General features: G+C 67.3%; 118 protein-coding genes and 1 tRNA gene (1 of these 119 only partly in view). 66 read left to right on the forward strand and 53 right to left on the reverse strand.

Annotation, left to right across the window (positions count from 1 at the left end; genetic code table 11):
- From C492_RS05015 to C492_RS24450, 6 genes are all read left to right on the forward strand, one after another.
- Nucleotides 1–865: ABC transporter substrate-binding protein (locus tag C492_RS05015; RefSeq protein WP_008421093.1), on the forward strand; the 865-nt coding region annotated here is incomplete at its 5' end.
- 127 nt (nt 866–992) lie between these two features.
- Complete coding sequence (locus C492_RS05020; RefSeq protein WP_008421094.1) at nt 993–1,994, forward strand: ABC transporter permease; 1,002 nt, start codon at nt 993–995, stop codon at nt 1,992–1,994.
- 2 nt (nt 1,995–1,996) lie between these two features.
- Nucleotides 1,997–2,989: an ABC transporter permease gene (locus tag C492_RS05025; protein ID WP_008421096.1), complete on the forward strand. Its 993-nt coding sequence runs from the start codon at nt 1,997–1,999 to the stop codon at nt 2,987–2,989.
- A gap of 2 nt (nt 2,990–2,991) precedes the next feature.
- Nucleotides 2,992–4,107 carry an ABC transporter ATP-binding protein gene (locus tag C492_RS05030; protein ID WP_008421098.1) on the forward strand — a complete coding sequence of 372 codons (1,116 nt, stop codon included), beginning with the start codon at nt 2,992–2,994 and terminating at the stop codon, nt 4,105–4,107.
- A gap of 16 nt (nt 4,108–4,123) precedes the next feature.
- A complete protein-coding gene (locus C492_RS05035; RefSeq protein WP_008421100.1) occupies nt 4,124–5,428 on the forward strand; it encodes an ABC transporter ATP-binding protein in 1,305 nt (434 codons plus the stop codon).
- 173 nt (nt 5,429–5,601) lie between these two features.
- Nucleotides 5,602–5,748: a hypothetical protein gene (locus C492_RS24450; RefSeq protein ID WP_169333433.1), complete on the forward strand. Its 147-nt coding sequence runs from the start codon at nt 5,602–5,604 to the stop codon at nt 5,746–5,748.
- Between the two features lie 33 nt (nt 5,749–5,781).
- Here C492_RS24450 and C492_RS05040 read toward each other — a convergent pair whose 3' ends face one another.
- Together C492_RS05040 and C492_RS24455 are read right to left on the reverse strand one after the other, a co-directional pair.
- Nucleotides 5,782–6,276, reverse strand: a complete 495-nt coding sequence (locus C492_RS05040; RefSeq protein WP_008421104.1) for a hypothetical protein — start codon at nt 6,274–6,276, stop codon at nt 5,782–5,784.
- A 45-nt stretch (nt 6,277–6,321) separates the two neighbouring features.
- Nucleotides 6,322–6,480: a DUF7556 family protein gene (locus C492_RS24455; RefSeq protein WP_008421105.1), complete on the reverse strand. Its 159-nt coding sequence runs from the start codon at nt 6,478–6,480 to the stop codon at nt 6,322–6,324.
- A 130-nt stretch (nt 6,481–6,610) separates the two neighbouring features.
- Between C492_RS24455 and C492_RS05045 the strand changes: the two genes are divergently transcribed.
- The 6 genes from C492_RS05045 (at nt 6,611) to C492_RS05070 (ending at nt 12,578) form a co-directional block, all read left to right on the forward strand.
- Complete coding sequence (locus C492_RS05045) at nt 6,611–7,516, forward strand: CBS domain-containing protein (RefSeq protein ID WP_008421107.1); 906 nt, start codon at nt 6,611–6,613, stop codon at nt 7,514–7,516.
- Nucleotides 7,509–9,284, forward strand: a complete 1,776-nt coding sequence (glyS, locus tag C492_RS05050) for a glycine--tRNA ligase (protein ID WP_008421109.1) — start codon at nt 7,509–7,511, stop codon at nt 9,282–9,284. Before C492_RS05045 ends, glyS begins: the two co-directional genes overlap by 8 nt.
- Nucleotides 9,285–9,345: 61 nt before the next feature.
- Nucleotides 9,346–10,329 (forward strand): acetamidase/formamidase family protein, encoded by a 984-nt coding sequence (locus C492_RS05055; RefSeq protein ID WP_008421110.1) that lies wholly within the window; start codon nt 9,346–9,348, stop codon nt 10,327–10,329.
- A gap of 7 nt (nt 10,330–10,336) precedes the next feature.
- Nucleotides 10,337–11,476 (forward strand): bacterio-opsin activator domain-containing protein, encoded by a 1,140-nt coding sequence (locus C492_RS05060; RefSeq protein ID WP_008421112.1) that lies wholly within the window; start codon nt 10,337–10,339, stop codon nt 11,474–11,476.
- Between the two features lie 46 nt (nt 11,477–11,522).
- On the forward strand, nt 11,523–11,852 hold the full coding sequence (locus C492_RS05065; protein WP_008421114.1) for a HalOD1 output domain-containing protein: 330 nt from the start codon (nt 11,523–11,525) through the stop codon (nt 11,850–11,852).
- A gap of 141 nt (nt 11,853–11,993) precedes the next feature.
- Nucleotides 11,994–12,578 (forward strand): diacylglycerol/polyprenol kinase family protein, encoded by a 585-nt coding sequence (locus C492_RS05070; protein WP_008421117.1) that lies wholly within the window; start codon nt 11,994–11,996, stop codon nt 12,576–12,578.
- Between the two features lie 53 nt (nt 12,579–12,631).
- Here C492_RS05070 and C492_RS05075 read toward each other — a convergent pair whose 3' ends face one another.
- Nucleotides 12,632–13,276 carry a helix-turn-helix domain-containing protein gene (locus C492_RS05075; protein WP_008421120.1) on the reverse strand — a complete coding sequence of 215 codons (645 nt, stop codon included), beginning with the start codon at nt 13,274–13,276 and terminating at the stop codon, nt 12,632–12,634.
- Nucleotides 13,277–13,359: 83 nt separating this feature from the next.
- On the opposite strand from C492_RS05075, the gene C492_RS05080 reads away from it, so the two are divergent.
- Nucleotides 13,360–14,292: a hypothetical protein gene (locus tag C492_RS05080; RefSeq protein ID WP_008421122.1), complete on the forward strand. Its 933-nt coding sequence runs from the start codon at nt 13,360–13,362 to the stop codon at nt 14,290–14,292.
- A gap of 245 nt (nt 14,293–14,537) precedes the next feature.
- Here C492_RS05080 and C492_RS05085 read toward each other — a convergent pair whose 3' ends face one another.
- Nucleotides 14,538–15,038 (reverse strand): TspO/MBR family protein, encoded by a 501-nt coding sequence (locus C492_RS05085; protein ID WP_008421125.1) that lies wholly within the window; start codon nt 15,036–15,038, stop codon nt 14,538–14,540.
- 149 nt (nt 15,039–15,187) lie between these two features.
- Between C492_RS05085 and C492_RS05090 the strand changes: the two genes are divergently transcribed.
- Nucleotides 15,188–17,632 carry a DEAD/DEAH box helicase gene (locus C492_RS05090; protein ID WP_008421127.1) on the forward strand — a complete coding sequence of 815 codons (2,445 nt, stop codon included), beginning with the start codon at nt 15,188–15,190 and terminating at the stop codon, nt 17,630–17,632.
- A 36-nt stretch (nt 17,633–17,668) separates the two neighbouring features.
- Here the strand turns inward: C492_RS05090 and C492_RS05095 are convergent, their stop codons facing one another.
- From C492_RS05095 to C492_RS05105, 3 genes are all read right to left on the reverse strand, one after another.
- A complete protein-coding gene (locus tag C492_RS05095) occupies nt 17,669–18,403 on the reverse strand; it encodes an Sjogren's syndrome/scleroderma autoantigen 1 family protein (RefSeq protein ID WP_008421129.1) in 735 nt (244 codons plus the stop codon).
- Between the two features lie 43 nt (nt 18,404–18,446).
- Nucleotides 18,447–18,899 (reverse strand): hypothetical protein, encoded by a 453-nt coding sequence (locus C492_RS05100; RefSeq protein WP_008421130.1) that lies wholly within the window; start codon nt 18,897–18,899, stop codon nt 18,447–18,449.
- Between the two features lie 61 nt (nt 18,900–18,960).
- On the reverse strand, nt 18,961–19,404 hold the full coding sequence (locus C492_RS05105; protein ID WP_049892759.1) for a TIGR00725 family protein: 444 nt from the start codon (nt 19,402–19,404) through the stop codon (nt 18,961–18,963).
- 173 nt (nt 19,405–19,577) lie between these two features.
- Between C492_RS05105 and mdh the strand changes: the two genes are divergently transcribed.
- Together mdh and C492_RS05115 are read left to right on the forward strand one after the other, a co-directional pair.
- Nucleotides 19,578–20,492 carry a malate dehydrogenase gene (mdh, locus tag C492_RS05110; RefSeq protein WP_049892743.1) on the forward strand — a complete coding sequence of 305 codons (915 nt, stop codon included), beginning with the start codon at nt 19,578–19,580 and terminating at the stop codon, nt 20,490–20,492.
- Between the two features lie 141 nt (nt 20,493–20,633).
- Nucleotides 20,634–21,839: an inorganic phosphate transporter gene (locus C492_RS05115; protein ID WP_008421135.1), complete on the forward strand. Its 1,206-nt coding sequence runs from the start codon at nt 20,634–20,636 to the stop codon at nt 21,837–21,839.
- A gap of 9 nt (nt 21,840–21,848) precedes the next feature.
- Here the strand turns inward: C492_RS05115 and C492_RS05120 are convergent, their stop codons facing one another.
- Nucleotides 21,849–22,310, reverse strand: coding sequence for a universal stress protein (locus C492_RS05120; protein WP_008421137.1), 462 nt, complete (start codon nt 22,308–22,310; stop codon nt 21,849–21,851).
- A gap of 18 nt (nt 22,311–22,328) precedes the next feature.
- Complete coding sequence (locus C492_RS05125; RefSeq protein WP_008421139.1) at nt 22,329–22,574, reverse strand: ferredoxin; 246 nt, start codon at nt 22,572–22,574, stop codon at nt 22,329–22,331.
- 176 nt (nt 22,575–22,750) lie between these two features.
- On the opposite strand from C492_RS05125, the gene C492_RS25100 reads away from it, so the two are divergent.
- From C492_RS25100 to C492_RS05140, 4 genes are all read left to right on the forward strand, one after another.
- Nucleotides 22,751–22,909, forward strand: a complete 159-nt coding sequence (locus tag C492_RS25100) for a hypothetical protein (protein WP_008421140.1) — start codon at nt 22,751–22,753, stop codon at nt 22,907–22,909.
- Nucleotides 22,906–23,106, forward strand: coding sequence for a DUF7344 domain-containing protein (locus C492_RS25105; protein ID WP_008421142.1), 201 nt, complete (start codon nt 22,906–22,908; stop codon nt 23,104–23,106). The genes C492_RS25100 and C492_RS25105 overlap by 4 nt, the downstream gene beginning before the upstream one ends.
- Nucleotides 23,103–23,846: a DICT sensory domain-containing protein gene (locus C492_RS05135; protein ID WP_008421144.1), complete on the forward strand. Its 744-nt coding sequence runs from the start codon at nt 23,103–23,105 to the stop codon at nt 23,844–23,846. Before C492_RS25105 ends, C492_RS05135 begins: the two co-directional genes overlap by 4 nt.
- A 189-nt stretch (nt 23,847–24,035) precedes the next feature.
- Nucleotides 24,036–25,379: a hemolysin family protein gene (locus tag C492_RS05140; protein WP_049892763.1), complete on the forward strand. Its 1,344-nt coding sequence runs from the start codon at nt 24,036–24,038 to the stop codon at nt 25,377–25,379.
- Between the two features lie 90 nt (nt 25,380–25,469).
- Here the strand turns inward: C492_RS05140 and C492_RS05145 are convergent, their stop codons facing one another.
- A complete protein-coding gene (locus tag C492_RS05145; RefSeq protein WP_008421148.1) occupies nt 25,470–27,038 on the reverse strand; it encodes an alkaline phosphatase in 1,569 nt (522 codons plus the stop codon).
- Between the two features lie 195 nt (nt 27,039–27,233).
- Between C492_RS05145 and C492_RS05150 the strand changes: the two genes are divergently transcribed.
- Both C492_RS05150 and cgi121 read left to right on the forward strand, forming a co-directional pair.
- On the forward strand, nt 27,234–29,579 hold the full coding sequence (locus tag C492_RS05150; RefSeq protein WP_008421149.1) for an ATP-dependent DNA helicase: 2,346 nt from the start codon (nt 27,234–27,236) through the stop codon (nt 29,577–29,579).
- Nucleotides 29,579–30,076 carry a KEOPS complex subunit Cgi121 gene (gene cgi121, locus C492_RS05155; protein ID WP_008421151.1) on the forward strand — a complete coding sequence of 166 codons (498 nt, stop codon included), beginning with the start codon at nt 29,579–29,581 and terminating at the stop codon, nt 30,074–30,076. Before C492_RS05150 ends, cgi121 begins: the two co-directional genes overlap by 1 nt.
- A gap of 1 nt (nt 30,077) precedes the next feature.
- On the opposite strand, the gene C492_RS05160 is transcribed toward cgi121, so the two are convergent.
- Both C492_RS05160 and C492_RS05165 read right to left on the reverse strand, forming a co-directional pair.
- The gene (locus C492_RS05160; protein ID WP_008421152.1) at nt 30,078–30,842 is read right to left on the reverse strand and encodes an iron-sulfur cluster assembly protein; all 765 of its coding nucleotides are present in this window, start codon (nt 30,840–30,842) and stop codon (nt 30,078–30,080) included.
- Nucleotides 30,842–31,906, reverse strand: a complete 1,065-nt coding sequence (locus C492_RS05165; RefSeq protein WP_008421153.1) for an amidohydrolase family protein — start codon at nt 31,904–31,906, stop codon at nt 30,842–30,844. The genes C492_RS05160 and C492_RS05165 overlap by 1 nt, the downstream gene beginning before the upstream one ends.
- A gap of 142 nt (nt 31,907–32,048) precedes the next feature.
- On the opposite strand from C492_RS05165, the gene C492_RS05170 reads away from it, so the two are divergent.
- A complete protein-coding gene (locus tag C492_RS05170; RefSeq protein ID WP_008421155.1) occupies nt 32,049–33,092 on the forward strand; it encodes an NAD(P)-dependent alcohol dehydrogenase in 1,044 nt (347 codons plus the stop codon).
- A 40-nt stretch (nt 33,093–33,132) separates the two neighbouring features.
- A complete protein-coding gene (locus C492_RS05175; RefSeq protein ID WP_008421157.1) occupies nt 33,133–34,491 on the forward strand; it encodes an oxidoreductase in 1,359 nt (452 codons plus the stop codon).
- Between the two features lie 11 nt (nt 34,492–34,502).
- Here C492_RS05175 and C492_RS05180 read toward each other — a convergent pair whose 3' ends face one another.
- The 3 genes from C492_RS05180 to C492_RS05190 all read right to left on the reverse strand — a co-directional run bounded on the left by C492_RS05180 (nt 34,503) and on the right by C492_RS05190 (nt 36,285).
- On the reverse strand, nt 34,503–35,186 hold the full coding sequence (locus tag C492_RS05180) for a rhodanese-like domain-containing protein (protein WP_008421158.1): 684 nt from the start codon (nt 35,184–35,186) through the stop codon (nt 34,503–34,505).
- A 119-nt stretch (nt 35,187–35,305) separates the two neighbouring features.
- A tRNA-Gln gene (locus tag C492_RS05185) sits at nt 35,306–35,378 on the reverse strand.
- 112 nt (nt 35,379–35,490) lie between these two features.
- A complete protein-coding gene (locus C492_RS05190; RefSeq protein ID WP_008421160.1) occupies nt 35,491–36,285 on the reverse strand; it encodes a homing endonuclease associated repeat-containing protein in 795 nt (264 codons plus the stop codon).
- Between the two features lie 111 nt (nt 36,286–36,396).
- Between C492_RS05190 and C492_RS05195 the strand changes: the two genes are divergently transcribed.
- From C492_RS05195 to cysE, 3 genes are all read left to right on the forward strand, one after another.
- The gene (locus C492_RS05195) at nt 36,397–36,987 is read left to right on the forward strand and encodes an IMP cyclohydrolase (protein ID WP_008421162.1); all 591 of its coding nucleotides are present in this window, start codon (nt 36,397–36,399) and stop codon (nt 36,985–36,987) included.
- 359 nt (nt 36,988–37,346) lie between these two features.
- On the forward strand, nt 37,347–38,015 hold the full coding sequence (locus C492_RS05200; RefSeq protein ID WP_008421164.1) for a metallophosphoesterase family protein: 669 nt from the start codon (nt 37,347–37,349) through the stop codon (nt 38,013–38,015).
- Between the two features lie 213 nt (nt 38,016–38,228).
- A complete protein-coding gene (gene cysE, locus C492_RS05205; RefSeq protein WP_008421166.1) occupies nt 38,229–38,738 on the forward strand; it encodes a serine O-acetyltransferase in 510 nt (169 codons plus the stop codon).
- Between the two features lies 1 nt (nt 38,739).
- On the opposite strand, the gene C492_RS05210 is transcribed toward cysE, so the two are convergent.
- Together C492_RS05210 and C492_RS05215 are read right to left on the reverse strand one after the other, a co-directional pair.
- Nucleotides 38,740–39,123: a hypothetical protein gene (locus tag C492_RS05210; RefSeq protein WP_008421168.1), complete on the reverse strand. Its 384-nt coding sequence runs from the start codon at nt 39,121–39,123 to the stop codon at nt 38,740–38,742.
- A gap of 52 nt (nt 39,124–39,175) precedes the next feature.
- Nucleotides 39,176–40,564: a phosphoglucomutase/phosphomannomutase family protein gene (locus C492_RS05215; protein ID WP_008421170.1), complete on the reverse strand. Its 1,389-nt coding sequence runs from the start codon at nt 40,562–40,564 to the stop codon at nt 39,176–39,178.
- 119 nt (nt 40,565–40,683) lie between these two features.
- On the opposite strand from C492_RS05215, the gene C492_RS05220 reads away from it, so the two are divergent.
- A complete protein-coding gene (locus C492_RS05220) occupies nt 40,684–41,274 on the forward strand; it encodes an NADPH-dependent FMN reductase (protein ID WP_008421172.1) in 591 nt (196 codons plus the stop codon).
- A 491-nt stretch (nt 41,275–41,765) separates the two neighbouring features.
- Entirely contained in the window at nt 41,766–42,752 is a 987-nt protein-coding gene (locus C492_RS05225) for an ATP-binding protein (protein ID WP_008421173.1), read from the forward strand.
- 81 nt (nt 42,753–42,833) lie between these two features.
- Here the strand turns inward: C492_RS05225 and C492_RS05230 are convergent, their stop codons facing one another.
- The 4 genes from C492_RS05230 to larB all read right to left on the reverse strand — a co-directional run bounded on the left by C492_RS05230 (nt 42,834) and on the right by larB (nt 44,729).
- Nucleotides 42,834–43,241, reverse strand: a complete 408-nt coding sequence (locus C492_RS05230; protein WP_008421175.1) for a response regulator — start codon at nt 43,239–43,241, stop codon at nt 42,834–42,836.
- Between the two features lie 115 nt (nt 43,242–43,356).
- On the reverse strand, nt 43,357–43,614 hold the full coding sequence (locus C492_RS05235; protein ID WP_008421176.1) for a GIY-YIG nuclease family protein: 258 nt from the start codon (nt 43,612–43,614) through the stop codon (nt 43,357–43,359).
- A gap of 95 nt (nt 43,615–43,709) precedes the next feature.
- A complete protein-coding gene (locus tag C492_RS24460; protein ID WP_008421178.1) occupies nt 43,710–43,859 on the reverse strand; it encodes a DUF7563 family protein in 150 nt (49 codons plus the stop codon).
- Between the two features lie 111 nt (nt 43,860–43,970).
- Nucleotides 43,971–44,729, reverse strand: a complete 759-nt coding sequence (gene larB / locus C492_RS05240) for a nickel pincer cofactor biosynthesis protein LarB (protein ID WP_008421180.1) — start codon at nt 44,727–44,729, stop codon at nt 43,971–43,973.
- Between the two features lie 265 nt (nt 44,730–44,994).
- On the opposite strand from larB, the gene C492_RS05245 reads away from it, so the two are divergent.
- The gene (locus C492_RS05245; RefSeq protein ID WP_005554854.1) at nt 44,995–45,162 is read left to right on the forward strand and encodes a DUF1931 family protein; all 168 of its coding nucleotides are present in this window, start codon (nt 44,995–44,997) and stop codon (nt 45,160–45,162) included.
- A 79-nt stretch (nt 45,163–45,241) separates the two neighbouring features.
- On the opposite strand, the gene fni is transcribed toward C492_RS05245, so the two are convergent.
- On the reverse strand, nt 45,242–46,300 hold the full coding sequence (gene fni / locus C492_RS05250; RefSeq protein WP_008421186.1) for a type 2 isopentenyl-diphosphate Delta-isomerase: 1,059 nt from the start codon (nt 46,298–46,300) through the stop codon (nt 45,242–45,244).
- 99 nt (nt 46,301–46,399) lie between these two features.
- On the opposite strand from fni, the gene C492_RS05255 reads away from it, so the two are divergent.
- The gene (locus C492_RS05255; RefSeq protein WP_008421188.1) at nt 46,400–46,813 is read left to right on the forward strand and encodes a hypothetical protein; all 414 of its coding nucleotides are present in this window, start codon (nt 46,400–46,402) and stop codon (nt 46,811–46,813) included.
- A 9-nt stretch (nt 46,814–46,822) separates the two neighbouring features.
- On the opposite strand, the gene rpiA is transcribed toward C492_RS05255, so the two are convergent.
- Genes rpiA through C492_RS05270 form a run of 3 tightly spaced genes read right to left on the reverse strand, consistent with a single transcriptional unit; the run spans nt 46,823 to nt 48,717 of the window.
- Nucleotides 46,823–47,524 carry a ribose-5-phosphate isomerase RpiA gene (gene rpiA, locus C492_RS05260; protein ID WP_008421191.1) on the reverse strand — a complete coding sequence of 234 codons (702 nt, stop codon included), beginning with the start codon at nt 47,522–47,524 and terminating at the stop codon, nt 46,823–46,825.
- A gap of 45 nt (nt 47,525–47,569) precedes the next feature.
- On the reverse strand, nt 47,570–47,815 hold the full coding sequence (locus tag C492_RS05265) for a hypothetical protein (protein ID WP_008421193.1): 246 nt from the start codon (nt 47,813–47,815) through the stop codon (nt 47,570–47,572).
- Complete coding sequence (locus tag C492_RS05270) at nt 47,812–48,717, reverse strand: ABC transporter ATP-binding protein (RefSeq protein ID WP_008421195.1); 906 nt, start codon at nt 48,715–48,717, stop codon at nt 47,812–47,814. The genes C492_RS05265 and C492_RS05270 overlap by 4 nt, the downstream gene beginning before the upstream one ends.
- Nucleotides 48,718–48,879: 162 nt before the next feature.
- Here C492_RS05270 and C492_RS05275 point away from each other — a divergent pair, with 162 nt between their 5' ends.
- Nucleotides 48,880–49,659: an ABC transporter ATP-binding protein gene (locus C492_RS05275; protein WP_008421197.1), complete on the forward strand. Its 780-nt coding sequence runs from the start codon at nt 48,880–48,882 to the stop codon at nt 49,657–49,659.
- The gene (locus tag C492_RS05280; RefSeq protein ID WP_008421199.1) at nt 49,656–51,029 is read left to right on the forward strand and encodes an ABC transporter permease; all 1,374 of its coding nucleotides are present in this window, start codon (nt 49,656–49,658) and stop codon (nt 51,027–51,029) included. The genes C492_RS05275 and C492_RS05280 overlap by 4 nt, the downstream gene beginning before the upstream one ends.
- Nucleotides 51,030–51,032: 3 nt before the next feature.
- On the opposite strand, the gene C492_RS05285 is transcribed toward C492_RS05280, so the two are convergent.
- From C492_RS05285 to C492_RS05295, 3 genes are all read right to left on the reverse strand, one after another.
- The gene (locus C492_RS05285) at nt 51,033–51,665 is read right to left on the reverse strand and encodes a DUF5518 domain-containing protein (protein WP_008421200.1); all 633 of its coding nucleotides are present in this window, start codon (nt 51,663–51,665) and stop codon (nt 51,033–51,035) included.
- A gap of 39 nt (nt 51,666–51,704) precedes the next feature.
- Nucleotides 51,705–54,074 carry an ATP-dependent DNA helicase gene (locus C492_RS05290; RefSeq protein ID WP_008421203.1) on the reverse strand — a complete coding sequence of 790 codons (2,370 nt, stop codon included), beginning with the start codon at nt 54,072–54,074 and terminating at the stop codon, nt 51,705–51,707.
- A gap of 94 nt (nt 54,075–54,168) precedes the next feature.
- Nucleotides 54,169–54,795, reverse strand: coding sequence for a metal-dependent hydrolase (locus C492_RS05295; protein WP_008421206.1), 627 nt, complete (start codon nt 54,793–54,795; stop codon nt 54,169–54,171).
- A gap of 120 nt (nt 54,796–54,915) precedes the next feature.
- Here C492_RS05295 and C492_RS05300 point away from each other — a divergent pair, with 120 nt between their 5' ends.
- A complete protein-coding gene (locus C492_RS05300; RefSeq protein WP_008421208.1) occupies nt 54,916–55,491 on the forward strand; it encodes a DUF1684 domain-containing protein in 576 nt (191 codons plus the stop codon).
- 66 nt (nt 55,492–55,557) lie between these two features.
- Here C492_RS05300 and C492_RS05305 read toward each other — a convergent pair whose 3' ends face one another.
- The gene (locus tag C492_RS05305; protein WP_008421210.1) at nt 55,558–56,238 is read right to left on the reverse strand and encodes a class I SAM-dependent methyltransferase; all 681 of its coding nucleotides are present in this window, start codon (nt 56,236–56,238) and stop codon (nt 55,558–55,560) included.
- A gap of 385 nt (nt 56,239–56,623) precedes the next feature.
- On the opposite strand from C492_RS05305, the gene C492_RS05310 reads away from it, so the two are divergent.
- Nucleotides 56,624–57,202, forward strand: coding sequence for a DUF7090 family protein (locus C492_RS05310; protein WP_008421211.1), 579 nt, complete (start codon nt 56,624–56,626; stop codon nt 57,200–57,202).
- On the opposite strand, the gene C492_RS05315 is transcribed toward C492_RS05310, so the two are convergent.
- The 5 genes from C492_RS05315 to C492_RS05330 form a co-directional block, all read right to left on the reverse strand.
- Nucleotides 57,199–57,981 carry a DUF7089 family protein gene (locus C492_RS05315; RefSeq protein ID WP_008421213.1) on the reverse strand — a complete coding sequence of 261 codons (783 nt, stop codon included), beginning with the start codon at nt 57,979–57,981 and terminating at the stop codon, nt 57,199–57,201. The two genes, C492_RS05310 and C492_RS05315, sit on opposite strands and share 4 nt — an antisense overlap.
- On the reverse strand, nt 57,981–58,070 hold the full coding sequence (locus tag C492_RS26010) for a hypothetical protein (protein ID WP_449289493.1): 90 nt from the start codon (nt 58,068–58,070) through the stop codon (nt 57,981–57,983). Before C492_RS26010 ends, C492_RS05315 begins: the two co-directional genes overlap by 1 nt.
- 236 nt (nt 58,071–58,306) lie before the next feature.
- On the reverse strand, nt 58,307–59,272 hold the full coding sequence (locus C492_RS05320; protein WP_008421215.1) for an OapC/ArvC family zinc-ribbon domain-containing protein: 966 nt from the start codon (nt 59,270–59,272) through the stop codon (nt 58,307–58,309).
- Entirely contained in the window at nt 59,272–59,673 is a 402-nt protein-coding gene (locus tag C492_RS05325; RefSeq protein ID WP_049892749.1) for a DUF2073 domain-containing protein, read from the reverse strand. Before C492_RS05325 ends, C492_RS05320 begins: the two co-directional genes overlap by 1 nt.
- Before the next feature lie 6 nt (nt 59,674–59,679).
- The gene (locus C492_RS05330) at nt 59,680–60,318 is read right to left on the reverse strand and encodes an Era-like GTP-binding protein (RefSeq protein ID WP_008421219.1); all 639 of its coding nucleotides are present in this window, start codon (nt 60,316–60,318) and stop codon (nt 59,680–59,682) included.
- 1,633 nt (nt 60,319–61,951) lie between these two features.
- Between C492_RS05330 and C492_RS05335 the strand changes: the two genes are divergently transcribed.
- A complete protein-coding gene (locus C492_RS05335) occupies nt 61,952–63,607 on the forward strand; it encodes a Cdc6/Cdc18 family protein (RefSeq protein ID WP_008421221.1) in 1,656 nt (551 codons plus the stop codon).
- Between the two features lie 28 nt (nt 63,608–63,635).
- On the opposite strand, the gene C492_RS05340 is transcribed toward C492_RS05335, so the two are convergent.
- On the reverse strand, nt 63,636–64,622 hold the full coding sequence (locus tag C492_RS05340) for a S24/S26 family peptidase (RefSeq protein ID WP_008421223.1): 987 nt from the start codon (nt 64,620–64,622) through the stop codon (nt 63,636–63,638).
- 105 nt (nt 64,623–64,727) lie between these two features.
- Here C492_RS05340 and C492_RS05345 point away from each other — a divergent pair, with 105 nt between their 5' ends.
- Entirely contained in the window at nt 64,728–66,311 is a 1,584-nt protein-coding gene (locus tag C492_RS05345) for a DNA-directed DNA polymerase II small subunit (RefSeq protein ID WP_008421225.1), read from the forward strand.
- 18 nt (nt 66,312–66,329) lie between these two features.
- Nucleotides 66,330–67,292 (forward strand): amidohydrolase family protein, encoded by a 963-nt coding sequence (locus C492_RS05350; RefSeq protein ID WP_008421226.1) that lies wholly within the window; start codon nt 66,330–66,332, stop codon nt 67,290–67,292.
- Nucleotides 67,293–67,303: 11 nt separating this feature from the next.
- Here the strand turns inward: C492_RS05350 and C492_RS05355 are convergent, their stop codons facing one another.
- Complete coding sequence (locus tag C492_RS05355; RefSeq protein ID WP_008421229.1) at nt 67,304–67,741, reverse strand: hypothetical protein; 438 nt, start codon at nt 67,739–67,741, stop codon at nt 67,304–67,306.
- 212 nt (nt 67,742–67,953) lie between these two features.
- Here C492_RS05355 and C492_RS05360 point away from each other — a divergent pair, with 212 nt between their 5' ends.
- Together C492_RS05360 and C492_RS22100 are read left to right on the forward strand one after the other, a co-directional pair.
- A complete protein-coding gene (locus C492_RS05360; protein ID WP_008421231.1) occupies nt 67,954–69,132 on the forward strand; it encodes an aspartate kinase in 1,179 nt (392 codons plus the stop codon).
- 114 nt (nt 69,133–69,246) lie between these two features.
- Nucleotides 69,247–69,393 carry a DUF1328 family protein gene (locus tag C492_RS22100; RefSeq protein ID WP_008421233.1) on the forward strand — a complete coding sequence of 49 codons (147 nt, stop codon included), beginning with the start codon at nt 69,247–69,249 and terminating at the stop codon, nt 69,391–69,393.
- A gap of 137 nt (nt 69,394–69,530) precedes the next feature.
- On the opposite strand, the gene C492_RS05365 is transcribed toward C492_RS22100, so the two are convergent.
- Nucleotides 69,531–71,159 carry a long-chain fatty acid--CoA ligase gene (locus tag C492_RS05365; protein WP_008421236.1) on the reverse strand — a complete coding sequence of 543 codons (1,629 nt, stop codon included), beginning with the start codon at nt 71,157–71,159 and terminating at the stop codon, nt 69,531–69,533.
- A gap of 212 nt (nt 71,160–71,371) precedes the next feature.
- Here C492_RS05365 and C492_RS05370 point away from each other — a divergent pair, with 212 nt between their 5' ends.
- Nucleotides 71,372–72,721 (forward strand): tryptophanase, encoded by a 1,350-nt coding sequence (locus C492_RS05370; protein WP_008421238.1) that lies wholly within the window; start codon nt 71,372–71,374, stop codon nt 72,719–72,721.
- Nucleotides 72,722–72,774: 53 nt separating this feature from the next.
- Here the strand turns inward: C492_RS05370 and C492_RS05375 are convergent, their stop codons facing one another.
- The 4 genes from C492_RS05375 to C492_RS05390 all read right to left on the reverse strand — a co-directional run bounded on the left by C492_RS05375 (nt 72,775) and on the right by C492_RS05390 (nt 75,101).
- Nucleotides 72,775–73,134: a hypothetical protein gene (locus tag C492_RS05375; protein ID WP_008421240.1), complete on the reverse strand. Its 360-nt coding sequence runs from the start codon at nt 73,132–73,134 to the stop codon at nt 72,775–72,777.
- 68 nt (nt 73,135–73,202) lie between these two features.
- Nucleotides 73,203–73,610 carry a GNAT family N-acetyltransferase gene (locus tag C492_RS05380; protein ID WP_008421241.1) on the reverse strand — a complete coding sequence of 136 codons (408 nt, stop codon included), beginning with the start codon at nt 73,608–73,610 and terminating at the stop codon, nt 73,203–73,205.
- A 107-nt stretch (nt 73,611–73,717) separates the two neighbouring features.
- On the reverse strand, nt 73,718–73,936 hold the full coding sequence (gene samp2, locus C492_RS05385) for a ubiquitin-like small modifier protein SAMP2 (RefSeq protein ID WP_008421243.1): 219 nt from the start codon (nt 73,934–73,936) through the stop codon (nt 73,718–73,720).
- Between the two features lie 70 nt (nt 73,937–74,006).
- Nucleotides 74,007–75,101, reverse strand: coding sequence for a bactofilin family protein (locus C492_RS05390; protein WP_008421245.1), 1,095 nt, complete (start codon nt 75,099–75,101; stop codon nt 74,007–74,009).
- A gap of 146 nt (nt 75,102–75,247) precedes the next feature.
- Here C492_RS05390 and C492_RS05395 point away from each other — a divergent pair, with 146 nt between their 5' ends.
- From C492_RS05395 to C492_RS05435, 9 genes are all read left to right on the forward strand, one after another.
- Entirely contained in the window at nt 75,248–76,240 is a 993-nt protein-coding gene (locus tag C492_RS05395) for a replication factor C small subunit (protein ID WP_008421247.1), read from the forward strand.
- 812 nt (nt 76,241–77,052) lie between these two features.
- Nucleotides 77,053–77,580 (forward strand): hypothetical protein, encoded by a 528-nt coding sequence (locus tag C492_RS23435; protein ID WP_152424801.1) that lies wholly within the window; start codon nt 77,053–77,055, stop codon nt 77,578–77,580.
- 192 nt (nt 77,581–77,772) lie between these two features.
- Nucleotides 77,773–78,267 carry a hypothetical protein gene (locus tag C492_RS05405; protein WP_008421251.1) on the forward strand — a complete coding sequence of 165 codons (495 nt, stop codon included), beginning with the start codon at nt 77,773–77,775 and terminating at the stop codon, nt 78,265–78,267.
- Nucleotides 78,268–78,385: 118 nt separating this feature from the next.
- A complete protein-coding gene (alaS, locus tag C492_RS05410) occupies nt 78,386–81,166 on the forward strand; it encodes an alanine--tRNA ligase (RefSeq protein ID WP_008421253.1) in 2,781 nt (926 codons plus the stop codon).
- A 51-nt stretch (nt 81,167–81,217) separates the two neighbouring features.
- Complete coding sequence (locus tag C492_RS05415) at nt 81,218–82,003, forward strand: alpha/beta fold hydrolase (protein WP_008421254.1); 786 nt, start codon at nt 81,218–81,220, stop codon at nt 82,001–82,003.
- A gap of 66 nt (nt 82,004–82,069) precedes the next feature.
- Nucleotides 82,070–83,260, forward strand: a complete 1,191-nt coding sequence (locus tag C492_RS05420; protein WP_008421256.1) for an AMP-binding protein — start codon at nt 82,070–82,072, stop codon at nt 83,258–83,260.
- Nucleotides 83,261–83,364: 104 nt separating this feature from the next.
- Entirely contained in the window at nt 83,365–84,096 is a 732-nt protein-coding gene (locus C492_RS05425; protein WP_008421257.1) for a type 1 glutamine amidotransferase, read from the forward strand.
- Between the two features lie 111 nt (nt 84,097–84,207).
- The gene (locus tag C492_RS05430) at nt 84,208–84,486 is read left to right on the forward strand and encodes a hypothetical protein (protein ID WP_008421259.1); all 279 of its coding nucleotides are present in this window, start codon (nt 84,208–84,210) and stop codon (nt 84,484–84,486) included.
- Complete coding sequence (locus tag C492_RS05435; RefSeq protein ID WP_008421261.1) at nt 84,483–84,923, forward strand: type II toxin-antitoxin system VapC family toxin; 441 nt, start codon at nt 84,483–84,485, stop codon at nt 84,921–84,923. Before C492_RS05430 ends, C492_RS05435 begins: the two co-directional genes overlap by 4 nt.
- A gap of 60 nt (nt 84,924–84,983) precedes the next feature.
- Here the strand turns inward: C492_RS05435 and C492_RS05440 are convergent, their stop codons facing one another.
- A complete protein-coding gene (locus tag C492_RS05440; RefSeq protein ID WP_008421262.1) occupies nt 84,984–87,185 on the reverse strand; it encodes a (Fe-S)-binding protein in 2,202 nt (733 codons plus the stop codon).
- A gap of 247 nt (nt 87,186–87,432) precedes the next feature.
- On the opposite strand from C492_RS05440, the gene C492_RS05445 reads away from it, so the two are divergent.
- Nucleotides 87,433–88,023: a hypothetical protein gene (locus C492_RS05445; RefSeq protein ID WP_008421264.1), complete on the forward strand. Its 591-nt coding sequence runs from the start codon at nt 87,433–87,435 to the stop codon at nt 88,021–88,023.
- Nucleotides 88,024–88,126: 103 nt separating this feature from the next.
- On the forward strand, nt 88,127–88,810 hold the full coding sequence (locus C492_RS05450; protein WP_008421265.1) for a CRISPR-associated protein Cas4: 684 nt from the start codon (nt 88,127–88,129) through the stop codon (nt 88,808–88,810).
- Here the strand turns inward: C492_RS05450 and C492_RS05455 are convergent.
- From C492_RS05455 to C492_RS05465, 3 genes are read right to left on the reverse strand one after another with little or no spacing between them, the layout of a single operon-like run.
- A complete protein-coding gene (locus C492_RS05455; protein WP_008421267.1) occupies nt 88,807–89,391 on the reverse strand; it encodes an L-threonylcarbamoyladenylate synthase in 585 nt (194 codons plus the stop codon). The genes C492_RS05450 and C492_RS05455 overlap by 4 nt on opposite strands.
- Nucleotides 89,392–89,428: 37 nt before the next feature.
- A complete protein-coding gene (locus tag C492_RS05460) occupies nt 89,429–89,935 on the reverse strand; it encodes a redoxin domain-containing protein (RefSeq protein ID WP_008421269.1) in 507 nt (168 codons plus the stop codon).
- Entirely contained in the window at nt 89,935–90,258 is a 324-nt protein-coding gene (locus C492_RS05465; protein WP_008421272.1) for a glutaredoxin family protein, read from the reverse strand. The genes C492_RS05460 and C492_RS05465 overlap by 1 nt, the downstream gene beginning before the upstream one ends.
- Nucleotides 90,259–90,358: 100 nt before the next feature.
- On the opposite strand from C492_RS05465, the gene C492_RS05470 reads away from it, so the two are divergent.
- Complete coding sequence (locus tag C492_RS05470; RefSeq protein ID WP_008421274.1) at nt 90,359–91,747, forward strand: hemolysin family protein; 1,389 nt, start codon at nt 90,359–90,361, stop codon at nt 91,745–91,747.
- Here the strand turns inward: C492_RS05470 and C492_RS05475 are convergent.
- Nucleotides 91,744–92,445, reverse strand: a complete 702-nt coding sequence (locus C492_RS05475) for a hypothetical protein (RefSeq protein ID WP_008421276.1) — start codon at nt 92,443–92,445, stop codon at nt 91,744–91,746. The two genes, C492_RS05470 and C492_RS05475, sit on opposite strands and share 4 nt — an antisense overlap.
- A 49-nt stretch (nt 92,446–92,494) precedes the next feature.
- Complete coding sequence (locus tag C492_RS05480; protein ID WP_008421278.1) at nt 92,495–93,682, reverse strand: inorganic phosphate transporter; 1,188 nt, start codon at nt 93,680–93,682, stop codon at nt 92,495–92,497.
- Nucleotides 93,683–93,814: 132 nt separating this feature from the next.
- Here C492_RS05480 and C492_RS05485 point away from each other — a divergent pair, with 132 nt between their 5' ends.
- The 4 genes from C492_RS05485 to C492_RS05500 are packed head-to-tail and all read left to right on the forward strand — an operon-like array spanning nt 93,815 to nt 97,298.
- Nucleotides 93,815–94,624, forward strand: coding sequence for a basic amino acid ABC transporter substrate-binding protein (locus tag C492_RS05485; RefSeq protein ID WP_008421280.1), 810 nt, complete (start codon nt 93,815–93,817; stop codon nt 94,622–94,624).
- Between the two features lie 11 nt (nt 94,625–94,635).
- The gene (locus C492_RS05490; RefSeq protein WP_008421282.1) at nt 94,636–95,469 is read left to right on the forward strand and encodes an amino acid ABC transporter permease; all 834 of its coding nucleotides are present in this window, start codon (nt 94,636–94,638) and stop codon (nt 95,467–95,469) included.
- Nucleotides 95,466–96,272: an amino acid ABC transporter ATP-binding protein gene (locus C492_RS05495; protein ID WP_008421284.1), complete on the forward strand. Its 807-nt coding sequence runs from the start codon at nt 95,466–95,468 to the stop codon at nt 96,270–96,272. Before C492_RS05490 ends, C492_RS05495 begins: the two co-directional genes overlap by 4 nt.
- Nucleotides 96,273–96,302: 30 nt before the next feature.
- Nucleotides 96,303–97,298, forward strand: coding sequence for an amino acid ABC transporter permease (locus C492_RS05500; protein WP_008421285.1), 996 nt, complete (start codon nt 96,303–96,305; stop codon nt 97,296–97,298).
- Here the strand turns inward: C492_RS05500 and C492_RS05505 are convergent.
- A complete protein-coding gene (locus tag C492_RS05505; RefSeq protein WP_008421286.1) occupies nt 97,295–98,011 on the reverse strand; it encodes a DUF5828 family protein in 717 nt (238 codons plus the stop codon). The genes C492_RS05500 and C492_RS05505 overlap by 4 nt on opposite strands.
- Before the next feature lie 146 nt (nt 98,012–98,157).
- Here C492_RS05505 and upp point away from each other — a divergent pair, with 146 nt between their 5' ends.
- Nucleotides 98,158–98,835 (forward strand): uracil phosphoribosyltransferase, encoded by a 678-nt coding sequence (upp, locus tag C492_RS05510; protein WP_008421288.1) that lies wholly within the window; start codon nt 98,158–98,160, stop codon nt 98,833–98,835.
- Between the two features lie 50 nt (nt 98,836–98,885).
- Here upp and C492_RS05515 read toward each other — a convergent pair whose 3' ends face one another.
- Nucleotides 98,886–99,080, reverse strand: a complete 195-nt coding sequence (locus C492_RS05515) for a YgaP family membrane protein (protein ID WP_049892768.1) — start codon at nt 99,078–99,080, stop codon at nt 98,886–98,888.
- A gap of 322 nt (nt 99,081–99,402) precedes the next feature.
- Here C492_RS05515 and C492_RS05520 point away from each other — a divergent pair, with 322 nt between their 5' ends.
- From C492_RS05520 to C492_RS05535, 4 genes are read left to right on the forward strand one after another with little or no spacing between them, the layout of a single operon-like run.
- Complete coding sequence (locus C492_RS05520; protein WP_049892752.1) at nt 99,403–100,488, forward strand: TAXI family TRAP transporter solute-binding subunit; 1,086 nt, start codon at nt 99,403–99,405, stop codon at nt 100,486–100,488.
- A gap of 42 nt (nt 100,489–100,530) precedes the next feature.
- Nucleotides 100,531–101,061: a DUF1850 domain-containing protein gene (locus tag C492_RS05525; protein WP_008421293.1), complete on the forward strand. Its 531-nt coding sequence runs from the start codon at nt 100,531–100,533 to the stop codon at nt 101,059–101,061.
- A gap of 13 nt (nt 101,062–101,074) precedes the next feature.
- The gene (locus tag C492_RS05530; RefSeq protein ID WP_008421295.1) at nt 101,075–103,783 is read left to right on the forward strand and encodes a TRAP transporter permease; all 2,709 of its coding nucleotides are present in this window, start codon (nt 101,075–101,077) and stop codon (nt 103,781–103,783) included.
- A 46-nt stretch (nt 103,784–103,829) separates the two neighbouring features.
- Nucleotides 103,830–104,687 (forward strand): PH domain-containing protein, encoded by an 858-nt coding sequence (locus C492_RS05535; RefSeq protein WP_008421297.1) that lies wholly within the window; start codon nt 103,830–103,832, stop codon nt 104,685–104,687.
- Here C492_RS05535 and C492_RS05540 read toward each other — a convergent pair whose 3' ends face one another.
- Nucleotides 104,688–105,296 (reverse strand): IMPACT family protein, encoded by a 609-nt coding sequence (locus tag C492_RS05540; protein WP_008421299.1) that lies wholly within the window; start codon nt 105,294–105,296, stop codon nt 104,688–104,690.
- Between the two features lie 133 nt (nt 105,297–105,429).
- Between C492_RS05540 and C492_RS05545 the strand changes: the two genes are divergently transcribed.
- Entirely contained in the window at nt 105,430–105,816 is a 387-nt protein-coding gene (locus C492_RS05545; RefSeq protein WP_008421300.1) for a DUF7522 family protein, read from the forward strand.
- A gap of 4 nt (nt 105,817–105,820) precedes the next feature.
- Here the strand turns inward: C492_RS05545 and C492_RS05550 are convergent, their stop codons facing one another.
- Nucleotides 105,821–106,324, reverse strand: coding sequence for an amino acid-binding ACT domain-containing protein (locus C492_RS05550; protein WP_008421301.1), 504 nt, complete (start codon nt 106,322–106,324; stop codon nt 105,821–105,823).
- 61 nt (nt 106,325–106,385) lie between these two features.
- The gene (hisB, locus tag C492_RS05555; RefSeq protein WP_008421302.1) at nt 106,386–106,973 is read right to left on the reverse strand and encodes an imidazoleglycerol-phosphate dehydratase HisB; all 588 of its coding nucleotides are present in this window, start codon (nt 106,971–106,973) and stop codon (nt 106,386–106,388) included.
- 233 nt (nt 106,974–107,206) lie between these two features.
- Between hisB and C492_RS05560 the strand changes: the two genes are divergently transcribed.
- The gene (locus C492_RS05560; RefSeq protein ID WP_008421303.1) at nt 107,207–107,491 is read left to right on the forward strand and encodes a hypothetical protein; all 285 of its coding nucleotides are present in this window, start codon (nt 107,207–107,209) and stop codon (nt 107,489–107,491) included.
- 126 nt (nt 107,492–107,617) lie between these two features.
- Entirely contained in the window at nt 107,618–109,084 is a 1,467-nt protein-coding gene (locus tag C492_RS05565; RefSeq protein WP_008421304.1) for a TrkH family potassium uptake protein, read from the forward strand.
- Between the two features lie 17 nt (nt 109,085–109,101).
- On the opposite strand, the gene hisA is transcribed toward C492_RS05565, so the two are convergent.
- The gene (gene hisA, locus C492_RS05570) at nt 109,102–109,833 is read right to left on the reverse strand and encodes a 1-(5-phosphoribosyl)-5-[(5-phosphoribosylamino)methylideneamino]imidazole-4-carboxamide isomerase (RefSeq protein ID WP_008421305.1); all 732 of its coding nucleotides are present in this window, start codon (nt 109,831–109,833) and stop codon (nt 109,102–109,104) included.
- Between the two features lie 118 nt (nt 109,834–109,951).
- Here hisA and C492_RS05575 point away from each other — a divergent pair, with 118 nt between their 5' ends.
- Nucleotides 109,952–110,658: the start of an SLC13 family permease gene (locus C492_RS05575; protein ID WP_008421306.1), read on the forward strand. 1,150 nt of this gene lie beyond the right edge of the window; only the first 707 of its 1,857 coding nucleotides appear in the window; its start codon is at nt 109,952–109,954; its stop codon lies beyond the right edge, outside the window.

Here is a 110,658-nt window from a genome sequence, read left to right on the forward strand (position 1 = left end):
GGACATCCGGTCGGCGAACACCGACGCCATCGCGGGCATTCCGAACGACGACTGGGACGTCCTCGAGGGCGAGGACGGCGTCCAACTCCACGGGGCGGAGAGCCCCTCGTACATGTACATGGCGTTCAACTGCAACGACGGTGCCACGACCAACCCCGAGGTACGACGGGCCGTCGCTCACGCGTTCTCGATGGAGGAGTTCATCCAGGAGAACGGGGAGAACGTGACCTCGCCGATGTACAGTCCCGTTCCGCCGGTCGTCAACGAAGTCTGGGGCTTCCCGGAGGAGGAGTACCAGGACCTCCTGCCGGAGTACGATCCGGACGAGGCCGAGTCGCTGCTGAACGAACACGCGCCCGACGGCTGGGAGCCGACGATCATCACGCCCGAGGGGATCCGAGCCCAGCTCGCCGAGCGGATCGCGACCCGGCTCGACGAGATCGGCTACGGCGCCGACGTGCAGGTGCTGGACTTCGCGACGCTGGTCGACACCTACGTCACCGGCGAGGCCGACGACTACGAGATGTACCTACTCGGCTGGACCGGCGGCCCCGACCCCGACTTCTACCTCTACTCGCTGTTTCACGAGAGCCAGGCGGGGGTCAACCAGGGGCACTTCTACGAGGGAAGCGACGGCTTCCACGAGGATATCCTCGCGGCCCGGCAGTCGGCCGACCAGGAGGAGCGGTACGAGCTCTACGAGCCGGTTATCCGGGAGATCGTCGAGGAGCTGCCCGCGTTACCCGCGTTCACGCAGGACAACACGATGGCCTCCCGGGACTACGTCCAAGACCTGCAGGCGCACCCCGAGGTCACCAACAACCCGCGGGTGATCTCGGACTACGCGAACGTCTCGCTCGAGTAACCGCGCCGGAACGAACGCCCGCCGTTCACGCGAACGGGTGGGTGGACGGCGGAGGTGGAGAAAACGGCGGGAGACCGCCCGCGGGAACAGATGAAACGACCGACCGATACCAAACCGACCTAAGAGAATGGGACTGCTTCGATACACCGGATACAGACTGCTGCAGGCGATTCCCGTACTGATCGGGATCTCGGTCATCACGTTCCTGCTCGCGAACCTCGGGCCGGGCGATCCCGTCAGTCTCATGCTGCACGGACAGGAACACGACCAGGAGCTGATCAGGGCGATCGAACAACGGTACGGGCTCGACAAACCCCTCCACGAGCGGTACGTCACGTACATGAGCGGGCTGTTTCGGGGCGACCTCGGCCAGAGCATCCACCACAACCGACCGGTGGCCGACCTGATGCTCGACCGAATCGGGCCGACGCTGCTGTTGGTCCTCTCGGCGTACGCGTTCGCGCTGGTAACGGCGATTCCGCTCGGCGTGCTCGCGGCCAAGCGCCGGAACGAGCCGACAGACCACGTCTCGCGGCTCGTCGCGCTGTTCGGCGTCAGCACGCCCTCGTTCTGGATCGGGATCGTGCTGATCCTGATCTTCGCCGTCACGCTCGGGTGGTTCCCCTCGAGCGGGCTCATCTATCCGTGGCGACCTCCGAGCACCTACCGATCGATCGACGGCCACCTCGAGCTGTACTACGAGTCGTTCAGACACCTGCTGTTGCCGATGATCGCGCTGGGGACGCTCCAGATGGCGACGATCATGCGCGTGGAGCGAACGCAGATGATCGAGTCGCTGCAGGGCGAGTACGTCAAGCTCGCCCGCGCGTACGGCGTTTCCGAGCGAACGATCCTCCGGAAACACGCCTTTCAGGTCGCCCAGTTGCCGATCATCACCATCGTCGGGCTCAACCTCTCGACGGCGATCGGCGGCGCGGTCCTCATCGAGACGGTGTTCAACATCAACGGCATGGGGCGGCTGTTCATCAACGCGATCTCGCAGAACGACTACCAGCTCGTGATGGGGATCACGATGATGCTCGGGACGCTGTTCGTCGTCGGCGTCATCATCACCGACATCTCCTACGCGTACATCGATCCCCGCGTCACCTACGGGGAGACGGACTAACTATGGCAGTAGGCGAATCACAACTCGAGAGCGGAACCGAATCGGACGAGGGGGTCGAAGCCCGCGTCGGCTGGCGCTACACCCTCGCGAGGATCGCGGACGACACGACCGCCCGCTGGGGGCTGTACATCGTCGCGGTCGTGCTGCTGGTCGCGCTGTACGCGTTCGTCGACAGCAACCTCTCCCGGCTGACCCTCGGAGCCGTCTCCGACTACACGTTCGCGAACGCGATTCCGATCTTCGATCACCCGACTCGCATTCCGGATCCCGGCGAGGGACGGGCGAACGTTCCCCCCGCGTTCCACCCCGAGGGAACGCTCGAGTACCCGCTGGGGACCGACAGGAACGGCCGCGACTACTTCACCAGGATCGTCTACGGCACGCAGGTGTCGGTGATGGTCGGGTTGATCTCGACGGTTCTCGGACTCGTCGGCGGCACGATCATCGGCGCCGTCGCCGGCTACTACGGCGGCGCGATCGACGACGTGTTGATGCGGGCCATCGAGACGCTGTACTCGATCCCGCCGCTGATCCTCGTGATCGTGTTCACCGTCTTCGTCGGCGGCGCGAACATCTGGTACGCGGTGTTGGGCGTCGGGCTCGCGTTCGTCCCGGTGTTCGCCCGGATCATCCGGAGCCAGGTGCTGAGCGTCCGCGAGATGGACTACATCGAAGCCGCGCGCGCGGCGGGCGTCAGGGACCGCCACATCATCCTGCGACACGTCGTCCCGAACAGCTTCGCCCCGGTGCTGGTCTACGCGACGCTACAGATCGGCGTGACGATTCTCATCGTGGCCGGACTGTCCTTCCTCGGCTACGGCGCACAGCCGCCGACCCCGGACTGGGGCCAGATGCTCAACACCTCACACGGCTACATGCACTCGAACATCTGGCTCTCGATCTGGCCGGGGCTGGCGATCGTAATCACAATTATGGGCTTTAACCTGTTCGGCGACGGCCTGCAGGACGCCCTCGACCCGCGGATCGACGACTGACAATGAGTTCCGAACCACTCCTTCGCGTCGAAAACCTCAAGACGCAGTTTTTCACGGACGCTGGCACAGTGCGCGCAGTAGACGGCATCTCTTTCGAGGTCTACGAGGGCGAGATCGTCGGCCTCGTCGGCGAGAGCGGCGCCGGGAAAAGCGTCGCCTCGATGAGCCTGTTGCGACTCGTCGAACGCCCCGGCGAGATCGTCGGCGGCGAGGTCACCTACAAGGGCGAAACCGTCTTCGGCCTCGAGGAGGGCCCCGACGGCGAGCTCCGGGAGCGCGAGGAGATGCTCTCGAACGAGGCGGTCCGCGAGCGCATTCGGGGCAACGAGATCGCCGTCATCTTCCAGGACCCGATGGAGTCGCTCAACCCCGTCTTCACGGTCGGCGGCCAGCTCCGGGAGGTCATCGAGCTCAATCGCGGCCTCTCGAAGGAGGCGGCCCGGGCGGAAGCGATCGAGATGCTCCGCGAGGTCGGTATCCCCGACCCCGAGGAGCGGTACGAGGAGTATCCCCACCAGTTCTCGGGCGGAATGCGCCAGCGCGTGCTCATCGCGATGGCGCTGGCCTGCGAGCCGAGTTTGATCGTCGCGGACGAGCCGACGACGGCGCTGGACGTCACCGTCGAGGGCCAGATCATCGACCTCGTCGACGAGCTCCAGGCGAAGTACGACACGAGTTTCATCTGGGTCACTCACGACATGGGCGTCGTCGCGGAAATCTGCGATCGGGTGAACGTGATGTACCTCGGCGAGATCGTCGAGCAGGCGCCCGTCGACGAGCTGTTTCACGATACCAAACACCCCTACACGCGAGCGCTGCTGAACTCGATGCCCCGGCCGGATCGGACCGTCGCGGAACTCGAGCCCATCGAGGGCGTGATGCCCGAGGCGATCTCGCCGCCCTCGGGCTGTCGGTTCCACCCGCGGTGTCCGGACGCCAGGGAGGTCTGTCGGCGGGTCCACCCCGAGCCCGAGGAGGTCGCCCGGGCCGACAGCCACCCGCACAACGCGGCCTGTCTCAAACACGACGCCTTCGACGTCGGCTACGACGGGAGCGCCCCGCTCGAGGGCGATCCCCGGACGACCGCGGGCGGGTCCGGAGGTGAGGGCGGTGAGTAGTCAGCTGGGGTCGGAGATGGCCGGCGAGGACGTCGCCCACGGCGAACCGCTGCTCGAGGTCGAGGGGTTGAAGAAGTACTTCGGTCAGGACTCGGGCCTGCTGGGCGGGATCTCGTTCGAGCCCGGTCGATTCCCGCCGATCAGCCTCGACGAACAGCAGGTCAAGGCCGTCGACGACGTGAGCTTCGAGATCCGGCGGGGCGAGACGCTCGGGCTCGTCGGCGAGTCCGGCTGCGGAAAGAGCACGCTCGGACGGACGCTGCTTCGCCTGCTCGAGCCGACGGCGGGGACCATCTCCTTCAAGGGTGACGATCTCGCGGCGCTTTCCGGCGAGGAGCTGCGCCGGAAGCGCGCGGAGATCCAGATGATCTTCCAGGACCCCCAGTCCTCGCTCGATCCGCGGATGAAGGTCGGTCGGATCATCGAGGAGCCGATGCGCGCCCACGGGATGCTGGACGACGAGGGTCGGGAGGCCCGCGCTAAGGACCTGCTCGAGAAGGTCGGGCTCGACCCGCACCACTACAATCGCCACCCGCACGCGTTCTCCGGCGGCCAGCGCCAGCGGGTGAACCTGGCGCGCGCGCTGTCGGTCAACCCCGATTTCATCGTCTGCGACGAGCCCGTCTCGGCGCTGGACGTCTCGATCCAGGCGCAGGTGCTGAACACGATGGAGCGGCTCCAGGAGGAGTTCGGCCTGACCTACCTGTTCATCGCCCACGACCTCTCGGTGATCCGTCACATCTCCGATCGGGTCGCGGTGATGTACCTGGGCAACGTCGTCGAACTCGCCGACAAGGAGGAACTGTTCGAGAACCCGCAACACCCCTACACGAGGGCGCTACTGGACTCGATTCCCGTCCCCGATCCCCGCCGGCGGGGCGCTCGCGGCGCCCTCGAGGGGGAGGTTCCCAGTCCGGTCGATCCCCCGTCGGGCTGCCGGTTTCGCACCCGGTGTCCGCGCCTGATCGCCCCCGAGGGGTACGACTGGACCGACGAGGAGTGGGCTCACACCCGGTCGTTCCTGCGCGCAGTCAAGCGGCGGACGTTCGAGTCGGCGTCGGCCGCGGAACTCCGTCGGGAGTTCTTCGGCGGGGACCTCCCCGACGGGGAGGCCGGCGAGATCGTCGCGGAGGCGATCGCCCTCGTCGCGACCGATGCCGACGCGGGGACCGAGGGCCGCGGCGACTGGACGGACGCGCGCGAACTGTTGCTCGAGAAGTTCGCCCGCGAGAGCGTCTGTGCGACCGAGCGTCCCGCGTACGACGTCGAGACCGAGCACGGGACCGACAGTCACTTCGCGGCCTGTCACCTCCACCGCTGACCGCCGTCGCGAGGGGCCTGTTCTCGTCGCTCACCTCGGCCGTCGCGAGTCCGACCGTCGGGGACGATCGAACGCGTCGTGAGGGTGTGCGACGCCTCCCGTGAGAAGTAGTATCCAACACTATCGTTGGTGGTATAAAGTCTTAAGCGGTCGGCCTCATTATTAACTCGTGAATGAGTAAGATTATGTCCATCCTGACGACGACCGCCGGATTCGGCGCGAAGGCGCGGCGAGCGATCGATAACTCCCCGGAGTTTTCGGGAGTACAGACCAGCGACGACGGACGGCCGGAAACGCGGCTGCCGGTCGGCGGACTCTAGAAGAGCGCGACGCTCGAAGCGGCGTTCCGCCGGCTATCGGATCGCGATCGTGGTGGTATCGCTCGGCGCGAACGCGCTCTCGCGCGCGGCGACGAAGACGCGAATCTCGTACTCGCCGGGATCGGGGACGACCGACTCGCGGTAGCCGTTTCCGCGGCGCAGTTCGAATCGGCCGCTCCAGGTGAACGTCGTTCGCTTGCGCTCGCCGCCGCCGAAGGAGAAGGAACTCGGGCACCTGCGGGTGTAGCGGTTCTCGTCGCTGCCCTCGAGGCGTCCGTCGACGGTCCACCCCCAGCGACGACGCTCGGGGGTGAGGATCTCGATCGGAACGGGGAGCGGGTTCTCGAACTCGACGGCGATCTCGACGGGGTCGTCGCGGTCGTACACGCGGCGGTCGGTATCGACGGAAACGCGAAGCAGCCGTCGGGCGAGCGCCGTCGGAACTAGCGCGGCGAGGAGGGTCGCGGTCGTGTACCGGGAGTCGTCGGATCGATCGGTTCGATCGATTCGGGGGCGCGGTCCAGCCATCTACCGAGAACTAGCAGCCGGAAGGGAAAGTACTGTACGGGGCCGCTACCGCATCGACGGGAGCGTCGGCGCTTCGTCGGCTCGCATCGAGAGCCACGCCCCGTCCACCGAGATATCCGCGATGATATACCGGTCGGCCGACTCGGTCGGATCGATCGATCCGACGACCGTCCCGTCGGCCCCGACCGTGACATCAGATGGCATCGTACGTGAATGTGAATGCCTCTCACATATAAGCGCGTCGGATCGACGCGTTCGCGCTTCCGGACGGCGGGGTCGTCCGTTCGCAGTTGAAACACTGGGTTTATACTCATTTTCACCGTACCGGGTGTACATGAACGTAGCCGACGCGATGACGCCGCGGGAAGACGTAGTGACCGTGGAGTTGCCCGGCACTCGAGAGGACGTCCTCGAGTACCTGCAGGAACAGTCGTTCTCGTCAGTTCCAGTCGTCGCGACGGAGGACGACGGCGTGGCGTACCGCGGGCTGGTCTCGCGGGACGTCCTGATCGAACAGCCCGACGAGGACCAGCTCGTCATGCTGATGGACGACGTTCCGACGACGACCGCCGGCGCCTCCCTCGAGGAGGTCGCCCGGCTGATGGTCGAGGAGGGCGAGCGCCGGATCCCGGTCGTTAATAGCGCGGAACAGAGTTCCGCTGACCGTTCGGGCGGCGATGAGCCGCCCGAAGACGGAACGTTCGAGGGGATCGTCACGGTGACCGACGTCGTTCACGCGATCGCCTCGGGCGATCAGGAAACCGACGACGCCGTCGAAAGCCACTCGAGCGGGGACGTCAACACGACCTACGAGGGCGCCCCGCTGCCCGTCGCAGAGCGCGAGCTGTACTACGCGAACGTCCCCTACACAGTCGCGTTAGACGACGACGGGCGAATGAGCGGTATGCTGACCGAGGTCGACATCATCGACGTCGCCCGCATCGTCGAGGGTGAGGAGGAGACCGGGGACAACTTCCCCGATCAGGATTCGGAGTGGTCCTGGGAGGGGATCAAGGGCGTCGGGAGTCGCTACCTCCCGACGCGGGACATCGAGCTCCCGACCGGTCCCGTCCGGGAGTTCATGAGCGAGGACGTCGTGACGGTCTCGGGCCAGACTTCGGTGCAGGAGGCCGCCCAGCGGATGATCAACAACGACGTCGAACAGCTCCCGATGGTTACGGGCGAACGGCTCGTCGGCGTCGTCCGCGACGTCGATCTCCTGGAGGCACTCGATGAGTGAATCCGAACGGTCCGACGCGACGGCCGAGCCCACCGCCGAGAAGCTGGTCGAACTCGCCAAGCGTCGGGGCTACTTCTTCCAGTCCTCGGGCGCCTACGGCGGCGTCGGCGGCTTCTACACGTTCGGTCCCCAGGGCGCCGCGCTGAAGGGTAACGTCGAGGACGCCTGGCGCGACCGCTTCGCCGTCGCGGAGGGCAACATGGAGATCGACGCCCCGACGATCATGCCCGAACCCGTCTTCGAGGCCTCGGGCCACCTCGAGGGGTTCGACGACATGCTCGTCGAGTGTCCCGAATGCGGCGAGAGCCACCGCGCGGACCACGTCGTCGAGGACAACACGAGCTACGAGGACGCCGAGAGCCTTCCGATCCCGGAGGTCGAGGAGGTCATCGCGGAGTACGAACTCGTCTGTCCCTCCTGCGGGGCGGGACTTGCGGGTCAGGCGGTCGAGACCTTCAACCTCATGTTCGCGACGAACATCGGCCCCGGCGACTCCGATCCGGGCTACCTGCGCCCCGAGACCGCCCAGGGCATCTTCGTCGAGTTCCCCCGGCTGAAGGAGTACGCGCGCAACCAGCTTCCCTTCGGCGTCGCCCAGATCGGGCGGGCCTACCGCAACGAGATCAGCCCGCGGCGCTCGATCATCCGCACCCGCGAGTTCACGCAGGCCGAACTCGAGTACTTCGTCGACCCCGAGGAGGACGAACCGCCCGTAGAGCGCGTCGAAGACGTGGAAGTGACGCTGTACCCCGTCGGCGAACAGAACGACGAGGACGGCGAGGAGATCGAGACGACGATCGGCGCGGCCGTCGAGGAAGGCGTCATCGCCGACGAGTGGGTCGCGTACTTCCTCGGGATCGCCAAGCCGTGGTACGAGGCCGTCGGCGTCGACATGGACCGGTTCCGGTTCCGCCAGCACCTCTCGGGCGAGCGGGCCCACTACGCCGCCGATTGCTGGGACGCCGAGAGCGAGATCGACGGCAACTGGATCGAGATGGCCGGCTTCGCGAACCGAACCGACTACGACCTCTCGAAACACGCCGAGCACTCCGAGGATCGGTTTACGATCTTCAAGCAGTACGACGAGCCCGAGACCGTCGAACGGGCGACCGTCGACCCCGACATGAGCTACCTGGGGCCGGAGTTCGGCGGCGACGCCCAGGCCGTCGTCAGCGAACTCGAGGCGCTGGCAGAGCGGGATCGGACCGCCTTCGAGGGTGAGACCGTCGAAGTCGAACTCGAGGGCGAGACCGACGAGATCCCCGTCGAAAAAACCGGCTTCTCGGTCGACGAGGAGACGATCGCCGGCGAGCACATCACCCCGCACGTCATCGAACCCTCCTTCGGCGTCGATCGGGTCGTCTACACCGTGCTTCACCACGCCTACAGCGAGGACGAGGTCGACGGCGAGGAGCGAACCTACCTCGCGCTCGATCCCGAGGTCGCCCCCACGTTCGTCGGCGTCTTCCCGCTTCAGAACGACGACGACCTCGAGACCCTCGCCGACGACGTCGTCGCCGAGCTGCGAGAGGCGGGACTCTCGGTCACCTACGACGACTCGGGCAACATCGGGCGGCGCTACCGCCGCCAAGACGAGGTCGGCACGCCGTTTTGCGTGACCGTCGACTACGAGACTCTCGAAGCCGACGAGACGACCGTCACGGTTCGCGAACGGGATACGACCGACCAGAAGCGACTCGCGGTCGACGAGCTAGCCGAGACGCTGGCGGCGATCCGGGCCGGCGAGATCGCGTTCGAGGACCTGTAGCCCGGCGGGAGTCGGATAGTCGTCGTATCCTTTATCCTTCCGTCGCTCCTACGGGCACCGAATGTCCGAAGAGATCACCGACGTAGACTACCGGATCGGGGCCGACGACGCCGTTCACAGCGTCTGGGACAACGGGCTCGAGCCGGTTTCGACCGTCGAACCGGGCGACGTCGTTCAGTTCGAGTGTCGGGACTCGACGAACGGACAGCTCGGTCCCGGCTCGACGGCCGCGGACGTCGCGGCCCTGAGCGTCGACCCGATCCACCCGCTGACGGGCCCGGTCGCGGTCGCGGGGGCCGAGCCGGGCGACGTGCTCGCGGTGGAGCTGCTCGAGTTCGAACACGAGGGGTGGGGGCAGACGCTGGTCCTCCCCGGGGAGATGGAGCTGGGGCTCCTGGCCGCGGAGTTCCCCGAGCCGGCGTCGCACGTCTGGGAGCTCGAGGACGGCGTCGGCCGCTTCGTCGACGGTATCGAGGTCCCGATCGATCCGTTCCCCGGCGTGATCGGGGTCGCGCCCGCCGAGGACGGCGCACACAGCACGTTCCCGCCGCGGTCGGTCGGCGGAAACCTCGACGTCAAACACCTCACGGCGGGCTCGACGCTGTACCTCCCCGTCGCGGTCGAGGGCGCCCTGTTCAGCGTCGGCGACTGTCACGCCGCACAGGGAGACGGCGAGGTCTGCGGAACCGGGATCGAGGCACCGATGACCGTCACCTGCCGGTTCGACGTGCGCTCGGAGCCGACGATCGAGCAGCCCCGCTTCGAGACGACGGGGCCGTTCACCCCGAGCGGGCGGGACGAGCCGGCGTACGGGACGACCGGCGTCGGCGAGGACCTGATGGAGGCGGCCAGGGCGGCGGTCCGCCAGCAGATCGACCACCTGGTGACCGAGCGCGGGCTCGACCGGGCGGAGGCCTACATGCTGTGTTCGGCGGCCGTCGACCTGAAGGTGAGCGAGGCGGTCAACGCCCCGAACTGGGTCGTTTCGGCGTACCTGCCGGAGGGGATCTTCCCGAAGGCGCTTCGACGGCCGACGCGGGGGTGACGGAACGGTGATCGATCGACCGGAAGCGGACCGATCCGACGGCGAGGCGGGCGACTCCGAGGCGAACGAACGCGCGACGATCCCCGGGAACCTCGCGCGGCAGGTGTTCGAGGCGAGTCCCGTCGGCACGATCGTACTCGACGCGGCGGGCGAGATGGTCTTCGCGAACGAGCGCGCGGCGGAGACGCTCGATCTCTCGCGGGCGGAGATCGCCGCCCGAACGTACGATTCGCCCGACTGGAACATCTACTACGACGACGGGCGTCCCGTTCCCGCGGACGAGAACCCGGTCGCGCGCGTGCTCGAGAGCGGCGACCCGGTGTTCGGCTTCGAACACTGGATCGAACTCCCCGACGGCTCCGAGCGGTGGCTCTCGAGCAACACCACCCCCGTTCCGGACGAGTCGGGGGCGACCGAGTACGTGATCGTCGCGTTCGAGGACGTGACGGCGCTGAAACGACGCGAGAAGCAGTTAACCAGCGATCACGTCCGACGCCTCGAGTTTTGGGCCGACGAGTCGGCGGTTCCGCCCTCTCTCCGCGTCGAGGGCGGCGACACGCGGATCGACGTCGACTCGATCGTGCCGCTGCCCGACGGGACGACCGTCCAGTACATGGGGACGTCGGATCTCACCGCGAGCGAGTTCGTCACCGCCGTCGAGGAGGTTCCGCACTACCTCGACGTGCGGTTGCTCAGCTCGATCGACGGCCGCAGTCGCGTCGAGGCGCACGCGGAGCCGACGACGGTCTCGCACGTGTTTCCGTCCCTCGGGGGGCGCGCCTGTGCGATCGTCGTGACCCCCGACGAAGTCCGTTTCCTCGGGGAGCTCCCCGGCGACGTCGACCCTCGCCTGGCGGCCGACGGAATCAGGGAGTTCCACTCGGAAGCCGAACTGGTAAGCGAGGAGCTCGTCTACTCGCCACACCTCCTGTACGACGTGGTCGCCGACGCCCTCACCGATCGGCAACTCGCCGCGCTCGACGCCGCGTACTTCGGCGGCTACTTCGAGACGCCGCGAACCAGCACCGGCGAGGAGTTGGCGGATCGGTTCGACGTCACCCGCCAAACGTTCAACCAGCACCTCCGAAAGGCGCAGCGAACGGTGTTCCGTCACCTCTTCGAGGAGTCCGGTGCGGACGCACGCTGACTGGTCAGTGTCTCACCTTACGGGCGTGAGGTCGTATGAGAACGTAATGAGCGACGAGACGATTTATCCCGAGACGGTGCCGGCGGTCGACGACGATAGGGTAGGGTACGATCCGAAAGAGGGGACGTTCCACGCCCGGTTCGACGGCGAGGCTGAGACGGTCACGCTGGCGGTCGTCGAGACCGTCGCGGCCGTCACGGGTCGCGAGTTCGGTTCGATGACGCCGCTGTTCCACATCGTCGATCCCGAGGCGCTGTCCGCGCTCGTGGAGACGACGTCGGCGCGACCGATCGCGGTGAGCTTTTCGTACGAGGGGTGTTGCGTGACGGTCTCGAACGACGGCACCGTCGTCGTCGAGCCGCCCGAAGAAGCCTGAGCGCTCCGGGACCGATCGGGGTCGGCGCCGACCGGCTGTCACGCGTCGCGTCCGACGGTTCCCGCCCGAGGAGGCACGCTCGATAGCCACGCCGCTCCGTAACCGACGGACTGAAGGCACGGTCCTTCGAGGGTTCCCGTGATGGCCGACGAACTGAAGCGACGGCTCGTTCACGCCAGCGGGTCGGGCCTGGTCGCGCTCTATCTGCTCGCCGACGCTCTCGACCTCGGGCTGACCTGGACCCGGTTTCGGGTCCTCATGGTCGCCCTCGCGGCCGGCGCGCTCGTCCTCGAGTTCCTCCGGCTCCGGGTCGGTCTCGACTGGCGACTCTACGACGCGCTCACCCGAGAGTACGAGCAGGACAACCCCGCAGCCTACGCTCTCTACATGATCAGCACGGCGGCGGTCGTCCTCGTCTTCGCGCCGGAGATCGCCCTGCCGTCGATGCTGATGCTCGCGCTGGGCGATCCGATCAGCGGCGCCGTCTCGGACGACAGCCTCCAGCGGATCAAGCCCCCGAAGGTGCTGGTCACGATGTTTCTCGTCTCGACGGTCCTCGCGGTTCCCTTTCTCCCCCTGGCGGCGGCGCTGGCAGCTGCGCTGGGCGCGATGCTGGCCGACGGCGTCACCCTCGAGATCCGCACCTACATCATCGACGACAACCTGACGATCCCCGTCTACGCCAGCGTGCTGGCGTTTCTGGCCCTCGAGTTCCTGCCGTCGTAATCTCGCCGGCCCCCGGCGTTCGTCCGGCGAGCGCGAGCCGTCGCCCGGGTCGATCAGGGAGCGTCGTCGAGGACGCGTTCGACCGCTCGAGCCTCCCCCCGCCGCAGCAGCTCGGAGGCCGTCGAGACGGCGCACTCGAGTTCGGCCGCGACGGCCTCGCTCCCGTTCCGGCGCGGGACCTCGTAGTAGCCCAGCTCTCGAGCGACCGCGAGCGCTTCGCGCTGGCGATCCGAGACGCTCCCGGAGACCGTCAGCTCGTCGCGAGCCCACAGCACGTCCACGGAGACGCCCTCGGGAACCGTCTCGAGGATCGCCCCGAGGTCGTCGGGGTGGCCCACGAGCGTCAGCCGCATCGTCCGGTCCGCCCGAACCTCGATCGGCGGCACGACCACGACCGTCTCCTGAGCCAGCGCGTCCAGCAGCGAGACTCCCTCGGGGCCGAGCTCCCGGCGCAGGTAGAGAAAGAAGCCGTCCTCGGCGGACGTGATCTCGTACTCCCGAACGAGGTCTCGGTCGGCGACCAGCGGCTCGTAGGCCGCGGGATCGCCGTCGACGAACGAGGTGATCGTCTCGACGCCGTCGACCGCCTGCCCGCCGAGGGTTAGCTCTCGCTCGAGGGCGGGCGACGAACAGATGCCCTCGTGAATCGGGGAGAGCGCGTCTCGCTCGTAGCGCAGTTCGACGCCGACGGACTTCACGGTCGATCGTACGGACGGGACGTACTTGAATGGCCGATAGGTTTCGGGAACACTGCGAACGTCGCTCGCGCCGACGATCCGATATGGCATTCGAATCGCGGGGACGCCGGAGTCTCGTTCTGGGAGCCGTCGTCGTCGCCGGCCTGAGCTACGCGCAGTACCGCAGACGTCGCGGATCGGCAGCGAGCGACTCGAGGTACATCACCGAACGTCACGCGGGCGCGTTTCTCGTCCGCCGACGCGTCGCTGGGGATCGCCTCGAGTCGGTTCGCGAAGCCGTTGCAGAGCGCTGTGCCGACCCCGACGATTCCCGACCGCTGCTCGGCCTCGAGGGGGCGACCACGGCCTCGCTGTTTCTCGACACCGGTAGCGAGCCGGAGCTGATCTGGTACGTCGAGGTGCCCCGCTCCGCGACGGCCGACTGGGAGGATCCGGAATCGCGGGTCGAGGCGGCGTTTCCCCTCGAGCACGACGCGCTCTCCGAGACCGGAGCGGAACTCGAGAGCGAACTGCTCGTCCACGCCGTCAACCCCGATCGGCCACGAACCGCGACGGGGGAAGCGGACGGCCCGTTGGTCGTTGACAGTTCGGAGCTCGAGGACGGCGTCGACGTCGACCTCGTCGGGTTGCACCTGAAACCGGGGCTGGCCGAGCGGCTCGCGGACCGCTTCGCCGGCCTCTCGCGGCGCGTCGCGGCGGGCGACCTCGAGCTCGGCCCGATCGAGCGCTGGAGCGGGGCGATGCTCGAGGCCGAGAACATGTACACCGAGTCGATCCTCCTCGAGCGCCGGCCCGAGGGGTACGTGCTCTGTGGGTACATGGAGACCGAGGCGATGGCGGGGGTGTACGACGCCTACTACGACACCCGGAACCCGGTTGCGCGGGCTTCCGAGGTCGTTCTCGGGCGCGTGCTCGAGGAGCCGCGACAGATCCTCGAGTACCCGCTCGGGACCGGGCTCGAGACCCTCGCACACGCGGTCGATCCGGATCGGCCGCGCCGGCCCGAGGAGTGTTGAAAGGGGTACTGTTCAACGACGAATCTTCCGACCTACCTGATCCGGAGGTACAGACTAGTGTCGTGGTTTCGCTCTGGAAAGCGTTCTGCTCGTACGAACACACGGGATCGCCACGCCCTCCCCAACCGACTCGTTCGCTCTCTTCGGTCGCTCACTCGCCCCTCGCACGGCGTCGAGTCGCGCCTCGCTTTGCTCACCGCGACTCAGCGCGCGCCACGATGGAGAGATGGAACTCAGGTCGCACCTTACGCGTTCAACCGCCAGATCTCGAAGTTGAGCACGGCGGCGAAGGTGATCCAGGCGAGGTAGGGCACGAGCAGGGCGGCGGCACGGCGGTCGACCCGCCGGAAGGCGACGATGGTCGCGACGACGAGCACCCAGAGGGTGACGATGATGCCGAACGCGACGAGCAGCTGCTCGAGCGAGAAGAAGGCTGGCGTCCAGGAGACGTTGACCGCCATCTGGACGACGAACAGGCCCAGGGCGAGCCGTCTCCCGTCGCTCTCGCTGCGCCAGACGAGCCAGAGCGCGACGCCGAGCAGGGTAAACAGCAGCGTCCAGACGATCGAGAAGGCGATGCCGGGCGGGTAGAACCAGGGTTTCTCGAGCGCCTGGAACCAGGCCGTGTCCGACGACGAGATCAAGGCGGGCGCGCTGCCGACGGCGTTGACCAGGACGACGAAGCCGATCGCGGTGAGGATCGACCGCGGCTCCGGCAACCCGGGGGTGGACCTCGAGGTTTCCATACGCCCTCGACGACGCGGGGACGCTTGGAAGCTGGCGTTGCATCGCGCGGGAACGAGTCGTGTCCGACTGTCGAGAGCAGTTCCGCCTTCCGTTTCACTTTCACCCCGATACGCGAACCCTTATTCGCGGCGAGGATGAACGCCCGGCAATGGCAGCGACGGACGAGGACGGCGGACAGCCGACGATCGACCACCCCCTGCTCGAGCCGGACTTCCTCGAGCGACGGCTCTACCAGCTCAAGCTCGCGGGGACGGCCGCGAACCACCACACGCTCGTCTGTCTCCCGACGGGGCTGGGGAAGACGACGGTGAGCCTGCTGGTGACCGCCCGCAGGCTCGAGGAGGTCGGCGGAACCGCCCTGATGCTCGCGCCCACCAAACCCCTCGTCCAGCAACACGCCGAGTTCTACCGCGAGGCCCTGCAGATTCCCGACGACGAGATCGTCGTCTTCACCGGCGACGTCAGCCCGGACGATCGGGCCGCCCTCTGGACGGAGGCGACGGTCGTGATGGCCACCCCGCAGGTGATCGAGAACGATCTGGTCGGCAGCCGGATCTCGCTTTCCGACGTCACCCACTGCACCTTCGACGAGTGCCACCGCGCGACCGGCGACTACGCGTACAACTACATCGCCGAGCGCTACCACGCCGACGCGAACGACCCCCTCGTCACCGGAATGAGCGCCTCGCCCGGCGGCGACGAGGAGGCCATCCTCGAGGTCTGCGAGAACCTCGGCCTCCAGGAGGTCGAGGTGATGACCGAAGAGGACGCCGACGTCGCGGAGTTCACCCACGACACCGACGTCGAGTGGGAGCGCATCGAACTCCCCGAGGAGGTCCTCGAGATCCGCGACGCGCTGAACGAGGTGATCACGGACCGCCTCGAGAAGCTCAAGGAACTGGGCGTCGCTTCCTCGACCCAGCCCGACCAGTCCCAGAAGGATCTCAATCGGATGCGCGCGGAGCTCCAGCAACTGATCGACAACGACCAGTCGGAGGGGTTCGAGGGGATGTCCGTCCACGCGGAGGTGATGAAGCTCCGCCAGGCGGTCACCCTCGTCGAAACCCAAAGCGTCGAGGCGCTGCGGCGGTACTTCGAGCGCCAGCGCAACCAGGCTCGCTCCTCGGGAGCCTCGAAGGCCAGCCAGCGGATGGTCTCGGATCCCCGGGTTCGAGAGTCGATACGGAAGGCCGAGAACTTCGACGAGATACATCCCAAGTACCGCAAGAGCCGGATGCTGCTGGCCGAGACGCTGGGGCTCGAGGGCGGCGACCGGGTGATCGTCTTCACCGAATCGCGCGACACCGCGGAGGCGCTGACCGACTTCCTGAGCGAGAGCTTCGACGCGAAGCGGTTCGTCGGTCAGGGCGACCGCGAGGGCTCGGACGGAATGACACAAAAGGAACAACAGGAGGTCCTCGACGCCTTCCGGGGCGGGGAGTTCGAGGTGCTGGTCTCGACGTCGGTCGCCGAGGAGGGACTGGACGTGCCGGAGGTCGACCTCGTACTCTTCTACGAGCCCGTCCCGACGGCGATCCGGTCGATCCAGCGCAAGGGCCGTACCGGACGCCAGTCGGAGGGTCGGGTCGTCGTCCTGCTGGCCGAGGACACCCGCGACGAGGCCTACTTCTGGATTTCGAAGCGCCGCGAGAAGGAGATGGAGTCCGAACTCCGGGAGCTGAAGGGGATGGCCGACGACCTCGAGGCGGAACTCGACGACGCCCAGCAGTCCCTGGCCGCGTTCGAGAGCGGAGCGAAAGTGGACGGCGGGGGCGGAAAATCGCAACCCGGCGCCGGGGCTTCCAGCGGAAACGAGGGGGTTGGGGATCGGCCGGGATTACGGGAGTTCGCCGAGGAGAACTCGGATTCGAGTAGCGACGGCGGCGAACCGAGCGATGGGGGCGAGGACGTCGAGACCCACGAGCCACACGCCGAGGGCGACCGCGTGGAGGTCGTCGCCGACCAGCGCGAGATGGACGCCAACATCGCCCGCGAACTCTCGCGCCGGGAGACCTACGAGGTGCGCCTCGAGACCCTGGAGGTCGGCGACTACGTGCTCTCGGATCGGGTCGCCGTCGAACGGAAGTCCGTCGCCGACTTCGTCGACTCGCTGGTCGGCGGCGACCGCTCGGTGTTCGAGCAGGTCGGCGCGATGAGCCGCCACTACGCGCGCCCGATCGTAATCGTCGAGGGCGAGGGACTGTACGAACAACGCGACGTCCACCCCAACGCCGTCCGGGGCGCGCTCTCGAGCCTGGCCGTCGACTTCGGCGCGAGCGTCCTCCGGACCGAAAGCGAGGCCGACACGACGGACCTGCTCGCGGTGATCGCGGGCCGCGAGCAGGAGGCCGGCGACCGGGAGGTGTCGGTCCACGGGCAGAAACAGGCCAAGACGATGGCCGAACAACAGGAGTACGTCGTCTCCTCGATCGCCGAGATCGGCCCCGTCACCGCCCGGTCGCTGCTCGAGGAGTTCGGCACCGTCGAAGCGGTGATGATCGCCAGCGAGGACGAACTGACGGAGGCCGACGGCGTCGGCCGGGTGACCGCCGAGCGGATCCGCGACGTGATCGGCACCACGTACACCGGCTAGCGGAGCCCTCGGACGGACGCTCTCGATCGGCGGGGATCAGCGCAGCGTCTCGAGGGTCTCGCCGGCCTCCCGGGCGGCCTCGAGACACTCTCGGGCGTAGCGGGGGTCGTCCGTCTCGGCTGCCTCCCGGGTGAACTTCTCGAGGGCCGCGACCAGCGAGGCGCGGGCGTCCTCGAGTTCGCCCGTTCCCGACGGCGATCGGGTTCGCGAGTCGCCGGCCCGTCGCGGCCGTTCGGCGGGACGGCTGCCGGATCGAGCGTGGTGTCGGTCCCGCTGGGCCCGATCCGGCTCCGGGTCTCGATCGGCGTCCCGGGACTGGGTTCTGACCTCCCTGTCGGCCGTCGACCGCGACGGCGGCGAGGACGGACGGTCGCTCGCGTCGCCCGCGGGATCGGTGTCGGCGGTCTGGCCCTGACCCGCGCGCTCGGGCGTCGTATCGGGACCGTCGTCCGTCCCGGACCGCGTCGCGTCGATCTCGGGTTCCGGACGATCCGCGTCCTCGTCGGCGTCGTCCGCGGCCGACTCCGCCGCCGGCCGGGCCTCGAGGTCGGTTCCCCGAACGGCGTCGGGGTTCCCGTGACAGCTGGGACAGAACGTCGTCCCGTCCTGCTGGAACAGCGGGTCGCCGCAGGTGCCACAGTGGGCGTTCGTCATCGTGGCGCCCTTCAACAGGAGGTCGCTCATCCGCTGGGTGGCCTCGCGGTCGGCCTTGTCGCGCTCGTACTTCTCGCGGAGCTTCTCGCGCTCGGCTTCCTTGTCGAAGTCGCTCATGTTCCCCCGAAGGAGCTACGCGGTCGAAAAAGCTGCGACGGAGTCACCGCGCCGACGCTCGCCGACGATCGCTGCGGCGCGCCCCGAACCGGGCGGTCAGCGCGCCGCCCGCGCCGGCCGCCAGGAGGCCGATCGGGAGACCGACGAACGCCAGTCCGCTCGCGAGACCGCCGCCCCAGAGCACGACGGCGGCGGTCCCGAGTGCGCCCCCGACCACGAAGCTTCCGAGGGCGCCGAGCGCCGCCCAGAGGCGGACCGCCGTTCGCCGGGAGACCCCCGCCTCGGTCCCGCGTTCCGCGTAGTAGCGCGTCCCGAGGATTGCGAGGGCGAACACGGCGACGCCCGCCGCGACGCCCGCCGGTAGACCGACCAGAAGCGACGGCCAGACGTACGGCTCGAGCCCGGCGGTCACGAGGACCGTCACCGCGACGAACGCGACCACGCCCGCGACCGAACTTCCGGCGATCCTGACGACCGTCTCGAGGCGACTGTTCATACGATAGATACGCGGTGCGCGGAGATATATCGCGTGCTCGATTCCCCGTCGGAGAGAAGACCTATCGGACGGCCGCCTCGAGGGCGTCGACCGCCGCCGTCGGTCCCGGGACGACCTCGAGGCCGGGGACGTCGTGGGCGTCGATGCCGACGACCGGCCGCCCGTAGACGAGCGCGAACCCGATTTCCGAGAGGGTTCCGGGACCGCCCGAGAGGGCGATCACGCCGTCGCCGTTCAGCGGAACCAGCGCGTTTCTGGCGTGGCCCATCCCGGTCGCGATCGCCGTGTCGACGAACTCGTTGGCGGCCGCGCGGTCCTCTACGGGCAGGATCCCGATCGTCTCGCCACCCTCCGACTTCGCGCCGCGACAGACCGCCTCCATCGTCCCGCCGAGTCCGCCACAGACGACCGCGTGGCCGCGTCGGCCCAGTTCCCGGCCGACCGCCGTTGCGATTTCGCTCTCCTCGTGTGTGATCGTTCCGCCGCCGATGACGCTGACGCGCATGCTCGAGGGAGCGACGGCGATCGCAAAGAGAGGTCGGTTTCGGGCTCCGACGGCAGAGACCTCGCGAGGGTCGAGGGCGGGTTCGACGGTCGTCGTTCGCACGGACGTCGATCGCTGCTGCGACGCGTGGTTTCGACGGATTTAACGCCAACCACGGTGGAGTGTGACGTGGTATGACGAAAGTTAGCGTGGTCGGCGCGGCCGGAACGGTCGGGGCCGCCGCGGGCTACAACATCGCGCTCCGAGACGTCGCGGACGAACTCGTGTTCGTAGACATCCCGGACAAGGAAGACGACACGGTCGGCCAGGCCGCCGACGCGAACCACGGCGTCGCCTACGACTCGAACACGACGATCCGGCAGGGCGGCTACGAGGATACCGCCGGCTCGGACGTCGTCGTCATCACGGCCGGAATCCCCCGCCAGCCCGGCCAGACCCGGATCGACCTGGCCGGCGACAACGCCCCCATCATGGAGGACATCGGCTCCTCGCTGGCCGAACACAACGACGACTTCGTCACCGTCACCACCTCGAACCCGGTCGACCTGCTGAACCGCCACCTCTACGAGGCCGGCGACCGGGCCCGCGAGAAGGTGATCGGCTTCGGCGGTCGCCTCGACTCCGCGCGGTTCCGGTACGTGATCGCTCAGCGCTTCGACGTCCCCGTCCGGAACGTCGAGGCGACGATCCTCGGCGAGCACGGCGACGCCCAGGTCCCGGTGTTCTCGAAGGTTCGCGTCGACGGACGGGACGTCGAGTTCGACGACGACGAGAAGGAGGAACTGCTCGAGGAACTGCAGACCTCGGCGATGAACGTCATCGAGAAAAAAGGCGCCACCGAGTGGGGCCCCGCGACCGGCGTCGGCCACACCGTCGAGGCGATCCTCCGGGACACCGGCGAGGTGTTGCCCTGCAGCGTCGCCCTCGAGGGCGAGTACGGCCACGAGGACACCGCCTTCGGCGTCCCCGCGAAGCTCGGCGCCGACGGCGTCGAGGAGGTCGTCGAGTGGGATCTGACCGAGTTCGAGCGCAACCAGCTCGGCGAGGCCGCGGAGAAGCTCTCCGAGCAGTACGACGAGATCGCGTAGCGACCGACGACGTCCTCGTCCCGATTCGTTCTTTCGCCGCCGAGCGTCGAGCGCGCGAGACCGTCCCGCGGACCCGCCGATCAGCGCGGGGAAAACCCGCAAGAACGCTTTTCCGAACGGTCGTAGAAACGAGAAGAACGGATGGTCACGCCATCGTTCGTCCTGGTCGTCGGGACTGCCGTCGTCACCTGCCTGTGTATGGCGTGGGTACTCGGGGCAAACAGCAACTCGCCGCCGTTCGCACCGGCGATCGGTGCGAACGCGATTTCGACGATGCGAGCCGCGTTCGCCATCGGTTTGCTCGCGGCCGCCGGCGCGCTCATGCAGGGCGGGAGCATCTCCGAGACGGTCGGCGCAGACCTCATCGACGGCGTCACGATCACGCCGCTTGCCGCCACTGCGGGACTGCTCACCGCGGCGGCGTTTATGGGGATCGGCATCTACACCCGGTACCCGATCCCGGCGGCGTTCGCGACGACGGGCGCGATGGTCGGGGTCGGGCTCTCGCTGGGCGGAGATCCGGCCGTCGAGACCTACCAGCGACTCGGCACTTTCTGGCTGCTCGTCCCGATCATGTCCAGCGGTCTGGCGTTCGTCACGGCGACGCTGTTGCGACGCGACGACGTGCCCGAGACGATCGGCGTCCCGCTGCTTGCAGGCATCGTCGGGGCGATCCTCGCGAACATCCGACTCGGCGTGATTCCGGATCCGGTAGCCGACCAGGGGACGCTCGCACGGTTCGTCTCGACCCGCATCGGGGGTGGGCCAGAGCTGGCTGCAAACGTCGACGTCGGAATGGTTCTCGCGACGATCGCGCTCGGCGTGCTCGCGTTCGGTTGGATCCGCAGGCGAGTCCTCGTCTCCGTCGAAGGGGGGATTCGCTCGTTCCTGCTCATCCTGGGCGGGATCGTCGCGTTCTCCTCGGGCGGTTCGCAGGTCGGGCTCGCAACCGGTCCGCTCGAGCACCTGTTCCGGATCGAGCTCGGCCTGCCGGGGATCGTCCTGCTCGGCATCGGGGCGACCGGGATTCTCGCCGGTGCGTGGATGGCCGCACCGCGGCTCCTGCAGGCGACGTCCCGGGAGTACGCCCAGCTCGGCGTCCGCCGATCGGTCGCCGCACTCGTCCCGGGCTTTATTATCGCCCAACTGGCGATCGCGCTCGGGATTCCGATCTCGCTCAACAACATCATCCTCTCGGGGGTCATCGGCGGCGGGCTGGCCGCGGGCTCTGCCGGCGTCTCGCGGCGCAAGATCGGCGTAACGATCGCCTTCTGGCTGCTGACGCTGGGGAGCTCGACCGCCGTCAGCTACGGACTCTACCGAGCGTTCGCGACGGTCGCCGGGTGATGAACGTGGCTACTCGAGGACCGTTACCGGACGCGATGTTCGGTCGATGACCGTCGTGGCGATACTGCGGCCGAGAAATCGCCGAACGAACCCCGTCGTTTTGCTCTCGTGGCCGTGCATGACGACGTGGTCGACGTCGTGCTCGCTCGCGTACTGCGAGATGACGGTCCCGGGCCGTCCCTCCGCGACCTCGATCCGAACCCGATCCGCGGCTCCCGGAGCGTCGACCGTCCCCAGCAGCCGAGACGCACGGTCGCGCGACCGATCCGACCGTTCGTCGCTTCGCTCGAGCACCCCGCCCTCGCTCAACGGCGCGTCGAGCGGCGTCACGACCGCAAGCAGCGTGACCGCGGCGTCGGGAAACGTCTCGAGAGCGTAGGCGAGCGCCTCGTCCTCCTCCGGACGGCCGAGGGTCGGGACGAGGACGCGGTCCGGGTCGGCCATATTGCGGCGTTCGACGTCGACACCCATCCGTCTGTCGGCGACGAGTCAGGGAATTAGCTGCTCGCCGTCGTCGTCGTAGATCGTGATCGCGTCGACGGGACAGGTCCGGGCCGCGAACTTCGCGTCGAGTTCGGCGTCCTCGGGAACCTCGCGGACGAAGACCCCGTCCTCGGCCTCCTCGCTGTCCTCGAGGACGGCCTTCCCCTTCGATTTGTCCTTCCGGAAGGCGTCCCACTCGGCGACGCACTGGTACATCCCGATACAGGTGTCCTCGTCGAATTCGACCCTCATGCGCGAGGGTTGGGCCGATCGTCCTAAATCGTTAGCGGTCGCGACGCCGCGGTCGGCGGCGGAATCGGCGAGTACCGATCGCGAACTCGTTCAGCGCCACCTGAACTATCGCTGCACGCGATAGTCGCGGTCGTCCGGAACACACCTTATACGCTCGAGGGACCAACTCACCGTCCATGAACGACGGCCTCGAGGACCTCTCCGCGCTCGCGGACGCCGCTCCCGGGCACGACGTCGACGACCTCCTCGGGCTTCTCTCGTCGCGGGAGGTCCGCATCACGCTGGCGTACCTGTACGACCACCCGAGCGCGACGCTCGACGCCTCGCGGCGGTGATCGCCGGCGCCACCGCCGCCGACGGCGGGCGGATCGCCGGCGAGGGGGCCTACGAGCGGGCCCGCATCACCCTCCACCACTCGGTGCTCCCGCGGCTCGACGACCACGGGTTACTCGAGTTCGATCCCGCCGGCGGGAGGGTGCGAGACGTCGACGTCCCCGCGGCCGTCTACGGGGTGCTCGGCGTCGGGGAATGACCGTCGAAACGCTGGGCGAGGCGCTCGAGGCCGTCGAGCGCGAGCGAAAGCGCCTCGAGGTCTACGCCGCGGACGACGGCGTCGCGGCGGACCTCGAGCGGCAGTTTGCGACCCGCAACGTCGACGTCGAGTATCGCCGCGCCGCGGCGTTCGAGGAGGGGTTCGTCGTGATTCGGGGTCCGAGCGGCGAGTTCCGGGGCGCGCTGGGACTCGAGGAGTTCGACGCCGTCCTCTCGCCGGAAATCCACCCGCCGTGGACGCTCGAGGGGAACGCGCCAGACGCGCGGGAGCTGTTCGACTTTCTCGAGAACACGCTGTTCGCCGCCTACGACCGACGACAGATGCTCGCGGCCGCCAGGGAGATCGAAGAACGGGCCTGGCGAACCGCCGCGGGACGGCTGTACGCCGGCTTCCAGCGCGAGGCGGCGTTCGACGACCAGCGGGCGGTGTACGACCGCCTCGCCTCTCGGGGCGCGCTGTCGGTAACGGCGTTCGTCGACGAGGCGTGGGACGGAACGAAGGGGTCGGACGGCGACCCTCCGCTCGTCTCCGGCTCGGGGGAACTCGGCCGGTTCTGGTTCGTCGCTTTCGACGGCGGGGGCGACGTCGGCCGCACGTGCGCGCTGGTCGCCGAGGAGCGCCGACCCGATCGGTACTACGGGTTCTGGACGTACGATCCCGTGCTGGTCGACGAGCTGTTCGCACACCTCGAGACGAGCTACGACGTGCCGACCGCGTAGGCGTCGAACGGGCAGGGGAGATCCGCGGGTGGGGCGGCGAACCGACGCGTCGGCCCGCGAGCCGTCGACCGGGAACCGCCATCGACGGCAGTACCGTTTAGTTCCGTACGGTCGTCGTACCCGTATGGTCGGTTGCTGGAGTCAGTCGTCGCGAATCGCCTGTACCGAATCCCGATCGCCGGGGGGACGATGGTAGACCTCGCGTTCTCCCTCGCTCGGATTGTCGGCGCCCTGTTGCTCGTCGCGCTGAACGGGTTCTTCGTCGCCGCCGAGTTCGCCTACGTCCGAGTGCGGGCGACGGCCGTCGAGTCGCTCGCCGCGGAGGGGCGCCGGGGCGCGGCGACGCTGCAGGAGGCGATGGACAACTTGGACGACTACCTCGCGGTCACCCAGCTCGGCATCACGATCGCCTCCCTGGGGCTGGGGTGGCTCGGCGAACCCGCGATCGCGGCGCTGATCGAACCGGTCGCCGCGCAGGTGCTGCCGGAGAGTCTGGTCCACCTGGTGGCGTTCGCCATCGGGTTCAGCGTCATCACGTTCCTGCACGTCGTCTTCGGCGAACTCGCGCCGAAGACGATCTCCATCGCGCAGGCCGAACGCGTCGCGCTGGCGGTCTCCGCTCCGATGAAGCTGTTCTACTACCTCTTCGTTCCCGGAATCGTCGTGTTCAACGGGACCGCCAACGCCGTCACGCGGCTGCTCGGCGTTCCGCCGGCCTCGGAGACCGACGAAACGCTCACCGAGGAGGAGCTCCGGATGGCCCTCTCGAGAGCCGGCGAAGAGGGCCACGTCGCGGGCGAGGAGGTCAGGATGGTCGAGAGCGTGTTCGAACTCGACGACATCGCGGTCCGTGAGATCATGGTCCCCCGACCCGACATCCGCAGCGTGTCCGCAGACCTGTCCCTCCCGGAGCTGCGACGCGTCATCGTCGACGCGGGCCACACCCGCTACCCCGTCGTCGCCGCCGACGACCCCGACGAGGTGGTCGGACTCGTCGACGCCAAGGACGTCATCCGGGCCGATCAGACCCTCGAGGGCGAACGGACGGCAACCGTCACCGCCGGCGACCTCGCGCGGGAGATGCCGGTAGTGCCGGAGACGACCGCCGTCGGCGACCTGCTCTCCGAACTACAGGACGAGCAGGCCCAGATGGCCGCCGTGATCGACGAGTGGGGCGTCCTCGAGGGGATCGTCGCCGTCGAGGACGTCGTCGAGGTCGTCGTCGGCGACATCCGCGACAGGTTCGACATCGCCGCGCGCGAGCCCTCGATCGACCGCGACGGCCTGGCGGACGGACTCCTCGTCGACGGCGGCGTCACGCTCTCGGCGCTCAACGACGAACTGGACAGCGCGTTCGACCACGACGCGGTCGAGACCGTCGGCGGGCTGGTTCTCGACCGACTCGGTCGTCCGCCCGAAACCGGCGACCGCGTCGCCGTCGACGGCTACGACCTCGAGGTGGCGGCCGTCGACGGAATGCGGATCTCGTCCGTGATCGTGCGCGAGTCTTCCGACGAGGCGACCCGAGAATAACGCCGCGGCGCCGACGCGCGGTAGCGCGCTCCGTTCCGCTCCGGGCGTGGACGCGGCGTCGGCGCTCGGCCGCCGTTCGAAACGGCGCGTTCAGACGTCGTGTGCCGAGTGCGGCGCCTCGCGTCGCCGTCCGACTCGCGCCGCCGGCGACGGGACGTCGCCCTCGAGGATGCCGAGCACGTCCCGATAGTCGACGACGCCGTTCCCGTCGAGATCCAGCGCCGCGGTCACGTCGTCGGTGACGGGACCGACGTACTCGAGGGCGAGGCAGGCGTCGCGGCGGCCCGTCGGTCCGTTTTTGGCGATCGTGCGCTCCCAGGCCTCGCGCTGGTCCTCGGAGACGTCCGCGAGTCGGCCGAACAACAGGAGCGCGGTGACGGTCACCGAGAGGTCAGTGTGGTGGATCCAGCCGTTGAACGGATCGACGTCGGGACCGGCGGCCATGACCGTCTGGGCCGGACCGGTGTGGACGTTCGAGGCCCACGAGACGCCGAGGTGGTCGGAGACGACCGCCCCGATCGCGTTCGAGAGCGCGTAGGGGTCGTCGGCCCCCGTGGCGTCTTCGATCCGATCGACATCGTCGTCGGTGAGTTCGACGTCGACCCGCCCTTCGATCGCGTCGGAAATCGACTCGTCGCCCTCGGCAACGGCCTCGGCGACGGCCTCGTTGCTCGCCTCCGCGTTCCGGATCGCCTCGGCGTCGATCGGCGAGCCGTAGTCGCTGCCGGTCGCCAGCCCGCCCGTCTCGTGGTCGGAGGCGACGACGACGAGCGTGTCGTCGCGGTCGGCGACGTACTCGAGCGCCCAGTCGACGACCGCGTCGAACTCCTCGGTTTCGGCGACGGTCGACTGGACGTCGTTGCCGTGTTCGGCGTGGTCGATGCGCCCGCCCTCGACCATGAGGAAGAACCCGTCGTCGCCGTCGTCTTCGAGTCGGTCGACCGCGGCGGCGGTCATCTCGGGCAGCGACGGGACCGACTCGTCGCGGTCGAGCGTGTAGGGGACGTGGCTGTCGGCGAACAGCCCGAGCAGGCGGTCGTCGCCCGCGTTCCGGAGGTCGTCGTCGTCGAGCAACACCTCGTAGCCGGCCTCCCGCATCCGCTCGAGCACGTCGTCGCTGAACTCGCGGCGGCCGCCGCCCATGAGCACGTCGACGTCGCTGTCGGCGTACTGTTCGGCGATCGCCTCCTCCATGTCCCGATCGGGTACGTGCGAGGCGAAGGCGGCCGGCGTGGCGTGGGTGATCCTGGTCGTCGAAACCAGCCCGGTGGCCTTCCCGCAGGACTGCGCGAGCTCGAGCTGGGTCAGAAGCGCCGTCGGATCGTCGTCGCCCTCGTCGCCGCGGACCGAGATTTGCCCGTTGTACGCCTTGTGGCCGGTCGCCAGTGCCGTCCCGGCCGCCGCCGAGTCCGTCACCTCGCCGCTCCGGGAGTTCGTCCGCGTGTACCCGACGCCGGTCATCGACTGCAGCGACAGGTCGCCGTGGACGACCGACGTGACCTCGATCGGGTCGAACCCCATCCCGTCGCCGATCAGGACGATCACGTTCTCGATGTCGCCTCCCCGCGAGTCGGCACCGCCGGAGCGCGCCCCGGCCGAACCGGTCGCACCGAGCAGTCCGGTCGCGCCAAGGGCCGTAACGAATTGCCGTCGTTGCATAATTCGTGTAAGACCGTCGTGAAAGTCACTGTTATTTCTTTATATTACTGTGTGTTGAGTTACACTATCATCCGGAGGGAACAATTCGAACGGGGGCGGACGCGTCGGCACCAGTCGAACGGTCGACGCGCTCGCCCGCGCAACTTTGATCCGAGAGACGACAGTTTAAACCACGGGACGCGCCAAGGACGGACGATGAATATCGAGGAGCTGGCGGGGCTCCCGCCCGGCGCGCTCGAGCACTTTCGCAGCGAGGGGATCGAGGAGCTCTACCCGCCCCAGGCCGAGGCCGTCGAGGCCGGCGCGACCGAGGGCGAGAACCTCGTCGCGGCCGTTCCGACCGCCAGCGGGAAGACGATGATCGCCGCCCTGTCGATGCTGTCGGCGATCGAGCGCGGCGGCAAGGCGCTGTACATCGTGCCCCTGCGGGCGCTGGCCAGCGAGAAACGCGAGGAGTTCGCGGCCTACGAGTCCTTCGGCGTCGACGTCGGCGTGACGACGGGTAACTACGAGTCGACCAGCGACTGGCTCGCCACGAAGGACATCGTGGTCGCGACAAGCGAGAAGGTCGACTCGCTCGTGCGAAACGGTGCGAGCTGGCTCTCCGAGCTGACCTGCGTCGTCAGCGACGAGGTCCACCTCATCGACGACCGCAACCGCGGACCGACGCTCGAGGTCACGCTCGCGAAACTGCGCCGGCTCAACCCCGACCTGCAGACCGTCGCGCTCTCGGCGACGGTCGGCAACGCCGACGAGATCGCCGACTGGCTCGACGCCGAACTCGTCGACACCGACTGGCGCCCGATCGACCTGCAGACGGGCGTCCACTACGGCAACGCCCTGAACTTCGACGACGGTTCGACCCGCGAGGTGCCCGTCGAGGGCGGCGAAAAGCAGGAGGCAGCCCTCGTCCGCGACATCGTTCAGGAAGGGGGGTCGTCGCTCGTGTTCGTCAACTCCCGACGGAACGCCGAGGCCGCGGCCCGCAGGCTCGGCCAGGTTACTGGCCGGGAGCTGACCGACGGCGAGCGAACGGACCTGGCGGAGCTGGCCGAGGAGATCCGCGAGGACAGCGACACGGAAACAAGCGCAGACCTCGCCGACTGCGTCGAACGCGGCTCGGCGTTTCACCACGCGGGCCTCTCGAGCACCCAGCGCTCGCTCGTCGAGGACGCCTTCCGCGATCGCCTGCTGAAGGCCATCTCGGCGACGCCCACGCTGGCCGCGGGGGTGAACACGCCCGCTCGCCGCGTCATCGTCCGCGACTGGCGACGGTTCGACCCCACCGCGGGCGGGATGGCGCCGCTGGACGTCCTCGAGGTCCACCAGATGATGGGACGGGCCGGACGGCCGGGGCTCGACCCCTACGGCGAGGCCGTGTTGCTCGCCAAGAGCCACGACGAGAGCGAGGAGCTGTTCGACCGCTACGTCTGGGCCGATCCCGAGTCCGTTCGCTCGAAGCTCGCGGCCGAGCCCGCCCTGCGGACCCACGTACTGGCTACGATCGCCTCCGGCTTCGCTCGCACGCGAGAGGGGCTACTGGAGTTCCTCGAGGCGACGCTGTACGCGAGCCAGTCGAGCGAGCCGGGTCGGCTCGAGACCGTGACGGATAGCGTGCTGGAGTACCTCGAGCGCAACGACTTCGTAGAACGGGAGCGAGACGACGGTCCCGGAGCGGACGGCGCGTTTACCTCGGCGGCCGACCTCGCAGCCAGTGACGAGCGAACGGAGGACCTCGAGGCCACCAGCCTCGGGCACACCGTCTCGCGGCTCTACCTCGACCCGATGAGCGCCGCGACGATCGTCCACGGGCTCGAGGATGCCGACGACCGACCCACCGCGCTGGGGCTCTACCAGCTCGTCTCCCGAACGCCGGACATGTACGAGCTCTACCTCCGGTCGGGGGAGGACGAGACGTTCGGCGAACTGTACTACGAGCGCGAGGCCGAACTGCTCGGCGACGCGCCCAGCGAGTTCGAGGAAGAGCGCTTCGAGGACTGGCTCGCGGCCCTGAAGACGGGCAAACTGCTCGAGGACTGGGCCGAGGAAGAGGACGAGGAACGGATCACCGAACGCTACAAGATCGGGCCGGGCGACCTGCGCGGGAAGGTCGACACCGCCGAGTGGCTGCTGGGCGCGGCCGAGTCGCTGGCGGCGGAGATCGACAGCGAGTGGACCGTCGCCGTCCGCGAGGCCCGCGCCCGGGTCGAACACGGCGTCGGCGAGGAGCTGCTCGAGCTGGTTTCGGTACGGGGCGTCGGGCGCAAGCGCGCCCGACAGCTGTACGAGGTCGGCATCGAGGAGCCTGCGGACCTCCGCGAGGCCGACAAATCGGTCGTGCTCGGAGCGCTGAAAGGGAAGAAGACCGCCGAAAGCGTCCTCGAGAACGTCGGCCGCGAGGATCCCTCGATGGACGACGTCGAGGCCGATTCGGCTGCCGCGGCGGCGACGGACTCGAGCGGCGACGGGGGCGCGGTCGAACCCGACGCGACCGCGACGACCGACGACGAGGAGAACCAGTCCAGCCTGGGTGATTTCTGATGGAGCTGCTCGAATGTACCCTCGCGATCGACGACCTCGACGCGTTCGTCGCCGACATCGGCGCGATCGGCGAGACCCACGGAACCACCCTGCAGGCGTTCGACGCCCGCTACGTCGCCGGCCCTCGCCACCTCGAGCGGGCCCTCGAGCTCGCGGACCGCTCGATCGCACGCGGCGAGAACGTCGCCCGCGACCGGGCCGTCGAGATCCTGCTGTACGCCGCCGGACGCCGCCAGATCGACCGCGCGCTGGAGATGGGGGTCGGTGAGAGCCGGAACCGGGCCGTCGTCCTCGCGGACGGGGGCGACGAAACCGCGGCGCTCGAGGACATCCGTGAACTCGAGGCGTTCGTCGATTGGGAGCCGACCCTCGAGGCACCCGACGAAGAGACCCTCCAGACCTTTTTCGAGATTCCCGACCGCGAGCGCGCGGCGACCGACGCCTCGCTCGGCGCGCTGGTCCGCGAACGGGTGGCGCTGCTCGAGGTCGAGAAGTGAGCTAGTCGGACGCCTCGAGCCGTCGCTCCCGGGACTCCCGGAGCCCGTCGCAGATCCCGCCCTGGCTCGACATATTGACCTGTGCCAGCCGTCCCCGTCGGTGGACGAGTTCGAACGCCTCGGGGTCGATCGGCTCGCCCTCGGGGGTCAGGAACAGCGGGTCCGCGTCGGCGTCGGCCAGCCCCGTCTCGCGGGCCTTCTCGAGGTAGCGCTCGATCGGTTCCGCGGGCGCGGAGACGGCGACGGCCCGATCCGCGAGGTAGATCGATAGCTGGTCGTCGCCGTCGGTGCGCTCGAGGTCCTGTGGCCGGAGCGAGACGATCGTCTCGGGATCGAGGCCGGCCTCGAGCAGCGCCTCGACGGCGTCGTACTGGCGGGCGGTTCTGGCCTTGCGATCGAGCTCCGCGCGGACGGCGTCGACGGTGTCCTCGGCGTCGGGAAAGGCCTCGGCGAACGACCGGCCCGCGTTCACGCCGCGGTTGATCTCGATCTCGTGCATGTGCTCGCGGAGGTAGATCCTCGCCCGCTCGACCGCGGGGAGTTCCTCGACTTCGGTGCGGGCGTCGACGGCCATCATCCAGGCGAACGCGGGTGAACACCACGCCGTCGGCAGCGTCAGGTGAACGGTGACGGATCCGGCGTCGATCTCGATATCGTCGACGTACTCGAGTTCGACGATCGAACGGTCGAGTTCCGGATCGGTGACCCGATCGAGTCGGGCGCGGACGGCCTCACGGGTGGGGCCGTCGGGAGTAGGTCCGGGCATCAGTCGTCGGCCGCCGCGGGGGCGTCGCTCGCGTAGTGGTCTTCGAGACCGAACCGCTCGCTGATCTCGTCCTCGCGGAACTGGCGTTTCTTCTCGTCGATATCGATATCGTACAGCTCGGCCGCGTTCTCGCCCATCACCTTCCGTTTCGTCTCGAGGTCCCACTCGACGCCGTACTCCATGCGGTCCTCCTGGGTGAGCTCGGCCTCGAGAACCGCCTCGACGAGCCAGTCGGGGTTCCAGATGGCGTAATCGGAGCCGAACAGGACCCGATCCTCGCCGAGCCACCACAGCAGTTCCGAGAGGATTTCGGAGAACTTCGCGGGGCGGTTCTGGGCGAACGGCGCGGCGACCGCCAGCCCGCCGTAGACGTTGGGCTCCTGGGCGGCGATCCAGCAGAAGTCGTCCAGTCGCGGCAGCCCGACGTGTTCGACGACGAAGTTGAGATCCGGGAACGACGACGCGGCGTCGTCGACGTCGCCGACGTCGAAGGCGTCGCGGTTCAGGGGGCGAATCGTCGGGCCCTTGTGGGCGTGGATGTTCTCGATGCCGAGTTCCTCGCACTTCTCTAAGAACTCGAAGGCGTCCTCGTCGTCGAGGCGCCACCCCTTCGACTCGCCGCGCCACTCCGCGGTGTACAGCTTGACGCCCTGGATGTCGTAGGTGTCGTGGAGTTCCTCGAGGTACTCCAGTCCCTCCTCGCCGTCCCGGGGGTCGAAGGTGCCGTTGAGAACGAACCGCTCCGGATACTCGGTCGCGAGTTCGGCGTTTTGTTCGGTGGTGTTGAACCCGTCCCCGTAGAAGTCCGTGAGGTACGTCGGCTGGAAGATCGCCATATCGGCAGCGGCGTTTTCGAACAGGTCCTCGACCATCCGATCGGGCCCGTACTTGCGGTACTCCTCGATGCTCCACTGACGGTCCTCGGGCGTGAACGTCGTGTGGTAGTCGTAGAAACACTGGATGAACTCCTCGCCGCCCTCGTGGGTGATGTTCCCCTCCGTCGCGTCCCACAGGTGGACGTGACCGTCGATGACGAAGATCTCCTCGCCGTTGTGATCGTACATCCTATTATGGTGCTAGGTATCAACAACCATTATTCTTCGTGACGGATACCCGACCGGACGTCGCCCCGGAGGCGATCGTGTCCGAGGAGCGATACGTCGGGCGAACGTTTTCACCTAGCACGACAAAGCGTGACGTGGTATCATGCAAGCAGCCCGTCTCCACGAGTACACCGACGAGATGAGCGAGGCCCTCGAGGTAGAGGAGATCGACCGCCCGGAACTCGAGAAGTCCGACGAGGTCCTAATCGAGGTCTCCGGCGCCGGCTGGTGTCAGACCGACAACCACATCATCGAGGGAATGTGGGAGGCGTACGCCCCCCAGGACCTGCCGATGACGCTCGGCCACGAGAACGCGGGCATCGTCGCGGAAGTCGGCGAGGAGGTGACCCTCGTCGAAGAGGGCGACCCGGTGATCTGTCACCCCGTCCAGACCTGCGGGATCTGTCGTCCGTGTCGGCTCGGCGAGGATATGTACTGCGAGAACAGCGCGTTCAATGGCCTGACGACGGACGGCGGGTTCGCCGAGTACCTTCAGACCAACGAGCGAGCGGTGATCCCGCTTCCCGACGGCGTCGACCCGACCGAGATCGCGCCCCACGCCGACGCGGGGATCACGGCCTACCACGCCGTCAAGAAGGCCGCCCGCGAGCTGAACCCGGGCGACACCTGCGTCGTCATCGGCGTCGGCGGGCTGGGTCACATCGGGCTGCAGTGTCTCGACGCGACGAGCGGCGCCGATATCGTCGCCGCCGACATCAAAGCGGAAGCTCTCGAGTTGGCCGAGGACCTGGGCGCCCGCCACACCGTCAACTCGAGCGACGAGGACCTCCCGGGCGCGGTCATGGACTTCACCGACGACGAGGGCGCCCAGCAGGTGATCGACTTCGTCGGGGCCGACGAGACGACGGGCCTGGCGCCGGAGCTCGTCGCCGCGGGCGGCGACCACCACATCGTCGGCTACGGGGGCCACATCCACGAACCCAGCCAGGCGCTGGTCGACGGCGAGTTCGCCTACCGAGGGACGCTGGTCGGCAAGTACGCCGAACTCCAGGAACTCGTCGCGCTGGTCGACCGCGGCGACGTCGAACTGCGCACCGAACGCCACGACCTCGCGGAGATCAACACCGTCGCGGAGCGCCTCGAGCACAACGAGATCGAGGGGCGGGCGGTCATCACGCCCCCTTGAGGGCACACCCTCTTGTGGCGGGGAATCGAACCGGTTGCGTATGCCATCCCTCGAGGACCCGCTCGAGATCGGCGTCGTCGAGATCCCGAACCGGCTCTACCGCGCGCCGCTGCTCGAGTGCGCCGGCAACGGTTCCGACGCCGTCGAGACGCTGATCGCGGACCTCGAGCCCGCCGCGGCGTCGGGCGTCGGGCTGATCTGTCAGGGCGCGACGATCGTCCGCGGGGAGGGGGGCTGCGCCGCACCGGGGATGACCCGCGTCCACGACCCGGAGTTCGTCTCGCAGCTCTCGAGACTGACCGATCGAATCCACGACCACGGCGGACGGATCTTCCTCCAGCTCGAGCACGGCGGCCTGCGGAGCATGGAGACCTGGCACGCCGAGTTCCGCCGCGAGCACCCGGCGCTGGAGCAACTCGCCGTCTCGCGCCCGCCCTGGCAGCTGCGAGCGCTCGATCGGGCGGGCTTTCTCGAGTACGATCCACACGTCCTCACGACGGAGGAGGTGTACGACCTCGCGGCCGACTTCGGTCGCGCGGCGGGGTACGCCGCCGACGCGGGCTACGACGGGATTCACATCGCGGGCGCGAACATGGGGATCGTCCAGCAGTTTCTGTCGCCGTTTTACAACCGTCGGGACGATGAGTTCGGCGGCTCGCCGGAGGCTCGCCTGCGCTTTCTCGCGGTCGTCTACGAGGAAATTCGCGAACGGGCGGGCGAGATTCCGGTGATGGCGAAGGTGCCCGCGGAGACCCCCGCCCCGCCGGCGCCGCTGGTACGACGGAAGCTCTCGCTCGAGGACGGGATCGAGATCGCCCGACGACTCGAGAAGATCGGTTACGACGCGGTCGTGCCCGTGGAGACATCGGTCGCCTGGGACATGAGTATCGCCAGAGGGGAGTACCCCGATCGGGCGTGGGCGAACGAGGCCTTACAGGAGGGGTACGACGCAGCGTTCGGCGGTCCGCTACGAAAACGGCTCGTGGCCGCGGCGAACCGCGCGGAAGCGCTCGTGTACGACGCCGAGCCGGCCTGGAACGAGGAGTTCTGTCGTCGCGTTCGCGAACGGGTGTCGATCCCCGTCCTCGCCGAGGGCGGGATCCGCGAACGCGGGCAAATGGATCGGCTGCTCGGCGACGCGGCGGGGCGTGACGACACCCCGCCGGCCTGTGACATGGTCGGGCTGGCCCGGCCGTTCTACGCCGAGCCGCGACTGGGAGCGCGACTGCTCGAGGACGACGCGGCGGGGAGCGCGGAGCGGGACGTCCGCGTCCTCTGTGAGAGCTGTAACAACTGTACCGTCCCGCAGGCGGCGGGCGCGCCCGGGATCTGTCGGACGCCGTCGGTGCTCGGGCGCCGCGGCGAACTCGAGCGCGCGGGCGCGTACGATCGCGGCTGACCGACGGCGAACTACGGGGGCGTCACCGGCCCCTCGGTGAGCTCGGCCAGCGTCGCCTCCACGGAGTACGTCGGGGTCTCGAGCTCGAGGGGTGTATCCCCGGAGAGCTCCGAGAAGTGTAGCGTCAGCTCGTAACTGCCGTCCGACTCGATCTCGCCCGGTTCGCGCTGCCCCGTTTCGGGCTCGCGAACCCAGATGTACTCGCCGGCGTCAGCGGGGTCGGCCTCGCCACGGACCTCGTAGGCGGGAAGCTGGGACGACACCGCGTTCCCCTCGGCGGGGTAGTTCTCGTCGAACCAGGCCTGCAGTCCGTCGTCGAGCGCGTAGACCTCCTCGTAGCCGCCCTCGATCAGCGACGCTCCGCGCAGCCCCGCCAGCGTGTGGGGGCAGGCGCAGTAGGTGACGATCCGCGTGTCGGTCGCCCACTCCTCGACCGGATCGTCCTCGTCGAGACCGTCCGGCGCGGGACTGAAGACGGCTCCCGCGATGTGGTACTCCTCGTACTCGACCGCCGACCGCGTATCGACGAACCGGGTCTCGTCGTTGTCGTACCACTCGTGGACGTCCTCGAGCGGGGCGAGCGGCACGTCGACGCCCTCGAACGACTTCGTCGGATAGTCGTCGTCGCCGAGACAGCCCGCGACGCTCGCCGCGACCGCCGCTGCACCAGTAGCGAGAACCTCACGTCGTCTCATTGCCGGCTCCTAGTGGCGTCGGCTCAATAGGGTTCCGTTCGATCGCCGGACGCGCAGTCGACCCCTTCGTTTCAACTGGAAACAGAGGGTGGTACTGATCGAATCGAAGTGAAAGGAAGTAGTCCATCCTGGATTCGAACCAGGGTCGAAGCCCCCAGAAGGCTTCAGGATTGGCCGCTACCCCAATGGACTGCTACGCGTCGTCGGTCGCTGACGACCTACCTGTTCCTAACGGTGGGTCCGTATTAGAGTGTTACGAACTCCGACGGACCGATCGTCCCCTACTTTCGGGCTCGGGCCATGTTCATCGGTAGCTATCAGCGGTATCGTCGCTGTGTTCCTTTCGGTGGCAGTTCGCGCAGAGAACAGTACAGCGTTCGATTTCGGTCCGAATTCGTTCCTGCGATCGATCGTCCGAGATCAATCTCGCGACGGTCGCTTCCTTCCGATCGGTCGTGTGGTGGAAATCCAGACCCGCCGGATTCGATTCGCCGCAACGTTCGCAGCCCTCGGCGCGTTTTCGGTCGTGAACCCATCGTTTGCGTTCCCGTTTCGGCGGCGTGTAGTGGAGTTCGCGGTGACAGTTCGCACAGAGCACGTCACACTTCCGTATCTCCTCGCGAAGCGTATCCTTTCCGTACCCGAACGTGATCATTCGTCCGACCGCCATCCGTTTCGTTTCCTCGTTTCGGTGGTGAAAGTCGAGACACGCCGGCGTGTCGACGGCGCAGCGCGAACAGCCACGCTTCCGTTTTCGAGCGTCAAGCCAGGAGCGGAGTTCCGAACGACGCGACAGCGTCCGTTCGGTGTTCCGCTCGACGTTCCGGTAGTGCCACCGCTGGTCGACCGAAAGCTCCTCCCAGGCCGTATCCGTGGGGAGATCAACGCCGTCCGGTTTCGGTAGCGTTCGAGAGCCGGTGGACGGTTCGGTCGCCAGCTCGGCTCGCTCTTTCGCCGCGTTCCACCCGCCGACGGTTCGGATGATCGTCGCCGAGGACGGCGTCAATCCGAGCGCCTCGTACTGCGCCTTCGTCGGTGACTCGCCGAGTTCGTCCGCGGCGCGTCGCAGCGCCTCGAGGCAGGCTTCCTCCGTCGCCATAGCAGGATATGTCGACCGGTTGAATATAAATTTCGTTCCATGTAACTACGCGGAGTCGACGATGGTGCACAGATCGATACACATTTTCCCCTCGAGTGACCACACTCGTGTATGTACGTCGGACGATTCGTCGTCGTCGGTCCCGAGGTCGGCGCCTACCGCGTCTCCTCGCGGTCGTTCCCGAACCGCCAGCTCACCGCTCGAGACGAGGCCCTCACCGTCGGTCCGACCGCGGACGCTCCGGAGACGGACAACCCCTACGTCTCCTACAACTGCCTGCGGGTCGTCGACACCCCGACGGGCGAGACGGCCGCCCTCGGTAACGGCTCCCACGTGGATCCGATCGCCGAAAAGCTCGAGTTAGGCTACCCCGCCCGGGACGCCCTCGCGGAGAGCCTGCTCGCGCTGGATTACGAGAAGGACGACTACGACACGCCCCGGATCGCCGCGACCCTGGGAGGAGACGGCGAGGCGCTGATCGGGACCGTTCGGAAGGACGCCCTGCTGGTCGAGACCGTCGAGGAGCCGACGCTGGTCGCGACCTACGAGGAGGACTCGCCGAGGGCGTTCGATCTCGAGGCCGACAGCGCCGAGGAAGCGGCGAGCGAGGTCTACGACCACGAGTTCGAGCACGCCGTCTGCGCGGCCGGCGTCGCCCGGACCGACGAGGGCTTCGAGACGGCGATCGAGAACGGCGACTGATCGAAGGAGCAGCTGGTTACGACGTTCGAGTGTGATCGAACCCCCGGACAGCCCCGATGGTCGGCGATCGAGTAGTCACACCGATCGGACGAATCCGAAGTAGCCGAGCGGTCCGCTCGCGCCGAACACACGGGATTCCACGCCCTCCCCAGCCGATTCGTTCGCTCCGTCGTCGCTCACTCATCCACTGTCAGAGAACGCTCTGACAAGCCTTCGTTCACGGCGTTCACGAAGACCTCGCACGGCACCGGCTCACGGTTCGCTGTCCGCTCACGGCGACCCGGCGCGCGCCACCGCATGGGTTTCGCGGCGATCGGTCCGGGGGATTACCTACATGCCTTCGTATCGTACGCCGAGACATGCGAGTTGGGCTCATCTCCGACGTTCACGGGAATCGGGTCGCCCTCGAGGCAGTCCTCGCCGACATGCCCGCAGTCGACGAACTGCTCTGTGCTGGCGACATTGTCGGCTACAACCCCTGGCCCGCGGCCTGCGTCGCCGAGCTTCGCGATCGGGACGTGCCGACGGTGATGGGCAACCACGACGCCGCGGTCGCCGACGAGACGCCGTTCCGGTTCAACAGTATGGCCAGAGCGGGGGTCGAACACGCCCTCGAGCAGCTCTCGGCCGATCAACTCGAGTGGCTCGCCGACCTGCCGGAGGAACGACTGGAGTGCGACGGTCGCGTGAAACTCGTCCACGGTCACCCCGACGACCCCGATCGGTACACCCGGTATACGTATCCCGACGAGTTCTCGCCCCGACTGCTCGGCGACGAGGACGTCCTCGTACTGGGTCACACTCACGTCCAGGGCGTCGAACGGTACGGCGAGGGGATCGTCGTCAATCCGGGCAGCGTCGGCCAGCCCCGCGACGGCGACCCGCGGGCGGCCTACGCGGTGCTGGACCTCGAGGCGATGACCGTCGAGACCCACCGCGTCGAGTACGACATCGGCGAAGTCAGGGACGCCGTCGCCGCGGCGGGACTGCCCGAACGGATCGGGAGCCGTCTCGAGCGCGGCAAGTGAACCGTCGGCGCCGAAAAGATATCGCGACTAGTAGTTTATGGCCCGCCGACGAAACGATCCCTTTTAGCTCGTCGGTCGGAGTAGCGGAACCATGTTCTCGACCGGTCGCGTCGCGCGTTCCGTCCGGAACGCCGGGACCGCGACTCGACGCCGTTTCGCCGAGACAGAGCGAACAGACTCCGACGACCGCGACGTCGCCGATATCGAGAGCGCATGATCGGGAAGCTCCGCGAGGACGTCCGGGCGATGTGCGACCGCGATCCCGCGGCGACGGGCTGTCGCGTGGTCTGGCTCACGTATCCGGGCGTCCACGCCGTCTGGGGCCACCGCGTCGCTCACCGCCTCTGGAACGGGGGCTTCGAACTCGTCGCTCGCGTGCTCGCCTACGTCGTTCGCATGCTAACGGGCGTCGAGATCCACCCCGCGGCGACGATCGGTCGCCGCGTCACGATCGACCACGGGATGGGCGTCGTCATCGGTGAGACCGCCGAGGTCGGCGACGACGTTCACATGTACCACGGAGTCACGCTCGGCGGCACGGCGAACGAACCCGTCAAGCGCCACCCGACCCTCGAGGACGGCGTCACCGTCGGCGCGAACGCGACGCTGCTGGGCGACATCGCGGTCGGCGAGAACGCGTCGGTCGGCGCGGGTTCGGTCGTTACCGACGACGTCGAGGCGGGGACGACCGTCGCCGGGGTCCCCGCGGAGCGGGTCGATTGAACTACGTCTGCTCCTCGTCGACGGTCCCGTCCGAACCCGCCGGCGAGTCCGAGGCCGGGACGCCCTCCTGGGACTCGACGTCCTGACCGGTCTCACCCTCGGCGTCGTCCGCGCCGACGGCGTCGTCGGTCATCGCCTCGTCGGGATCGGAGACGTAGCCGAGTTCGAACCAGAGCTTGGCCGTACAGTCCATCGGCTGGGTGTCGAGGTCGACGTCCTCGTCGTGTTTGCTCAGGTAGCCGTTACAGCGGCCGTGTTTGACGACGTTCATCAGGGTCGCCTCGGAGCCACATTCCGGGCAGTCGATCGAGTAGTTCCCCTGGTCGTTCTGGTGCCACGCGTCGGGCTCGAGTTCCGTGTACGCAGCCTCGTCACTTCGGCTCATACTCTCTCTGCGATCGCCGTCCCGGTAAACGTGGTCCCGGAGTGCGCAACCCTCAGACCAGCGGTTCGACAAGCGCCTCGCCCGCCTCGAGCAGTTCGGCGACCCGGTCCTCGTCGGTCGCCTCGGCGTAGACCCGCAGCTTGGGCTCGGTCCCGCTGGGGCGGACCAGCAGCCAGGAGCCGTCCTCGAGCTGGAGCTTGAACCCGTCGGCGGTGTTGACGTCCGTGACTGGCGTTCCGGCGACGTCGTCGGGAATCTCGTCCCCGAGGTCGTCGATCACGCGGGCCTTCTCGTGGTCGGGGCAGGCCACGCTTCGCTTGTCCTGGACGACGGTGCCGTGGTCGGCCAGCAGGCGGTCCACGCGGTCGTCGATCGGTTCGGCGTCGTGCATCGCAGCGGCGAGCAGCGCCATGAGGACGCCGTCCTTCTCGCGGACGTGACCCCGGATCGTGAAGCCGCCGGACTCCTCGCCGCCGACCAGGGCGTCGTGATCGGCCATCCCTCGTGCGATCCACTTGAACCCGACCGGGACCTCGTGGACGGCCTCGCCGTGGGCGTCGGCGACGCGGTCGATCAGGAACGTCGTCGACACGGTTCGAACGGCGGCCCCCGAGTCGCGCTCGAGCAGGTAGTCGTACAGCGCGGCGAAAAAGAGGTTCTCGTCGAGGTAGCCCCGGTCGGGGGTGACGATCGCGATCCGGTCGGCGTCGCCGTCGTTGGCGAGACCGAGGTCGGCGTCGCCGTCGGTCACTCGCTCGGCGAGCGCCTCGAGGTTCTCCGGTGCGGGTTCGGGCGCCCCGCCGCCGAAGTCGGGGTCCCGTTCGCAGCGCAGGCGATCGACCGCGGCGCCGGCCCGCTCGAGGAGGGCATCGGTCGTCCCGCGGCCGCTGCCGTACATCGCGTCGTAGGCGACGGTCGTTCCCTCGAGGTCGATCTCGCCGATCGTCTCCTCGAGCAGGGAGACGGCGGCGTCGGCGTGGGGCGCGACGAAGTCGACCTCCTCGGCGCTGCCGTGTTCGGCCTCGGGTAGCGGGTCGGGCTCGGCCAGACGTTCCTCGATCGCGTCCATCACCTCGGGGAGCGCGGGCGCGCCGTCCTGGGGAATGAACTTCACGCCGTTGTACTCCGGCGGGTTGTGCGAGGCCGTGACGACCATCGCTCCCGCCAGGTCGCGCTCGACGATCGCGTGGGCGAAAAGCGGCGTCGGTCGGTCCCGATCGGGCAGCAGGACGTCGAACCCGTTGGCACACAGCACGCGGGTCAGCTCCTCGGCGAACCCGCGGGAGGTCTCGCGGGCGTCGTACCCGACCGCGACCGGTCCCTCGAGGCCCTCGTCGTCGAGGTAGGTTGCGACCGCCTGTCCGACCGTCCGCACGCGCGGCGCCGTGAACTCCTCGAGCGTCGCCCGCCAGCCGTCGGTTCCGAACGAGATCGTCTCCATACCCCGCCACTCGTCGTCCGGTGCGAAAAAGGCGACGCTGCGCTGTCGGTTCCCGTCCCCGACCGACGCTTTCGACGGCAGGCCGACGCCGTTTTGCCGACCGCGTCGCTAGCGCGGCTATGACAGCTCCCTCCGTCCTCGCCGTCTCCGGCAGCCTCCGCGACGAGAGCTACTCCCGGACGGCGCTACAGTACGTCCTCGAGGCCGCCGCCGGGGCCGGCGCCGAGACGCAACTGCTCGACCTCCGGGCGTACGACCTTCCCGTCTACGATCCCGACATCGACGGCCAGGGCGACGGCGAGGCCGCGATGGAACTCGTCCGCGAGGCCGACGCGGTCGCGCTGGGAACGCCCGTCTACCACGGCTCCTACTCGGGGGCGCTGAAGAACTTCCACGACTACTGCGGGTTCGACGAGTACGAGGACACCACCGTCGGGCTGCTGGCGACCGCCGGCGGGGGTAGCTACGGGTCGACGCTCGATCACCTCCGGATCACGGTCCGGGGCGTTCACGGCTGGGTGCTCCCCCACCAGGTCGGGATTCGGGGCGCCTCGAGCACGTTCGAGCCCGAGCCCGAAGCGATCGACGGACGGGCGTTCGTCGACGAGACCCTCGAGGAGCGCACCCGAAAGCTCGGGCGGATGCTCGCCGAGTACGCCTTCATCGAACCCGACGTGAGCTCGCCCCGGACGGACGCGAGCGACGAGTGAGGTGGTGGACGCCCGTTCGATCGCAGTGATCCGACGGCGAACTGCGATCCGACACCGTGTGAGGTCTTCGCGAGTTGCGCGGGACCGACAGTCCCGCGTACCGTGCGAATAGTGCGAAACCTCCGATCTCGCATACCATGCGAACGGGTCTGTGACCCGTGAGCAGACGGACGCTTCGCGTCCGTGAGCAGATGGAACGAGCGAACGGCTTGGCAGAGCGTGCGCTGCCAGTGGACGAGCGAACACCGCGAGCGAGGCGGCTGGGAAGGGCGTGGAAACCCCACGTTAGCAGCGGAAAGGCGTTATATTCAGGTGACTAAACGCTACCTTGATACCGCTGGAAATATCGGTCTTGGATAGTGGCTCGGCACAATTTCACGTTCCCAAACAGCGGTGGCAGAGAAGCTCTTTTACTCCTTGGGGGGTTGTATATCGCGTCTGCGATTGGGTATCCCCTCACAATAGACTCGCCGGTTGGAATCGATCTGATTATGGCGATTTTGGTCGGTGTGCCGAGCCTCATCCTCGCTACTGGCGGATACTGGTTGGCTCGGTCCGAAATACGGTCTGAAGTCTACTCCGGTGTCGTCACGTGGTGTCTCGGCGGAATCGGAGTCATGATTGCTCTTCTCGGTCTCACGGCCCTTGCTGCTGGGTTGAGAGATCCGCTCCAGAACACACTCATCCTCACGGCGATCGGGAGCGTTGCCGGGTTCGCCGCGGGTATCCACGATGCACGGGCCAAAACCCGCGAAATCGAACTGGAAGAGACGGTGAAACAGCTCAAAGCGTCGAACGAACGCCTCGAGCAGTTCGCCTATGCTGCATCTCACGATCTCCAGGAGCCGTTGCGAATGGTGTCTACGTATTTGCAACTGGTTGAGCGCCGGGCTGACGACGAGCTGTCCGGTGAAACCGAAGAGTACCTCGAGTACGCCGTCGACGGTGCCGACCGAATGCGAGAGATGGTCCGAGGACTGTTGGAGTACTCGAGGGTCGAAAGGGAGGGTGAGCCGTTCGAATCGGTCGACCTGAACGTCGTTGTTGAAGATGCCCTCGAGGATATGCAGATGAGGATCGAGGAAAGTCGGACCGAGGTCGTCACGGACACGCTCCCCCGGGTTCGAGGCGATGCGAATCAATTACGGCAGGTGATCCAGAATCTCGTGGACAACGCAATCAAATACAGCGGGGACGAACCCCCACAGATCACCGTCTCTACTGACCGGAACGGGGCGATGTGCGAGGTCTCGGTTCACGACGACGGGATCGGCATCGACCCCGAGAACCAGGAGCGTGTTTTCGAGGTGTTCGAGCGACTGCACACCCCAGACGAGTACCCCGGAAGTGGGATCGGGCTTGCCGTCTCGAAACGGATTATCGAACGCCACGGTGGCGATATCTGGGTCGAATCCGAGCCAGGTAACGGAACGACGATCACGTTTACACTGCCCTCAGCGGAAACGGCGGATCAGTGATCCCCCGGTCGATATCGCCGTATTGGGACGAACTGACGCCAAACTCGTGCACGAAAGCGCCCCGCCGCTACCGGTCACGTTTCAGGCGAAGACGGCTGCCCGTACGAGGGCCATAAATTCGTCGGGATCGGCAGGTTTGGTAATAAAATCGTCCTCGTCGGTCCCCTCTCGATCGAAATCGACGTCTCTCTCTCGTGCACTGGTGACGATGATTACTCGAACGTGATCGAGAGCAGGATCGCTTCGAATGTTATCGAGGATCTGAGTGCCATCGATTTTTGGCACGTTCAAATCGAGGAGAACGGTATCGAGACGGGGGGCACCGCGAAACTCGCTCTGTCGTCGAAGAAAATCGAACGCTTCCTTCCCATCCCTTGTGACGTGGAGGGTGCTGGCTGTTTCCCGAAGCGCCTCCTCGACGAGGCGGACATCACCGGGGTTGTCCTCCACGAGGAGGATCTCGGTATCCGTTTCAGCCTGTTCACTCATCTTCCCGCTGCTTCGGGTCACGTCCCAAAAAGGATACCCGTGAGATCCGGGTGGATTCACCGCTATCGTGTACAGTTCGCACTCTCCACACGCTACGAGCACTCCGCAGAACGATTCATCGCTCGAGTCCGACCAGTTCCTCCTTCTGTCGCCGCGTCAGCTGCTTGATCTCGTACTCGCGGGACATCGCCGCGGACTTCGAGTCGTACCCCTCCCGGTAGCACAGCTCCACGGGGGTCCGTCCGCGGGTGTACTTCGCCCCCTCGCCCGCGTCGTGTTCGGCGACGCGGCGCTCGAGATCGGTCGTGTAGCCCGTATACAGCGAGCCGTCGGCGCACTCGAGGACGTAGACGACGTGGTCGGCCTCGGCCATCGCTCGAGGGTACGGAGTGGACGGGCAAAAATCGTCGCGTCGGCAGCTAGGGGCGGGGTCCGGCCGTGGTCTATCGGTGACGGTACTCGAGCGGGTCAGGAGCCGCGAGCCCGTTCTCTCGCGGCCTCCGCGATTCCGGCGTTCGCCGAACAGCTGACGCAGGCGTGGATCTCGCCGCGCTCGTCGGCGAACACCCGAGCGAACCGTTCGGAGACGTGCGCATCGCAGTGGTCACAGGTAGGCATTGTCGTGCCGGCCTCGGCCGGCACCGAAAGATAGCCAGTATACGAATAAAAGTGCTTCCCCAAACGCTGTTTGGCTTTCCGGGATCGGAAGAATATCTTTCCGAATCGCGGCTACGTCCGGGCCCGATCGAGCGTCCGTGCGAAAAGGGTCGCCTGCGCTCCCGCGACGAACCCGGCGTCGACATTGACGACCGACAGGATCGTACAGGACTGGAGCATCCCCGCCAGCGCCGCCTCGCCGTCGCCGGCGTGGCCGTACCCGCTCGAGACCGGGACCCCGATCACCGGCGAGTCGACGAGGCCGGCGACGACGGTCGGCAGGGCGCCCTCCCGGCCCGCGGCGACGATCAAGACGTCGGCCTCGCGGAGTCGCTCGAGCTGGTCGAGCAGGCGATCGAGCGCGGCGACGCCGACGTCGTCGACCCGGTCGATCGTGACGCCGGCGTCCCGGCAGACCGCCGCGGCCTCGTCGGCGACCGGCCCGTCGACGGTGCCGGCGGTGACGATGCCGACCGTCGCGTCGAGGCTCGGTCGCTCGGCGTCGGCGGCGCGAACGAGGACGGTGGTACTCCAGCGCTCGAGGGTCGCGTCGGGGAAGGACTCGAGCAGGTTCGACTCGAGGGCTTCGATCTGGGCGTCGTCGGCACGGGTGATCAGCGCCCGCCCGGTCGTCTCGAGTGCAGTCTCGGCGAGGGCGACGACCTGCGGAGCGGTCTTTCCCGCCGCGAAGATGCCCTCCGGAATGCCGCGGCGTTGCTGGCGAGCCGCGTCGAATCGTCCCGCCTCGCCGGTGACGTACCCGTTGAGTTCGGCTTCGGCCTCCGCCGGCGACAGCGAGCCGTCGGCGACGGCCTCGAGGAGTTCGCGCATACCCGATCTGGGGCGTGGACCCACTCGAATCCGTCGACCCGTTCCGGCGAAGCGCTCGCGAGCGGAAACGCGTGCGAGCGGACCCAGACCGCGCGCGAGCCGGGGTTCACGGGTCGGTCACAGCGAGTACGGCCCGCGAAGTTCATCAACCATATATTTTCCGGTGGAATTTGCGCGCCAAACAGGCGAACGAACCGCTGCAGCCCCGGTATACCCCGTCATAACCAGAATACTTATAATGGGGAAACGGGAACGGACACACCGTATGGCAGACCTTATCGTCAAAGCCGCTGTGAAGGAAGCGCTCGATGACAAGAACGTCGCCTCGGACTTCTACGACGCGCTCGACGAGGAAGTCGACCAGCTTCTCGAGGACGCGGCTCGCCGCGCCGAGGAGAACGACCGGAAGACGGTCCAGCCGCGCGACCTGTAAGGTCGACAGTTCGAACGTTCTTTTATCCTACAACTGTACGATAGTCCCGACCGTAGTCGTCGATGGCGGTCCGGGGCTGCTACCGCCGCTGTTCGAGGTACTCCCGCGTTCGTCCGGTGAGGACGTACTCGCGTTCACCCAGTGCCTCGATCGACTCCGCGCCGGTGACGAACATCGCCGTCCGGAGCTCGAGTTCGAGCGTCTCGAGCAGGGCGACGACCGCGTCGGCGCCCCGTCCCGCCGGGGAGAGAAACGGCTTCGCGAGTCCGCCGGCGCTTGCGCCCATCGCGATCGCTTTCGCGACGTCGAGTCCCGATCGAACGCCGCCGCTGGCGATGACGGTGTCGTGTTCCGCGGCGGCCTCGAGCATGCTGACCGCGGTCGGAACGCCCCACGCGCGGAACAGCTTCCCGATCTGCTCCTGTCGGTCGGCGCCGACCGCGGCGGCCCGGTGAGACTCGATCCCCGACCACGTCGTCCCGCCCTTGCCGGCGACGTCGATGGCGTCGACGCCGGCGTCGGCGAGCCGTCGGGCCGTCTCACGGGAGATCCCGTTGCCCGTCTCCTTGACGACCACCGGGACCGAGAGCCCCTCGGCGACCCGTTCGATCTCGGCGAGACAGCCGCGAGCGTCGACGTCGCCCTCGGGCTGGACCGCCTCCTGGAGGAAGTTGAGGTGGACGGCCATCGCGTCGGCGTCGATCATCTCGACGGCCCGCTCGACGTCCGCGAGGTCGTACTCGAGCAGCTGGGCGGCGCCGACGTTGCCGTAGAGGACGGCGTCGGGGGCGGCCTCGCGGACGACGGTGTAGGACTCGAGCAAGTCCTCGTCGTCGAGTTCCAGACCTGCTCGCTGGCTGCCGACGCCCATCGCGACGCCGGTTCGCTGGGCGGCCTCGGCCAGCGCCCGGTTGAGCTTCGTCGTGTTGGGGTGCCCCCCGGTCATGCTCTCGATCACGATCGGCGCGGCGACCTCGGCGCCGAAGAGGGTCGTCGACGTGTCGATCTCGTCGCGGTGGATCTCGGGGAGGGCCTCGTGGATCAGCTCGACGTCCTCGAACCCGGTCCCTCTCGTTTCGACGTCCTCTTCCTCGATGATGCGAATGTGGTCGTCCTTGCGATCGGCCGTCTCGGTCATCACCTAGGAGGGCAACGAGGACCGTGAAAAGCGATCCGTTCGCCGCGCGCGAATCCGGGGCCGATTTTTTGAGCGTCGCCGTCCATTCCGAAACCGACGATGCTCCGCAAACTGCTGATCGCGTTCGGAATCTTCGAGATCGCGATGCCGCAACCGGTGATCGACGCCTGCGAGCGGATCGGGCTGGAGAACCCCGAGGAGGCCCGGCTCCGTCCGCTGGCGCTGTGGGGCGCCCGGCTCGAGGGGGCGCTGTTCGTCTGGGTGCTCGCTCGCCGGGAGTCGGGGGCGACGATAGCCAACCGGCTGCTCGCGCTGGCTGGGATCGCGCTCGTGCTCGTTCCCCAGCCCCTCGTCGAGCTGAGCCAGCGACTGGTCTACGAGAACGTCGCCGACCTCGAGCCGAAGCCGTGGGTGAACCCGGCGGCCCGGCTGCTGGGCGTGCTCTATCTGACCGTCGCGGCGCTGTCGACGATCGGAAGCGATGGGAACGAAGAAGAGCCGACGCGGAACTGACCGCCGCCGTCAGTAGCGTCGAACCTCGACGCCGTCGGCCGTCCCGACGTAGGTCGCGTCGGCGACGTCGACGAACAGCCCGTGCTCGACGACGCCGGGAAGCGCCGAGAGCCGCGTCGCGAGCGTCGCCGGGTCCTCGATCGGACCGAAGTCACAGTCGAGCACCAGGTTCCCGGTATCGGTGACGACGGGACCGTCCTTGCACTCAGCTTCTCGCAGCGTCGCCTCGCCGTCCAGTTCGTCGACCCGTTCGGCGACGACCGTGTGGGCCTCGGGAAGGACGGCGACCGGAACCGACGCCTCGAGCCGGTCGGTCAGTTTCGAGGGGTCGGCGACGACGACGAACCGGTCGGCGCTTTCGCCGACGAGCTTCTCGCGGGTGTGGGCGGCGCCCCCGCCCTTGATCAGCGTCCCGCGGGCGTCGCCGCCCTCGAGGACGCGGTCGGCGCCGTCGATCGCGAGATCGACGTCCGCGACGGCGTCGAGTTCCGTCAGCGGGATCCCCGCCTCGAGGGCCAGTCGTCGGGACTGAAACGAGGTCGCGATCCCACGAACGTCGAGCCCGTCGTCGACGGCCCGACCGATCGCCTCGATCGCGTGGGCGGTCGTCGATCCCGTACCGAGCCCGACGACGAACCCGTCCTCGACGTCCTCGGCCGCGCGCTCGCCCGCGCGTCGTTTCGCCGCGTCGGAGCCGCCCGTCGTCTTCATGGCTGATGTGGCGGGCGGCGGCGGGAAAAACGTTGTACTTCGACGTCAGAGGTCGACCGAGTCGAACCGCAGGATACCGAGCGCGAGCGGGACGAGATAGCCCGCGGGCGTCTGGAGGGCGATGATGAGATCGAGCGTCGTCTCGGCGCCGCCCTCGAGCACCTCGGCGGCCCAGGAGGCCAGGTACGCTCCGCCGACGGTGAAGAGGCCGAACAGGACCGTCAGAACCAGCAGCGTCCGCGAGCGCACGGCGTCGCGGAAGTCCTTCTTGGCGACGGCGATCGCGCTCACGGCGCCACCTCCCGCCGCTCGGACGTGTAAGCCACGAACAGGTCCTCGAGCGAGGACTCGTCGGTCTCGAAGTCCTCGACGGTGACGCCGTGTTCCTCGATCGTCCGGAGGACGGTCGTCTTCGCCTCGTCGGCGACTGCGACGACCAGCGTCGTCCCCTCGGCCTCGACCTCGGAGACGCCGTCGATCGACTCGACGGCCGACAGAGCCGCCCCCGAGTCCTCGGGGATCGGATCGAGCCGCACCCGAAGCCGGGTCCGGTCGGGCACCGCGTCCTCGAGGCCCGCGATGGTGTCCTCGGCGATCAACTCGCCGTCCCGGAGGATGCCGACCCGGTCGCAGATCGCCTCGACCTGGCCGAGAACGTGCGAGGAGAAGAAGACGGTCGCACCCCGGCGGTTCTCCTCGCGGATGATCTCGCGCATCTCGCGGGCGCCGTTGGGGTCCAGTCCCGTGGAGGGCTCGTCTAAGATCAGCAGGTCGGGTTCGCCGACCAGTGCGGTTGCGAGGATGAGCCGCTGGGCCATCCCCTTCGAGTAGCCGCCGGCCTTCTTGTCGGCGGCGTCGGCGATCCCCACGCGCTCGAGGAGCTCGTCGGCGTCGTCGTCGGCCTCCTTCGACTCGATGGCGAACTCGACGTGCTGGCGCCCGGTGAGCCGATCGTAGAGTTCGATCCCCTCCGGTAGGATCCCGGTTCGCTCCCGAATCTCGAGGCTCTCGTCCTGAGCATCGCGGCCGTACACCCTCACCTCGCCCGCGGTCGGACGAATGAAATCGAGCAGCAGGTCGATCGTCGTCGACTTCCCCGCCCCGTTCGGACCGAGAAAGCCGTACACCTCGCCCTTCCGGACCGTTAGATCCAGCCCCTCGAGGGCGAGTTCGTCGCCGTACCGTTTCGTCACGTTCGAGGTATCTATTTCAATTACTGTTTTATTTACTTATCTTACTATTATAAATTACATTTTTCGTCGCCTACTAACAGTTCCGAGCGCGCACCCGATGTCGAATCCGGCCACCGTCACCGGAGTTGGAACCTTTTTCGGCCACGAGTCCATCGATACCGTATGACAGGATCGGGTGCCGGCACCGAAGCGGACGAGGCGACAGCCGTCAGCCTCGAGGACGTCCGGAAGACCTACCAGTTGGGTGAGCCGGTTCACGCCCTCGACGGGGTCGACCTCTCGATTCCCCGGGGTTCCTACACCGCGATCATGGGGCCCAGCGGCTCCGGGAAGTCGACGCTGATGAATCTGGTTGGTTGTCTCGACACGCCGACGGAGGGGACCGTCGTCGTCGACGGTGCGGACGTCGCCGCGCTTACCGACCGCGAGCGAACCGCCCTCCGCGGAACGACCGTCGGATTCGTCTTCCAGACGTTCAACCTCATGCCCCGGCTGACCGCCCTCGAGAACGTCGCGCTGCCCCAGCTGTTCCAGGGGGTCGACCGAGGCGAGCGCCGCGAGCGGGCCCGGGACCTGCTCGAGCGCGTGGGCCTCGGTGACCGCACCGACCACCTGCCGAAGGAGCTCTCGGGCGGGCAGCGCCAGCGGGTCGCGCTGGCGCGGGCGCTGGTGAACGATCCGGCGATCGTACTGGCCGACGAGCCCTCCGGGAACTTGGACACCGAGACCGAGGCGGAGGTCCTCGACCTCTTCGGCGAGTTCCACGACGCGGGGACGACGCTGGTCGTCGTCACCCACGAGCGCCACGTCGCCGAGCGCGCCGAGCGGATCGTCCACCTCCTGGACGGGCGAATCGAACGGATCGAGGAGCTCGGATCGGCGGGCGATCCCGGCGAGCCGGCTGAGCCGGCTGACGGCGGTAGAGAGAGGGAGGATCGATGAAACCCCTCGAGAGCCTGCGGCTGTCCTGGCGCTCGATCCGGGGCCACAAGCTCCGATCGGCGCTGACGACGCTCGGCATCGTGATCGGGATCGCCGCGGTGATCGCGTTCGTCACGCTGGGCGCGAGCCTGCAGGCGGGGATCGTCGGCGACATCAGCCCGGACGACCAGCGCAACGTCTACGGCTGGGCAGCCGACCCCGACACCGAGGGCGGGCCGCTGGCGGGCGCTCAACCGGTCGTCAGCGGGGACGACCTCGAGACGATCGAGGACTTCGAGGCCGTCGACGCGGCCTACGGCTACGCGCCGATCCAGAGCCAGGCGATCTCGAACGGCGACGAGCGCGTCGCCCAGGGCGACGGGGTGATCGCGACCGGGCCCTCCTACGTCCGGGAGGACAGTCTCCGCGAGGGCAGACAGTTCGAACAGGGCGAGCGCGAGGCCGTCCTCAACCCCGCCGCGGCGGGCCGATTCGAGGACAACGTCAGCGTCGGCGACGAGATCGCGATCACGACCCTCGGAGGGCAATCGACGACCGCGGAGGTGGTCGGGATCACCGACAGCAACGAGGGATTGAGTCCGTTCGAGGGGTTCGAGTCCTCCCCGCGGCTCTACGTGCCGACCGATCCGTACTACCTCGAGCAGGCCGACGCCGCCGGACTCGACGGCGGCGAGGGGCCGATCGGTCCCTCGGAGGGCGCAGACGGCGTCGCAGCCAACGGGAGCGAGGAGACGAACGAGGCCGCCGGGAGCGAACGGACCGGCGAAACGAACGCGGGGACCGACGGCAGCGACGTGCGCTTTCTCGCCGTCGTCGTCGAGGCTCCCTCCGCCGACTCGACCGACGTCGACGCCGCCCGTGAAGCCGCGGTCGACTACCTCGAGAGCGACGACTCCGACGCCAGCGAGTTCCTCGGCGACGAACTCGCGATGACGTTCCAGACCAGCGCCGAGTTGCTCCAGCAACTCGAGGACGTCCTCGAGCTGTTACAGAGCTTCATCGTCGGGATCGCGGCGATCTCCCTGCTGGTGGGCTCGATCGGAATCGCGAACATCATGCTGGTCAGCGTCACCGAGCGAACCCGCGAGATCGGGATCATGAAGGCCGTCGGCGCCCAGAATCGCGACGTTCTGGGGCTGTTCCTCGCCGAGGCGGTGATCCTCGGCATGGTCGGCGCGATCCTGGGAACCGCTCTCGGGCTGGTTGCGGGCTATCTGGGCGCGTGGTACGTCGATCTACCGCTGGTCTACCCCTACGAGTACGTGGCGCTCGCGGTCGCCGTCGGGCTCCTGGTCGGAATCCTCTCGGGGCTGTACCCCGCCTGGCGGGCCGCCCGGACGGACCCGATCGACGCGCTCCGGTACGAGTGACCGTTAGCCTCGCTCGTCGGGATCGTCCCCGCGACGCCGCGGCGGGTCCGACCGCCCGGACGACGGGCGGTCGGGTTCGAGATCGGAGTCTGCGCTCTCGGATTCCGGATCGTCCGCGCGCGCCGGGTCCACGCGACCGCGCTCGTTCGGCCGTCGGGACGGCGCTCGAGACGTGGGGTCGGCCGACGTGCGATCGCTTCTCCGGGCGCGACCGTCGCTCGAGCGGTCGCGGTCCATCCCGATCGTCTCCCGCGTTCGCGCGTGCCGCGTCGGGTACTTCCGCGCAAGGTAGGCCCCGAGATACCCGCCGAGCAGCGAGAGGCCGACGGTGTAGACGAACGCGAACAGGACCCCGACGAGGATCAGCAGGACGACGAACGCGAAGCCCTCCGCGGGCGCGGCGGCGACGCCGAACCCGAACCCGACGAAGCCGATCCCCAACACGGCGGCCGCGGCGATCGGGACGAACGCGATCGCGCCGGCGAGAGCGCCGACGATCGCTCCGTCGCGGTCGTTCGGCCCCTCGAGGAAGCCAGCGACGGCGCCGCCGATGACCGTGGAAAAGGGGATGAACGAGAGGACGATACCGACGATCGCACCGATGATCGCGTTGATGACCGTTCGGCCACTGACCATGCGGGATCGACGACGGGCAGGGGGAAAACCGTTGGGAGGTCAGGAGCGTCGCGACCGGAACCGATCGAGTCCGACCTCGAGCATGTCGGGGCTGACGGGCTGGAACTCGCCGTCGTCGGAGAGGTACTCTCGCACCGAGTCCCAGCTGTCCCGGGCGTAGCGCTCGTCGAGCAGGACCCGGACGCCGACGTCCTCGGCCGAGCGGATGACCCGGCCGACCGCCTGGCGGGCCTTCCGGACCGCCGGGATCGTCAGCGCGTACTCGAACCCGTCGCCGAAGGCGTCGTCGTAGGCCCGGCGCACGGCCGTCGTCCGCGGGCTCGAGGTGTTGACGATCGGGACGCCACAGACCACGGCAGCGGAGAGGCGGTCGCCGCTGTAGTCGACGCCTTCAGTGAGCGTCCCCCGCAGGCTCGTGACGAGCACCTTGCCCTCGCCCGCGAAGAAGTCGCTCTTGAGCGACTGGGTCGTCTCGTCGTCGCTGGCGGCGTCGAGCAGGACGGGTTTGTCGATCCGATCCTCGAGGGCGCCCGCGATCCACTCGGCTTCCGCGTAGCTCGGCATCCCGACAAGGACGTTGCCCGGGAGGCGGGCGACCGTCGCGACGGCGTCGGCGTAGTGGGTCCGCGTCGCGTTCGAGTCGCCGGGACGGCCCCGGTTGTCGTATGTGTACTTGGGCGCGGCGACCGCGAAGCTCTCGTGGTTCTCCTCGGGGAAGTGCAGGCCGTAGCGCCGTTCGACGACCGGCCGATTCCGCTCGTCGGCGAGGTGGTCCAGCCCCGTCACCTCGGTGAACGCCTCGACGGGCTCGAGGGTGGCGCTCATCAGGATCCCCCCGCCGAACGCCGCCAGGCGGTCGCCGATTGCGTCGCTGGGAACGCAGTTGTGCAGGGCGAGCCTGGCGGTGTAGGCACGCCGCCAGGAGTCGGCCGGTTCGGTCTCGTCCCAGGTGCGCTCGAGTTCGATCTCCCGGAAGTAGTCGGTGTGATCCCGGCGGTACCACTCCCCGAGGACGCGGCCGACGGCGGGGGCCGCGCGGGTGCGGTCCTCGTCCTCGGCCTCGTTTAACACGCGCTCGACGACGGCGCCGACGTCCTCGGCTCGGACCCAGACGGCGTCGCCGTAGCCCGCGTCGGCGGCCCACTCGGTGAGGTCGTCGACGGCCGGTTCCTGGGGATCCCGGAGCGGGATTTCGGCGTCCGAGAGCTCGGTCGGATTCGACTGCCACCCCCGGTGGTTCCGGTCGAGGTGGGCGGTAACGCGGCGGTCGAGTTCGTCCCGGAGGTCCCGAACGAACTCGAGGGTGCGGGATAGCTCCTCGGCGGAGACGTCGCTGTCCTCGAGTTCGCCCCGGACGAGGTCGGCGTCGGCCGTCTTCGAACCGCCCTGTGCCTGGCGACCCTCGCGTTCGAACTGCAGCGGTTGGAACACCCGGGAGAGCTCCGTTTCCGCGTCCCGCAACGTCTGGTCGGCGACGCCGTCGCTGACCAGATCGCGCACGCGGGGCTCGAGCATGTGGGCCTCGTCGCAGACGACGAACGTCGAGTCGTCGAGCAGAGCGCCCGTAAACGCGGTCGTCGTGGTCGGATCGAACGCGTGGTAGTAGTTGCCGACGACGACCTCGACGTGGCCGAGTGCGGCGCCCATCACGGAGTGGGGACAGGTGCCGTGGCGGACCGAGCGCGCGACGAGGTCGTCGGGGGTCAACATCCCGGCGTCGGTGAAATCGAAGGGGACGGCCTCGGCGGGGTCGCCGTCGTCCTCGTCGGGCAGGTCCTCGAGGTACTGGGCGTAGAAGGGACAGTACTCAGTCTCGGCGCCGACCGCGCCGCCGTCGCCGTAGGTCGGCATCTCCGGCGGGTAGGCTGCGGTCTCCCCGGCGGTCTCGAGGAACCGGCCTGCCGCTCCCGTCGCGCCGCTGTCGGCGAGGCCGGTCTGTTGCTGGCGGGCGCGGGCAGTCAGCGTGTCCGCGGTCGTCTCCCCGCCCTCGCCGGTCAGCTCGCGGGTCCGATCCCGCAGGCTCTCGCAGCGATCGTAGACGTTGCCGTCGTCGATTCCGCCCGCGCCCGCGCGGTTGTACGGGCAGACGTCGGCCTTCCCGACGAGGGTCAGCCCCGAGACGGGGTTCCAGTCGTCGGGGAGGTTCGCGTTGATCGTCGCTAAGTCCTCCTCGAACTGGCGTAGCTGCTGTTTGACGCTCGTGAGGACGAACACGCGCTCGTAGTCGGTGTCGGGGTCGCGAACGAGGTCGATCCCGGCGGTGAGCGCGATCATCGTCTTCCCGGTCCCGCAGGCGCCCTCGACGACGGTGTAGCCGCCGTCTCGGGCGGTGTCGATGGCGGTCTCGATACCGTCGACCTGCTCGTCGTAGGGCTGGGGGTGGCCGAAGATCGAGCGCCAGTCGGTCATTCCTGCCGTACTCATCGTCGGTCGCTCATAGCGTTGACGGACCGTAGCCGCGGCTTCGGATATAAACTTCGGCAGGGACCGACGACCGATCGCGTCAGCGGCTTCGGGAGTCGGTCGCCAGCGCGATCGACCGCTCGAGCAAGCGCTTGACCGCGAGCAGCGAATCTCGAAGGACCGGCGCGCCGTCGTAGAGCCACAGCAAGCCGGCGATCCCGGCCAGCCCGAACTGGAAGAGGAGGTACGGCGAGAGGTCGCCCGACAGCAGCTGGAAGAGGTACCGGAAGAAGTACACGAGGAACTGGTCGACCACGCCGATGCTCGTCTCGCGAGCGTAGAGCTGTGCCTGATCCTGCTCGAGGGGCCACAGGAGGACCCAGAAGCTGAGGTGCCCGTCGCGGAGGTAGCCGTCGAGGACGTCGGCGGGGAGGTGCGCGAGGTAGCCGAGGGCGAAGGCGAGGCCGGCCCGAAACCTGCCCCGGGACCGCGCGAGCGCGCCGACGGCGATCGACAGGGGGACGGCGAAGAAAATCGAGTGGCCGATCGCGTAGCCGACTTCGAAGATCTCGAACTCCCAGGCCAGGGGCTTGTCGATCAGGTCGGGGAGGACGGAGGCGAAGACGATCGCGAACGCCTCGAGCCCGCCGGGCGAGTCGCGGTAGTAGGCGTGATAGAACAGCGAGTACGCGACGTATCCGACGATCGCGTGTTCCCACGGCCACATACCCGTCCTCGGCCGTCGGGACTAATAACTCTTCCTGGGTAGTTAGTAACAATCGACGGATACGTGAAGCGTTCGGCGTCGGAGCACAACGCCTTCCCCGTTCGATTCCCAACCGACCGTATGAGCGATTCGATCGACGTCGACGAGTGGCGCGCGGAACTCGAGTCCAAACGCGCCGAGAAGGACGACTTCTTCGCCGAGCACCCCCAGTCGCCGGTCCCGCCCGAGGATCGCGACGGATTCGAGGGGCTGGAGTACTTCGAGCCCGATCCGACCTACCGAGTGACCGCGGCCGTGACCGCCCACGACGATCCCGAGGTCGTCCTGATGGACACGACCGCGGGTCGGGAGATGCGGTACCTTCGGGCCGCGACGCTCGAGTTCGAGTTCGATCGCGAGGACGAGGACCTCGAGGACGGCACGTTCGAGCTGGCGGCCTACCAGCTCGAGAGCCCGAACGAGGAGCCCTACTTCGTCCCGTTCCGGGACAAGACGACGGGCCAGCAGACCTACGAGGGCGGACGGTACATGGAACTCGCCGCAGATCGGGACCTCGAGACGGGCGACGAACTGGTCGTCGACTTCAACCTCGCGTACACGCCGTTTTGCGCCTACAGCGAGACGTTCGACTGCCCGCTGCCGCCGGAGGAGAACTGGCTCGAGGTGGCGATCCCGGCCGGCGAGCGGTTCGAGTAGCGTAGACGACCGGTCGTTGGGTTCGGATCGGCCGTTTCGGATCGACCGTCCCGTTTCGAGTCGAACTCAGTGCGCGACCCCGACCGTGAGCAGGGTGCCGTACTCGCGGTAGCGCTCGACCATCGCCTCGCGGGTGTCCCATTCCTCGAGCGGGAACTCCGCCTCGCTGGGGATGGCGATCTCTCGGTCCGGGATGTTGTCCTGCTCGGCGACCGAGAGACCCGCCGCGCGGAACGCCTCGCGGTACTGGTCGCGGTCCCAGCGGGTCATCTCCACGGTGATGTTGTCCTGCCACTCGTGGGAGTGGACGTTCTCCTCGTAGTAGTTGACGGCGCAGTAGAACGTGCCGCCCGGACGGAGGATCCGCGCGATCTCCTCGAGGGTCTCGTGGGGATCGGCGGCGTAGTAGAAGGCCTCCATCGACCAGACGTGGTCGATCGAGTCGTCGTCGAACGGCAAGGCGCCGAAGTCGCCGACGACGTAGCCGACCTGCGGATCGTCGGTGTAGCCCGCGGCGTTGCGGGCCATCTCGGGCGAGCCGTCGAGCCCGTAGATTCGCCCGGCCTCCTTGGTGTCCCGCAGCGCGCGGCCGGCGTAGCCGCTGCCACAGCCCAGATCGAGGACGGTGTCGCCGGGCTCGACGGGCAGCCGCGCGAGCGCGTGCTTTGCGGTGTGCCAGTGTCGTTCCTCCATGCCCCTGTCGCGGCCGCTCGTAGCCCACTCGTCGAACTCTTCGCGTACGCTCATACCGATACGCATTCCGCCAGAGGGTCAAAACGGGTTCGGCTCTCGACCGGAGCGCTACCGGTAGATTCTTTAGGCTGGCCTAAAAAGAGGGGAGCGGAGAGGTGTCGGACGGCCGAAATCCGTGGGCATCGGAGGCGGGCCGAGCGAGAAACCGTAGCGATTCCGACCTCTCGATCCTTCTCGTCGAAGCCGAACCGAACCAGCGACAGCGCCATCCGCCGCCGATCGATCGGATCCGACGGAGCGGCCGGGCCGCCTCGAGGACCCGTTTCCGTCCGCGAGGTGACGACACGGGTCGGATTCGGCGGACACGAGCGCGGGCGTCGCGTGCTGCCGGACGACACATCCGCAGAACTAAGTCAGTTCCGCCAATTGATCACGCAATATGGAGTACGAACTGGCGATCGAGGGGACCCCCGAGACGGTCCCCGGGGGCACCGGTATCCTTCTGTTGCACCCGAGCACCGGTGAGACCGACCGCATCGACACCGACTTTCTCAAGACCGACACCGACAACTTTCTGGTCGTCTCCACGCGAACGACCGCCCGCGAAGCCAGACAGAAACTCGAGTACTACGACGTCGACGAGACCTGCGCCGAAATTCTGGATACCCTGAGCATCGAACGGGGCTACTCGCGGCGATCCAGCGACACCGTCCACTACGTCGCCGCCCCCGACGACGTCGACGGCATCGTCGACCACATCGACGGATTCCTCTCGGATCACGACGGGAAGCTCCGGCTCAGCTTCGACTCGGTGACCGAACTCGCCTACTACGCCGGAGAGGAGCGAGCCCTCGAGGCCGCCGAGCGCATCCTCGAACTGCTCGAAGAACACGACGCCGTCGGCCTGTTCCACCTCTCGGAGGACCCCCACGACGAGGCGTTCGTCGAGCGGTTCCGCGAGCTGTTCGACGGCACCATCGATCTCGACGAGGACGGCACCGTCGAGGCGGCGTTCTAGTCCTCGAGCGCGTCGAACGTCTTTTCGGCCCACGTCACCGCGTAGTCCGACCCATGAACCCGGTAGGCGTCGGTGTCGAGCGCGGCGAACGGCGCCGGCAGCTCGAGCCCGTGTTTGATCGCGGCGCAGGCGAGTTCGGTCGCGTCCGCGAAGTCGGTCTCGCCGCGGGCGACGGCTTCCGGCAGTCCGGACACCCGCTCCTCCAGCCGAGCGCCCGCGTCTCGCCAGGCGTCGGCCAGCCCCGGGTGGGCGTCGTCCCACGCGGCGAACACCTCGCGCGTGCGAAGTCCCGTCCAGCCGTCGTACAGCGCCGCGGCGACCTGGTACGTGCCAGCCGGGTCGAGTGTCGTCGCCCGCTCGAGAGCGGGATACTCGTCTTCGAAAAAACCGATGAAGTGTTCGGGAACGCCCAGCCCGACCTCGACGAGCGCTTCCGCGAGCAGAAAGTCGAGGAACGGTTCGGGCGATCCCTCGACGCGAGGTTTGACGATGATCGTCGGCGGGTCGGTCTGGCGGGTCCAGGCAATGCTTCCGTCGCCGGGCATCCCGACCGTGAAGTCGCCGCTCGCGTAGCGGGCGAGCAGCTCCGGGACGTCCTCGGGGAGCCACGCGGCCGGGTACGTCGCCGGCTCGAGCGAGTCCACGAGCAGTCCGAGCTCCTCGGCCTGGGCCGGGGGGAGCGTCTCGAAGTCGCGCTCGCAGTCGACGACGACGGCGTCGGGCGCGTGTTCCTTCCGGACCGCCGCGACTGCGCTCGAGAGCTCTCGAGCGGCGAACATTAGACGAGAACGGTCTGGAAAATGATCAGGACCGACAGCAGCGCCGACGCGGCGATCGTGGCGAGAACGGCCTTGGTTGGGGTACTCATGTTCGGAGGCTATCGGCCGGGTCGCTTAAATCCATCTGTCTCGGTCGAAATCGCGACCTCACGAAGGCCCGGAGCGAGGGCGACGGCTCGTCGTTCGCGGGCACAATCGTCCCGACGGGCGTGGCGCGACCCCCGACGATCGTTCGCGCACCGTCGGTTCGACTGCAACGCTTCGCCGGAACGGGGCGCTTCGGGAGGCGGTACTCGAGGTTACAGTCGAAACGAGGGGGTCGGAATCACTCGTCCGCGTCGTCGTGCCAGGATTCGGGGACGTCGATAACGTAGCGGCCGTCCTCCTGGAGCGAGATGATGTACTCCTCACGGTTGTACAGTTCCATGAGGTTGAGTTCGTACTGCCCGGGTCGGAGGATCTTGATGCTCTCGAACTGTTCGTTGAGCTCGGCTCGGAGCTCCTCGATCGACGGCCGTTCGCCGGAGGGCTCGCTGACGACTCGACCGTTGTCGGGCGTCCGCTCGCGTTCGCCGTCGTCGATCGGGTCGACTTCGGTGATGGGATCGCCCCGCTGGGCCGCGCTCGAGCCGGACGGAAGGTCGTCGGCCGGGACGACCTCGCTGCGGGCGCTGGCCTGGGCCGAATCCTCCGACTCCGCCATCGTCGCCGTCTCGTACTCGCGCTCCCGCGTGTCGGTCGCCNGAGGGTCGGTCGCCGGTTCGTCCGTCGACTGCGCGCCGGAGCGGCCGTCGGCGTCGTCTATCGGCGTCTCCTCCGGCGCGAAAGAGCGGTCCTCCGGTCGACGGGCCGAGTCTGGCCACTCGGCGAACGAATCCCCGTCGCGGTCGGCGTTCGCCTCGTCTCGGTTCCCGGCCGGGGGCGTGTTCGAGTCGGCCGCTGCCGTCGGATCGTCCTCCTCGAGATCCGCCGAGCCGGCGCTGGCCGCGGGCTCGTTCGCGGCAGACGAGTTCGCCGCGTTGTCGGTCGACTCCGTCACCGATTCGGAAGAGACCCAGCTGCGGACGGTGTCGGCGGCCCGGGACGCGACGCCCTCGGACGCCGTTTCGGATCCGGAGCCCGCCTCCTCCCTCGTCTCCGATCGATCCCCGCCGGCTTCGGAGTCGGCGGTCGTCGAGTCCGGGTTCGGCGCGAACTGAAACTTGTTCCCGCCACAGTCCGGACAGCCCGAAAGCATCTCCTTGGAGCCGTCCGGAAACGTGTGACCGCAGTTCGTGCACTGGTGGGGCATTAGTTGCGGGACACGAGCGCGCTGATCAGGGTTTCGTCCTTGTGAAGCGTCTCGATCTGGTTCGCCGGACCGATCACCGTCAGCTTCGCCGCCGATTCGTTCGAACCCATGAGCCGACCGAGCAGCGACGAGTCCTTCGTCTCGGATTTGGGGTAGGTCTCGATCTCGATCCCGTTGAAGCCGGCGTCGGGACTGATCTCGGCCATCGTCATCTCGATGAGCTTGCTCTCCTCGTCGGGGGTCAGGCCCTCCTCGAGGATGACGATGTTCCCGTCGTGAACACCGTCGAGGATCATGCGGATCTTCTCCGTGGAGGCCAGCGACTCCATTCGCTCGCCGCTGATGAGGTCGATTTGTACGCCGTCACCGTCGGGGTCGTCCGGGTTAGTTGCCGTAGGCACGAGTGCTCACCCGAAGTACTCCGCGATGTTGTCGTAGACCTCGTCCATGTTCTCGCCCTCCTTCGCGGAGAGGGGGACCGTCTCGTGCTGGGGGAACGCGTCTTCGATCCGTTTGACGCTCGCCTCGTCGAGGTCGATCTTGTTGGCGAAGATCAGAACCGGGAGATCGCGGGATTCGATGATGCCGATCAGCATCGTGTTGACCTGCGTGATCGGGTCCTCGGCGCTGTCGAGGACGTAGATGACGCCGTCGACGTCCTCGCGAAGCCAGTGCATCGCCTCTGCGACGCCCTCGGTGGCTTCGCGAGAACGACGGATCGCGTCCTCCTCTTCCATCTCGTCGGTGAACTCCTCGTAGTCGACTTTTGTCGTGACACCGGGCGTATCGACGATGTCGATCGAAACCGACTGGCCGTTGCGTTCGATCTCGACGTCTTCCTTTCTGCGTGCGCGGCGCGTCTCGTGCGGAACGTGGCTCTCGGTGCCAACCGCGTCGCCGGTCCAGTCGCGAGCGATGCGGTTCGCGAGCGTCGTCTTTCCGGCGTTTGGCGGTCCGTAGATTCCGATTCGCTTGGGCGTTTCGTCAGTAAACAACCGATCCGTAACCCGGGAGATACTAGCTTTGAGTCCTGTTAACAATCCCATCCTTTTGGGCCCTCCAGCACCGCGAAGTGCGTCTGCGCGTACTACTAACTGAATTCACTTAAGCCTACGTCAGACGTGTAGAGTATCCGAACTTTGTGAAAGACATCCGTGACAAAGGGTATCGAACACCACATATATTAGTTATGATGTGTGTGAGAGGCACTGAAACGGTACGAGTGAGGACGAGTAGGGAGGCTGTGAGTAGAGAGGTTACAGGCGGGGAGACCCCAAGAGAGGAGTCCGACCGAGACGCGAGCATACGAGCGACAGTTGAAAGGGGGAGAGAAGAAGGAAGGACGGAGAGAGAAGAGGGAACCGCCCCCCACCCCTTCGTTTCAACTGGAACTGTCGAAAGGAGGGGATGGGGGGAGGGGTCCTCTAGTAGAGGAAGCTTTATATTCATAGCCTAGAAACAGTAGCCGCACTAGATCCCAAGGGTATAGTTTTGTTAGATATTACTAGTACAGATATAGTATTACTAGACGGGGCCTGACACTTTGTGACGAGATCTGACATTTTGTAGCTAGCCGCGACCAACTCGTTCAGCTACCTCGAGGATCTCAAGACCCCGATATCACAACGGAGAGGACTTCTCGTCCAGACACTCCGCTATAATCCGCCCGATCAGTCCCCCTCTCCCCCACCCCCTCCCTCGTCGATCTCCAGTTGAAACGAAGGGGTGGGGGAGGATGAGTGGTGGATCACCCCTCCGTTTCGATTCGAAGCCGATCCCACCGTCGAACGGATCGCGACCGGTGGAATCGTTCTGCCCGCTCCAATCTCGAAACTTCTGCCNCCCCTCCGTTTCGATTCGAAGCCGATCCCACCGTCGAACGGATCGCGACCGGTGGAATCGTTCTGCCCGCTCCAATCTCGAAACTTCTGCCCGCTCCAATCCCGAAACTGACTATCTTGCTGCCTACTACGATCCCCAAACTGATCACGACCACGTCCGATCGTCGCTTCTCGATCGTAGTCTGTTCCGCTGTATCGCGTGAATCGTTGTCTTTTCTCTCTACATCGTAGTTCCTCCACCGCATTGCGAGAGAATCCATCGCACTGTCAGGTCGCTTTCCAGCCTCCGTGGCGGACGGACTCATTTTGTTGGGACGCCGGCCCCTGACGCGTTCCCTCGGCAGCGTCTCGTTTCGATCGCTTCGGACGACGCCACCACGAATGGGTTGGTATCTGCCGAAGTCGTGATCGCTCGTCCTCGCGGCCAGGAGGGGACGGGAGACGGTTCTCCGATCGCCGCGGGACGGCACTTCCGAAACGACGGATCCGAGAACTCGATCGAAGTCGAAACCGGGACCCGACGTGGACGAAGCCCACGCTGATACGGAGAGTCACCGACCGAGGGTTCGGCCCTCGTCCGGTCCGACCCGTCAACAGCTCCGTACCGTTCGTGGCGACTCGAGTCCGTCTCGCGATTCGTTCCGCCGAAAAAGAATTCCATCCTACGTAGGTGAAAGGGAAGAATTTAATATCGCGGTCTTCCTCTGTTTCGTTTGCATCAACTGGATCCGAACCGGGTCCCCACCGCGGTTAATCGGCCGTGATGGCCGCTCAAACGCTGTCTTCCCGCCTTCGGATTCGGATCTCCACACGAAACCAGGGGGTGTTCCAACGACGGATGTCAGACGACAACCCAGAGCCGCCACGAACCGACGACGTCGAGGGCGAGACCGACGGATTCTCGACGACGCTCGAGGAGACGGCGATCGGCGACGAGGAACCGAGCCAGGGACTGTTCGACGACCTGCTCAGCGGGGAGCCGATCTTCGAGAACAAGGAGGTTCTCCGTCCGTCGTACACGCCCCACGAACTCCCCCACCGGACCGACCAGATCAACAAGATGGCGACGATCCTGGTCGCCGCGCTTCGGGGTGAGACGCCCTCGAACATCCTGATCTACGGGAAAACGGGAACTGGAAAGACCGCGAGCGCGAAGTTCGTTAGCAAGGAACTCGAGAGCACCTCCCAGAAGTACAGCGTCCCCTGCGACGTCGAGTACATCAACTGCGAAGTGACCGACACGCAGTACCGCGTCCTCGCCCAGCTCGCGAACAAGTTCATCGAGAAAAACGAGGCCCGGATCGATCGGCGAGTCGACGAGCTCGAGGACCGCCTCGCGGACCTCGAGGAGTACGACGGGGCCGACGATCCGTCCGACCCCGCCGAGCGGCCGGCGGACGGAACCGGCGGTACTGCCCCGACAGACGACGTTTCGTCTGGAACGGGAACCGACCCGCAGTCATCGAGTTCTCCAGTAGAAACGGAGGGGTCGAGCGACGAACTGGAACCCGACGCCGACTCGGCTCACCCGCTCACGTCCACGCCGTTTTCCGACCGCGAGGAAGTGCGGGCCCGGATCGACGAGCTCGAGGCCGACAGGGAGTCGTTCCAGGAGGTGCCGATGACCGGGTGGCCGACCGACCGGGTCTACAGCGTCTTCTTCGACGCCGTCGACTACGACGAGCGGGTCGTCGTCATCATGTTAGACGAGATCGACAAGCTCGTCGAGAAAAGCGGGGACGATACCCTCTACAACCTCTCCCGGATGAACTCCGAGCTCGAGAACTCGCGAGTATCGATCATCGGGATCTCGAACGACCTCAAGTTCACCGACTTCCTCGACCCCCGGGTCAAGTCCAGTCTCGGCGAGGAAGAGATCGTCTTCCCGCCGTACGACGCGAACCAGCTGCGGGACATCCTCCAGCACCGGTCGAACGTCGCGTTCAAGGCCGACGCGCTGTCCGACGACGTGATCCCGCTGTGTGCGGCCTTCGCCGCCCAGGAACACGGCGACGCGCGGCGGGCGCTTGATCTGTTACGAACCGCGGGTGAACTCGCCGAACGCTCCCAGGCCGAGACGATCGTCGAGAAACACGTTCGCCAGGCCCAGGACAAGATCGAACTCGACCGGGTCGTCGAGGTCGTGCGCACCCTCCCCACGCAGTCGAAGCTCGTCCTCTTCGCGATCATCCTGCTCGAGAAAAACGGCGTCCACAGCATCAACACCGGCGAGGTGTTCAACATCTACAAGCGCCTCTGCGAGGAGATCGACGCGGACGTCCTCACGCAGCGCCGCGTGACGGATCTCATCAGCGAGCTCGACATGCTCGGGATCGTCAACGCGGTCGTCGTCTCGAAGGGCCGGTACGGCCGGACGAAGGAGATCAGCCTCTCGGTACCGATCGACGAGACCGAGGCCGTCCTGCTTTCGGACTCCCGGCTGAGCAACATCGACGACATCCAGCCGTTCGTGCAGGCGCGGTTCGAGAACTAGGGGTCCTGCGTCGACTCGAGCGAGACGTCTATCCGCGCCGCCGCCCGACGACCGCCGCAGCTCCCGCACCGGTCGCGGCGACCGATCCGACGCTCGCACCGATCGCTTCAGCGCTCGAGAACGGCGCGCCGGCCGCGGTCGCGCCTGCGACGGTCTCGAGACCGGGCTGGGGTGCGAGGACGCCGCCCATGATCGAGTCGAACGCGAGTCGGACGTAGCCCAGCCACGGGATGCGGAACGACGCCTTGCCGGTGATCCAGCCGGGTCGGACGATGTCGGTGTTCGCGCCGCCGCGCTGGTACTGATCGTAGTAGGGGTTCGCGTCGCCCTTCGTGACGAAGCCGTCGTGGGCGGCCGGACAGGTCCGGAGCTGGTCGCAACTCGCCCCGTCGAGGTACTCGGGTTCGGCCTTGGTGTCGACCCAGTTTTCGCCCTCCTCGACCCAGAAGTGTGCGCGGTGTATCACCGGCGTCTGGTGGGCCTGTCCGTCGGGTTCGAAGACGACGACGTCGCCGCCCTCGCCGAACTTCTGGTGATCGTCGCCGTTCTCCTGAGTGACGATTCCGGTGTCGCCCGTGGCCTCGTCGCCCACGAAGCGGTCGTCCGCGACGACAAAGATGAGATCGCCGACCTCCATGTTCGGCTCCATACTCCCGCTCTCGACGGCCACCAGCGGGGGCCAGACGCCGCTGACCCCGAACAGCAACAGACCGATGACCGCGACGATCGCGACGCTGCTCAGGACGTCCCGCACCAGCACGACGGAGTCGTCGTCGGTCCCGAAAAACCAGCGAACGACGCCGTCGTCCTCGATCGTGACGTCGTCGCCCTCGGAACTCGAGCCGCCGTGTTGCACGACGGTCCCGTCGCCGCTGGAGTCGCCACCGGGTCCAGTTCGATCGTTGTCCCCCGACCTCGGTTCGGCGGTCCCGTCCGACGGGGCCTCGCGCGGGTCGCGGCGGTGTGGCTCGTCTCTCTCGTCGCTGGTCTCGTCTCCGGGATCGGGACCGCTCATCGTTCCGTGCTATACCGGGCCCGGCCATCAAGTTTCTGTTCGTCGGACCGACGTTCACGACGGTCATCCGCTACCCTTTTGGCGTCGCTCGCGAATGCGAGGCGTGTGCCACTCGAGGGGGCCGCCCGGATCGTCAGCGAACTCACGAGCCGCGGCTACAACGCCGAGCGCGAGGCCGTAACCCGGATCGCGTCGACCGAGGATCCGGCGGCGACCCTCGAGCGCGTGCTCGAGGCGCTGCCCGACGACGCGCTCGTCGTCCGGTCCGACCACGTCGACCCCGCTCTCGAGGACGCGACCGAACCGGCCTCCGACGGCGGTCGAACCGCCGGGCAGACGGGTTCCGCGGCCGAACACGCCCCCGTTTCGACTGGAGGCGACAGCGCGCCGTCGCCACCGAACGACGGCGGTTTTCCAGTCGAAACGAAGGGGGTCGGCGAGGGACGCGGGAACGCCGGAAGCGACAGGTCCGTGGACCCCCTCCAGCGCTCGATCGAGATCGTCGGCGACATGACCGGCGAGAGCACGGGTACCGGCGAGTACGGCGACTTCGTCTCGGTGTTTCGCGATCGGCTCGAGCGGCTCGGATCGAAGCTTCGCGGGCGGGTCAACCACCGGCCTGCGACGGCCGTCCAGTCGATGCCGGGCGGGAGCGAGGCCGCGATGGTCGGCCTGGTCAACGACGTGCGATCGACCGCCAGCGGCCACTGGCTGATCGAACTCGAGGACGCGACCGGAACCTTCCCGTGGCTCGTGATGAAGGATCGCGAGTACGCCGATCTCGTGGACGAACTGCTGTACGACGAGGTACTGGCGATGGAGGGGACCCTCGCGGACGACTCCGGAATCGCGTTCGTCGACTCGATGTACTTTCCGGACGTTCCCCGCACGCACGAGCCCTCGACGGCCGACCGTCACGTGCAGGCGGCGCTGATCAGCGACGTCCACGTCGGCAGTCAGGAGTTCATGGGCGAGGCCTGGAACCGCTTCGCCGACTGGCTGCACACCCCCGAAGCCCAACACGTCGAGTACCTGCTGATCGCCGGCGACATGGTCGAGGGCGTCGGGGTCTACCCGAACCAGGACGAGGAGCTCGACATCGTCGACATCTACGAGCAGTACGAGGCGTTCAACGAACGGCTAAAGCGAGTACCCGGCGACCTCGAGGTCGTCATGATCCCGGGCAACCACGACGCGGTGCGGCTCGCGGAACCCCAGCCCGGGTTCGACGAGGAGCTTCGGGAGATCATGTCCGCACACGACCCCCGGATCGTCAGCAACCCCTCGACCGTGACCCTCGAGGGCGTCTCGATACTGATGTACCACGGCGTCAGCCTCGACGAGGTCATCGCGGAACTGCCCGAGGAGAAAGCGAGCTACGACGAGCCACACCGGGCGATGTACCAGCTGCTCAAGAAGCGCCACGTCGCCCCGCAGTTCGGTGGTCACACCCGGCTCGCGCCCGAGGAGAAGGACTACCTCATCATGGAGGAGGTGCCCGACATCTTCCACACCGGTCACGTCCACAAGCTCGGCTTCGGCAAGTACCACGACGTCCTCGCGATCAACTCCGGCTGCTGGCAGGCCCAGACCGACTTCCAGCGCAGCGTCAACATCGACCCCGACGCCGGGTACGCCCCGATCGTCGACCTCGATACCCTCGACGTGACCGTCCAGAAGTTCAGCTGACGCCGATTCCAGCCCCACATGTCCCCCGAAGACGCCGACTCACCGCCCGTACGCGCCGACTCGCCGCTCGACGGAGCTGAACCCCTGACCGAGGACGCCGACCCGCCGTCCGACGATCGGTCCGATCCGTTCTACCCCGCCATCGACGTCCACACCCACGTCCTCCCCGAGCGACTGCTGGCGGCGATCCGTCGATCGCTCCGCCGAGAGGCCGGCTGGGAGTTCTCGCTTCCTACCGCACCGTCGGCGATCGACGACGTCCTCCGAGCGGCGGGCGTCGCCGCCTTCGTCGCGCTGCCGTACGCCCACGAGCCAGGCGTCGCACGCGAGCTGAACGGGTGGGTGCTCGAGCGAGCCGCGTCCTCGGACCGCCTGCTTCCGTTCGCGACGGTCCATCCAGACGACGACGTCGGGTCGGTCGTCCGGGACGCCTTCGACGCCGGCGCGCGCGGGCTGAAGATCCACTGCCCGGTCCAGGAGTGTCGGCCCGCGGATCCGCGCCTCGAGCCCGCCCTCGAGGCCGCCGCCGAGCGCGATCGGCCGATCACCTACCACGGCGGAACGGCGCCGATGTTCCAGGACAGCCCCTACGTGGGCGCGGACGCCTTCGCCGAGCTGCTCGACTCCTACCCCGAGCTCCGGGTCTGTTGTGCCCACATGGGAACGTACGAGGTCGATCGGTTCCTCGCGTTCGCGCGGGAGTACGACGGCGTCTACCTCGACACGACGGTCGCGATGGCGAGGGCGGCCCCGGAGACGATCGGATTCGATCCGTCCTCGATCGCCGACGAGACCCTCGCGGCGCTCTCCGGGTCGATCATGTACGGCTCCGACGCGCCGAATATTCCGTACCGGTACCGCGAGGAGCGAGTCGAACTGCTCGAGCGCGACCTGCCGCGAGAAACGCTGCGCGATATCTTCTTCCGAACCGCCCTCGAGTACCTGGACCTCGAGGCCGAAGCGGTCGTCGGGCGAGACTGACGGGACGGGGATCAGCCCTCGAGGCGAAACCGAACCGTCGAGGCGCCGTCGAACCGCGGCCCCGGACCGCGGCGATCGAACCCCAGCTCCCGGGCCGCGTCCTCGATCAACCCGGCGTCGGACGCGATCAGTACCTCGACGGCCATCCCCTCGCGCTCGGCGAACCGGACCGGTTCGGCGAGCAGCCGCTTGCAGGCGTCGGGGGTGCCGTCGAGCTGGGTGACGTGGACGGTATCCTCGCGCGCGTCGAAACTGACGAAGCCGAGCAGGTCCTCCGGATCCGAGCCGGCGTACTGGGACTCCGAGACGTCGGCGTTCGGGTCGTGCGTGCCGTCCTCGGCGACCCGGACGGTGCGGTCGTGGACCAGGTTCCGCATCACGTCGGTCGGGGAGTCGGCGATCGCCGCCAGCGCGTCGGCGTCGGCCTCGAGTGCGTCCCGTACGTTCATTGGGGCGTGGTAATGGCACCCACAAATATAAATCCAGTTGGAATCGCCTCGAGTCCGAACGCGCACCGTCTCCGCGCCGCCCGGGGGCGAAGACGGGGGTGGGATCGGTGAGGGTAAAAGTCGGGCCGATGAGACACAGTTATCTGCCCGCCCTTGCAACCACCTCGCATGAGTCCATCCACCAGGTTACCGTCGGACCGCGAGGTGTCAGTATGCGCGTCGTAGCGAAGTTCGGAGGCACGAGTCTCGGCAGCGGCGACCGGATCAACCGCGCCGCCGACTCGATCGCCGCGGCCGTCGATGACGGCCACGAGATCGCCGTCGTCGCCAGCGCGATGGGGTCGACAACCGACGAACTGCTCGACGAGATCACCTTCGAGACCGACGAAGCCGACCGCGCCCAGATCGTCAGCATGGGCGAGCGGACCTCGGTCCGAATGCTCAAGGCCGCGCTGTCGGCCCGCGACGTCGACGCGACGTTCCTCGAGCCCGGCAGCGAGAACTGGCCCGTCGTCACTGACGAGTACGGCGAGGTCGACGTCGAGGAGAGCCAGAAGCGAGCCCGCGAGGTCGCCGCAGAGCTCGACGAAACGGTCCCGGTAATCACGGGCTTTCTCGCGGAGGGGCCGGACGCTTCGGTGACGACGCTCGGTCGCGGCGGCAGCGACACGACCGCCGTGATGATGGGCAAGTACATGGACGCCGACGAGGTCGTCATCGTCACCGACGTCGAGGGCGTCATGACCGGCGACCCCAACGTCGTCGAGGGCGCCCGCAACGTCGGCGAGATCTCCGTCGACGAGCTTCGTAACCTCTCGTTCCGGGGTGCGGAGGTCGTCGCACCCTCGGCGCTTTCCTACAAGGACGGAACCCTGTCGGTTCGGGTCGTCCACTACCAGCACGGCGACCTCCTCTCGGGCGGCACGAGCATCGAGGGCGAGTTCGAGAACCTGGTCGACCTCCGGGAGCGACCGCTGGCCTGCCTGACCGTCGCGGGCCGTGCGATCCGCAACCAGCCGGGCGTGTTCAACCACCTCTCCCAACCCCTCAGCGAGGCCGACATCAACATCGACGCCGTCGCCAGCGGGCTCGACAGCATCACCTTCTACGTCGACGAGGACGATGCCGAGCGCTCCGAGACCATCCTCCACCGGGAGGTCATCGCTCGCGACGAACTCTCGAGTGTCACCGTCGACGAGTCGCTGGCGGTCGTCCGGGTCACCGGCGGCGAACTGCCCAACCAGCCGGGCATTATCGGCGAGATCGTCAACCCGCTGGCGGAGGCCCGCATCAACGTCCACGACATCATCACCAGCGCGACCAGCGTCGCCATCTTCGTCGACTGGGACGACCGCGAGGAGACCCTCGAGCTGACTCAGGGGCTCTTCTAGCACCCGGAGCGAGCGACCGTTCGCGCTCGACGCCGCCGTTTTTCGCGCCGGAATCGTTACCGTTTGGCAGATTCAGGCTCAACGCACTTTTGATATCCCCTCGAAACACGAGGTATGCTAGAACTGGCACTCCTGTTCTTCGTCATCGCACTGATCGCTGCGGCGCTCGGCGCCGGCGGCGTCGCGGGCGTCTCCATGACCATCGCGAAGTGGCTCGTGCTCGCGTTCCTGGTCCTGGCCGCGCTGTCGCTGCTGCTGTGACGGCGGGGCGATCCCGGCCGCGCATCGCCGCGACGACCGACCGGTTCCGCGTTCGCGCGTCCGAGAGCCGACGGCTCGCCGCGTCGAGCTAACGGAGCGTCGATTCGAAGTCGTCCTCGCGGTCGATCCGGCGAGCGCTACTCGTCCTCGAGCAGCGCCGCGGTCTCGTACTCCTCGCGCAGCACCTTCTTGTCGAACTTGCCGGTCGCCGTCTTGGGCACCTCGTCGATTCGGACGACCGCGTCGGGGGTCCACCAGTCGGGGTAGTCCTCCGCGACGAACGACCGGACCTCGTCGTGGAGTTCGTCCTCGCTCATCCCGGCGTTTTCGGTCGGGACGACGAACGCGACGGGGCGTTCCTGCCACTTCTCGTGGGGCGCGCCGATGACGGTCGCCTCGCTGACGGCGTCGTGGGCCATGATCGCGTTCTCGAGTTCCACCGAGGAGATCCACTCGCCGCCGCTTTTGATCACGTCCTTCGCGCGGTCGACGATCTTGACGTAGCCGTCCTCGTCGACGGTGACGATGTCGCCCGTCTTGAGCCACGAGCCCTCGAAATCCTCCTCGTCGGCGTCGGGACGCTCGAAGTAGGAATCGGTGACCCACGGGCCGCGAACGTAGAGTTCGCCGAAGTCTTCGCCGTTCCAGGGAACCTCCTCACCCGAATCGTCGACGACCGTGAACTCGAGGCCGGGGACGATCAGCCCCTGCGTGGCCTGTTTTTCGTACTGCTCCTCCGCGGGGAGATCCTCGAGTCCCTCCTTGAGGTGAGCGACGGTACCCAGCGGCGACATCTCGGTCATCCCCCAGGCGTGGACGACCTCGACGCCCATCTCGTCGAACTCCCGGATCAGGCTCTTGGGCGCCGCGCTGCCGCCGATGACGATCCGCTCGAGCGAGGAGAGATCGGCGCCGCGTTCCTGGACGTACTCCAAGACGCCGAGCCACACCGTCGGCACGCCGGCGGTGATCGTGACGCCCTCCTCCTCGATGAGTTCGACCAGATCCGCGGGGTCGGGCGAGGGGCCGGGGTAGACGTGTTTCGCGCCCGCGGCGGTCGTCGAGAACGGCAGCCCCCACGCGTTGACGTGGAACATCGGGACGACCGGCATGACGACGTCGTCCGCGGCGATGCCCAGCCCCTGCGGGGTCAGCGTCATCATCGTGTGGCTCCAGAGCATCTGCTGGGTGTACTCGACGCCCTTGGGCTTGCCCGTCGTCCCCGAGGTGTAACACATCCCGGCGGGGCTGTCCTCGTCGAGTTCGGGCCACTCGTAGTCGGCTGACTGGGCGCCGATAAAGGACTCGTAGTCGGTGACGGACCCGAGGTCGGTCTCCGGCACCGCGTCGCCCATCACGACGAACTGCTCGACGCTCGAGAACGTCTCCTCGTCGTAGGCGGCCTCGAGGGGCTCGAGCAGCGACGGGTCGACGAACAGCAACCGATCTTCGGCGTTCTCGACGATGTACTGGATGTGTTCGGCCGGGAGCAGCGGGTTGATCGTGTGCAGCTGGCTCCCGCTGTTCGGCACCGCGAAGTAGGCCTCCGCGTGGCGGTGGTGGTTCCAGCAGAAGGTGCCGACGCGGTCGCCCTCGCCGATCCCGGCCTCCTCGAGGGCGTTCGCGAGTTGTCGGGTGCGGTCGCCGTACTCCGCGTAGGTGTTGCGAACGATCCCGTCGCCGGTTCGGGAGACGACCTCCTGGTCGGGGTGCAGCCGCTCGGCGCGCCAGAGAAACGGTCGGAGCGTCTGGTCGTAACCTGCCATACTCGATCATTATTATCCATACTTAATAACGGTGCGTCTCGCGGGCGGTCAGGTTGCCACTGTTACGAACGGACGGGGTCGTCCGCGAATCCGACCGCCGATGGCGGTATTCGGACGACGCGCCCCGAATCGGTCCGTCGACGAGCGAGCGACGCCGTCCGTCCCCACGTTCCGTCACTCGATTTGAACTGTGCGGATCGCGTCGTCCCGGTATGGTCGGATACAAGTCGAAGGTCGTCGAGCAGATCCACCTCCCTTCGAGAGCGAAGCGCGAGCGCGCGCTCGAGGAGGCCGGGTACAACGTCTTCAACCTCGATTCGGCGGACGTCTTCGTCGACCTGCTCACCGACAGCGGTACGGGCGCGATGAGCGACGAGCAGTGGGCGGCGCTGCTCCGGGGCGACGAGGCCTACGCGGGCTCGCGCAGTTTCGGCGAACTCGAGGACGCCGTTGCCGACGTGATGGGCTTTTCGCAGGTCGTCCCGGCCCACCAGGGTCGCGGGGCGGAGAACGTCCTCTACGGCACCCTCGTCGAGGAGGGCGACGTCGTTCCGAACAACACCCACTTCGACACCACGCGAGCCCACATCGCCAACCAGGGTGCCGAGCCCGTCGACTGTCCGGTCGACGACGCCCGCGACCCCGCGGCCGACGGCCCGTTCAAGGGCAACACCTCGCTCGAGCGCGCCCACGCGGTCGTCGAGGAGTACGGTCCCGAGCGGGTCCCGGTCGTCGTCCAGACGATCACGAACAACTCCGCGGCGGGCCAACCCGTCAGCGTCGAGAACACCCGGAACGTCCGCGAGTTCGCAGACGAGATCGGCGCGACGTTCGTGATCGACGCCTGCCGGTTCGCCGAGAACGCCTACTTCGTCACCGAGCGCGAAGACGAGTTCGTCGACGCGTCGGTCGCCGATGTCGCCCGCGAACAGCTCGGCCTGGCCGACGCCGTCGTGATGAGCGGGAAAAAAGACGGGCTCGCCAACGCGGGCGGGTTCGTCGCCACCGACAACGAGGCGCTGTACGAACAGTGTAAACAGCGGGCGATCCTCTACGAGGGGTTTCCGACCTACGGCGGAATGGCGGGCCGGGACATCGCGGCGATGGCCGTCGGCCTCCGGGAGGCCGTCGAGGAGGCCTACGTCGCCGACCGCGTCGAGCAGGTCCGGGAGCTCGCCGACGCCCTCGAGTCGGTCGGCGTCCCGATCTACACGCCCGCGGGCGGACACGCGGTCTACCTCGACGCCGGCGCCTTCCTCCCCCACCTCGAGCCCGAGGCGTTCCCCGGGCAGGCGCTGGTCTGCGAGCTCTACCGCGAGGGCGGGGTTCGGGGAGTCGAGCTGGGTAGTTTCGCGTTCCCCGACGCCGACCGCCCGGAACTGGTTCGGCTGGCGCTGCCTCGACGAACCTACCACCGCGAGCACTTAGAGCACGTCGCCGAGACCGCCGCTGCGGTCCTCGAGCGACGCGACGGGGTCTCGGGACTCGAGATCGTCGAGGAACCCGAGATGGCCGAGATCCGTCACTTCACGGCGACGCTCGAGCCGACCGACTCCTCGTAATCCGAGCGAACTGCGACGGCATTGCGAGAAAAAGCCGAGGACCGAACCCGTGCCTACCGCGAGACGGCGTCTCGAGCGCGGTCGCGCAACGTCGACTCCGGCTCGGGCTCCCCGCCGAGCTTTCGTTTCGCGACCGAACGGACGCCCCGTCTGGCGGCCTCGGACCGGGCGGCGCCGGCCAGCCAGTCGGGCACCTGCGACTCGATCTCCTCGCGCTTTTCGGCCTTGAGCTGGCTGTACTTCCGAAGCGTGATACCGACCCCGAGGAAGAGGGCGGCGTCGATCAGCTCCCGCCGGAACCGGTTTCGGTCCTTGTAGACGACGATCGCCTTCGCGAGCGAGAGCAGGCCGATCGCGATGTACAGCTTCGAACTCTTCGCCGGGTCTCCGCTGAGCATCCGTTGGAGCGCCATGCGACGGATCGTACCACGCTCTCGGTGTTAAAGTTCCGCCGGCACGGGACGGGGCTCGGGGCTAGCTCTCACCCGCGTCGATCAGCCACGACGACGCCCCGGCGTCGTCCCTCGCCGATCGGTTCGATCTCGAAGCCGAGCCGCTCGTAGAACGGACCTACCCCCTCGTCGAAGCGCGCGGTCAGCCGCCGTTCGCGCTCGAGGGCGCGCTCGACCAGTCGCCGACCGATCCCCCGGCCGCGGTGGCGACGGCGGACGCCGACGGCCGCGACGTGGGCGCCCCGCTCGCGGGGCTCGAGGACGAGCGCGCCGAGGAGTCGCTCGTCGGTTCCGTCGCGTCCGCCCCGACGATCGCCGGCGACGAGGACGTCGCCGTCCCCGATCCGGGCCTCGACGTCGCCGGGCTCGAGCATCGCGGCGTCGAGGATGCGCCTGACCGCGAGGGCGTCCTCGGAACGGGCCGTCCGAACGTGCATCGATCGACCGTTCGTCGCCGCGGGCCAACAGTCCGTCGGTCGCCACGCCCCGGTTCGCCCGCCTCTCGGCCGCGGGAGACGGAGGGCCTCGTTCGAATTACGCGCGATCAGCCACCCTTGATCAGTCTGAGCACGGTCACGCGCTCGCTCTCGACGGGCTGGTCCTCGGGCACGGGGCGGCCGTCGACCAGCACGCTCACCTCGTGGGGGCTCAACCCGACCTCTCGGAGCAGGTCGGCGTAGGTCGGCTCGGGGGCGTCGGTGGGCACGTCCGCGAGCTCGAGTTCGCGGCTGTCCTCGCCCTTGACGTCGACGGTGACGCGCATGGGTGTCCTTGCTCGAGCCCGGACTTGAGCGCGTCGACTGTCGAACGACCCCGTCCTCGGTCGAGCGGGCTCAGTCGCCCGTCGGCTCGTCGGGCCCGAGTCGGTCCCGCCGTCCGCGCGTCCCGGTTTCGGCCGTTCGTCGTCGGGCGTACAGTCCCCGGACCAGCGCGCCCAGTCCGAGCAGCAGGATCAGGAAATTCAGCAGGCCGCCCACGAACGGCACCCGCGCGAGGACGGCGCCGCCGATCAGCCCGACGACCAGCGCCAGCCAGCGGTTCTCGAGGCCGGCGTAGCCCAGCAGCCAGGCGGCGACGGCGAACCGACCGTAGACGATCCCGATCCAGACGACGAAGGCGAACGCGAACCCGCCGACGATCGAGAACGGGATGCCGACGATCGTGATCGCGGCGGCGACGAGCAGCGCTGGGACGCCTATCAGCACGCCGAGCCCGACCAGTCCCGTTCGCAGGGGGTCGGTCGACACCCGGTCGGCGACGCCGTCCGAGAACCGCGGGAACAGCGCGAGCAACGCGGCACCGAGCAGCAGGTTCAGCGCGAGGGTGTAGAGCGCGACCAGCCACGTCGTCAGCGGCTGCAGCGTCGGCCCGACCTCGACCCCCAGCGTCGAGTCCTCGGTGATCGAGCCCGCGACCGCGTCGGTGTTGCCCTGCAGGTCGCCGTCGTAGCGCAGATCGCCCGCGATCGACGCGCTCTCGCCCAGCGCGATCGTCTCGGCGCCGATGGCCGCGTCGCCCTCGAGCGCGCCGTTCACGACGACGTTGCCCGCGCCGGCGGTGAACTCCCCGCCGACGGTCGCACCCTCGCCGACCTCGACGTTGCCCGCGCCGGCGTCGACGTCGCCGCCGACGCTGCCGTCGATCGTCACGCTTCCGGCGGCGGCCTCGAGGTTCCCCCCGACCTCGCCGCCGTCGGCGATTCGGACGTCGCCACCCGCGGCCGAGACGTCGCCCGTCACGGTCCCCTCGACGACGACGGTTCCGGCGACGGCCTCGAGGTCGTCGATCGTCTCTCCTTCCCCCACGACAACGGTGCCCCCGACGGTCGACTCGGACTGCGCGGCGACCCCCGTCGGCACCGCGCCGAGGAGGACGACGACGAGTGCGACGACCGCGAGTCGCTTGCGTACGGACGTTTCTGGCGCCATAGGTTACCACTCATCGTGTGAGCTGAAAAACATGATCCCGTTCTCGCAGTCGGGGCAGCGAACCCCCTCGTACCGCAGGGAGAGACGAAACGCACTCGAGGTCGGCCTTCGGGCGATTTATCTGCCGGCCACCCCTTGCGAGGACCATGAGCGAGGCCGACGCCGAGGCGGCGGAGCCGACTCCCGGCAAGACCGAGGTCTGGATCGAGAAGTATCGCCCGGAGCGGCTCGACGAGATCAAGGGCCACGAGAACATCGTGCCGCGCCTGAAACGCTACGTCGAGCAGGACGACCTGCCCCACCTCATGTTTGCAGGTCCAGCAGGCACGGGAAAAACTACCGCAGCCCAGGCCATCGCCCGCGAGGTCTACGACGACGACTGGCGCGAGAACTTCCTCGAGTTAAACGCCTCCGACCAGCGCGGGATCGACGTCGTCCGCGATCGGATCAAGGACTTCGCGCGCTCGTCGTTCGGCGGCTACGACCACCGAATTATCTTCCTCGACGAGGCCGACGCCCTCACCTCCGACGCGCAGTCGGCGCTGCGCCGGACGATGGAGCAGTTCTCGAGCAACACCCGATTTATCCTCTCGTGTAACTACTCGAGCCAGATCATCGACCCCATCCAGTCTCGCTGTGCGGTCTTCCGGTTTACCGAACTCACCGAGGACGCCGTCGAGGCTCAGATCCGCGAGATCGCCACCGAGGAGGGAATCGAGGTCACCGACGACGGCGTCGACGCGCTGATCTACGCGGCCGACGGCGACATGCGCAAGGCGATCAACGGGCTCCAGGCCGCGGCCGTGATGGGCGAGGTCGTCGACGAGGAGACCGTCTTCGCGATCACTTCGACCGCGCGGCCCGAGGAGGTCGAGGCGATGGTCGACCGGGCCATCGACGGCGACTTCACGGCCGCCCGCGCGGCCCTCGAGGACCTGTTGACCGAGCGCGGACTGGCGGGCGGGGACGTGATCGACCAGCTTCACCGTTCCGCGTGGCAGTTCGACATCCCCGAGAAGGCGACGGTGCGGCTGCTCGAACGGCTCGGCGAGGTCGACTACCGGATCACCGAGGGAGCGAACGAACGCCTCCAGCTCGAGGCGATGCTGGCGTCGCTGGCCCTCGAGAACGAAGACTGAACGCGACGTTCGGTATCGGTAGCGGTACTGCGAGTTCGTTATCCGGTGTGACTCGTGAAACACCTGTTACGTACAGGCCAATCGGGTAACGAAAGAGTACTTGATCTCCCAGATAGCTGTCAAAGCCCGCCTGCTGAAGATAGAGGATATATGCAGCAAGACTACTCAATCTCTTTCTCTGATTAAAACACTTGGCAAGAGCAATCAATTCGGAACGGACTGTGGTTAACTTCAAAAATATTAACCATACCATTCGAAAGACTAAAATGCGATTGGCTCTATCATCATATACATTGCTGAAATGTCCTCTCAAGGAAGACATTTAACAAAATCGGAGCAGAGAAAAGCCTACAACAACTGTACAAGATTCTGAAATTATGCCACTTTGTCCAAATTGCAAAGATAAGGTAACGATATCAAGCATCGAATTCAATAAAGACAAGAAAAATAAGACTTGTGATGAATGTGGACGGAGGTTCTAGCTTAATGCCTCTCTGTCCAAGCTGTAAGGACTCGGCGATGATCAACGTTGCAGCACTGGAAGATGCAGGACCACTCGTTGAGAAGACATGCGATGAATGTGGAACCACATTCGAAGCACCCCGCTAAATAATGCCTCTCTGCCCCCGTTGCAAGGATGGAGCCGAGTTGCATACAACGATTGACAACGGTAAAAAGACCCGGGTCTGCGATGAATGCGGAAGAAAATTTTAACTATGTGTTATACTCAGTCGTAGATCTAACATGGATATCCAAATTACCTCGAATAATGGGGATCTGAGAATCTATAATAGCTGTAACAGCGAGTTTTAATGACGGACAACGGCGAAGAATCCGGACAAGATTCCGATGAGGACGTTGATCTTTCTCAGCTTACCCTAGAAGAAGCCCGTCTACGGTTTCAAGAGGAATCCGAACGTAGGAATTCTGTTGAGTCAAAGATAGGGACTATTCTAACTGTAGATGCGATCATCGTCTCTGTAATCGGTCTATTCCAGAATCTGACCCTCGCATTAATTAGCGCAATGGCAGTCGCTCTTGCATCGGTCGGAATCGGGATTCACGGCTTGAAAGTACAGGACTATCAGAAACCTGGAAAAGACATCGATGATTATCTCCAATACATCGATGACCCACCCCAACCAATTCGGCGAAATCTCACTATGGCATACATGACTGCAATATCCGGAAATGAAGATGCTGTAAACCCGGAAAAATTTTTCAAAGGTAATCGTACAAAGAATGATGAGAAGTATCGAAACCTGTTTATCTGCCAAGTCCTGACCGTAGTAGCTCTCGGACTGGTATTGCTTCACTCGGCCTCTGCATTATTCTGCTAGTTGCCATATCATATAGTGTAGTCGATTTAAATATTCTATAGTTTTACTGATTCGTCAATCGCGCCTTATATTCAGTACGAGTCGACCAACACTATTGATTGACGACAGAAGTAGTAGCGTTACGTTCACACGCTACTTGTATCGATCCGTTCGATGTGATCTTCACAGTTCGGTACGTATTGCTCGCCAGCCATGGCTCCCTCGACCGGCGGAATCGCCGTCCTCCTCGCCGTCGCAGTCGGCTGTCTCGCGCTCGCGCTGGCGTCGCTTCGGGCCGGGAGCTGGACGCGGCGGCTGTACGGCCTCGAGCCGGACGACGACGCGGGCGCTCGAGCGAACGCCGCCGTCCTCGGGATCGTCGGGGTCGGGCTGTTCGCGCTGGCGGCAGCGATCGTTCTCGAGCTCCCGCCGAGGGCGGTCGGAACCGCGACGCTCCTCGCGAGCGCACTGTTGTGTTTCGTCCTCGGCTGGCTCGTCGCGGTTCGCGACCGCCGGGAGCTGCTGACGACGCCGACCGTCGACCGGGAGACGGGCCGTCGCCTCGGATTCGTCGCGATCGGTTGTGGCGTCCTGTCGCTCGCGTTCGCGCCCCTCGTCTGGCTCGAGGTCGACGACGCGGTCGTCGCCGGCGTCGCGCTGGCGAGTACGGTCGTCGTCCTGCTGGCGGTCGCGTTCGCGTACCGGTGACGGCCGATTTCGGGGAGCCGATCGACGCCCTCGAGCCCGAGACCGCCGTCGTTGGGCGATCTACTCCGAACAACGGTTGCGGAACTATTTTACCCGCTGCGGGGCCAACGTCTGTGTAATGAGTGAACTGGAGGAGGAGTACCGCCTCGAGTACTTCGAGGAGGAAGGGTTCGAGCGCAAGGAGTGTCCCTCCTGTGGCGCGCACTTCTGGACGCGCGACCGCGAACGGGAGACCTGCGGCGAACCCCCCTGCGCGGAGTACGACTTCATCGGGAACCCCGGCTTCGACGCGGAGTACAGCCTCGAGGAGATGCGAGAGACGTTTCTCTCCTTCTTCGAGGACCACGACCACGAGCGGATCGAGCCCTACCCCGTCGCGGCGAACCGCTGGCGCGACGACGTCTTGCTCACGCAGGCGTCGATCTACGACTTCCAGCCGCTGGTCACGAGCGGGGAGACGCCGCCGCCGGCGAACCCCCTGACGGTCTCCCAGCCCTGCATCCGGATGCAGGACATCGACAACGTCGGGAAGACGGGCCGACACACGATGGCCTTCGAGATGATGGCCCACCACGCCTTCAACGCCCGCGAGGACCTCGAGGATCCCGATCGGTACGCCTACCAGGGAGAGGTCTACTGGAAGGACCGCACCGTCGAGCTCTGCGACGGGTTCTTCGACTCGATGGGGGTCGACCTCGAGGAGGTAATCTACATCGAGGACCCGTGGGTCGGCGGCGGCAACGCCGGACCCGCCATCGAGGTCATCTACCGGGGCGTCGAGCTCGCGACGCTGGTCTTCATGTCGATGGAACAGGACCCGGAGGGCGAGTACGAGATGAAAGACGGCAACCGCTACAGCCCGATGGACACCTACATCGTCGACACGGGCTACGGCCTCGAGCGCTGGACCTGGGTGTCCCAGGGGACGCCGACCGTCTACGAGGCGATCTACCCCGACATGATCGAGTTCCTGAAGGACAACGCCGACCTCGATCACACCAACGCGGAGTCGGAGCTGGTCCACCGCGCCGCCAAGCTGGCGGGTCACATGGACATCGACGAGGCCGAGGACATGGAGACCGCCCGCGGGGAGATCGCCGACCAGCTCGAGGTCGACGCCGCCGAGCTCACCGAGCTGATGGAACCGCTCGAGGATATCTACGCGATCGCCGATCACTGTCGCACCCTCGCGTATATGCTCGGAGACGGGATCGTCCCCTCGAACGTCGGGACGGGGTATCTCGCGCGGATGGTGCTGCGACGAACGAAGCGGCTCTGTGACAACGTCGGCGTCGACGCGCCGTTGGACGAACTCGTCGACATGCAGGCCGAGCGCCTGGAGTACGAGAACCGCGACACGATCCGGGACATCGTCCGCACCGAGGTCGAGAAGTACCGCGAGACCTTAGAGCGCGGCGGTCGCCGGGTCGAGAGCCTCGCGGCGGAGTACGCCAAGAAGGAGGCCCCGATCCCGACCGAGGAGCTGATCGAGCTCTACGACTCCCACGGCATCCAGCCCGATATGGTCGAGGAGATCGCCGCGGAGGCCGGCGCCGACGTCGACGTTCCCGACGACTTCTACAGCCTCGTCGCCGAGCGCCACGACACCGCTGGGGCCGTAGAGGAGGACGGCGACGACACCGACTCCCGGTTCGGGGATCTCCCGGAGACGGAGAAACTGTACTACGACGACCAGCAACGCACCGAGTTCGAGGCGGTCGTGCTGGACGTCTTCGAGCGCGAGGACGGCTACGACGTCGTCCTCGACCAGACGATGTTCTACCCCGAGGGCGGGGGCCAGCCCGCCGACACGGGGACGCTCTCGACCGACGACGCCACCGTCGAGGTCGAGGACGTCCAGATCGAAGACGGCGTCATCCTCCACCGGACCGACGCCCACCCGGGCAAAGGCGAGTTCGTGAAGGGCTACCTCGACGTCGATCGGCGCCGACAGCTGATGCGCCACCACACGGCGACCCACATCGTCATCCACGCGGCCCGCCAGGTGCTCGGCGACCACGTCCGCCAGGCCGGCGCCCAGAAGGGCGTCGACTCCTCGCGGATCGACCTGCGCCACTACGCCCGGATCGATCGCGAGGACGTCAAGCGAATCGAGCGGACGGCGAACGGGATCGTGATGGACAACGCCCCGGTCACACAGGAGTGGCCCGACCGCCACGACGCCGAGGCCGAGCACGGGTTCGACCTCTACCAGGGCGGCATTCCGCCGGGCGAGCAGATCCGACTGATCCACGTCGACGAGGACGTCCAGGCCTGCGGGGGGACCCACGTCGCCCGCACCGGCGAGATCGGAACGATCAAAGTGCTCAACACCGAGCGCGTTCAGGACGGCGTCGAGCGAATCACGTTCGCCGCCGGCGAGGCCGCCATCGAGGCAACCCAGGAGACCGAGGACGCCCTCTACGGGGCCGCCGAGATTCTGGACGTCTCACCCGAGAACGTCCCCGAAACCGCCGAGCGCTTCTTCGAGGAGTGGAAGGCCCGCGGCAAGGAGATCGAGGACCTGACCGAACAGCTCGCCGCCGCTCGAGCGGGCGGCGGCGGTGACGCCGCGGAGATCGAGGTCGGCGAGACGGCGGCGGTCATCGACCGCCTCGACGCCGACATGGACGAGCTGCGCGCGACCGCGACCGCGATCAGCGACGAGGGCAAGATCGCGGTGCTGGGTAGCGGGCACAACAGCGCCCAGTTCGTCGTTTCGGTGCCCGACGACGTCGGCGTCAACGCCGGCGAGGTCGTCGGCGAACTCGCCTCGAGAGTCGGCGGCGGCGGCGGCGGCCCGCCGGACTTCGCCCAAGGCGGGGGTCCGAACGTCGAGGCACTGGACGACGCCCTCGAGGACGCCCCGGACGTGTTGCGCAACGTGTTGAACGCCTGAATCCGACGTTCGACCGCGGCTTCTTTCCTCGCGGCTCGCCTTCGGTCGCACATGTCCACCGTCTCGAACGGGAGCGTCTCGCTGTACTACCGCCGCGAGGGCGATGGTGAACCCGTCGTGTTCGTCTCGGAGGCCGGCCTCGGCGGCTGGTCGTGGGGGTGGCAACACGCCGCGCTGACCGGGCCCTACGAGACCGTCGTCTGGGACCTCCGGGGAACCGGCCGCTCCGACGCGCCGCCCGGACCGTACTCGATGGCGACGCTCGTCGCGGACCTCGAGACGATCCTGGCCGCCGTCGACGCCCGGAACGCCCACCTCGTCGGCGCCGGACTGGGCGGTGCCGTCGCGCTCGCGGCCGCCCGGGAGTCGACCCGCGTCGCGACGCTGTCCGTCCTCGGCGCCGCGGACCGGGGTTCGGCGTTCGACCTCGAGCCTCTGCTCGCCGCCCCCGACGACCGCGCGGCGCTTCGGGATTCGCTCGAGGCGGGACTCTCGGTCGACTTCCGGGGATCCCAGCCCGACGTCCTCGACGGGATCGTCGACTGGCGCGTCGAGGGCGACGCCGTACCCGACGGTTCGGAGGCACAGCTCGCCGCCCTCGAGGGGTTCGACGCCGGCGACTGGCTCGTCGAGGTGACCCAGCCCGCACGCGTCCTCCACGGCACCGAAGACGCGCTCGTCTCGCCCGACGCGGGGCGCGAGCTGGCGGCCGGACTGCCCCGCGGCGAGTTCGTCCCGCTCGAGAACGCGGGCCACCTCGTCGGGATCGAACGCTCGCGGACGGTCAACGATCGGCTGCTGGGCTTTCTCGAGGAGCGGTCCGACGTCGATCGGTGATCGTTCGGGTCGGGCTTGCAATCGTCCGCCCGTGGTACTACGGCGCTGGTCGTCGAAGACACTGCCGTGACCCTCTCGCTGGCTCGCCGCGCCGAGCGCGTTCCGGACCGAACGGCGATCGTCGACGCCTCCGAGGACCGCCTCCACGCGCCGGCCGAGACCGTCCACGAGGACCGCGTCACCTACGCGGAACTGTCCCGTATCGCGGGTCGGCTCGCGGGCGCGCTCGAGGACCGCGGCGTCGACCCCGGCGACACCGTCTGTCTGGTTACGCGGAACCGGGTGGCCTCGCTGGCGCTCGTGTTCGCCTGCCGCCGGCTCGGGGCGACGCTCGCTCCGATCTCTCACCGCTTGACGCCCGCGACCGTCACCCGGCCGTTCGAGGTCCTCGAGCCTGCCGTCGTCGTCGCCGAGAGCGCCCAGCGCGACCTCGTGCGCTCGATTCCGTACGACCGAACCGTCACGCTCGAGGAGCTCGCGGAAACCGACGCGTCGACCGTCGACGGCGGAACGGAACGAACCGACGCCGCGCCCCTTCTCGCGATCCACGGCGACGCCGGAGCACCGATCGCGACCCTCTCGGCGGCGACCGTCGAGTGGAACTGCATCGACGCCGTCCTCGAGTGGGAGCTCTCCCGCGGGGACTCGGGGTTCGTCCTCGACCCGCTCTCGACGGCCGGCGGGCTGTTCCGAACCGCGCTCCCCGTGCTGTACGCCGGCGGCCGGCTCCTGATCGACCGCGCGTTCGATCCCGGCGACACGTTGACGGCGATCGACGAGAGCGGGGTGACGGTCGTCTCCGGCGGACGGGCCCCGATCCGCGAACTCGCGGCCGACGAGAACGCCGCCGCGCTGGCGGGCCTCGAGCGCGCGATCTGCGATCACACCGTCGAGGAAGCGCCCGTCGAGACGCTGCTCGAACACGGCGTTTCGGTCTCGCGGGCCTACGGGACGCCGGCGTGTCCGACGGCGACGAGCCGGACGGTATCGGGAGCGACCGACGCCGACGCGGTCGGCGCGCCCGTCCTCGACTGCGACGCGCAGTTGGTCGACGACGAGGGAGCGGCCCTCGAGGGCGAGGCGAGGGGACAGTTACGGCTGTCCGGCCCGGTGGTCGCCGATGGGTACGCAACGCCTGCCGCCGATCGCGACGGCGGCGAGGCGGACTCGAGCGGCGCGTCGGGGTTCGTCGACGGCTGGTTCGACACCGGCGAGCGGTTCCATCGGGAGGCCGACGGGAGCTACCGCCGGACATGAGGCCGTCGTCGGCCCGCAACGACCGATTCCACGGCGATTCGAGATGCCGGCAACGTCCGGCCGTAGCAGAAGGCATTTTTCCTCCGAGCGGTCAGGGAGTGGTGATGGGTCAGCTACGCATCGCCGTCCTGAACGCGGCTCACGAGGACGCGAACACGACGCGAAACTTCCGACGCGAACTCGACGCCTCGCTGGCGGAGTTCGATATCACGCAGGGGGAACTGCCCGAGACGTACGCCTTCGACGGCGCCGTCGTCACCGGCTCGCGAACGTCCGTCTACTGGGAAGAGGAGTGGATCGCCGCCACTAAGGAGTGGGTCGAGGAGGCGATCGCTCGCGACGTGCCGTTCATCGGCGTCTGCTGGGGCCACCAGCTGCTCGCGGACGTCCTCGGCGGGACCGTCGAGGACATGGGCGCCTACGAGGTGGGCTACAGCGAGATCGAACGCTCTGGGGGGTCCCGGCTGTTCGAGGGAATCTCGAGCGAGTTCACCGCCTTTACGAGCCACGCCGACGAGGTGTCGGCGCTGCCCGACGGCGCCGAACCCCTCGCCGCGAACGACTACTCCAATCACGGGTTCCGCAAGGACCGGGTCTTCGGCGTCCAGTTCCACCCCGAGTACGACCGGAAGACGGCCCGCGAGCTCGTCCACCGCAAGGACCTGTCCGACGAACGGCGCGACTCGGTGCTCGCGGAGATCACCGACGAGAACTATCAGAGTGCGTGCGAGGCGAAGCTCGTCTTCGAGAACTTCCTCGAGTACGTCGCGGAACTGCAGTCCGTCGAGGCTACCTCGAGCGGAGCAACGCCGACGCGGGCCGGATCCTCGGACTGACAGGTACGATTTTGACGGTTCGCTCGGTCCGCATCCTCGGCTCCAGATTTCCGAGTGGCCGGATCGAATCCGGCGGAACAGTTTTTTCAGTAGCATCCGCTACTAGCCGCTATGAGCACCTCGGTCAAAGTCACGGACACGACGAAATCGCGACTCGAGGAGCTGCAGGCGGAGATCCGGCTCGAAACGGGACGGAACGTCACGCAACAGGAGCTACTCGAGCGGATCGTCACCGACACGTACGAGTCGAAGGAGGAACTGATCGAGTCGTTCCGCGACGATTTCGAGCCGCTGTCCGACGACGAGATCGATCAGTGGCTCTCCGGAACGGTAGACTCGGGCGTCGAGACTACCGAAGACGAAATCGACGACGTGCTGTACGGCGAATGACCGTCTTCATCGACACGGGGGTGTTCTTCGCACACCACGACGTCGCAGCGGCGAGACACGACGCGGCGACGGACGCGATGCGTGCGGTCCTGACGGGACGATTCGGGCAACCGTACACGAGTGACTACGTGTTCGACGAAGCGATAACGCTCACGAGAACGCGAACCGGAAGCTACGACGACGCCTGGACGCTCGGTCGGCGGATCCTCGGACGCGGGTCGTATCCCGACCGGATCGAACTCGCGACGATAACGCCGGAACTGTTCGAGGCGACGCTCGAGACGTTCGAGCGGTACGCCGACCACTCGCTCAGTTTCACGGATGCGAGTACGATCGCACTCGTCGAGGACTACGACCTCGACGCTGTGCTCAGCTTCGACGACGATTTCGACGGTCTCGTGGATCGAATCGACCCCGAAACGATCGCGAGCGAGTAGCGGTACCGAAACTACGTTCGAGCACACTAGGGCGCCCTCAGATCGAAAATCGGCAGTCAGCTACTCCGCCGCGACCTCGAGCCCCGCCTTCTCCCGGGCGCCGATCGCCTCGACGAGCAACTCGGCGACGTCGACGACCTCGATATCGTCCTCGAAGCCGCCGGTCTTGCGGCCGTCCTCGTACATCGTCATACACATCGGACAGGCGACGACGAACTTCTCGATCCCCGAGCCGGCGTCGGTGTCCTCGAGGGCCTCTCGAATCCGTTCCTCGCTGGGCTTGGGATCCTCGTCGAAATCCATCCAGAGCCCGCCGCCGCCCCCGCCACAGCAAAAGGAACCGGCGCGGTTACGGGGCATCTCCTCGAGCGTACAGCCCGTCGCTTTGATGAGTTCGCGGGGAGCCTCGTACTCGTCGTTGTACCGCCCGAGGTGACAGGGGTCGTGGTAGGTGACGGTGTAGTCGAGCTCCGTCCCGGTAAGATCGAGTTTGCCGTCCGCGACGAGTTCCTCGACGGCCTGGGTCCAGTGGAGCACGTCGACCTCGCCGTCGGCGTTCCAGCGCTCGTCGTACTCGAACGGCATCATCGGGTCGTCGGCGAACTCCTCGAAGTCGAGCTCTGGATACTCGTTCTCGAACGTATTGTAGGAGTGGGGGTCAGTACAGACGATCTTCTCGAACTCGCAGTCCTCCCAGGTCTCGACGTGGTGGCCCGCGAGTTCGATGTAGAGGAACTCCTCGCCGACCCGGCGGATGTCGTTGCCGTCGTACTTCTCGTCGTCGAAGAGGATGCCGAAGCTAACGTCGGCCTCCTGGAGGATCGTCGCCAGCGAGCGGGCGACCTTCTTGTTGCGGTCGTCGTAGCTCGGGTAGTCGCCCACGTACCAGAGGTAGTCGACCTTCTCCTCGCGGGCGTCGGTGACGTCGAACTCGAGGTCGTCGGCCCAGTCGGCCCGGTTTCGGGGGCTGTCGCCGAAGGTGTTGCCGTTCTGCATGACGTTCTGGAAGACGTCCTGCATGCTGGGGGCGATGTCGCCCTGGTCGGTCATCTGGCGATTGAGCCGGGTAAAGGACTGGAGGTGCTCGATCTCGACGGGACAGGCGTCCATGCAGGCCATACAGGCCATGCAGGACTCCATCGTCTCGGTGTCGATCACGCTGGTGCCGCCGTCGGCGATGATCGGCTGCTGTTCGCCACCCTCCGCGCGCTGTTCGCGGTACGTCTTCAGATCGAGGATGACGTTGCGCGGATCGAGCGGTCGGTCCGAGGCCTTGGCGGGACAGACCGACGAACAGCGCCCGCACTTGGTGCAGGCGTCCTGGTCGAGCAGTTCCTTCCAGGTGAAGTCCTCGATTGACTCGGCGTTAGTCGCGTCGAGGTCGGCGGGAACGTTCGGGAGTCGCTTCCCCGCGTTCTCGTCGCGGGTGACGACATTGGCGAACGACGATAGCATGTGAAACGGCTTGGCATAGGGGATCCACGCGATGAAAAACAGCGCGAGCAGCGAGTGGGACCACCAGGTCAGCCAGTGGACGGTTTCGGCGTTGAACCCGAAGACGCCCAGAGTGACGTGGTTTGGATCGGTCGCCGTCCCCTCGAGGACGGGAAGACCGACCGCCCCGAGGAGCGAGGCGATCCCCCAGCCGACGAAGCTGACGATCTCGTGATCGGGCATCCCCGTCGCGTAGATGCGCAGCCCCTCGAGCAGGAAGCCGCCGACGCCGAGTCCGAACAGCGTCCAGATGAAGACGTCGTCCTCACTGGAGGTGTGACGGCCCCAGAGGCGCTCGTTGCGCACCCAGTAGCGGCGGTAGATCGCCATCCCGATCCCGACGACGAACAGTAGCCCCATCGCGTCGACGACGAACTGGTAGGCGAGGTAAAAGTCCCCCTCCCAGAACGTCGCCTGCAGGACCTTCTGGGCGGCGTACTCGTCGATCATCAGGATCGTGGTCGCGATCAGCAGCGTCAGAAACCCCCACATGATAAAGGCATGCATCAGCCCGCCGTAGAGGTCCCTGTCGAACTGTTTCTCGTTCGAGAGTACGATCTTCGTGCTCGAGACGATTCGGCTCGCGAGGTCGTCGAGGCGGGCGAACGGGTCGTCGTCGCCGGCGGTGTACCGCGCGAACCGGCTGTACACTCCGGAGAGGAAGACGAGGATCGTCATGGTCGCCAGGAGATAGAACAGCGCGTACTCCGTGCTACTGAGCCCCCAGTAGGTCTCCCTCGTCACCTCCGTCTGCGCGAGGACGTTCATGTTCAATTAGGCGGGGAGCCGTGACTTAATACTTGTCACGAGTTTGTCCGTCCTACATCGCCGCCGTACCGCGTAAATTGTATGCAAATTCTCAGTTTACGCGTTCGCTCCGATATCCCCGGACGAAAGCGAATGACATCCTGCGACGGTACGAACTACGAGACTCCGCTCGCCGCCGTCGCGTTCCGAAATCGACGGCACGGACTGCCAACAGGCTTATATAGCCGCCCCCCGCGAGTGTCCATCCATGAACGATAAAACCGAGGAACTCCGCGACCTCTTCACCGACGTTACCGACGGCGAGGAGACCGTCACCGAAGCCCAGGAAGACGACCGCGGCTCGCTCGAGAAGGACGAGCGAACCGACCGGGAACGCCTCGAGAGCGTCGTGACGCAGATGAACGAGCGCTACGGGCTCGAGGGACCGTTCCGGACCGGAGAGTACGTCGAGATCGCCGAGGGGTTCTACGAGGGTCGCTCGGACGCCGAGCTCGCCGACGAACTCGGCGTCGACGAGGACGACGTCTTCGCGGCCCGACTGTCCCTGCACCTCGTCGACGAGGACGACGCCGACGAGGTCGACCTCGTCGCGATCCGTCAGCGCGAGGAGGATAATGCGGCGCTGGCCGAGGAGTACGGCGTCAGCGAGCCGGAGATCGAACGCTACCGACGGGTCGCCGCGGCTCGAGACGAGTCCCGCGCGGCCAACGACCGCTACCGCGACGAGTTCGACAGCGTCCTCGCCGACGCCGACCTCTCCGAACGGATGGCAACCGACGTCCGCGAGGACGGACTCGAGGACGCGACCGAGGGGATGGAGACCGACGTCGATTTCTAGCCGCGAACTATCACCCGCTCCAGTCGGCTGCGGGTCGATCGCCCGACCGAAACCGCTCGAGCGACGGCGAGGGTTCTTGTAGGAAGGGGCAGCCAGAGGGCTCGTGTCCCGAGCCCACGTCCCGTTTAGCGACCTGCGGACGGCCGCCTACTGCCCGCGGAAGTGTTACTACCAGCGACGGCTCGACGCCGACGAGCGCGAGCCTCCGTCCGAGGTCGCCGAGATCCGCGACCTCGAGCGTCGGTACGAGGCGCTGCTCGAGGACGGTCACGACCTCGTCGGCGAACCGATCGCCGTTCCGCCGGCGACCTACCGCGACCGCCTCGACGCCGCCCGAGAGCGTCTCGTCGCGGACGGCCACTGGGAGCGGCTCCGCGATCCAGTCGCCCGGGGCATCCTCGCGTCCGGACGGCACTGTCGCGGGATCGTCCACAAGGTGCTCGAGGACCCCCTCGAGCCCGTCCTCGTCTCGGCGGGGAAACCCCCGACGAACGGCGTCTGGGAGTCCCAGTCCGTCCACGCCGTCGCCGCGGCGAAGGCCCTGGCCTGGGAGCACCAGCGGGCGGTCGAGGGCGCCTGGCTCGAGTACCCCGCCTACGGGACGATCCGTCGGATCTCGCTGACGACCCGTCGCAAGGCTCGCTACCGGCGGACGCTACGGACGGTCCGGGAACTCGACGGCCCGCCGGCCAGGATCGACAACCGCTCGAAGTGCGAGACCTGCGAGTTCGCCGACGAGTGCGGCGTCAGGACCCGGACCCTGCGCTCCCTGCTCGGGTTCGGTTAGTGGCTCTCGAGCCAGCGCTCGATCTCGTCGGCCCGCACGCCCCGGCGGTGGATCGTCCCGCTCGAGACGTCGACGACGGTGCTCTCGGTGCCCGGAGTCTCGCCCCCGTCGACGACGGCCGCGACGCGCTCGCGAAACGCCGGGTCGAGCGCGTCCGGACGGCGGACGCTCCCGCTCCCGCTTTCGTTTGCACTCGTCGCGGTGATCGGCGTTCCGGCGCGCTCGCAGAGCCGGAGCGCGAGGGGGTGATCGGGCACCCTGATCCCGACCCGGTCCCGTCCCGACGTCAGCACGTCGGGAACCGCCTCGCGGCGCCGACAGAGGACGGTTACGGGCCCCGGCAGGAACGCCGCCATGAACTCCCGTTCGCGGGAGCTCGCGCGGACGTACTCGAACGCGGCCGGCACCGACGGGACGGCCATCGAGATCGGTTTCGACCGGTCTCTCCCCTTCGCCTCGAACACGCGCTCGACGGCGTCGGCATCGACAGCGTTCGCGCCGAGACCGTAGACGGTCTCGGTCGGGTAGACGACCAGCTCGCCGCTCCGGATCGCCGCGGCGGCGGACTCGAGTTCGCTCATACTGCCCACTCGAGTCGGCGACGGCAAAAGCGCACCGTCAGTCGAGTCCGAGTTCGGCCTCGAGTTCGTCGTAGTCGGGGAACTCGGGCCACTCCTCGGCGACCCAGATCGATTCGACGGTCCGATCGGCGTCGAGGACGACGAACGCGAGTCGGGACTCGCCGATACCGGTCATCCCGTCGAGGTCGTGGACGATCCCGTACTCGGCGGCGACGTCGTTGGCCGGATCGGCGAAAATCTCGGCCGAGAGGTCGTTCTCGTCGAGAAACCGCGAGATGCCGTAGGGAGTCGAGGCCGCGACGCCGACGACGCGGTCCTCGCGCTCGAGCCACCCCCGCTCGGTCAGCTCGTCCCAGACGTACTTGGCGACGAACGATCCGACCATCGGCGTGAACACGAGGACGGTTCTCCCGTCGACCAGCTCCGCGAGCGAGCGGTCCTCCCAGAACTCGGCGGTGACGAGCGGTCTGGTGAACTCGGGGGCCGACTCGCCGGGCTCGAGGTGGTCGGTCGCCCCGAGTTCGACGACGTCGAACTCCGGCATCACTCCTCACCTCCGGCGTCGGCCGCCCGCGTCGCGGCCGCCGGCTCGGTCTCCGGGCCGTCGCCGTAGGTCGATTCGAGGTAGTCGACGATGTTCGCGCTCTCGGCCATCGTCACCCCGGTCCCGTCGTCGACGATCACGGGCACGGTGCGGACTCCGGCGACGCGTTTGACGACGTCGCGCCGCGAGTGAAGCGGCTCGACGAACCGCGAGCGGTAGTCCAGTCCCTGCTCCTCGAGCGTGCGAGCGACGCGCTCGCAGAACGGACACCCCTGGAGCCGGTAGAAGGTAATCGCCGGCTCCCCGTCGGTTGGCTCGGACATAGTCGTTCGTTCGGGAACCGATCGGGTAAACGTATCGTCGCCGGAACCGCAGTGTCGAATGGTAAACGGTTAACCGATCGGGTGGCAAGTCAGTACATCAATGGCGTTGTCTTCGCTGCTCGAGGTCGTGCTCGCTACCTACGAGCTCCCGGTCGTCGGACTCGAGCTCGACGAGTCGCTCGTGACGACCCTCGGGGCGCTCGTCCTCGTCGTCCTGCTCGGACTCTCGGGGTTCTTCTCCTCCTCCGAGATCGCGCTGTTCAACCTCCCGAAACACCGCCTCGAGACGATGGTCGAGGACGGCGTCGAGGGCGCCGGACTGGTCAAATCGCTGAAGGACGACCCCCACCGATTGCTCGTGACGATCCTCGTGGGGAACAACATCGTCAACATCGCGATGTCGTCGATCGCGACGGCCCTGCTCTCGATCTACTTCGGCGGTCTGGTCGGCGTGGTCCTCGCGACCTTCGGGGTGACGGCGGTCGTCCTTCTGTTCGGCGAGAGCGTGCCGAAATCGTACGCGGTCGAGAACACCGAGTCGTGGTCGATTCGCATCTCGAAACCGCTGAAGGCCACCGAGTACCTGCTGTTCCCCCTGATCGTCCTCTTCGACTACCTCACCAGACAGGTGAACAAGCTTACCGGTTCGACGGGCGCGATCGAGTCGCCCTACGTCACCCGCGACGAGATCCAGGAGATGATCGAATCCGGCGAGCGCGAGGGCGTCTTAGAGGAGGAGGAACACGAGATGCTCACCCGGATCTTCCGGTTCAACCAGACGATCGTCAAGGAGGTGATGACCCCGCGACTGGACATGACGGCGATCTCGAAAGACGCCGGCATCGACGAGGCGATCGAGACCTGCATCCAGAGCGGGCACGCCCGGGTGCCGGTCTACGAGGGGAGTCTCGACAACGTGCAGGGCGTCGTTCACATCCGCGATCTCGTCCGCGATCTCAACTACGGAGAGGCCGAAACCGAGGACCTCGAGATCGCCGACCTCATCCAGCCGACGCTGCACGTTCCCGAGTCGAAAAACGTCGACGAGTTGCTCACCGAGATGCGCGAAAACCGGATGCACATGGCGATCGTCATCGACGAGTTCGGCACCACCGAGGGGCTCGTGACGATGGAGGACATGGTCGAGGAGATCATCGGCGAGATCCTCGAGGGCGGCGAGGAACAGCCCATCGAGGAGATCGACGACGAGACCGTTCTCGTCCGCGGCGAGGTCAACATCGAGGACGTCAACGAGGCCCTCGAGATCGATCTTCCGGAGGGCGAGGAGTTCGAGACCATCGCCGGCTTCATCTTCAACCGCGCGGGGCGGCTCGTCGAGGAGGGCGAGGAGATCGAGTTCGACGGCGTCCGCATCACCGTCGAAACCGTCGAGAACACCCGCATCATGAAAGCTCGGCTGCAGAAGCTCGAACGTTACGACGAGGTCGACGAGGAGGTCGACGAGCTCGAGGAGCCCGACGCGAACTAGCGACCGTCGACGCCGTCGACGACTTCGTCGGCGACCCGCGGGGGGAGGGCGAGCCGTCGCGGCCCCTGCACGTACCGCCCGTCGGGCTGTGCGTAGTCGAAGCTGACGATCGCGACGTCGCCGATCCGGCGAACGGACGCCCCCTCTATCACCTCGAGGTCGATCGCCTGGTCGGGGTCGTAGAGGTAGATCGTCCGTTCGTCGGGATCGTAGGCGCCGACCGATCGCAGGAACGAGGCGAGCAACAGCGCCACGAGCGCCATCGGAAGCGTCAGCGCGGCCAGACCGGTGAACGGACCGGCGCCGAGGTCGCCCAGCAACCCCCGCTGGGAGACGATCCGTCCGACGAGCATCAGGGAACCGATGACGACGATCATCGCCGTCGTTCCCAGAATCGCGTCCCTGGCGCGGTCGAGCGAGACGTCGGTCGGGTCCGAGATGGGAAGCCTGTCGGCGAGTCGCTCGAGGTGCCGTTGGTCGGCGGAGAGGGCGAACGCGACGCCCGTGACGAGGACGGCGGCCAGCGCGGCGGCGACGACCGACCGTCCGCCGACCTGTCCGGCCATGTCGTACAGCCGCCAGAAGATGATGATGGTGCTCACGGCGAAGAAGGTCCCGACGCCGAGCGACCACAGGAGACGAACGGTGCGGGAGGTATCGGGATCCCGTCGCCACCGGAGCGGTTCGGACGCGTCCATACCCGACTCTCGCCGCCGATCGTGTAAAGGCTGTTCGGTGTCGGCTCTTTTAGAGCAGGAGGGTGTCGATGGCGAGGTAGCCGACGAACGAGACGACGATCGAGCCGGCCAGCGAGAGGATCCACGCGAGCACGGTGTATCCCATCTTCTGGGCGCTGACCCCGCCGCCGGAGCCGGCGGCGTACCCGCTTCCGATGATCGAGCTGACGATGATCTCGTTGAACGAGACGGGGATACCGAAGAGCACGGCCGCCTGCGCGATGACGAACGACGGGATCAGGGCCGCGATCGATCGGCGCGGCCCCAGCGAGGAGTAGTCCTGCGAGATCGCCTTGATCATCCGCGGCGCCCCGGTCCACGAACCGAGCAACAGACCGAACCCGCCGCCGACGAGCAGGGCGAGCAACGGGAGATCGAGATCTCCCGACAGCGGAATCAGGGGTCCGATCGCGAGCCCGACCTGACTGCCGCCGGCCGAGAACGCCACGAGCCCGCCGAGCATGAGAAGGAAGTGTCGCTCGCCGCGTTCGGTTCCGATCCGGAGGTCGAAGCCGACGACCACCGCCCAGACGACCGCGATGAGCGCCGTCGCGGCGGCGACGCCGGCGAGTTCGGGCCCGGGTATCCACCCGCTTGCGCTCTGGGCGATCGACGCGCCGCCGTCGGGCGGTCCGAGGACGGCGAACTCGATGTTGGCGATGGTGACGCCGACCAGCGCCGCTAGCGCGACGATGAGGGACTCCTCGGCGATCGATTCGGCTCGAAGCGCCCGCGCGATCGCGTAGGCGAGTCCGCCGCCGACGAACGGCGTCAGGACCCACAGGGTGACGATCTCGGAGTACTTCGTCCAGGCGGGATCGCCGCCCATCGAGAGCCCGACGCCGACGACGGCGCCCGTGACGGTAAACGCCGTCGCGATGGGATACCCCGCGAAGACGCCGGTCGCGACCAGTCCCGCGGCGATGATCAGCGCGATCGTCGCGGCCGCCGGCGACAGCGTCACCCCGCCGATCAGCTCCGTCCCGACCGCCTCTGAGACGTTCGCTCCCTGCAGTACCGCGCCGGCGAACCCGAGGATGCCGACGAAGAAGCCGGCACGCATCACCGAGATCGCGTTGGCCCCGACCGCCGGCGCGAACGGCGTCGAACCGCTCGAGCCCGCGCCGATCGCCCACGCCATGAAGAGGCTGGCGGCTGCGGCGATCAGAAACGTCGCGACCGTGACCAGTTCGACCATCTATCGAACGTTACTCGGAGCCCCTACAAGTGTGTGCCGACCTGCAACCGCCGTCTTCGCCACCGTCGCCGCCGAGGGCGGTCGTCGATACCGCTAGGTGTTAAGTAGTAGATCCCCTATCGAAGCGTAGCTATGTGCGACCAGCAGCGGAGAGTCGACAGGCGGGAGTACCTGACACTGGCCGGGGGAGCCGGGGTCGCGACGACGATCGGTCTGGCCGGCTGTCTCGAGGACGCGGAGAACGGGGACGACGAAGGCGGTAACGGCGATGGGGGCCAAACGATCGTCCCCGGCACCGCGCCCGGGTTCGAACCGTTCGAGATGAACGTCGACGGCGAACTCGTCGGCTTCGACATCGACCTGCTCGAGGCCGTCGTCGCCGAGACCGACTACGAACTCGGCGACTGGCAGGAACTCGAGTTCGACGGGCTCATGCCCGCCCTCGAAAACGAGAACATCGACGTCATCGCCGCGGCGATGACCATCAACGAGGAGCGCCAGGAGACGATCGCCTTCTCGGAGCCGTACTACAGCGCCGACCAGTCGGTGCTGGTCCAGTCCGGCGGGGACGTCGAGGCCGGCGAACTCGAGGACCTCGAGGGGCTCGAGGTCGGCGCCCAGTCGGGAACCACGGGCGAGGGGATCATCGAGGACGAACTCGGCGACGACGTCAGTTACACCTCCTACGACAACTACGTCCTCGCCGTCCAGGAGCTCGAGCGCGGTACCTTAGACGCGATCGTGATAGACGAACCCGTCGCCGAGTCGTTCGCGGACGACCGCGAGGTCGAGATCGCCTTCACGTTCGAGACCGGCGAGGAGTACGGCTTCGGCGTCCGCCAGGACGACGGCGACCTTCAGGAGGCGCTCAGCGAGGGGATCGCCGCCGTCGAGGAGTCCAGCCAGTACGACGAGATCACCCGGGAGTGGTTCGGGGAGTAGCCTGATCGGATATGGAAGGCACCGTCGCGCTGACCGAGCTCTCGACGGCGCTGCCCGCGGGACAGCTGTCGTCGCTCGGCGAGGCGCAGGTCGGTCGATACCTCGGGACGGACTGGGAGTTCGTCTACCGGAACGGCGACTACCTGCTACGGGGGATGGCCGTCACGATCGTTCTCACCCTGACGAGCATCCTGGTGGGCTTTCTCGCCGGCTTCCCGGCCGGCGCGCTCGAAGCCTACGGGAGCGGGTACTCCCGGGCGTTCGTCCGGAAGGTCGGCGTCCTGTTGCGGGGGACGCCGATCCTGGTCATCATGCTCTTTACGTACTTCGTGTTACCCATCGAGGTCGTCCTCGGGGCCGCGGAGTTCGGGCTTCGATCGGTCGAGTTCGTTCTGGGCCCCGCGCCGGTTACCGTGCCGACGGACGTCCCCGACGCCTTCGTCGCGGCGACGATCGCGCTGGGCTTCCGAAGCGCGGCCTACCAGTCCCAGATCTTCCGGGGCGCGCTCGGAAGTATCGACGAGGGACAGATGGAGGCCGCCCGCTCGATCGGCATGGGCCGCCTCGAGGCCATCAGACACGTGATCGTCCCCCAGGCGCTGCGTCGCAGCGTTCCGGGATTCCAAAACGAGTTCACGATCGTCCTGAAGGACACCTCGATCGCCTTCGCGATCGGCCTCGGGGAGCTCCTCAAACGCAGCCACGACCTGTTTACCCAGCAGACCACCGCCGTGCTCGAGGTCATCCTCTTCATCAGCCTGCTGTATTTCGTGTTGACGTTCGGAACCAACCGCACCCTCGACTACGTGAGCAATCGCTTCGCAATTCCAGGTGAATCGTCGTGAGTGATCGTCCGAAGACGACCGACGGAACCGTCCGGGAACGCGACGCCGACGCCTCGGCCCGCGGGACCGAACCGCTGTTGCGCATCGAGGACGTCCACAAGTCCTACGGCGACGAGGAGGTGCTCCGAGGCATCGACCTCGAGATCGACCGCGGAGACGTCGAGGTGCTGGTCGGCCCCAGCGGGAGCGGGAAGTCCACGCTGTTGCGGTGTCTCAACCGCCTGACAGAGGTCGATAGCGGTCACATCTACCTCGGAGACACCGAGGTGACCGCCCCCGACACCGATCCGAACGCCGTTCGCCAGCAGATCGGAATGGTGTTTCAGGACATCAACCTCTTCGCCCACCTCACCGCGCGAAAAAACATCACGCTCGGCTTGCGGAAGGTCCGCGGTCTGAGCGCCGAGGAGGCCCGCCAGCGGGCCGACAGCGAGCTCGAGCGTGTCGGGCTGGCCGACCAGGCCGACTCCTACCCGGCCCAGCTGTCGGGCGGGCAGAAACAGCGAGTCGGAATCGCCCGCGCGCTGGCGATGGATCCCGAAGTCATGCTGTTCGACGAGCCGACCAGCGCGCTCGACCCCGAACTTAGCAACGAGGTCCTCGAGGTGATGCAGGGGCTCGTCGCCGAGGGGATGACGATGGTCGTCGTCACCCACGAGATGCGCTTCGCCCGCGGCGGGGCCGACGAAATCACGTTCCTCGCCGACGGTGCGATCGTCGAGCGGGGACCGCCCGAGAAGCTGTTCGAGAACCCCGAGCGCGAGCGAACGAAGCGGTTCTTCGAGAGCATCCGCCATGAGTAGCGTCGCCGACGCCGGGGGGTGCGTGCGAGCATGAGCGTCGCCGACGCCCTGGGGATCGACCCGAGTCGGCTCCGCGAGTCGACCGACGACCTCGGACGGATCGCGATGGTCGTCGCCGGGATCGCCTTCTGGGGATGGCTCCTCACGCGCTGGCTCTACGACTGGGCGTTCGCTCGATTGGGGATCGGCCCCGGCGAAGGCGAGAACTTCCTCTCGCCGACGCCGTTCGAGGAAGCCGCCGCGGCGCTCGAGGGGTCGGTCGTCGCCCTCGGTCCGGTCAGGATCCCGGTCGACTGGCTCGCCACCCTCGTCGACGGGGCCGCGCTGGCGATCGACGTCGCGCCCGCGCTGGCGACCGGCGCGTGGTACACGATCGTCCTGACGGCGGCCAGCATCGCGCTGGGCTTTTGCATCGCGGTCCCGACGGCGGTGCTGCGGGTCTACGGCGGTCCGTTCCGGTGGGTCGCGCTCGCGTACACCGAGCTGATCCGCGGGACGCCGCTTCTGGCCCAGCTGTTCGTGCTCTACTACACGCCGTACCTGGCGCTGTGGCTCAACGACGTCGATATCGTCGGCCAGGGGTTCGTCCCCGACTACGCGTTCTGGATCGCGATCCTCGGCTTTACGATCAACGGCTCGGCCTACCAGGCCGAGTACATCCGGGGCGCCTTAGAGAGCGTCGACGAGGGCCAGCTCACCGCCGCGCGGGCGATCGGCCTCTCGAAGCTCGAGGGGATCCGCCACGTCGTGTTACCCCAGACGCTGCGGTACGCCATCCCCGCCTGGACGAACGAACTGGTCTACCTGATCAAGTACTCCTCGCTGGCGGGCTTTATCACCGTTCCCGAGCTGTACTACCGCGCCAGCCGGATCGCCTCCTCGACGTTCGAGTACATGCCGATCTTCACGCTGCTGGCGCTGGTCTATCTGGGTATCGTGCTGTCGGCGACGAACCTGATGGCTCGCGTCGAGCGCCACGTCGCCGTCCCGGGGATCGGCCGGGTCGAGGGCCGACAGCAGGGTTAGTTCGTCGTCGACTTCGAGTTGTCCTCGGCCTCCGGCGGCGGCTCGGCGCCCTCGATCGCCTCGGCGGCTTCGGTGTCCTTCTCGACCTCGACGTGCCAGCGGTCGATCGAATCTTCGAACTCGGCGAGCCGGCCGGAGACGTCCTCCTTCAGGGCGTCGTCGTTGACGTTGACCTCGAAGATGAACCGCTCGCCCTCGCCGCGGGTCGACTGCTGGATGTTCGCGCTGATGAGTTCGTTGTCGAAGTAGTACGGCGCGAGCTGGGTCATCACGTTCTGGTAGACCGTGTCCTCGACCCGCCGCAGGGCCTTCCGGCTCGCGGAGTCGGCCGCCCGCGCGACGTAGTCGATCGATTCCTTCCACTGGTCGACTGCGGCGTCGGCGTCGTCCTCCTCGAGGCGTTCGTACGACTCCGAGAGTTTCTCGCCGGCGGTCCGGATGTCCTCGTCGGGTTCCTTGCCGGCGCGCTCGCCTTTCCCTTCCTCGACGCTGGCCTGGTCGGCCGTCTTCTCGCTGACGTCGGCGTCGAGGGTCTCGTGGGCCTTCGGCCGCCACTCGTCCCACTCTTCGAAGGCGCGGGCGAAGCTGGCCCCGTAGTCGTGGTCGGGATCGTGGACGCCCGTCTTCCGAAGCGCGCGCGTGATGCGCTCGCCGTGCTCGACGACGTCACCCCAATCGCCGCGAACCTTGAATCCCGAGATGCTCTCTTCCATTCGGCTGAGCGACTGCTATGCGTTGGACCGACATAAGTTTCGCCGCTGCGTGGGATCGCCACTCTCGTGGGGTGCGGGGACACGCCCCGTTCGGCGCTCGAGGCGGACCGACACCGTGAAAGTGCCGGCGCGCGCCACTTCGGGTAATGACGATCGAAGACCGAGAGAACGCACATCTGGTGACACACGCACTCGCGAAACACACGCTCTCGCAGCTTCGGGACGTCGAAACCGAGCAGGTCAGCTTCCGGAAGGGGCTCGTGAAGCTCGGCCGGATCTGCGGCTACGAGATCATCGACGGCCGAATGGAGACCGAGTACGTCGAGATCGAGACGCCCCTCGAGCCGACGATGGGCGAGCGGGTCCGCGGGCTGGACGACGTCGTGATCATCAACGTTCTGCGGGCGGCGACGCCGTTCGTCGAGGGACTGCTGAAGGCGTTCCCGCGCGCCCGCCAGGGTGTCATCAGCGCGAGCCGCGACGAGGAGGCCGGCCGCGAGGAGGACGGCTCGTTTCCCATCTCCGTCGACTACGTCAAACTCCCCGAGATCCACGAGGAGGACACGGTGATCATCGCCGATCCGATGCTCGCGACCGGGAGTACGATGTGTACCGTCCTCGAGCACGTCATCGAGACCTCGCCCGAGCCGGAGAACCTGATCGTGCTCTCGGCGGTGTCGGCCCCCGAGGGGCTGTTGCGCGTCGAGGAGGCCTACCCCGAGGCCGACCTGCTGACGGTCTCGATCGACGACCGACTGGACGACGACGGCTTCATCGTCCCCGGGCTGGGCGACGCCGGCGACCGGGCGTTCCGGACGACGTAGGCGGATCGTGTGGCGCCGCCCTCGAGGCGTTCGAGCGCGGACCCGTCGACTCACCCGCAGGTATCGATCCCGAGCACGGCGTTGACGGGACACCGCTGGACGACTGCGGTCGCCAGCAGGTCGCCGCCGGCGACGGCCGCGAGCGCGCCGAGCGTTCGGTCGCGGTTCCGGTAGCCGACGGCGAGCAGGGCGAGTCCGGCGGCGACCCGCAGCGCGCGGTCGAGTCCGCCGACGTTTCGGTCCATGCCCGAGAGGACGGGCGCCACCGCCCTGAGGCTGTCGCCCAACCCCTTCGTTTCCGGTCGAACCGCCGCCACGTCGGGCGGTTCTGTCGCTCGAGCTCGAGTCGAAACGGTCCCTCAGATCCTGTCCGCGCGTTTTCGTCGTGACTCGCGCCGACGACGCTCGACGCGCGCGGCGGACGGGTCGGCGGCCGCCAGTCGAGCGCGCGACCGCCGCGGTTCCTCGATGCGTCGAGTGTAGTTCTTCTTGTTCGGGGCGTTCGCGTAGTAACGTCCGGGAAAAATCCGAAGCAGCTATTACCACATTCCACAATATACATTCCGTATGGTTCGACATATCAAGCGGCGCAAGTTCATTGCGCTCGGTGGGGCTGCTGGGATCGTGGGTGCCGCGGGTTGTATCGGCGAGGACGCGACTGACGGAGACGGAAACGGGGACAACGGGGAGGACCTCGAGGAGGCCCAGCCCGAGGAGGGCGGGGAGACGCTGTCCTTGCACGCCGGGGGGACCGAGGGGACGTACTACCCGCTGGCGGGCGACATGAAGTCCATCGTCGAGGACCAGACGCCCCACGGGATCCAGGTGCAGTCGACGGGGGCGAGCGTCGAGAACGCGGCCAGCCTCGGCCGCGAGGACGCCGAACTCGCGCTGGTGCAAAACGACATCACCTACTTCGCGTACAACGGCGTCGAACTCGAGCAGTTCGACGGCGAGCCGCTCGAGAACCTCCGGGGGATCGCCTCGCTGTACCCGGAGACGATCCACATCGTCACCCAGGCCGATTCGGGGATCGAGTCCGTCGAGGACCTCCAGGGAGCGGCGATCAACACCGGCGACGCCGGCAGCGGGACCCAGGTCAACGCGCTGCAGATCCTCGAGTCGGCGGGGGTCGACGACTTCGACGAGCAAAACACCGACTTCGGGACGGCGGCCGACCAGATCGGGGACGGCGACGTCGACGCCGCGATCACCGTCGGCGGCTACCCGCTGGGTGCGATCGAGGACCTCGCGGCGACCCAGGACGTCTCGTTCGTCGAGGTGTCGGGCGACGTCCGCGAGACGCTGCTTTCGGACGCCGAGTGGCTCGCCGAGCACACCATCCCCGGCGGCACCTACGACGGCGTCGACGACGACGTCGAGACGATCTCGGTGCAGGCGATGCTTGCCACCCACGAGGGCGTCGACGCGGGGGTCGTCGAGGAGGTCACGACGGCGATGTTCGACAACGTCGACGACTTCACGACCCAGTCGGAGTACATCGACGTCGAAACCGCCCAGGAGGCGATGCCGATCGAACTCCACGAGGGGGCGGCGGCGTACTTCGACGGATCGGGAGCCGGCGAGGGGAACGGTAACGCCACCGAGGACAACGCTACCGAAGATAACGCTACCGCCGACGAGGACGAGTAGCGAGTCGAAACACCGATCACGATCGACTGTCGGTACATCACCGTGGACCACCCGACCCGACGCGCGCTTCTCGTTTCGGCGGCCGCACTGTCCGGAGCGACCGCCGTCACCGCCGCCTCCGTCGCCGACAGGACGCTGGTCGTCGCCGACGCCGACTCGAGGGAGCGGCTGTTCGAGATCCCCGTCGATCAGGGACAGGAGGTGACCCTCGCGTACACCCACAGCGTCGAGAAGACGCCGATCGAGGACGTCTACGTCGTCGACGGCTCGAGGCTGCGGGCCGATCGGTCAGTGTTTCACTCCTTCGGGGCGGGGCTGCCGACCAGCGACATCGAGCGAACGGCGGAGGGGTACGTGGTCGAGGGCTCGACGGTCCACGACGAGCTTCGGGTCGCGCCCGGCGAGATCGCGGGCCACGAACTGATCGTGGGGGAGCGACGGTACCCGCTCGCGGAGGTCGCCGACGGTCGCGTGGTCCTGTTTCTGACCGACCGGGGGATCGGCGACGCCGTCGCCGGCGGGACCCGGGGAAGCGAATCGAAACGAACACATCACGAACGCCAGCAGGAATGACCGAGACGCACTCATGAGCGTAGACAGGGAGGACGAGGAGACACTCAGCGACGAGGAACAACAGCAACTCATGGAGGAGGTCCAGCGGCGTCGGTCCCACCGGGGGCCGGCGATCGCGATCGTCTCCCTGATCGCCATCGCGTTCTCGGCGTTCCAGATGTGGATCGCCGCGCGGGGGTACGCGTTCGAAGCGACGCTTCCGTTCGTGGGCGAGTATCGGCTCGTCGGTTTCCAGCAGCTACAGATCAACGCGATCCACGTCGCGTTCGGGCTGGTACTGGCGTTCCTGCTGTTCCCGACGAGCCGGGGCGACGGGTTCCTCGCCCGTCGGCTCGGTCGGATCGAGCCCGCGGTCGGAAACCGTCTCGGCGACGACCACCCAGTGACCCGAGCGACCGCGAGGATCTCCGGCGCCGTCGGGTGGTTCTTCCTCGATCCGGAAATGAACCGAATCGCGCCGGTCGACGTGCTCTTGGCGGTTCTCGCCGCGCTACCGGCGTACTACACCGCGACGCAGTACGACGAGATTCAGCGCATCGCCGTCCTCCGGTTCGAAGATACGCAAACGCTGCCCGAAATATTCCCGGTGCTGGCCCCGTTCGAGGGGGCGTTGAGCGCGGTCGGCGTCCCGATCGCCGACGTCTCGGCGGCCTTCGTGCTGGCCGTCCTCGGGATGGCGTTGGTCCTCGAGGCGACCCGCCGGGCGCTGGGGCTGGTGCTCGCGTCGCTGGTCGGGCTGTTTATCGCGTACGCCCGGTGGGGGTACCTCGTTCCCCAGGACTCGGCGATCGGCGCCCTGTGGGTCCAGCCCGACAACTGGGCGAACATCATGTACAACCTCTGGTACACGGTCGAGGCGGGGGTCCACAGCCAGCCCGTCTCCGTCAGCGTCCGGTTCATCTACATCTTCATCCTCTTCGGCGCGTTCCTCGAGATGAGCGGCGCGGGCAAGTGGTTCATCGATCTCGCCTACTCCGCGACCGGGACCCGCAAGGGCGGTCCCGCGAAAGCCAGCGTCGTCTCGAGCGGGTTCATGGGGATGCTCAGCGGGTCGTCGATCGCCAACACGGTGACGACGGGGGCCTTTACGATCCCGCTGATGAAACGCTCGGGCTACTCGCCCGAGTTCTCCGGGGCCGTCGAGTCGTCCTCGTCGTCGGGCGGCCAGATGCTCCCACCCGTGATGGGCGCCGCGGCCTTCCTCATCGTCGAGTTCACGGGGACCCCCTACGCCGACGTGATCATCGCCGCGACGCTGCCCGCACTGGCCTTCTTCTTCGGGATGTGGGTGATGGTTCACTTCGAGGCGGTCCGGGGCGATATCGGCGGGATCCCCCGCTCCGAACTGCCCGACGTTCGCTCCGCGCTGCGGACCGGCTGGTTCTACCTCATCCCGCTCGCGTTGTTGCTGTACTACCTCGTGATCGCGCGGCTCTCGATCAACCGCTCCGGCTGGCTCACGATCGTCGCCGTCGTCGCCCTGCTGGCGGTCGTCGCCGCCTACGACGAGCGCACCCGAGGCCCGCTGTTCGCGACGATCGCGGCGCTGTTTGCCGCCCAGGCCGGCGCCTACGCGACCGTCGGGGCCGGGATCGGCGACGCGGTTCGATCGATCGCCGGCCTCGGAGGGACGGTCGACGCCGACCCACTGGCGCTCGAGGCAGCGCTGTCGGCCGCGGTCGGCGATCTCGCCGCGGGCGCGCTCCTCGTCGGCGTCGCCTTCGTCCTCCTGCGGCCCCGCGCCGAGGCGCCGCTGCTCGAGTTCGACGACGAGGTCGAGGTCGCGGCCGAGCGAAGCGCCGCGGCGTTCGGCCGACCCGCGCTCTCGGGCAATCGGGCCTACCGGTTCGGAAGCTTCCTCCTGAAGTCGATGGACTCGGGCGCCCGCACCGCGACGACGGTCGTCGTCGCCGTCGCCGCCGCGGGCGTCGTGCCGGGCGTGATCAGCGTCTCCGGGCTGGGGCCGAACCTGGCCGCGCTCATCGGCGACATCAGCGGCGACTCGATGTTGCTCCTGCTCGCGCTGACGGGCGTCGCCGCGATCATCTTCGGAATGGGGATGCCGACGACCGCGATGTACATCATCCTGGTCGCGATGCTCGAGGCGCCGCTGGTCGAGGCCGGCGTCGTCGTGCTCGCCGCCCACCTGTTCGTGCTCTACTGGGGGCTGATGGCCGACGTCACGCCCCCGGTCGCCGTCGCCGCCTTCGCCGGGGCCGGGGTCGCGAAGGCCGAGGAGATGAAGACGGCGTCGCTGGCGTTCCTGCTCTCGCTGAACAAGGTGCTGGTGCCGTTCGCCTTCGTCTTCTCGCCGGGCATCCTGTTCCTGCGGGACGGCGAGGTCGCGGGCTGGGCGGACGTCACCGACATCGGCTACGTCGTCCCCGAGATCGTGATTCCCGTGCTCGGCATGTTCGTCGGCGTCTACGCCCTCGGGGTGACGATCATCGGCTACCAGTACGCCAGGGTGACGCCCACGAGGCGCGCGCTGTACTCGGTCGCGTCGATCCTGCTGATGGTGCCCGAGATCCCGCTGTTGCTCCTCGAGGGGATCCTCGCGCTCGCCGGCGTCCCCTCGGCGCTGACGATCTTCGAGCTCACCGCCGCGCTCCGGGGGATCGGCCTGGCGATGCTCGCGGCGCTGACCTACCGCAACCGCTCGCGGGCCGATCTCGAGGAGGCCGACGCGCGGCCGTCCGCGACGACCGCCAGCGACGACTAAGCCCCGATCCAGTCATTATTTTAACCAGTCCGACGTAGGTGGGAGTATGCCCGACGCCAGCGAACACCCCGTCGACTCCTCGAGTCGCGGGTTCCGGATCGCTCTCGGTCTCTACCTCGGCGTTCTCGTCGCCGGGATCGCCGCCTCCGTAGCGGCGACCGGGCAGGTCTCGGACGCCGTCCTCGCTGCGGTCTTCGTCGGCGGCCTCGCGACCGGAACGATTCTCGGAATCGTCGCCGCGCGGCTCGACGACGATCTCGCGATCCGTCTCGGGCGGAGCCGCCGTCGCCGCGCGCTGCTCGTCCTACCCGGCGTTCCGGGGCTTCTCGGTGCGGCGACCGCCACCTGGTCGTGGTCGCCGATCGCCTCGGCCCTCGTCGCGACCGGGTCGTCGCTCGCCGTTCTCGTGGTCGGCTACGTCCTCGGCGCCGTCGCTCGGACCGAGTACGTGGAGACGGCCGCCGCGGACGAGCCGATCGGTACCTGGAACTGGACGCCGCCCGGCGGCGGCAAAGCCGACGCGTTACTCGCGGTACTCTGGGGATTTCTGGCGCTCGGCAACGCTATCGACGGGAACTTCGCGGCCGCCGTCGTCTGGCTCCTGATCGCGCTGGGCTGGATCGTCGCCGGCGCGATCGAGGGCCGCTGGCGGACGCCGTGGGGTGTCGACCCCGAGATCCGGGTCCACGAGGACGGACTCGTCAAGCGTCGCCCGTTCACGAAGACGTTCGTCCCCTGGGAGGACGTCGCCCACGTCCGGCTGCGCGAGGACGAACTCGTCCTCGATCGCGGGCTGTTCGACGTCCGCCTCGAGCGCTCGGAGCTCGCCGATCTCGAGGCCGTCCGGGAGACGATCGAACGGCGGTTCGAGGCTGCGGGCGCGAACGCGCGGTCCGTCCCGTAACTACGCGAGGTCGGCCCGCCCGCTGGTCGCGCTCCGGAGCCGATCCCGCAGCGCTTCGGCCTCCGCGAGCGGAACCCGAACGTCGAAGGTGACCGCGGCCTCGTAGTCGGCCTCGAACTCGAGGGCCTCGCTCTCGAGGACGCTGCGGACGGTGCCGGAGTCGTCGTAGTCGACGGTGACCGTCACCCGTTCGCTGGGTCGCTCCTCGACGATTCCCGCCTCCTCGACGGCCTCCTTCGTCGCTCGCGAGTAGGCCCGCACGAGCCCGCCGACGCCGAGGTTCGTCCCGCCGTAGTAGCGGGTGACGACGACTGCGCAGTTCTCGAGGTCTTGCTGGGTGAGGACGTTCAGCGCCGGCTTCCCGGCCGACCCCGAGGGTTCGCCGTCGTCGCTCGAGTACTCCCGCAAGAACTCCCCGTCGGGCTCGGCTCGCACCCGGTAGGCGGGGACGTTGTGGGTCGCGTCGTCGTACTCCGCGGCGACGCGGTCGACGAACGCCTCGGCGGCGTCGACGGACTCGACGGGGCGGACGTGGCCGAGAAACTCCGATCCCCGAACGACGAACGTCGCCGTCGCGGCGTCGGCGACGGTTCGGTACGTCTCGCTCACGCGGGACCACCCCGCCCTCGTCCCGGATCGATCATGTGGGCCGTACTCACGCGACCGAAAAGAGCCCGTCGGTCGCCGCTACCGGGATGCCGCATCCGCTACGTTATTGGTCTTTGACACGGTCTGTCACCGCATGGAAGACGCGATCATCGACGAGGCCTTCGCCGACGAACTCCGCAGCGCCTGCCGAACCACCGTCGGCGACGAACTCCGGAGTATCACCTACTTCACCGAGGACGACGTCGAACAGGCGTACCTCCGCTCGGATCTCGATCGGACCGCCGATCTGGTCGGCTTCGCCGAGCACGAGCGACGCGGCTTTCACTCCCAGTCGGCCTACAGAAACACCCAGCTCGGCGAGTACGAGGCGACGATTCGGATGTTCGAGAACGGCTACCTGACGCGGGTCATCCGAGGGGGCCACGGCGTCTGGGTGACGACCGACGATATGTCGATGGAGCGGTTCGAGGAGCTCACGAGCGCGCTCGAGGCGATCCTCGAGGAGCGCGCCCCCCAGTGAGGGCTCACTGGAGTTCGATCTTGCGGACGAACTCGAGGTCGCGGATCTCGGTGATGGCCTCGCCCGAAAGATCCTGATCCGTCACGAGGTAGAGCCGGGGCTCGTCGGTGAACTCGGGGTCCTCGCTGATCGTCTGGCGGATCGAAACGTCGTGGTCGGCCAGGGTGCCCGTGATCGTCGCGACGATCCCCTTCCGGTCGGCGTCGTCGACCGCGATCGACAGCACCGTCAGATCGAGCACCGGCGCCAGATCCATCAGGCTCGGTACCTGCGAGATGTTCTGGAAGATCCGCCGGAGCTCGGGGTCTTCGAGGATGGCGTCGGTCGTCGAGTCGACGACCCGTCGGTCGACGCCGATCTCCCGTGCGATCCCGGTGTTCGGGATCTCGATGCCGCCCGAGACGACCCGCCCGTCGTCGTTGACGGAGAACCCGCGCTCGAGCAGCAGACGGATCACCGCCTGCTGGCTCGGCGATCCCTCGAACTTCTCCATGATCTCGTCGAACATGTCTGTCCGGGCGTACGCGGGCCGCGGTATAAGGATCGGTGATCGACGCCCGCCGAGGCCGCTACAGCGTCCCCTTCGTGCTCGGAGTTCCCTCCCGCCGCTCGTCGATCCGGGTCGCGTCGTCGAGGGTTCGCGCGAGCGCCTTGAACAGCGCCTCGACCTCGTGGTGGGCGTTCTCGCCGTCGACGGCGAGGTGCAGCGTTAGCCCGGCGTTCATCGCGAGCGACTCCCCGAAGTGACGGGCCATGTCGCTCGTGAACTCGCCGATCGCGTCCTGGGAGAACCGGCCGTCGAAGTAGAACCGCGGGCGGCCGCTGACGTCGACGACGGCGTCCACGACGGCCTCGTCTAAGGGCACGCGTCGGTCCGCGTAGCGGACGATCCCCGACCGATCGCCCAGCGCCTCGTCGATCGCCGTCCCCAGCACGATCGCGACGTCCTCGACGGTGTGGTGGTCGTCGATCTCGAGGTCGCCGTCGCAGTTGACCTCGAGGTCGAACAGGCCGTGTTTGGCAAGCGACGTCAGCATGTGATCGAGGAAGCCGATTCCCGTCTCCACGTCGGCTACCCCGTCGCCGTCGATCCCGACGGTACACTCGATGGTCGTCTCGCTCGTGTCGCGGGTTACCGTTGCCGTCCGGTCGGTCATGCCGGATCGATGCCGCCGGCGGTACAAGGCGGTTCCGCTCGGCGGCGCGGGCCGTCCCGTAAACGAGTGAGACAGCAGTGGTTATAAAATTTCTAACCTGTTCTGAACCGGTTTCGAAACGTCCGTCTCGGCGCGACGTTACGGTGAAATAGCGCTAACCCGACGTAACGTTCTACCGACTATATGATGGATACGGTGAACGTGTCTGACGTAACGAGGTAGGTTACGCTTCCATGTCGAACCACTCCCCGCTCTCGAACGACTCGGTCGCCCCCACCGATCCGGACGCCGCCGGAGCGGATCGGTATCGCAGCCGGCTCGTCCGTTCGATTACAGGCCCCGCGCGGTTTCTCGCGTTCTGGACCGCGATCGTCCTCCCGTTCGTCCACGTTCCGTTGCTCGTGCACGGACTCGACGATCCCGGAGCCGTGCTGGCGTTCGCCGTTCTGTTAGGGGGAAACGCCGTCGCGCTCTACGTCGGCCACGATCACAATCGAGCGCCAGCTACCGACGGCTGAAGCCGTGGGCCTCTGTGCTGTGCCGCTGTGATCCACCCCGGGGGCGGTCGTCGTCGCGGGCACCCCCTGCCGTCCGTCCGCGTTCCGAACCCATTATCTACCCGCCACGCACACCGTCGTGGTAGCGTGACCATCCGCGTCGACTGGCGCTCGAGCTGTAGCCTCGTCGGAACGGTGCTCAAGTGGCTCGCCGTTCCCATGGCGGCGCCGCTGGCGCTCGCCGTTCTCGACGGCGACGACCTGTTGCCGTTCGTGACCGCGATCGTCCTTACGGCGACGATCGGATTCGCGCTCGAGCGCCTCTCTACGGAACGCTCGCTCGCGCAGCGCGAGGCGTTCCTGATGGTCGCACTCACCTGGCTCGGCGTCGGCGCGATCGGCGCCGTTCCCTTTTTCGTCGCCGGACTCGCGGCCGACCCGCAATCGGCGTTTCACGGCGGGCTCGGGGGCCCGGTCAACGCGCTGTTCGAGAGTATGAGCGGGCTGACGACGACGGGCGCGACGGTGATGAGCGGATGGGACTTCGCGAACCAGTCGCGGGCGATCCTGCTCTGGCGCCAGCTGCTCCAGTGGCTCGGGGGGCTCGGGATCCTGATCGTCGCGATCGGGCTGCTCTCGAGCCTGATGGTCGGTGGCGCACAGCTGATGGAGACGGAAACCCAGACGCGGAACGTCCGCAAACTTCGCCCGCACATCGACGAGACCGCCCGCCTCATCTGGGGGCTGTACGTCGGGCTCACCGCGCTGGCGGCCGCGACGTTTTACGCGTTACACCTCGTCGGCCTCGGGCCCAACATGAACCTCTTCAACGCCATCTCGCACGCGTTGACGAGCGTCTCCACCGCCGGATTCTCGCCGGAGCCCGAAAGCATCGGCGCCTTCTCGCCGGCCGTCCAGTGGGCGGTCATCCCGTTCATGTTCCTGGGATCGACGAACTTCGTCCTGCTGTACTACGTCACGCAGGGCAACTACCGCCGTCCGTTCAGGTCCCAGGAGTTTCGGTTCTACGCCGGCACGCTGGCGTTTTTCGCCACACTGGTCGCCGCGATTCTCCTGCTCGATCCCGACGTGACCGCGGGCTTCGAGGCGACGATCCGTCACGGCCTGTTCAACGTCACGTCGATGGTGACGACGACGGGGTACGCCTCGACGGACTTCGATCTGTGGAGTCCCGGCGCGAAGCACCTGCTGTTTCTCTGTATGTTCCTCGGCGGGATGGCCGGGTCGACGACCTGCTCGATCAAGTCCCTTCGCTGGCTGGTGACGCTGAAGGCGTTCCGCCGGAGCCTCTTTACGTCGGTCCACCCCGAGGCGGTTCGCCCGCTCCGGCTTGGCACCGAGGTCGTCGACGAGGAGACGGTGCGGGACATCNCCGCCAGAACGGCCGATCCCGTCGGCGAGTTCGAGGCGATGGGCGCCGCGGCTTCGATCTTTCTGAACATCGGTCCCGCCTTCGAGCGGGCCGGCCCGCTCGAGAACTACGCCGGCTTCTCGGTCGCCTCTCGGGCCGTGATGGTGATCATGATGTGGATCGGCCGCATCGAGATCATCCCCGTTCTCGTCCTGCTGACGCCGGCGTTCTGGAAGTCGTAGCCGTCGACGAACGCGAGTCAGTCCCCGTCGACTGCGGCCCGGGCCTCTTCGAGCGTAAACTCGCCCTCGTACAGCGCGCTCCCGACGACGACCGCGCCGGCGCCGGCGGCCTCGAGCGCCCGCACGTCCTCGAGGGTCGCGACCCCGCCGCTGGCGATCACCGGAATCTCGGCCGCCTCGACGAGTTCTCGGACGGGTTCGGTGGCGACGCCCTCGAGCCGGCCCTCGACGTCGACGTTCGTGAAGAGGATCGCGGCAGCGCCGAGTTCCGCGTACCGCTCGGCGGCCTCGACTGGCGAGACGCCGGCGCTTTCGGTCCAGCCCTCGACGACGACCTCGCCGTCCTTGGCGTCGAGGCTAACCACCACGCTGTCGGGGTGTGCCTCGCTGATCTCGGCGACGATGTCGGGATTCTCGACGGCCGCGGTGCCGAGGACGACCCGATCGACGCCGCGTTCGAGCAGGTCGGCGGCGTCGGCCGCGGTTCGGATGCCGCCGCCCAGCTGGGTCGGGACGTCGACGGCGTCGATCACGGCGTCGATCGCGTCTGCGTTCCCGCGCTCGCCCTCGAAGGCGCCGTCGAGGTCGACCAGATGGAGGGCCTCCGCGCCGGCGTCGATCCACCGCTCGGCGGCCTCGACGGGGTCGCCGTAGGCCTTCTCCGTGCCGCGCTCGCCCTGGACCAGCTGGACGACCTCGCCGTCCTGGACGTCGACCGCGGGGATCACCTCGAACCCGTTCGCGTTCATACTCGAGTGCGCGCGGTCGAGACGAGTAAAGGCGACGGTTTCGCCAACTGCCATCGGACGCCGACTGTCCGGCGTTCGTCCGGAACTGTTACCTGTCGGGTGAGAGTGAGAACGCAGTATGTCGGTGCGCCTGGTGCTCACCCAGGAGGTGACGACCCAGCCGGAGCTGACGACGGACGTCCTCGTCGTGCTCGGCGTCGTCGTCCTCGCGCTCGTTCTCTTTCTCACCGAACGGCTGCCGATCGACGTCACCGCAATCTTGCTGATCGTCGTGGTGGTCGTCCTCGAGCCCTGGACCGGCGTCGATCCGAGCACCGGCGTCTCGGGCTTCTCGAACGACGCGACGATCACGGTGCTCGCGATGTTGATCCTGAGCGGCGGGGTCGCCCGCACGGGGCTCGTCCAGGAACTCGGTCGGCGGATGGCCGCCTACGCGGGCGACAGCGTTCGCAAGCAGCTGTTCGCGACCGTGCTCGCGACGAGTCCCGCCTCGGGCTTTCTCAACAACACGCCGATCGTCGCCCTGCTCGTCCCGGTCGTCACCGACGTCGCGAACCGGGGTGGTACCTCGCCGTCCAAACTGCTGATCCCGCTGTCGTACGCCTCCCAGGTCGGGGGGATGCTCACGCTGATCGGCACCTCGACGAACCTCCTGGCGAGCGACGTCAGCGCCAGGCTGAGCGAGGAGTATCCCGAACTCCACGCCTTCTCGATGTTCGAGTTCACGCAACTCGGCGCGCTCGTCGTCGTCACGGGGGCGCTCTATCTGATCTTCGTCGGCCACTTCCTCCTCCCCGAGCGGGTGCCGCCGCGGGCGGACTACCT

It is taken from the genome of Natronococcus jeotgali DSM 18795 (assembly GCF_000337695.1).
Taxonomy (GTDB): domain Archaea; phylum Halobacteriota; class Halobacteria; order Halobacteriales; family Natrialbaceae; genus Natronococcus; species Natronococcus jeotgali.

Coding starts and splice junctions, on each gene's coding strand:
- C492_RS05020 (WP_008421094.1), top strand. CDS start 993: ATGGGACTGCTTCGATACACCGGATACAGACTGCTGCAGGCGATTCCC.
- C492_RS05025 (WP_008421096.1), top strand. CDS start 1,997: ATGGCAGTAGGCGAATCACAACTCGAGAGCGGAACCGAATCGGACGAG.
- C492_RS05030 (WP_008421098.1), top strand. CDS start 2,992: ATGAGTTCCGAACCACTCCTTCGCGTCGAAAACCTCAAGACGCAGTTT.
- C492_RS05035 (WP_008421100.1), top strand. CDS start 4,124: ATGGCCGGCGAGGACGTCGCCCACGGCGAACCGCTGCTCGAGGTCGAG.
- C492_RS24450 (WP_169333433.1), top strand. CDS start 5,602: ATGAGTAAGATTATGTCCATCCTGACGACGACCGCCGGATTCGGCGCG.
- C492_RS05040 (WP_008421104.1), bottom strand. CDS start 6,276: ATGGCTGGACCGCGCCCCCGAATCGATCGAACCGATCGATCCGACGAC.
- C492_RS24455 (WP_008421105.1), bottom strand. CDS start 6,480: ATGCCATCTGATGTCACGGTCGGGGCCGACGGGACGGTCGTCGGATCG.
- C492_RS05045 (WP_008421107.1), top strand. CDS start 6,611: ATGAACGTAGCCGACGCGATGACGCCGCGGGAAGACGTAGTGACCGTG.
- glyS (WP_008421109.1), top strand. CDS start 7,509: ATGAGTGAATCCGAACGGTCCGACGCGACGGCCGAGCCCACCGCCGAG.
- C492_RS05055 (WP_008421110.1), top strand. CDS start 9,346: ATGTCCGAAGAGATCACCGACGTAGACTACCGGATCGGGGCCGACGAC.
- C492_RS05065 (WP_008421114.1), top strand. CDS start 11,523: ATGAGCGACGAGACGATTTATCCCGAGACGGTGCCGGCGGTCGACGAC.
- C492_RS05070 (WP_008421117.1), top strand. CDS start 11,994: ATGGCCGACGAACTGAAGCGACGGCTCGTTCACGCCAGCGGGTCGGGC.
- C492_RS05080 (WP_008421122.1), top strand. CDS start 13,360: ATGGCATTCGAATCGCGGGGACGCCGGAGTCTCGTTCTGGGAGCCGTC.
- C492_RS05085 (WP_008421125.1), bottom strand. CDS start 15,038: ATGGAAACCTCGAGGTCCACCCCCGGGTTGCCGGAGCCGCGGTCGATC.
- C492_RS05090 (WP_008421127.1), top strand. CDS start 15,188: ATGGCAGCGACGGACGAGGACGGCGGACAGCCGACGATCGACCACCCC.
- C492_RS05095 (WP_008421129.1), bottom strand. CDS start 18,403: ATGAGCGACTTCGACAAGGAAGCCGAGCGCGAGAAGCTCCGCGAGAAG.
- C492_RS05100 (WP_008421130.1), bottom strand. CDS start 18,899: ATGAACAGTCGCCTCGAGACGGTCGTCAGGATCGCCGGAAGTTCGGTC.
- C492_RS05105 (WP_049892759.1), bottom strand. CDS start 19,404: ATGCGCGTCAGCGTCATCGGCGGCGGAACGATCACACACGAGGAGAGC.
- mdh (WP_049892743.1), top strand. CDS start 19,578: ATGACGAAAGTTAGCGTGGTCGGCGCGGCCGGAACGGTCGGGGCCGCC.
- C492_RS05115 (WP_008421135.1), top strand. CDS start 20,634: ATGGTCACGCCATCGTTCGTCCTGGTCGTCGGGACTGCCGTCGTCACC.
- C492_RS05120 (WP_008421137.1), bottom strand. CDS start 22,310: ATGGGTGTCGACGTCGAACGCCGCAATATGGCCGACCCGGACCGCGTC.
- C492_RS05125 (WP_008421139.1), bottom strand. CDS start 22,574: ATGAGGGTCGAATTCGACGAGGACACCTGTATCGGGATGTACCAGTGC.
- C492_RS25100 (WP_008421140.1), top strand. CDS start 22,751: ATGAACGACGGCCTCGAGGACCTCTCCGCGCTCGCGGACGCCGCTCCC.
- C492_RS05135 (WP_008421144.1), top strand. CDS start 23,103: ATGACCGTCGAAACGCTGGGCGAGGCGCTCGAGGCCGTCGAGCGCGAG.
- C492_RS05140 (WP_049892763.1), top strand. CDS start 24,036: ATGGTAGACCTCGCGTTCTCCCTCGCTCGGATTGTCGGCGCCCTGTTG.
- C492_RS05145 (WP_008421148.1), bottom strand. CDS start 27,038: ATGCAACGACGGCAATTCGTTACGGCCCTTGGCGCGACCGGACTGCTC.
- C492_RS05150 (WP_008421149.1), top strand. CDS start 27,234: ATGAATATCGAGGAGCTGGCGGGGCTCCCGCCCGGCGCGCTCGAGCAC.
- cgi121 (WP_008421151.1), top strand. CDS start 29,579: ATGGAGCTGCTCGAATGTACCCTCGCGATCGACGACCTCGACGCGTTC.
- C492_RS05160 (WP_008421152.1), bottom strand. CDS start 30,842: ATGCCCGGACCTACTCCCGACGGCCCCACCCGTGAGGCCGTCCGCGCC.
- C492_RS05165 (WP_008421153.1), bottom strand. CDS start 31,906: ATGTACGATCACAACGGCGAGGAGATCTTCGTCATCGACGGTCACGTC.
- C492_RS05170 (WP_008421155.1), top strand. CDS start 32,049: ATGCAAGCAGCCCGTCTCCACGAGTACACCGACGAGATGAGCGAGGCC.
- C492_RS05175 (WP_008421157.1), top strand. CDS start 33,133: ATGCCATCCCTCGAGGACCCGCTCGAGATCGGCGTCGTCGAGATCCCG.
- C492_RS05180 (WP_008421158.1), bottom strand. CDS start 35,186: ATGAGACGACGTGAGGTTCTCGCTACTGGTGCAGCGGCGGTCGCGGCG.
- C492_RS05190 (WP_008421160.1), bottom strand. CDS start 36,285: ATGGCGACGGAGGAAGCCTGCCTCGAGGCGCTGCGACGCGCCGCGGAC.
- C492_RS05195 (WP_008421162.1), top strand. CDS start 36,397: ATGTACGTCGGACGATTCGTCGTCGTCGGTCCCGAGGTCGGCGCCTAC.
- C492_RS05200 (WP_008421164.1), top strand. CDS start 37,347: ATGCGAGTTGGGCTCATCTCCGACGTTCACGGGAATCGGGTCGCCCTC.
- cysE (WP_008421166.1), top strand. CDS start 38,229: ATGATCGGGAAGCTCCGCGAGGACGTCCGGGCGATGTGCGACCGCGAT.
- C492_RS05210 (WP_008421168.1), bottom strand. CDS start 39,123: ATGAGCCGAAGTGACGAGGCTGCGTACACGGAACTCGAGCCCGACGCG.
- C492_RS05215 (WP_008421170.1), bottom strand. CDS start 40,564: ATGGAGACGATCTCGTTCGGAACCGACGGCTGGCGGGCGACGCTCGAG.
- C492_RS05220 (WP_008421172.1), top strand. CDS start 40,684: ATGACAGCTCCCTCCGTCCTCGCCGTCTCCGGCAGCCTCCGCGACGAG.
- C492_RS05225 (WP_008421173.1), top strand. CDS start 41,766: ATGGCGATTTTGGTCGGTGTGCCGAGCCTCATCCTCGCTACTGGCGGA.
- C492_RS05230 (WP_008421175.1), bottom strand. CDS start 43,241: ATGAGTGAACAGGCTGAAACGGATACCGAGATCCTCCTCGTGGAGGAC.
- C492_RS05235 (WP_008421176.1), bottom strand. CDS start 43,614: ATGGCCGAGGCCGACCACGTCGTCTACGTCCTCGAGTGCGCCGACGGC.
- C492_RS24460 (WP_008421178.1), bottom strand. CDS start 43,859: ATGCCTACCTGTGACCACTGCGATGCGCACGTCTCCGAACGGTTCGCT.
- larB (WP_008421180.1), bottom strand. CDS start 44,729: ATGCGCGAACTCCTCGAGGCCGTCGCCGACGGCTCGCTGTCGCCGGCG.
- C492_RS05245 (WP_005554854.1), top strand. CDS start 44,995: ATGGCAGACCTTATCGTCAAAGCCGCTGTGAAGGAAGCGCTCGATGAC.
- fni (WP_008421186.1), bottom strand. CDS start 46,300: ATGACCGAGACGGCCGATCGCAAGGACGACCACATTCGCATCATCGAG.
- C492_RS05255 (WP_008421188.1), top strand. CDS start 46,400: ATGCTCCGCAAACTGCTGATCGCGTTCGGAATCTTCGAGATCGCGATG.
- rpiA (WP_008421191.1), bottom strand. CDS start 47,524: ATGAAGACGACGGGCGGCTCCGACGCGGCGAAACGACGCGCGGGCGAG.
- C492_RS05275 (WP_008421197.1), top strand. CDS start 48,880: ATGACAGGATCGGGTGCCGGCACCGAAGCGGACGAGGCGACAGCCGTC.
- C492_RS05280 (WP_008421199.1), top strand. CDS start 49,656: ATGAAACCCCTCGAGAGCCTGCGGCTGTCCTGGCGCTCGATCCGGGGC.
- C492_RS05285 (WP_008421200.1), bottom strand. CDS start 51,665: ATGGTCAGTGGCCGAACGGTCATCAACGCGATCATCGGTGCGATCGTC.
- C492_RS05290 (WP_008421203.1), bottom strand. CDS start 54,074: ATGACCGACTGGCGCTCGATCTTCGGCCACCCCCAGCCCTACGACGAG.
- C492_RS05295 (WP_008421206.1), bottom strand. CDS start 54,795: ATGTGGCCGTGGGAACACGCGATCGTCGGATACGTCGCGTACTCGCTG.
- C492_RS05300 (WP_008421208.1), top strand. CDS start 54,916: ATGAGCGATTCGATCGACGTCGACGAGTGGCGCGCGGAACTCGAGTCC.
- C492_RS05305 (WP_008421210.1), bottom strand. CDS start 56,238: ATGAGCGTACGCGAAGAGTTCGACGAGTGGGCTACGAGCGGCCGCGAC.
- C492_RS05310 (WP_008421211.1), top strand. CDS start 56,624: ATGGAGTACGAACTGGCGATCGAGGGGACCCCCGAGACGGTCCCCGGG.
- C492_RS05315 (WP_008421213.1), bottom strand. CDS start 57,981: ATGTTCGCCGCTCGAGAGCTCTCGAGCGCAGTCGCGGCGGTCCGGAAG.
- C492_RS26010 (WP_449289493.1), bottom strand. CDS start 58,070: ATGAGTACCCCAACCAAGGCCGTTCTCGCCACGATCGCCGCGTCGGCG.
- C492_RS05330 (WP_008421219.1), bottom strand. CDS start 60,318: ATGGGATTGTTAACAGGACTCAAAGCTAGTATCTCCCGGGTTACGGAT.
- C492_RS05335 (WP_008421221.1), top strand. CDS start 61,952: ATGTCAGACGACAACCCAGAGCCGCCACGAACCGACGACGTCGAGGGC.
- C492_RS05340 (WP_008421223.1), bottom strand. CDS start 64,622: ATGAGCGGTCCCGATCCCGGAGACGAGACCAGCGACGAGAGAGACGAG.
- C492_RS05350 (WP_008421226.1), top strand. CDS start 66,330: ATGTCCCCCGAAGACGCCGACTCACCGCCCGTACGCGCCGACTCGCCG.
- C492_RS05355 (WP_008421229.1), bottom strand. CDS start 67,741: ATGAACGTACGGGACGCACTCGAGGCCGACGCCGACGCGCTGGCGGCG.
- C492_RS05360 (WP_008421231.1), top strand. CDS start 67,954: ATGCGCGTCGTAGCGAAGTTCGGAGGCACGAGTCTCGGCAGCGGCGAC.
- C492_RS22100 (WP_008421233.1), top strand. CDS start 69,247: ATGCTAGAACTGGCACTCCTGTTCTTCGTCATCGCACTGATCGCTGCG.
- C492_RS05365 (WP_008421236.1), bottom strand. CDS start 71,159: ATGGCAGGTTACGACCAGACGCTCCGACCGTTTCTCTGGCGCGCCGAG.
- C492_RS05370 (WP_008421238.1), top strand. CDS start 71,372: ATGGTCGGATACAAGTCGAAGGTCGTCGAGCAGATCCACCTCCCTTCG.
- C492_RS05375 (WP_008421240.1), bottom strand. CDS start 73,134: ATGGCGCTCCAACGGATGCTCAGCGGAGACCCGGCGAAGAGTTCGAAG.
- C492_RS05380 (WP_008421241.1), bottom strand. CDS start 73,610: ATGCACGTTCGGACGGCCCGTTCCGAGGACGCCCTCGCGGTCAGGCGC.
- samp2 (WP_008421243.1), bottom strand. CDS start 73,936: ATGCGCGTCACCGTCGACGTCAAGGGCGAGGACAGCCGCGAACTCGAG.
- C492_RS05390 (WP_008421245.1), bottom strand. CDS start 75,101: ATGGCGCCAGAAACGTCCGTACGCAAGCGACTCGCGGTCGTCGCACTC.
- C492_RS05395 (WP_008421247.1), top strand. CDS start 75,248: ATGAGCGAGGCCGACGCCGAGGCGGCGGAGCCGACTCCCGGCAAGACC.
- C492_RS23435 (WP_152424801.1), top strand. CDS start 77,053: ATGACGGACAACGGCGAAGAATCCGGACAAGATTCCGATGAGGACGTT.
- C492_RS05405 (WP_008421251.1), top strand. CDS start 77,773: ATGGCTCCCTCGACCGGCGGAATCGCCGTCCTCCTCGCCGTCGCAGTC.
- alaS (WP_008421253.1), top strand. CDS start 78,386: ATGAGTGAACTGGAGGAGGAGTACCGCCTCGAGTACTTCGAGGAGGAA.
- C492_RS05415 (WP_008421254.1), top strand. CDS start 81,218: ATGTCCACCGTCTCGAACGGGAGCGTCTCGCTGTACTACCGCCGCGAG.
- C492_RS05425 (WP_008421257.1), top strand. CDS start 83,365: ATGGGTCAGCTACGCATCGCCGTCCTGAACGCGGCTCACGAGGACGCG.
- C492_RS05430 (WP_008421259.1), top strand. CDS start 84,208: ATGAGCACCTCGGTCAAAGTCACGGACACGACGAAATCGCGACTCGAG.
- C492_RS05435 (WP_008421261.1), top strand. CDS start 84,483: ATGACCGTCTTCATCGACACGGGGGTGTTCTTCGCACACCACGACGTC.
- C492_RS05440 (WP_008421262.1), bottom strand. CDS start 87,185: ATGAACGTCCTCGCGCAGACGGAGGTGACGAGGGAGACCTACTGGGGG.
- C492_RS05445 (WP_008421264.1), top strand. CDS start 87,433: ATGAACGATAAAACCGAGGAACTCCGCGACCTCTTCACCGACGTTACC.
- C492_RS05455 (WP_008421267.1), bottom strand. CDS start 89,391: ATGAGCGAACTCGAGTCCGCCGCCGCGGCGATCCGGAGCGGCGAGCTG.
- C492_RS05460 (WP_008421269.1), bottom strand. CDS start 89,935: ATGCCGGAGTTCGACGTCGTCGAACTCGGGGCGACCGACCACCTCGAG.
- C492_RS05465 (WP_008421272.1), bottom strand. CDS start 90,258: ATGTCCGAGCCAACCGACGGGGAGCCGGCGATTACCTTCTACCGGCTC.
- C492_RS05470 (WP_008421274.1), top strand. CDS start 90,359: ATGGCGTTGTCTTCGCTGCTCGAGGTCGTGCTCGCTACCTACGAGCTC.
- C492_RS05475 (WP_008421276.1), bottom strand. CDS start 92,445: ATGGACGCGTCCGAACCGCTCCGGTGGCGACGGGATCCCGATACCTCC.
- C492_RS05480 (WP_008421278.1), bottom strand. CDS start 93,682: ATGGTCGAACTGGTCACGGTCGCGACGTTTCTGATCGCCGCAGCCGCC.
- C492_RS05485 (WP_008421280.1), top strand. CDS start 93,815: ATGTGCGACCAGCAGCGGAGAGTCGACAGGCGGGAGTACCTGACACTG.
- C492_RS05490 (WP_008421282.1), top strand. CDS start 94,636: ATGGAAGGCACCGTCGCGCTGACCGAGCTCTCGACGGCGCTGCCCGCG.
- C492_RS05500 (WP_008421285.1), top strand. CDS start 96,303: ATGAGCGTCGCCGACGCCCTGGGGATCGACCCGAGTCGGCTCCGCGAG.
- C492_RS05505 (WP_008421286.1), bottom strand. CDS start 98,011: ATGGAAGAGAGCATCTCGGGATTCAAGGTTCGCGGCGATTGGGGTGAC.
- upp (WP_008421288.1), top strand. CDS start 98,158: ATGACGATCGAAGACCGAGAGAACGCACATCTGGTGACACACGCACTC.
- C492_RS05515 (WP_049892768.1), bottom strand. CDS start 99,080: ATGGACCGAAACGTCGGCGGACTCGACCGCGCGCTGCGGGTCGCCGCC.
- C492_RS05520 (WP_049892752.1), top strand. CDS start 99,403: ATGGTTCGACATATCAAGCGGCGCAAGTTCATTGCGCTCGGTGGGGCT.
- C492_RS05530 (WP_008421295.1), top strand. CDS start 101,075: ATGAGCGTAGACAGGGAGGACGAGGAGACACTCAGCGACGAGGAACAA.
- C492_RS05535 (WP_008421297.1), top strand. CDS start 103,830: ATGCCCGACGCCAGCGAACACCCCGTCGACTCCTCGAGTCGCGGGTTC.
- C492_RS05545 (WP_008421300.1), top strand. CDS start 105,430: ATGGAAGACGCGATCATCGACGAGGCCTTCGCCGACGAACTCCGCAGC.
- C492_RS05550 (WP_008421301.1), bottom strand. CDS start 106,324: ATGTTCGACGAGATCATGGAGAAGTTCGAGGGATCGCCGAGCCAGCAG.
- hisB (WP_008421302.1), bottom strand. CDS start 106,973: ATGACCGACCGGACGGCAACGGTAACCCGCGACACGAGCGAGACGACC.
- C492_RS05560 (WP_008421303.1), top strand. CDS start 107,207: ATGTCGAACCACTCCCCGCTCTCGAACGACTCGGTCGCCCCCACCGAT.
- hisA (WP_008421305.1), bottom strand. CDS start 109,833: ATGAACGCGAACGGGTTCGAGGTGATCCCCGCGGTCGACGTCCAGGAC.